Source organism: Limnobacter sp. G6BE5S, assembly GCF_058448965.1.
This window is the reverse complement of the sequence record NZ_JBZFLM010000002.1, coordinates 346030-461372: the sequence shown is the minus strand read 5'-3', so window position 1 is coordinate 461372 and position 115343 is coordinate 346030. Positions and strand designations below refer to the sequence as shown.

104 protein-coding genes and 2 tRNA genes (2 of these 106 only partly in view) are annotated in these 115343 nt (G+C 51.1%); 43 read left to right on the top strand and 63 right to left on the bottom strand.

All coding sequences use genetic code 11. The features are described 5' to 3' along the window. Positions 1–1387: the 3' portion of a [protein-PII] uridylyltransferase gene (locus tag ACVL1J_RS05280; protein WP_159571763.1), read on the top strand. The gene continues 1175 nt to the left of window position 1, outside the view; 1387 of the gene's 2562 nt are visible here — the last part of the coding sequence; its start codon lies off the left edge, out of view; it ends in the stop codon at positions 1385–1387. A 32-nt stretch (positions 1388–1419) separates the two neighbouring features. On the opposite strand, the gene ACVL1J_RS05275 is transcribed toward ACVL1J_RS05280, so the two are convergent. From ACVL1J_RS05275 to smc, 5 genes are read right to left on the bottom strand one after another with little or no spacing between them, the layout of a single operon-like run. Continuing rightward, complete coding sequence (locus ACVL1J_RS05275; RefSeq protein ID WP_159570244.1) at positions 1420–2166, bottom strand: S-methyl-5'-thioinosine phosphorylase; 747 nt, start codon at positions 2164–2166, stop codon at positions 1420–1422. Positions 2167–2169: 3 nt separating this feature from the next. Continuing rightward, a complete protein-coding gene (galU, locus tag ACVL1J_RS05270; RefSeq protein WP_159570242.1) occupies positions 2170–3045 on the bottom strand; it encodes a UTP--glucose-1-phosphate uridylyltransferase GalU in 876 nt (291 codons plus the stop codon). Between the two features lie 58 nt (positions 3046–3103). Then, positions 3104–5167, bottom strand: a complete 2064-nt coding sequence (ligA, locus tag ACVL1J_RS05265; protein WP_341236364.1) for an NAD-dependent DNA ligase LigA — start codon at positions 5165–5167, stop codon at positions 3104–3106. Continuing rightward, entirely contained in the window at positions 5164–6246 is a 1083-nt protein-coding gene (locus tag ACVL1J_RS05260; RefSeq protein ID WP_341236365.1) for a hypothetical protein, read from the bottom strand. The genes ligA and ACVL1J_RS05260 overlap by 4 nt, the downstream gene beginning before the upstream one ends. Beyond that, complete coding sequence (gene smc / locus ACVL1J_RS05255) at positions 6243–9767, bottom strand: chromosome segregation protein SMC (RefSeq protein ID WP_491665157.1); 3525 nt, start codon at positions 9765–9767, stop codon at positions 6243–6245. Before smc ends, ACVL1J_RS05260 begins: the two co-directional genes overlap by 4 nt. A gap of 184 nt (positions 9768–9951) precedes the next feature. On the opposite strand from smc, the gene queF reads away from it, so the two are divergent. From queF to ACVL1J_RS05225, 6 genes are read left to right on the top strand one after another with little or no spacing between them, the layout of a single operon-like run. Beyond that, positions 9952–10371: a preQ(1) synthase gene (gene queF, locus ACVL1J_RS05250; protein WP_040513619.1), complete on the top strand. Its 420-nt coding sequence runs from the start codon at positions 9952–9954 to the stop codon at positions 10369–10371. Positions 10372–10399: 28 nt separating this feature from the next. Continuing rightward, positions 10400–11596: a succinyldiaminopimelate transaminase gene (gene dapC / locus ACVL1J_RS05245; RefSeq protein ID WP_159570234.1), complete on the top strand. Its 1197-nt coding sequence runs from the start codon at positions 10400–10402 to the stop codon at positions 11594–11596. Positions 11597–11610: 14 nt separating this feature from the next. Then, positions 11611–12441 carry a 2,3,4,5-tetrahydropyridine-2,6-dicarboxylate N-succinyltransferase gene (gene dapD, locus ACVL1J_RS05240; RefSeq protein WP_159570232.1) on the top strand — a complete coding sequence of 277 codons (831 nt, stop codon included), beginning with the start codon at positions 11611–11613 and terminating at the stop codon, positions 12439–12441. Between the two features lie 15 nt (positions 12442–12456). Then, on the top strand, positions 12457–12801 hold the full coding sequence (locus tag ACVL1J_RS05235; protein WP_341236368.1) for a Spx/MgsR family RNA polymerase-binding regulatory protein: 345 nt from the start codon (positions 12457–12459) through the stop codon (positions 12799–12801). Next, positions 12798–13712 carry a 50S ribosomal protein L3 N(5)-glutamine methyltransferase gene (gene prmB / locus ACVL1J_RS05230; RefSeq protein ID WP_341236369.1) on the top strand — a complete coding sequence of 305 codons (915 nt, stop codon included), beginning with the start codon at positions 12798–12800 and terminating at the stop codon, positions 13710–13712. The genes ACVL1J_RS05235 and prmB overlap by 4 nt, the downstream gene beginning before the upstream one ends. A 9-nt stretch (positions 13713–13721) precedes the next feature. After that, positions 13722–15647 carry an ABC-F family ATP-binding cassette domain-containing protein gene (locus tag ACVL1J_RS05225; RefSeq protein WP_394672398.1) on the top strand — a complete coding sequence of 642 codons (1926 nt, stop codon included), beginning with the start codon at positions 13722–13724 and terminating at the stop codon, positions 15645–15647. Between the two features lie 15 nt (positions 15648–15662). Here the strand turns inward: ACVL1J_RS05225 and ACVL1J_RS05220 are convergent, their stop codons facing one another. Then, positions 15663–17111, bottom strand: a complete 1449-nt coding sequence (locus tag ACVL1J_RS05220) for a hypothetical protein (protein ID WP_341236371.1) — start codon at positions 17109–17111, stop codon at positions 15663–15665. A gap of 272 nt (positions 17112–17383) precedes the next feature. Between ACVL1J_RS05220 and ACVL1J_RS05215 the strand changes: the two genes are divergently transcribed. Both ACVL1J_RS05215 and ACVL1J_RS05210 read left to right on the top strand, forming a co-directional pair. Beyond that, positions 17384–18028, top strand: a complete 645-nt coding sequence (locus ACVL1J_RS05215; protein ID WP_159570220.1) for a glutathione binding-like protein — start codon at positions 17384–17386, stop codon at positions 18026–18028. 76 nt (positions 18029–18104) lie between these two features. Further along, a complete protein-coding gene (locus ACVL1J_RS05210) occupies positions 18105–19784 on the top strand; it encodes an AMP-dependent synthetase/ligase (protein WP_341236372.1) in 1680 nt (559 codons plus the stop codon). A 53-nt stretch (positions 19785–19837) separates the two neighbouring features. Here ACVL1J_RS05210 and ACVL1J_RS05205 read toward each other — a convergent pair whose 3' ends face one another. Continuing rightward, complete coding sequence (locus ACVL1J_RS05205; protein WP_159570214.1) at positions 19838–20563, bottom strand: NYN domain-containing protein; 726 nt, start codon at positions 20561–20563, stop codon at positions 19838–19840. A 228-nt stretch (positions 20564–20791) separates the two neighbouring features. Between ACVL1J_RS05205 and ACVL1J_RS05200 the strand changes: the two genes are divergently transcribed. The 3 genes from ACVL1J_RS05200 (at position 20792) to ACVL1J_RS05190 (ending at position 23353) form a co-directional block, all read left to right on the top strand. After that, positions 20792–21184, top strand: coding sequence for a GIY-YIG nuclease family protein (locus tag ACVL1J_RS05200; RefSeq protein ID WP_341236373.1), 393 nt, complete (start codon positions 20792–20794; stop codon positions 21182–21184). Positions 21185–21382: 198 nt separating this feature from the next. Then, complete coding sequence (locus ACVL1J_RS05195) at positions 21383–21952, top strand: hypothetical protein (protein WP_159570208.1); 570 nt, start codon at positions 21383–21385, stop codon at positions 21950–21952. Between the two features lie 84 nt (positions 21953–22036). Further along, the gene (locus ACVL1J_RS05190) at positions 22037–23353 is read left to right on the top strand and encodes an MFS transporter (RefSeq protein WP_341236374.1); all 1317 of its coding nucleotides are present in this window, start codon (positions 22037–22039) and stop codon (positions 23351–23353) included. Between the two features lie 9 nt (positions 23354–23362). Here the strand turns inward: ACVL1J_RS05190 and serS are convergent, their stop codons facing one another. The 4 genes from serS to ACVL1J_RS05170 all read right to left on the bottom strand — a co-directional run bounded on the left by serS (position 23363) and on the right by ACVL1J_RS05170 (position 29121). After that, the gene (serS, locus tag ACVL1J_RS05185) at positions 23363–24652 is read right to left on the bottom strand and encodes a serine--tRNA ligase (protein WP_341236375.1); all 1290 of its coding nucleotides are present in this window, start codon (positions 24650–24652) and stop codon (positions 23363–23365) included. Between the two features lie 83 nt (positions 24653–24735). Further along, entirely contained in the window at positions 24736–26100 is a 1365-nt protein-coding gene (locus ACVL1J_RS05180) for a replication-associated recombination protein A (RefSeq protein WP_341236376.1), read from the bottom strand. Beyond that, the gene (gene lolA, locus ACVL1J_RS05175; RefSeq protein ID WP_159570196.1) at positions 26097–26732 is read right to left on the bottom strand and encodes an outer membrane lipoprotein periplasmic chaperone LolA; all 636 of its coding nucleotides are present in this window, start codon (positions 26730–26732) and stop codon (positions 26097–26099) included. Before lolA ends, ACVL1J_RS05180 begins: the two co-directional genes overlap by 4 nt. Positions 26733–26808: 76 nt before the next feature. Further along, the gene (locus tag ACVL1J_RS05170; protein WP_341236377.1) at positions 26809–29121 is read right to left on the bottom strand and encodes a DNA translocase FtsK; all 2313 of its coding nucleotides are present in this window, start codon (positions 29119–29121) and stop codon (positions 26809–26811) included. Between the two features lie 108 nt (positions 29122–29229). Between ACVL1J_RS05170 and trxB the strand changes: the two genes are divergently transcribed. Genes trxB through ACVL1J_RS05155 form a run of 3 tightly spaced genes read left to right on the top strand, consistent with a single transcriptional unit; the run spans position 29230 to position 31807 of the window. Then, positions 29230–30195 (top strand): thioredoxin-disulfide reductase, encoded by a 966-nt coding sequence (gene trxB / locus ACVL1J_RS05165; protein WP_159570190.1) that lies wholly within the window; start codon positions 29230–29232, stop codon positions 30193–30195. A gap of 25 nt (positions 30196–30220) precedes the next feature. Beyond that, on the top strand, positions 30221–30862 hold the full coding sequence (locus ACVL1J_RS05160) for a Smr/MutS family protein (RefSeq protein ID WP_159570187.1): 642 nt from the start codon (positions 30221–30223) through the stop codon (positions 30860–30862). Between the two features lie 24 nt (positions 30863–30886). Further along, on the top strand, positions 30887–31807 hold the full coding sequence (locus tag ACVL1J_RS05155; protein ID WP_341236378.1) for an alpha/beta fold hydrolase: 921 nt from the start codon (positions 30887–30889) through the stop codon (positions 31805–31807). A 38-nt stretch (positions 31808–31845) separates the two neighbouring features. On the opposite strand, the gene fumC is transcribed toward ACVL1J_RS05155, so the two are convergent. The 3 genes from fumC to ACVL1J_RS05140 form a co-directional block, all read right to left on the bottom strand. Continuing rightward, a complete protein-coding gene (gene fumC / locus ACVL1J_RS05150) occupies positions 31846–33291 on the bottom strand; it encodes a class II fumarate hydratase (protein ID WP_341236379.1) in 1446 nt (481 codons plus the stop codon). Positions 33292–33396: 105 nt separating this feature from the next. Next, positions 33397–33735 (bottom strand): P-II family nitrogen regulator, encoded by a 339-nt coding sequence (locus ACVL1J_RS05145; protein WP_008252857.1) that lies wholly within the window; start codon positions 33733–33735, stop codon positions 33397–33399. After that, positions 33732–35387: an NAD+ synthase gene (locus tag ACVL1J_RS05140; protein WP_341236380.1), complete on the bottom strand. Its 1656-nt coding sequence runs from the start codon at positions 35385–35387 to the stop codon at positions 33732–33734. Before ACVL1J_RS05140 ends, ACVL1J_RS05145 begins: the two co-directional genes overlap by 4 nt. A 41-nt stretch (positions 35388–35428) precedes the next feature. Between ACVL1J_RS05140 and ACVL1J_RS05135 the strand changes: the two genes are divergently transcribed. Next, positions 35429–36634, top strand: coding sequence for a GNAT family N-acetyltransferase (locus ACVL1J_RS05135; protein ID WP_341236381.1), 1206 nt, complete (start codon positions 35429–35431; stop codon positions 36632–36634). A 47-nt stretch (positions 36635–36681) separates the two neighbouring features. Here ACVL1J_RS05135 and ppa read toward each other — a convergent pair whose 3' ends face one another. Genes ppa through hemC form a run of 4 tightly spaced genes read right to left on the bottom strand, consistent with a single transcriptional unit; the run spans position 36682 to position 41368 of the window. After that, positions 36682–37209: an inorganic diphosphatase gene (ppa, locus tag ACVL1J_RS05130; protein ID WP_159570175.1), complete on the bottom strand. Its 528-nt coding sequence runs from the start codon at positions 37207–37209 to the stop codon at positions 36682–36684. A 50-nt stretch (positions 37210–37259) separates the two neighbouring features. Further along, positions 37260–38450: a heme biosynthesis HemY N-terminal domain-containing protein gene (locus ACVL1J_RS05125; RefSeq protein ID WP_341236382.1), complete on the bottom strand. Its 1191-nt coding sequence runs from the start codon at positions 38448–38450 to the stop codon at positions 37260–37262. Continuing rightward, a complete protein-coding gene (locus ACVL1J_RS05120; RefSeq protein ID WP_341236383.1) occupies positions 38447–40426 on the bottom strand; it encodes a uroporphyrinogen-III C-methyltransferase in 1980 nt (659 codons plus the stop codon). The genes ACVL1J_RS05125 and ACVL1J_RS05120 overlap by 4 nt, the downstream gene beginning before the upstream one ends. A 9-nt stretch (positions 40427–40435) precedes the next feature. Continuing rightward, a complete protein-coding gene (gene hemC, locus ACVL1J_RS05115) occupies positions 40436–41368 on the bottom strand; it encodes a hydroxymethylbilane synthase (RefSeq protein ID WP_159570166.1) in 933 nt (310 codons plus the stop codon). A 149-nt stretch (positions 41369–41517) separates the two neighbouring features. Here hemC and argH point away from each other — a divergent pair, with 149 nt between their 5' ends. From argH to ACVL1J_RS05100, 3 genes are read left to right on the top strand one after another with little or no spacing between them, the layout of a single operon-like run. Then, positions 41518–42942 (top strand): argininosuccinate lyase, encoded by a 1425-nt coding sequence (argH, locus tag ACVL1J_RS05110; RefSeq protein WP_341236384.1) that lies wholly within the window; start codon positions 41518–41520, stop codon positions 42940–42942. 2 nt (positions 42943–42944) lie between these two features. Next, complete coding sequence (locus ACVL1J_RS05105) at positions 42945–43463, top strand: TRAP transporter small permease subunit (RefSeq protein WP_159570160.1); 519 nt, start codon at positions 42945–42947, stop codon at positions 43461–43463. Continuing rightward, positions 43454–44902 carry a TRAP transporter large permease gene (locus ACVL1J_RS05100; RefSeq protein ID WP_159570157.1) on the top strand — a complete coding sequence of 483 codons (1449 nt, stop codon included), beginning with the start codon at positions 43454–43456 and terminating at the stop codon, positions 44900–44902. Before ACVL1J_RS05105 ends, ACVL1J_RS05100 begins: the two co-directional genes overlap by 10 nt. Positions 44903–44924: 22 nt before the next feature. Here ACVL1J_RS05100 and ACVL1J_RS05095 read toward each other — a convergent pair whose 3' ends face one another. The 4 genes from ACVL1J_RS05095 to pmbA form a co-directional block, all read right to left on the bottom strand. After that, on the bottom strand, positions 44925–46070 hold the full coding sequence (locus tag ACVL1J_RS05095) for a sensor histidine kinase (RefSeq protein WP_491665156.1): 1146 nt from the start codon (positions 46068–46070) through the stop codon (positions 44925–44927). Positions 46071–46080: 10 nt separating this feature from the next. Beyond that, positions 46081–46749 (bottom strand): LuxR C-terminal-related transcriptional regulator, encoded by a 669-nt coding sequence (locus ACVL1J_RS05090; RefSeq protein ID WP_341236387.1) that lies wholly within the window; start codon positions 46747–46749, stop codon positions 46081–46083. Between the two features lie 215 nt (positions 46750–46964). Beyond that, the gene (locus tag ACVL1J_RS05085; protein ID WP_394672387.1) at positions 46965–48053 is read right to left on the bottom strand and encodes a TRAP transporter substrate-binding protein; all 1089 of its coding nucleotides are present in this window, start codon (positions 48051–48053) and stop codon (positions 46965–46967) included. 19 nt (positions 48054–48072) lie between these two features. Continuing rightward, the gene (pmbA, locus tag ACVL1J_RS05080; RefSeq protein WP_491665155.1) at positions 48073–49425 is read right to left on the bottom strand and encodes a metalloprotease PmbA; all 1353 of its coding nucleotides are present in this window, start codon (positions 49423–49425) and stop codon (positions 48073–48075) included. Between the two features lie 45 nt (positions 49426–49470). Between pmbA and yjgA the strand changes: the two genes are divergently transcribed. From yjgA to ACVL1J_RS05060, 4 genes are all read left to right on the top strand, one after another. Beyond that, complete coding sequence (gene yjgA / locus ACVL1J_RS05075) at positions 49471–50007, top strand: ribosome biogenesis factor YjgA (RefSeq protein WP_491665154.1); 537 nt, start codon at positions 49471–49473, stop codon at positions 50005–50007. After that, positions 50004–50600 carry a molybdopterin adenylyltransferase gene (gene mog / locus ACVL1J_RS05070; protein WP_341236389.1) on the top strand — a complete coding sequence of 199 codons (597 nt, stop codon included), beginning with the start codon at positions 50004–50006 and terminating at the stop codon, positions 50598–50600. The genes yjgA and mog overlap by 4 nt, the downstream gene beginning before the upstream one ends. Positions 50601–50626: 26 nt before the next feature. After that, complete coding sequence (locus ACVL1J_RS05065; protein WP_341236433.1) at positions 50627–51298, top strand: alpha/beta hydrolase; 672 nt, start codon at positions 50627–50629, stop codon at positions 51296–51298. Positions 51299–51368: 70 nt separating this feature from the next. Further along, positions 51369–51623, top strand: a complete 255-nt coding sequence (locus ACVL1J_RS05060) for a DUF3717 domain-containing protein (protein WP_159570141.1) — start codon at positions 51369–51371, stop codon at positions 51621–51623. Positions 51624–51640: 17 nt separating this feature from the next. Here ACVL1J_RS05060 and ACVL1J_RS05055 read toward each other — a convergent pair whose 3' ends face one another. After that, positions 51641–52855 (bottom strand): PcfJ domain-containing protein, encoded by a 1215-nt coding sequence (locus tag ACVL1J_RS05055; RefSeq protein ID WP_341236390.1) that lies wholly within the window; start codon positions 52853–52855, stop codon positions 51641–51643. A 115-nt stretch (positions 52856–52970) separates the two neighbouring features. Here ACVL1J_RS05055 and ACVL1J_RS05050 point away from each other — a divergent pair, with 115 nt between their 5' ends. Beyond that, entirely contained in the window at positions 52971–53774 is an 804-nt protein-coding gene (locus ACVL1J_RS05050) for a crotonase/enoyl-CoA hydratase family protein (protein ID WP_341236434.1), read from the top strand. 4 nt (positions 53775–53778) lie between these two features. Here ACVL1J_RS05050 and ACVL1J_RS05045 read toward each other — a convergent pair whose 3' ends face one another. After that, positions 53779–54318 (bottom strand): hypothetical protein, encoded by a 540-nt coding sequence (locus ACVL1J_RS05045; protein WP_341236391.1) that lies wholly within the window; start codon positions 54316–54318, stop codon positions 53779–53781. Between the two features lie 277 nt (positions 54319–54595). Between ACVL1J_RS05045 and ACVL1J_RS05040 the strand changes: the two genes are divergently transcribed. Next, a complete protein-coding gene (locus tag ACVL1J_RS05040; RefSeq protein ID WP_341236392.1) occupies positions 54596–56086 on the top strand; it encodes an OmpP1/FadL family transporter in 1491 nt (496 codons plus the stop codon). On the opposite strand, the gene ACVL1J_RS05035 is transcribed toward ACVL1J_RS05040, so the two are convergent. The 6 genes from ACVL1J_RS05035 to ACVL1J_RS05010 form a co-directional block, all read right to left on the bottom strand. Next, positions 56087–57505, bottom strand: a complete 1419-nt coding sequence (locus tag ACVL1J_RS05035) for an efflux transporter outer membrane subunit (RefSeq protein WP_341236393.1) — start codon at positions 57503–57505, stop codon at positions 56087–56089. It abuts the gene before it with no gap. Continuing rightward, entirely contained in the window at positions 57502–60630 is a 3129-nt protein-coding gene (locus ACVL1J_RS05030; protein ID WP_341236394.1) for an efflux RND transporter permease subunit, read from the bottom strand. Before ACVL1J_RS05030 ends, ACVL1J_RS05035 begins: the two co-directional genes overlap by 4 nt. Beyond that, positions 60627–61706: an efflux RND transporter periplasmic adaptor subunit gene (locus ACVL1J_RS05025; RefSeq protein ID WP_341236395.1), complete on the bottom strand. Its 1080-nt coding sequence runs from the start codon at positions 61704–61706 to the stop codon at positions 60627–60629. The genes ACVL1J_RS05030 and ACVL1J_RS05025 overlap by 4 nt, the downstream gene beginning before the upstream one ends. Before the next feature lie 144 nt (positions 61707–61850). Beyond that, on the bottom strand, positions 61851–62048 hold the full coding sequence (locus ACVL1J_RS05020; RefSeq protein ID WP_491665153.1) for a hypothetical protein: 198 nt from the start codon (positions 62046–62048) through the stop codon (positions 61851–61853). An 80-nt stretch (positions 62049–62128) separates the two neighbouring features. Then, positions 62129–62204 (bottom strand) — tRNA-Glu (locus ACVL1J_RS05015). Between the two features lie 16 nt (positions 62205–62220). Beyond that, positions 62221–62296: transfer RNA gene (locus ACVL1J_RS05010), tRNA-Ala, on the bottom strand. Positions 62297–62486: 190 nt separating this feature from the next. Between ACVL1J_RS05010 and ACVL1J_RS05005 the strand changes: the two genes are divergently transcribed. From ACVL1J_RS05005 to ACVL1J_RS04990, 4 genes are all read left to right on the top strand, one after another. Continuing rightward, a complete protein-coding gene (locus ACVL1J_RS05005; RefSeq protein WP_159570127.1) occupies positions 62487–63053 on the top strand; it encodes an NUDIX hydrolase in 567 nt (188 codons plus the stop codon). Beyond that, entirely contained in the window at positions 63050–63778 is a 729-nt protein-coding gene (gene aat / locus ACVL1J_RS05000) for a leucyl/phenylalanyl-tRNA--protein transferase (protein ID WP_341236397.1), read from the top strand. The genes ACVL1J_RS05005 and aat overlap by 4 nt, the downstream gene beginning before the upstream one ends. Then, positions 63765–64502: an arginyltransferase gene (locus ACVL1J_RS04995; RefSeq protein ID WP_159570123.1), complete on the top strand. Its 738-nt coding sequence runs from the start codon at positions 63765–63767 to the stop codon at positions 64500–64502. The genes aat and ACVL1J_RS04995 overlap by 14 nt, the downstream gene beginning before the upstream one ends. A gap of 63 nt (positions 64503–64565) precedes the next feature. Further along, complete coding sequence (locus ACVL1J_RS04990) at positions 64566–65615, top strand: quinone-dependent dihydroorotate dehydrogenase (protein WP_341236398.1); 1050 nt, start codon at positions 64566–64568, stop codon at positions 65613–65615. A gap of 3 nt (positions 65616–65618) precedes the next feature. Here the strand turns inward: ACVL1J_RS04990 and ACVL1J_RS04985 are convergent, their stop codons facing one another. Next, complete coding sequence (locus ACVL1J_RS04985) at positions 65619–67028, bottom strand: LutB/LldF family L-lactate oxidation iron-sulfur protein (RefSeq protein WP_341236399.1); 1410 nt, start codon at positions 67026–67028, stop codon at positions 65619–65621. A gap of 17 nt (positions 67029–67045) precedes the next feature. Next, the gene (locus ACVL1J_RS04980) at positions 67046–67786 is read right to left on the bottom strand and encodes a (Fe-S)-binding protein (RefSeq protein ID WP_159570119.1); all 741 of its coding nucleotides are present in this window, start codon (positions 67784–67786) and stop codon (positions 67046–67048) included. 138 nt (positions 67787–67924) lie between these two features. On the opposite strand from ACVL1J_RS04980, the gene ACVL1J_RS04975 reads away from it, so the two are divergent. Next, complete coding sequence (locus ACVL1J_RS04975; protein WP_159570117.1) at positions 67925–68725, top strand: IclR family transcriptional regulator; 801 nt, start codon at positions 67925–67927, stop codon at positions 68723–68725. Position 68726: 1 nt separating this feature from the next. On the opposite strand, the gene ACVL1J_RS04970 is transcribed toward ACVL1J_RS04975, so the two are convergent. Together ACVL1J_RS04970 and ACVL1J_RS04965 are read right to left on the bottom strand one after the other, a co-directional pair. Further along, complete coding sequence (locus ACVL1J_RS04970) at positions 68727–69608, bottom strand: serine hydrolase (protein ID WP_341236400.1); 882 nt, start codon at positions 69606–69608, stop codon at positions 68727–68729. Between the two features lie 135 nt (positions 69609–69743). Further along, complete coding sequence (locus ACVL1J_RS04965) at positions 69744–70703, bottom strand: histone deacetylase family protein (RefSeq protein ID WP_341236401.1); 960 nt, start codon at positions 70701–70703, stop codon at positions 69744–69746. 150 nt (positions 70704–70853) lie between these two features. Here ACVL1J_RS04965 and ACVL1J_RS04960 point away from each other — a divergent pair, with 150 nt between their 5' ends. Then, positions 70854–71408, top strand: coding sequence for a phasin family protein (locus tag ACVL1J_RS04960; RefSeq protein ID WP_341236435.1), 555 nt, complete (start codon positions 70854–70856; stop codon positions 71406–71408). Between the two features lie 88 nt (positions 71409–71496). Here ACVL1J_RS04960 and ACVL1J_RS04955 read toward each other — a convergent pair whose 3' ends face one another. From ACVL1J_RS04955 to hrpA, 3 genes are read right to left on the bottom strand one after another with little or no spacing between them, the layout of a single operon-like run. After that, complete coding sequence (locus tag ACVL1J_RS04955) at positions 71497–72279, bottom strand: competence/damage-inducible protein A (RefSeq protein ID WP_159570113.1); 783 nt, start codon at positions 72277–72279, stop codon at positions 71497–71499. 14 nt (positions 72280–72293) lie between these two features. Continuing rightward, on the bottom strand, positions 72294–73058 hold the full coding sequence (locus ACVL1J_RS04950; protein WP_341236402.1) for an EI24 domain-containing protein: 765 nt from the start codon (positions 73056–73058) through the stop codon (positions 72294–72296). A gap of 27 nt (positions 73059–73085) precedes the next feature. Beyond that, positions 73086–76955, bottom strand: coding sequence for an ATP-dependent RNA helicase HrpA (gene hrpA, locus ACVL1J_RS04945; RefSeq protein ID WP_341236403.1), 3870 nt, complete (start codon positions 76953–76955; stop codon positions 73086–73088). Positions 76956–77106: 151 nt separating this feature from the next. Between hrpA and argA the strand changes: the two genes are divergently transcribed. Continuing rightward, positions 77107–78447 (top strand): amino-acid N-acetyltransferase, encoded by a 1341-nt coding sequence (gene argA, locus ACVL1J_RS04940; RefSeq protein ID WP_159570107.1) that lies wholly within the window; start codon positions 77107–77109, stop codon positions 78445–78447. A 22-nt stretch (positions 78448–78469) separates the two neighbouring features. Further along, the gene (locus tag ACVL1J_RS04935) at positions 78470–79669 is read left to right on the top strand and encodes a PLP-dependent transferase (protein ID WP_341236404.1); all 1200 of its coding nucleotides are present in this window, start codon (positions 78470–78472) and stop codon (positions 79667–79669) included. Between the two features lie 29 nt (positions 79670–79698). On the opposite strand, the gene ACVL1J_RS04930 is transcribed toward ACVL1J_RS04935, so the two are convergent. Further along, the gene (locus tag ACVL1J_RS04930) at positions 79699–81954 is read right to left on the bottom strand and encodes an arginine/lysine/ornithine decarboxylase (protein WP_159570103.1); all 2256 of its coding nucleotides are present in this window, start codon (positions 81952–81954) and stop codon (positions 79699–79701) included. Positions 81955–82070: 116 nt separating this feature from the next. On the opposite strand from ACVL1J_RS04930, the gene ACVL1J_RS04925 reads away from it, so the two are divergent. After that, positions 82071–83258: a hypothetical protein gene (locus ACVL1J_RS04925; protein ID WP_341236405.1), complete on the top strand. Its 1188-nt coding sequence runs from the start codon at positions 82071–82073 to the stop codon at positions 83256–83258. Here the strand turns inward: ACVL1J_RS04925 and dcd are convergent. From dcd to apbC, 4 genes are all read right to left on the bottom strand, one after another. Beyond that, positions 83228–83794 carry a dCTP deaminase gene (gene dcd / locus ACVL1J_RS04920; RefSeq protein WP_159570099.1) on the bottom strand — a complete coding sequence of 189 codons (567 nt, stop codon included), beginning with the start codon at positions 83792–83794 and terminating at the stop codon, positions 83228–83230. The genes ACVL1J_RS04925 and dcd overlap by 31 nt on opposite strands. A 57-nt stretch (positions 83795–83851) precedes the next feature. Next, the gene (locus ACVL1J_RS04915) at positions 83852–84283 is read right to left on the bottom strand and encodes a hypothetical protein (protein ID WP_159570097.1); all 432 of its coding nucleotides are present in this window, start codon (positions 84281–84283) and stop codon (positions 83852–83854) included. 129 nt (positions 84284–84412) lie between these two features. Continuing rightward, positions 84413–85417 carry an alpha/beta fold hydrolase gene (locus ACVL1J_RS04910; protein WP_341236406.1) on the bottom strand — a complete coding sequence of 335 codons (1005 nt, stop codon included), beginning with the start codon at positions 85415–85417 and terminating at the stop codon, positions 84413–84415. 32 nt (positions 85418–85449) lie between these two features. Continuing rightward, the gene (gene apbC / locus ACVL1J_RS04905; protein ID WP_159570094.1) at positions 85450–86541 is read right to left on the bottom strand and encodes an iron-sulfur cluster carrier protein ApbC; all 1092 of its coding nucleotides are present in this window, start codon (positions 86539–86541) and stop codon (positions 85450–85452) included. Between the two features lie 250 nt (positions 86542–86791). On the opposite strand from apbC, the gene ACVL1J_RS04900 reads away from it, so the two are divergent. Beyond that, positions 86792–86956 carry a rubredoxin gene (locus ACVL1J_RS04900; RefSeq protein WP_040513190.1) on the top strand — a complete coding sequence of 55 codons (165 nt, stop codon included), beginning with the start codon at positions 86792–86794 and terminating at the stop codon, positions 86954–86956. Positions 86957–86960: 4 nt separating this feature from the next. On the opposite strand, the gene ACVL1J_RS04895 is transcribed toward ACVL1J_RS04900, so the two are convergent. The 3 genes from ACVL1J_RS04895 to ACVL1J_RS04885 all read right to left on the bottom strand — a co-directional run bounded on the left by ACVL1J_RS04895 (position 86961) and on the right by ACVL1J_RS04885 (position 90460). Then, positions 86961–87971, bottom strand: a complete 1011-nt coding sequence (locus tag ACVL1J_RS04895) for a DUF2804 domain-containing protein (protein ID WP_341236407.1) — start codon at positions 87969–87971, stop codon at positions 86961–86963. Between the two features lie 85 nt (positions 87972–88056). Beyond that, complete coding sequence (locus ACVL1J_RS04890) at positions 88057–89100, bottom strand: hypothetical protein (RefSeq protein WP_341236408.1); 1044 nt, start codon at positions 89098–89100, stop codon at positions 88057–88059. A gap of 88 nt (positions 89101–89188) precedes the next feature. Beyond that, on the bottom strand, positions 89189–90460 hold the full coding sequence (locus ACVL1J_RS04885) for a DUF445 domain-containing protein (RefSeq protein WP_491665152.1): 1272 nt from the start codon (positions 90458–90460) through the stop codon (positions 89189–89191). A 177-nt stretch (positions 90461–90637) separates the two neighbouring features. Here ACVL1J_RS04885 and ACVL1J_RS04880 point away from each other — a divergent pair, with 177 nt between their 5' ends. Continuing rightward, positions 90638–91879: a DUF445 domain-containing protein gene (locus ACVL1J_RS04880; RefSeq protein WP_341236410.1), complete on the top strand. Its 1242-nt coding sequence runs from the start codon at positions 90638–90640 to the stop codon at positions 91877–91879. Positions 91880–91945: 66 nt separating this feature from the next. Here ACVL1J_RS04880 and ACVL1J_RS04875 read toward each other — a convergent pair whose 3' ends face one another. Further along, positions 91946–92890 carry an alpha/beta fold hydrolase gene (locus ACVL1J_RS04875; protein ID WP_341236411.1) on the bottom strand — a complete coding sequence of 315 codons (945 nt, stop codon included), beginning with the start codon at positions 92888–92890 and terminating at the stop codon, positions 91946–91948. A gap of 204 nt (positions 92891–93094) precedes the next feature. Here ACVL1J_RS04875 and ACVL1J_RS04870 point away from each other — a divergent pair, with 204 nt between their 5' ends. Continuing rightward, positions 93095–93871 (top strand): ferredoxin--NADP reductase, encoded by a 777-nt coding sequence (locus ACVL1J_RS04870; RefSeq protein ID WP_341236412.1) that lies wholly within the window; start codon positions 93095–93097, stop codon positions 93869–93871. Between the two features lie 77 nt (positions 93872–93948). Here ACVL1J_RS04870 and ACVL1J_RS04865 read toward each other — a convergent pair whose 3' ends face one another. Next, positions 93949–94341: a carboxymuconolactone decarboxylase family protein gene (locus tag ACVL1J_RS04865; protein ID WP_159570080.1), complete on the bottom strand. Its 393-nt coding sequence runs from the start codon at positions 94339–94341 to the stop codon at positions 93949–93951. Then, positions 94331–94792 carry an SRPBCC family protein gene (locus ACVL1J_RS04860; protein WP_159570078.1) on the bottom strand — a complete coding sequence of 154 codons (462 nt, stop codon included), beginning with the start codon at positions 94790–94792 and terminating at the stop codon, positions 94331–94333. The genes ACVL1J_RS04865 and ACVL1J_RS04860 overlap by 11 nt, the downstream gene beginning before the upstream one ends. An 82-nt stretch (positions 94793–94874) precedes the next feature. Between ACVL1J_RS04860 and ACVL1J_RS04855 the strand changes: the two genes are divergently transcribed. Further along, on the top strand, positions 94875–95174 hold the full coding sequence (locus tag ACVL1J_RS04855; RefSeq protein WP_341236413.1) for a hypothetical protein: 300 nt from the start codon (positions 94875–94877) through the stop codon (positions 95172–95174). 17 nt (positions 95175–95191) lie between these two features. Here ACVL1J_RS04855 and ACVL1J_RS04850 read toward each other — a convergent pair whose 3' ends face one another. Then, positions 95192–97099, bottom strand: a complete 1908-nt coding sequence (locus ACVL1J_RS04850) for an ATP-binding protein (protein WP_341236414.1) — start codon at positions 97097–97099, stop codon at positions 95192–95194. Positions 97100–97122: 23 nt separating this feature from the next. Further along, positions 97123–97827, bottom strand: coding sequence for a dienelactone hydrolase family protein (locus ACVL1J_RS04845; protein WP_341236415.1), 705 nt, complete (start codon positions 97825–97827; stop codon positions 97123–97125). Positions 97828–98006: 179 nt separating this feature from the next. Here ACVL1J_RS04845 and ACVL1J_RS04840 point away from each other — a divergent pair, with 179 nt between their 5' ends. Together ACVL1J_RS04840 and ACVL1J_RS04835 are read left to right on the top strand one after the other, a co-directional pair. Continuing rightward, positions 98007–98276 (top strand): hypothetical protein, encoded by a 270-nt coding sequence (locus ACVL1J_RS04840; RefSeq protein WP_341236416.1) that lies wholly within the window; start codon positions 98007–98009, stop codon positions 98274–98276. Positions 98277–98293: 17 nt separating this feature from the next. Further along, on the top strand, positions 98294–99358 hold the full coding sequence (locus ACVL1J_RS04835) for an MBL fold metallo-hydrolase (protein WP_341236417.1): 1065 nt from the start codon (positions 98294–98296) through the stop codon (positions 99356–99358). 42 nt (positions 99359–99400) lie between these two features. Here ACVL1J_RS04835 and ACVL1J_RS04830 read toward each other — a convergent pair whose 3' ends face one another. The 8 genes from ACVL1J_RS04830 to asd all read right to left on the bottom strand — a co-directional run bounded on the left by ACVL1J_RS04830 (position 99401) and on the right by asd (position 106333). Then, entirely contained in the window at positions 99401–99814 is a 414-nt protein-coding gene (locus tag ACVL1J_RS04830; RefSeq protein WP_159570068.1) for a hypothetical protein, read from the bottom strand. Between the two features lie 226 nt (positions 99815–100040). After that, positions 100041–101456, bottom strand: a complete 1416-nt coding sequence (locus tag ACVL1J_RS04825; RefSeq protein WP_341236418.1) for an ABC1 kinase family protein — start codon at positions 101454–101456, stop codon at positions 100041–100043. Positions 101457–101566: 110 nt separating this feature from the next. After that, positions 101567–102892 (bottom strand): DUF1329 domain-containing protein, encoded by a 1326-nt coding sequence (locus tag ACVL1J_RS04820; RefSeq protein ID WP_341236419.1) that lies wholly within the window; start codon positions 102890–102892, stop codon positions 101567–101569. Between the two features lie 38 nt (positions 102893–102930). After that, entirely contained in the window at positions 102931–103803 is an 873-nt protein-coding gene (locus tag ACVL1J_RS04815; RefSeq protein WP_341236420.1) for a class I SAM-dependent methyltransferase, read from the bottom strand. Positions 103804–103811: 8 nt separating this feature from the next. Beyond that, positions 103812–104192: a DUF2237 family protein gene (locus ACVL1J_RS04810; protein ID WP_341236421.1), complete on the bottom strand. Its 381-nt coding sequence runs from the start codon at positions 104190–104192 to the stop codon at positions 103812–103814. A gap of 3 nt (positions 104193–104195) precedes the next feature. Beyond that, on the bottom strand, positions 104196–104645 hold the full coding sequence (locus tag ACVL1J_RS04805) for a hotdog fold thioesterase (protein ID WP_341236422.1): 450 nt from the start codon (positions 104643–104645) through the stop codon (positions 104196–104198). A 51-nt stretch (positions 104646–104696) separates the two neighbouring features. Continuing rightward, positions 104697–105440: a spermine/spermidine synthase domain-containing protein gene (locus tag ACVL1J_RS04800; protein ID WP_341236423.1), complete on the bottom strand. Its 744-nt coding sequence runs from the start codon at positions 105438–105440 to the stop codon at positions 104697–104699. Between the two features lie 20 nt (positions 105441–105460). After that, entirely contained in the window at positions 105461–106333 is an 873-nt protein-coding gene (asd, locus tag ACVL1J_RS04795; protein WP_341236424.1) for an archaetidylserine decarboxylase, read from the bottom strand. 62 nt (positions 106334–106395) lie between these two features. On the opposite strand from asd, the gene ACVL1J_RS04790 reads away from it, so the two are divergent. Then, positions 106396–108069 (top strand): aminotransferase class III-fold pyridoxal phosphate-dependent enzyme, encoded by a 1674-nt coding sequence (locus ACVL1J_RS04790; protein WP_341236425.1) that lies wholly within the window; start codon positions 106396–106398, stop codon positions 108067–108069. Here ACVL1J_RS04790 and ACVL1J_RS04785 read toward each other — a convergent pair. The 4 genes from ACVL1J_RS04785 to ACVL1J_RS04770 form a co-directional block, all read right to left on the bottom strand. Further along, on the bottom strand, positions 108006–108638 hold the full coding sequence (locus ACVL1J_RS04785) for a hypothetical protein (protein ID WP_159570053.1): 633 nt from the start codon (positions 108636–108638) through the stop codon (positions 108006–108008). The genes ACVL1J_RS04790 and ACVL1J_RS04785 overlap by 64 nt on opposite strands. A 462-nt stretch (positions 108639–109100) precedes the next feature. Continuing rightward, positions 109101–110288 carry an acyl-CoA dehydrogenase family protein gene (locus ACVL1J_RS04780; protein WP_341236426.1) on the bottom strand — a complete coding sequence of 396 codons (1188 nt, stop codon included), beginning with the start codon at positions 110286–110288 and terminating at the stop codon, positions 109101–109103. Between the two features lie 27 nt (positions 110289–110315). Continuing rightward, positions 110316–111086 (bottom strand): 3-hydroxyacyl-CoA dehydrogenase, encoded by a 771-nt coding sequence (locus ACVL1J_RS04775; protein ID WP_159570051.1) that lies wholly within the window; start codon positions 111084–111086, stop codon positions 110316–110318. A 106-nt stretch (positions 111087–111192) separates the two neighbouring features. Further along, positions 111193–112089: a LysR family transcriptional regulator gene (locus ACVL1J_RS04770; protein WP_341236427.1), complete on the bottom strand. Its 897-nt coding sequence runs from the start codon at positions 112087–112089 to the stop codon at positions 111193–111195. Positions 112090–112190: 101 nt separating this feature from the next. On the opposite strand from ACVL1J_RS04770, the gene ACVL1J_RS04765 reads away from it, so the two are divergent. Next, positions 112191–113153: a sodium-dependent bicarbonate transport family permease gene (locus ACVL1J_RS04765; protein WP_159570047.1), complete on the top strand. Its 963-nt coding sequence runs from the start codon at positions 112191–112193 to the stop codon at positions 113151–113153. Here ACVL1J_RS04765 and ACVL1J_RS04760 read toward each other — a convergent pair. After that, a complete protein-coding gene (locus ACVL1J_RS04760; RefSeq protein WP_159570045.1) occupies positions 113150–114076 on the bottom strand; it encodes a LysR family transcriptional regulator in 927 nt (308 codons plus the stop codon). The two genes, ACVL1J_RS04765 and ACVL1J_RS04760, sit on opposite strands and share 4 nt — an antisense overlap. Before the next feature lie 96 nt (positions 114077–114172). Between ACVL1J_RS04760 and metE the strand changes: the two genes are divergently transcribed. Next, positions 114173–115343 carry the 5' end (the start) of a 5-methyltetrahydropteroyltriglutamate--homocysteine S-methyltransferase gene (gene metE, locus ACVL1J_RS04755; RefSeq protein WP_341236428.1) on the top strand. The gene runs 1178 nt beyond the window's last position, so the window shows 1171 of its 2349 coding nt (coding positions 1–1171); it begins with the start codon at positions 114173–114175; the stop codon falls past the right edge of the window.

Genomic DNA, 115343 nt, shown 5'->3' with positions numbered 1-115343 from the left:
TGATTTTTTCAAACAGCCCCAAGGAATAGTCCACGAACTGCGGCGCATGAACGAGACCAGTGTGCTCGGAAGGTATTTGCCTGTTTTTCGGAAAATTGTGGGTCAAATGCAGCATGACCTGTTTCATGTGTACACAGTAGACCAGCACATTTTGACCGTGGTTCGCAATTTGCGCCGGTTTACGATGGCAGAGCATGCACATGAGTACCCCTACTGCAGCCAATTAATGGCCAATTTTGACGATCACTGGTTGTTGTATATTGCTGCCCTGTTTCATGATGTGGCCAAGGGTCGTGGTGGCGACCACAGCGTATTGGGTGAAGTTGACGCCCGCAAGTTTTGCAAAGACCACGGATTGAATCAGGAAAGCACCGACTTGGTGGCTTTTCTGGTGAAACATCACCTGACCATGTCGAACACGGCTCAGAAGAAAGATTTGTCAGATGTTGAAGTGCTCAAGGAGTTTGCCGCGTTGGTAAAAACTCCACGCAACCTGACAGCACTCTACCTGCTCACAGTGGCTGATATTCGGGGTACAAGCCCGAAAGTTTGGAATGCCTGGAAAGGCAAATTGCTGGAAGATTTGTATCGACTGACGCTTAAACACTTGGGCGGTGAGGCTCCGAACCGCCGTCAAATGCTTGCCGAGCAGCAGGCTGAGGCGCGGAGAATTTTGCGGCTGTATGCACTTTCCGATGATGTGCAAGACAAGCTTTGGGCTCAGCTCGACGTGTCTTATTTCTTAAGACAAGGCCCCAGCGACATTGCCTGGCACACGCGGCACCTTTACTGGCGCGTGGACACAGATCAACCGATCGTCAAGGCTCGCCTTTCTCCCATTGGTGAAGGCCTGGAATTGCTGGTTTACACGCGGGATGAAATGGATTTGTTTGCGAGAATTTGTGGTTATTTCGATTCCAAGAACCTGAGTATTCTGGATGCGAAAATTCACACCACCTCGCACGGTTATGCGCTTGATTCTTTCCTGATCCAGCACGACAGTCACCATGAGTTTTACCGGGAAACATTGTCCTTACTCGAGGCAGAACTTCAGGACCGACTGATCAAGCGTCAGCCCCTTGAAGCACCGGTGTTTGGAAGAATGTCCCGACAATCACGACACTTTCCGGTGCGCCCTTCGGTTGACTTGAAGCCCGACGAGAAAGGCAATCAATATTTGCTCACCGTGTCGGCCACTGACCGCACGGGTTTGCTCTACTCCATTACTCGTTTGCTGGCGCAATACAAAGTCAACGTGCAAACAGCCAAGATCATGACCCTGGGCGAGCGCGCGGAAGATTCTTTCTTGCTGTATGGTCAATCACTGAATTCCGGCAAACTTCAAATTCAACTTGAAGCCGAGCTTCTGGAGCTGTTGTCCATTTGAATTCGAATATCGGGTTTTTTACACAACCCTTTTTATTCGTCGTGAAGCTGGACCATCGATTTGATGATCCCCATTACACGGCCCATTCCTTCATGAACTGTTTTGCTGATTTGGGCGTGTGAAATTTCCTGAGCACTCTCGCCCACTCCGGCAGCCTGGTTGACTACCAAGGCCAGGTGCGCGTACGGTATTTCCAGCTCACGCGCAAGGCAGGCCTCGGGCATGCCAGTCATGCCAACAATGTCGGCACCATCGCGCGCCAGCCGCTTAACCTCGGCCGCAGTTTCCAATCGTGGACCCTGTGTGCAGGCGTAACAGCCGCCCTGCGCCACTTGCTCGCCAACTGAGTCAGCGGCAAGACACAACGACGTGCGAAGTGCTTGGTCATAAGGCCAGGTGAAGTCGATGTGTTGCACTGCCTGGTTGTCGCCTTCAAAAAAAGTAGCGTGGCGCCCGTGGGTGTAGTCCAGTATTTGATCGGGTACGACCAACTGCCCGGGCTTTAAATCAGGGCGAATGCCACCCACCGAGGCCACGGAGAGAATCCCTTCGATGTTGAGCTGCGACAGGGCCCAAATATTGGCCCTGTAGTTAATTTGATGGGGAGCAATGGTATGTCCGTAGCCGTGGCGCGCCAGAAAAACAATTTCATGACCGGCCAGCATGCCGATGGTGAGGGCACCGGAGGGCTCGCCATACGGGGTGCGTTGCACCTTGCGCATGGTAATTTCAAACCCTGGCAACTGACTCAAACCACTACCGCCCAACACTGCGTACATTGTTTACTTCCTGTTCTTTAAATAATCTGCAAACTCTGCAGCCACTTCGTGGTGTTTCAAACCGAGTTCCACCGTGGCCTTTAGATAACCAATTTTAGAGCCACAATCGAAGCGCGTACCTGTGAATCGATAAGCCAATACGGGCTGGTCTTCCAACAAGGAGGCAATGCCATCAGTCAGCTGGATTTCTCCGCCAGCGCCTTTGCCGGTTTTGCGAATGTGATCAAAAATTTGTGAATTCAACACATAACGCCCTACTACCGCCAGGTTGGTGGGGGCGTCTTTGGGGTCGGGCTTCTCAACAATTGCATTGACCCGCTCGGAACGATTGTTCCAAGGCGTGCTTGAGACAATACCGTAAGACTTTGTTTCAGAAGGATCAACCTCTTGCACTGCCAATACGCTGGCGTGTTCACGCTCGAACACTTTGACCATTTGATGGGTCACCGAAGGCGTGCCTTTGTCAACATCCATCAGGTCGTCAGCCAGCAGCACAGCAAAGGGTTCCGTACCCACCACGGGCTCGGCGCACAACACTGCATGTCCCAGGCCCAGCGGCTCCATCTGACGGATATAAATACAATTCACGTGACTGGGTACAATGTTTTTCACTATTTCAAGCAGTGCGGTTTTACCACGCGCTTGTAGCTCAGCTTCCAGCTCGTAGGCCTTGTCAAAATGGTCTTCGATGGATCGTTTGCTGCGCCCTGTAATAAAAACAAGTTCGGTCATCCCGGCTTCAAGCGCTTCTTCAACGGCGTATTGAATCAATGGCTTGTCCACAACCGGCATCATTTCTTTGGGGCTTGCTTTGGTGGCAGGTAAAAAGCGGGTGCCCATACCCGCGACGGGGAATACAGCTTTTCTAACTCGGGTCATGATCGCTCACTCAGTAGTAGTCAATGAATAAGAAAGTAATCGAAATAAACAATTCTAATTAAAGCATACCTTGAAATGTACCCTCGTCCAGCACTGTAACGCCCAAGGCAGCAGCCTTGTCCAATTTGCTACCCGCCGCTTCTCCAGCCAAAAGGTAATCCGTTTTCTTGGACACTGAACCGGTTACTTTTCCGCCTCGTGTTGCGATCAATGCCGCTGCGTCGTCTCGACTGTATTGGCTCAAAGTGCCTGTCAGCACAAATGTCTTGCCATAAAACGGATGCGACTCATCAGTGACTTGGGTCTCTTCGGCAGGCCAACTCAGGCCAAGCGCAATAAGTTCATGCACGACCTGCTGATTGCCTGGTTCATCGAAAAATTGACGAATTGATTCAGCCACCACTGGGCCAACGTCGTTCACCTCAAGCAGCGCATCGATGCTCGCGCCCATCAGGCGGTCGACATTTTTAAAATGCGTTGCCAGGTCTCGTGCTGTCGCCTCGCCCACGTGCCTTATGCCCAAGCCAAAGAGAAAGCGTCCAAAGGTGGTTTGCTTTGCTTTGTTGATGCTGTCCAGCAGGTTTCGCGCCGATTTTTCACCCATTCGCTCAAGCTGCACCAACGCCTCATATTCCAGGCGAAAAAGATCTGCCGGCGTTTTCACCCACTCTTTGTCGACCAAGACTTCAACCAGCTTGTTACCCAGTCCCTCAATGTCAATGGCTCGCCGATGTGCGAAATGAATAATGGACTGCGTAAGCTGTGCTTTGCACACCAAGCCACCAGTACACCTGAATGCAGCCTCGCCCTCTTCCTTGCGAACAAGGGAGTTACAAATTGGGCAATGCGTGGGCATAACAAATGCAGTGCTTGCCGCGCTGCGAACATTGCCGGAAAACGGAATAACCTCGGGAATGACATCGCCTGCCCGGCGAACCAACACTTGATCCCCCACGCGCAAGTCTTTGCGTTGAATTTCATCCAAGTTGTGCAAGGTGGCAGACGAAACAACCACCCCGCCTACCTTCACTGGCTCCAGTTTTGCTACCGGAGTAATTGAACCAGTTCGGCCCACCTGCACTTCAATGTTAAGCAGCCGGCTGAGTACTTCATCGGGTGGATATTTATGTGCAACTGCAAAGCGCGGTGCTTTGGCCACATACCCCAGTTGATCCTGAAGATCAAAGGAGTCAACTTTGTAAACCACACCATCGATCTCAAAAGGCAAGGAACTTCGACGTTCGCCTACATTGCGATAAAACGAAAGCAGACCATCTGCACCATGCGCGGTCTGGCTCAATTCCGACACTGGCAATCCCATGTCTGCCAGCCATTTCATCATGGCAGATTGGCTTTTTAGTTCACGAAGTTGCTCGCGTTCCAATGCTGCACCGTAGCAGTAAAACCGCAGGGGACGCCCCGCGGCTATTTTGGGATCAAGTTGTCGAATGGTGCCAGCGGCTGCATTGCGTGGATTGGCAAAAACTTTCAGACCGAGCTCTGCCTGCCGTTCATTCATCTGCATAAAATCTTTTTTTGTCATAAAGATTTCGCCGCGAATTTCAAGCTGTGCTGGTACGTCGCTTCCTTTTAATCGAAGCGGCAAGCTTCGAATGGTTTTTACATTGGCTGACACGTCTTCACCCACAGTGCCATCGCCACGGGTAATCGCTTTGTCAAAATTGCCATTGTTGTAGTGGATCGATATTGCCAAACCGTCAAATTTCGGATCCACCGAGTAATCGATGATGGCTTCAGGGGGCAGATCGGCCAATTCTTTGACTCGCCGATCAAACGCAATCACGTCGCTGTCATCAAATGCATTGCCCAGCGAAAGCATGGGTACGCGATGTCGAACTTGTTCGAATCCCTCGGCGGGCTTGCCGCCGACACGTTGCGTTGGCGAATTGCTTTGAATTAGTTCAGGGTGTTTGCTCTCGAGTTGCTGCAACAACTGGTAATTTTTGTCGTACTCCGAATCGGGCACCTCGGGTTCGTCGAGAACATAATAAGCATGCTCCCAGCGGTTCAACAAATCGATCAGCCTGCGCATGGCCAGCATGGGCGACTCTTCCGGAGAATTGCCGCTGTTTGCACTATCGAACAAATCCAGATTGCTCATGAAAACAAAATGCGAGCCACGGTTGTGCCAGGTTTGAAGCCGGAATCAGTCAAATTGCGAACCCGCTCAATGAGCTGATTGTAAATACCTTCAATTGCCTGCGTACTCAAGGTTCTACCCGAGTCGTCCATCAGGGGGGCGCCAAATTTTTCATTCATGCCATGGCATACGGTGACAATGTCACCCAAGGCCTTGACTGGTTCAGCAGAATTGGGCACATCAATGCTGAAGCTCAACAAACGCTTACCAGGCGCATTGTGAATCACCATGCTGGCCAGGGAGCCCGATTCGTCACTGAGAAACCACTGATGTCCTTTCTGTACCCAACCGGCCACCGCCAGCATGTCAACAGCCGTGCTTTCTTGCACGGTGTCGGGTAGCAAACAATGCAATCCCAACAAGGTATCCAGCGCAGCTGCTGCTTGATCCAGCGTTTCTGCTTTGGCAACCACTTCTTTCATTTCCGGGAATTCGATGTCCGCATTTTGATCCTCGGCAAACCGTTTCAGCTTTCCAAGAACTTCTGAAAACTCAATAGAGCTCAGTGGTCCTTTGCGGTTGGCGATCTGAACACTGGCTCTTAATGATCGTGCCGTGCCCGCATAGGGACTGGCCTTAAACCACAGCGTTTCAGTGCTTTCAGCAGAATCAGGACTGGCAGAATAAATAATGCGCTTCCGATTGATCTGCTCTAAGCCATCGACCAGCGCTTTCCACGAATTTGCGTCTTTTTCCTCATCAAATCGAACAATAAAATCTGCGAACAGACGCTTGTCGATTGTAATTTGCAGTTCATTTTGCAGATTATTGTCGTTGAGGGGCATTTCAGAGCTTGAATCATCTGCGGCCTCATCAAATGAAAGGTCAGAATCCGGACGACTCGAACCTGAAAAACCTGGTTCGAAGCGCTCAAATCCTGATTTGGCCACACCTGTATTCAAGAGCGGATCTTCGTCTGTTTGACCGAAGCGTTCGCTGGCCTGATTTCGCAGCCTGTAATCTTGCCACCAGTTGTAAGCGATCATGGCAGCAATGCCGCCGCCGCCAACAATCAGAAGGGTGAGTTGTAAATCGTTCATACGGTTTCCGTGGCCATTTTTTCTGCTGCAGCCAAATCAACGGCAACAATACGGGAAACACCTTTTTCCTGCATCGTGACTCCGATCAGCTGCTGCGCCATTTCCATGGCGATTTTATTGTGGGAAATGAACAAAAACTGGGTTTGTTCAGACATTTGTTTGACCAAGCGCGTGAAGCGCTCGGTATTTGCGTCGTCCAGCGGCGCATCCACCTCGTCGAGCAAGCAAAATGGCGCAGGATTCAATTCGAATATTGCAAACACCAGTGCCGTGGCAGTAAGCGCTTTTTCTCCACCTGACAGCAGGTGAATAGTGCCGTTTTTCTTGCCGGGCGGTTGCGCAAATACCTGAACACCAGCGTCCAGGATTTCATCGCCAGTCATGACCAAGCGAGCCTCGCCGCCACCAAATAGTTTGGGGAACAATCGCGAGAAGTGGCCATTGACCACACCAAAGGTTTCAGAGAGAAGGTCTCGGGTCTCTTTGTCAATTTTACTAATTGCATCCTCAAGGGTTTCCATGGCTTCTATCAGATCACCAGCCTGTTGGTCCAAGAAAGATTTTCTCTCTGTCGCAGCGGCCAATTCGTCAAGCGCGGCCAGGTTGACTGCCCCCAACTCTTGCATACCGTTGGTAAGGCGCGTTACTTCAGCCTGGAGCACCGACGCTTTAGGCGGCACCTCCATGGCAACGAACTGCTGGCTTAATTCGTTTACATCGGCGTGAACTTCGTCCATCAAATTTTTATATTGTTCGATGGTTAATTCAGCCGCCTGAATTTTTAATGCCAAGTCTTGAACCGCATCCCGTAAGGGGTCAGCCTGTTTGTCGCTCTCTTTCTCGCTGCGCTCGAGCTCAGAAACCTTCGCCATGATTTGTTCAAGGGCATCGCGAGACACTGCCACTTTTTCTTCGGCGATCACGCGTTCTTCCAGCGCACCTTGAAGCGCCTCTTGTCCCTCAATTTCAGAGAGCCCCTCAAGTTCGGCCAAAGCCAGTTGCTTGCGCTGTTGAATTTGTTGAATTTGACTGCTTGCAAATGCAGTGTCGCGCTCGCATTCCCGCTGCCGCGATTCCTGATTGCGAATATTGAACTCTGCGTCCTGTTTCCTACGCAGTGTGTTTTGTACTTGTGCCTGTTTGTCGCGCAGTGCCTGTTCAGCTTCCGTTACCTTGTCTTTGCGGCTTTCAAGGGCATCGCTGGCCACTGCCAGTTGTTCATCCAGCTCGGCGTATTTGTCTTCTGATTCGAGAAGAATGGCGCGCTGTTCTTCAAGCTCACTTTGCAACAAAGCCAAATCCAAACCGATCTGTTCGCGACGACTGTCCGCCCTGCTTTGTTGTTCTTGCAGGCGAATCAATTGCACTTGGGCTTCATGCAGGCGTTTTGTAAGGCTTTCGACGAGGTTTCGGGCCTGCACCACATTGGCTTTCATTTCACCGGTGCGCAATTGCAATTGATCGCGCTTGGCCATGGACTCGTTTTTCAACATGTCGAGTGCTCGCACTTCAGTGCGCAAGGCTTCAATTTGCTGCTGGCGCTCAAGCCGACCACTTTGAGCGTTATCGGCAGCATAGAAAGACACCCCGGTGACGCTTACGCAATGTCCCTGTGGCGTGAAAACTCGCTGACCAGGCTTGAGTGTTTTGCGTTTGAGCAGCGCGGATGGCAAATCGGGTGCCAGCAAATAGCCCGCCAACAACTGAACCAACGATTGTTGTACAGACGAATCCGAACTGCGGACCAAGCTTGCCAGGTCTTCGGGACCCACGGGCAAGTTTGAATTTAAAGTCGGTGACGATTCCATGAAAGCCACGCGGGCGGGCGGAGGCTGTTTTGCAAAGCCCTCAACCAAGTCCAGTGTTCTGACTTGAAAGCTGTCCAAAGACTCCCTCAAAGCAGATTCAAGCGCCCTTTCCCAGCCACGTTCAACTTGCAGTTTGCCCAACAAGCGCGGAGTTTCGCCCAATCCGCTACTTTCAACCCACGGCTTTAATTCGGCACTTTCTGCAAGTTGATCATTTAATTTTTCAAGTGCTTGCAATTGCGCCTGGGCATTGGCGTACTTGTCACGTTCGGCATTAAACGCCCCTTGTACGTGGTCCAGCTCAGCGCCGCCCGCGGCCAGTTTGTTTTCCAGTTCGCCAAGATTGTTTGTGGCTTGGGAAAGCTCGCCTTCAAGTGACTGAACTCGGGCCTGAACCTCATCCATTTCATGTACAGAGGGAGCCGCAATTTGCTGCTTTTCTGATTCAAGGCGATCCAGCTTTACCTGAATGGTATTTTCAGCACGACTGGCTGATTCTTGTTGCGAAGACACCTGACTGAGCGCTTGCTGTATTTGCATGACGCCTGCTCGTTGCTGATCCACAGCAGAGCGCGCAACCTGCAAAGCCTGTTCAACGGGCTCAACAGCCAACTCCGCCTCTTCAAGGGCAATAATTCGCTCTTCGAGTTCCGCTTGTAGCTCTTCTGTGGAACCGCTGATTTCCTCCAGGCGAGCATTGGCGTCTTCCTGGCGTGCTGTCCAGTTTTGTATTTCCAGCTCAAGTTCGGCCACTCGGGCACCCAAACGGGCGCGCGATTCAGCCATCACGCGTAAATCCGCCTCGAGGCGGCTTACCTGCCGATTGGCCTCAATCCATTGGGTTTGATCATTTTCAAGTTGCTGCTGCGCATCCACTTGCCTTTCGCGCACTGCAAACAATTCCGTTTGAGTGCTGATCGATTTGGCTTGAATAGCCTCAAGATCCGCTTTGGCTCGCTCTAGTTTGGCCTGACCGGTGTTTTTTTGTTCAAGTGCTTCTGAGTAGCGGATGTACCAAAGCAAGCGCTGTTTTGTATTTTTCGCCTCTTCCAGTTCTTTAAACTGTCGAGCCACAGTGGCCTGCTGTTCCAGCCGTTCAATTTGGCTGGTCAACTCACGCAGAATGTCTTCAATTCGGGTCAGGTTGTCGCGCGTATCGGCCAGACGATTGCCGGTTTCCCGACGACGCTCCTTGTATTTCGACACGCCCGCAGCTTCTTCAAGAAAAATTCGCAATTCTCCCGGACGGGCTTCAATAATTCGGGCAATCATGCCCTGCCCTATAATGGCGTAAGCGCGCGGCCCAAGACCAGTACCCAGGAAAATATCCTGAACATCGCGGCGGCGAACCGCCTGCTGGTTGATGTAGTAGGTTGAAGCGCCATCGCGTGTAAGCACGCGTTTTACTGAAATTTCAGAATATTGGTTCCAACTGCCGCCAGCCCTGCCCTCAGCGTTGTCGAACACCAGTTCGACACTGGCGCGAGAAGCCGCCTTGCGGTTGGTCGAGCCATTGAAAATCACGTCTTGCATTGACTCACCGCGCAATTCGGATGCTTTGGACTCGCCCAGCACCCAGCGCACTGCATCGATGATGTTGGATTTGCCGCAGCCGTTCGGACCCACCACGCCCACCAGGTTACTGGGGACAGCAAAGGATGTCGGTTCAACAAATGACTTAAAGCCAGCTAAACGAATGTGAGTTAATCGCACGATGAGGTGGAAATGAGACCAATAGAACGAATAAAAACTTCAACCCACGGGAACTTGAAAACCCGCTGACCTTATAATAGCAAAGCCTTTGAGCTTTACGCCGGGCACTTGCCCCTAGTTGGCAGGATGATTGAGTTGTTTAACGCCACAGTGGCCCACGGCCCCATTGGCTTACGAGAGAAGCATGAGTAACAAACCCAGCCGCGATTTACAAACATTCCCGAACCCAAACCCGGATCGGCCTTACCACGTCCACATCGAAGTGCCTGAATTTACATGCCTTTGTCCTTTGACTGGTCAGCCAGATTTCGCCACATTGGTGATTGACTACCTGCCCAATCAAAAGAATGTGGAACTGAAAAGCCTGAAAATGTACATGTGGAGCTACCGCGAAGAAGGTGCCTTCCATGAAGCTGTAACCAACAAGATTCTGGACGATTTGGTAGCCGCAACCGACCCCCGGTACATGAAACTGACCGCGAAGTGGTATGTCCGCGGTGGCGTTTACACCACGGTGGTGGCTGAACACCGCCATGCCAGTTTTCAGCCATTGCCGAAGGTTGAACTTGACTCTATTTCAACGATGAACCCCACTCGCGGTTAAACAAGGCGCGGCTAAAACAGAAATTTCGGTGAACCCATTGAAAAACCTAGACAAACTTCAGCCTTATCCGTTTGAACGCCTGCGGGCCTTGTTCGCCGGCAGCCAGCACACTGGTGGCCTGGCACACGTCAACTTGTCCATAGGTGAACCCAAACACCCCACTCCGGACCTGATCAAGCAAGCCCTGATCGACAACCTGGGTGGTTTGGCGGTTTATCCAGGTACACAAGGGTTGCCGGTCTTGAGACAAGCGATTTCTGACTGGATATTGCGCCGATTTGATGCCTTGGTCGATCCAGAAACCCAGGTACTGCCAATATTAGGCTCTCGAGAAGCCTTGTTTTCCTTTGCCCAGGTTGTTCTGGATGGCTGCGGGGTGGGCAATGATGTAGATTGCCACGTTGCCTTTCCGAATCCTTTTTATCAAATCTATGAAGGCGCAACATTTTTGGGTGGGGCCAGCCCGGTCTTTGTAAATATTGATCCGGAAACCGGTTTGTCTGACTTTCATTCGCTTGGCGCTGATGTGCTGTCGAAAACCAAGCTGATGTATGTGTGCTCACCCAACAACCCCACTGGCGCCGTGTATACCCTGGAGGATTGGCAAAAACTGTTTGATTTGGCCGATGAGCACGATATTGTGATTGCGTCGGACGAATGTTATTCAGAGATCTACCTGGATGGAACTGCTGCACCCATTGGTGGGCTTGAGGCGGCAAGCCGTTTGGGCCGCTCTGATTACAACAACCTGATCGTGTTCTCCAGTCTTTCCAAGCGATCAAACGCACCGGGACTACGTTCAGGCTATGTGGCTGGCGATGCAGACCTGATCAAGGCATTTCTGCGTTATCGCACCTACCATGGCTCAGCCATGTCGACCACCGTACAAATGGCCAGCGTGGCCGCCTGGAATGACGAAGAACATGTGGCAGAGAACCGCCGCTTGTACACCGAGAAATTCAAGGCTTTCAGCGCCATTCTTGAGGGCACGCTCAATTTGCATATTCCACCCGCAGGTTTTTATTTCTGGGCAGACTTGGGCCAAAGCGATACCGCCTTTGCAAAAAGGTTGTTTGAGCAAGCGCATGTTACCCTGTTGCCCGGAAGCTTTCTGGGCCGCGAAGTGAACGGATTTAACCCCGGCGCCAACCATGTGCGCATAGCATTGGTAGCCAGCCTGGCTGAATGCAGTGAAGCTGCACAACGAATTAGAAACATACTCTGACACAGGAAATCACCATGACAACAAATCACCAATCCATCATTGAAGCCGCTTGGGAAAATCGTGCAGACATTTCCCCTTCTTCTGCTCCAGCAGAAGTACGGTCTGCCGTAGGTGACGTATTAGAAAAACTGAACACCGGTGAATTGCGCGTTTGCTCCAAAGAAAGTGGCGAATGGGTTACCCACCAGTGGATCAAGAAAGCCGTGCTGCTTTCTTTCCGCCTTGAGGACAACAAGCCCATGGCGGCTGGTGGCTTTACCCAGTTTTACGACAAAGTACCCACCAAATTTGTGGATTACACCGAAGAGGACTTCAAGAAAGGCGGCTTTCGTGTTGTACCACCCGCCGTTGCGCGACGCGGCAGCTTTATTGCCAGAAACGTGGTGCTGATGCCCAGTTATGTGAACATTGGCGCCTATGTAGACGAAGGCACCATGGTAGACACCTGGGCCACTGTGGGCTCATGTGCGCAAATCGGTAAAAACGTACACCTAAGCGGTGGCGTGGGAATCGGCGGCGTGTTGGAACCCCTGCAGGCCAACCCCACCATTATTGAAGACAACTGCTTCATTGGTGCACGTTCTGAAGTCGTTGAAGGCGTGATTGTTGAAGAAAACTCCGTGATTTCCATGGGTGTTTATCTTGGTCAAAGCACGAAAATTTACAACCGCGAAACGGGCGAAGTAACTTACGGCCGTATTCCTGCTGGCTCCGTGGTCGTTAGCGGCTCGTTGCCCAGCGCTTGCGGCAAGTACAGCCTTTACTGCGCAGTTATCGTGAAGCGTGTGGATGCAAAAACACGTGCCAAAACCGGCATTAATGAATTGCTGCGTAACGCAGAATAAGGAGACCACAACAGGATGACTGCCAAGGTTTATGGAATTCCAAATTGCGATAGTGTCAAGAAGGCCATCGCGTCATTAAAGAGTAACGACATCGAAGTGGTTTTTCACGACTTCAAAAAGCATGGCGTGCCCGCGCAGTTACTGGACGAATGGATTGATGTGCTGGGTTTGGAAAAAATCATTAACCGCAGGGGTACCACCTGGCGTGGTCTGGACGAAAGTCTTCAAGACAAGGCCCGGTCACCAGAGGGAGCCAAAGCACTTCTGTTGGAGTACCCCAGCATCATCAAACGCCCTGTGGTTGAATTAAATGGCGAACTAAGCATTGGACAGACCGACTTCAGCAAAGGCAATTCATGAATCAGGATCACGCCGCACACATTGCGGTCGACCCCAAAGAACTTCACACCGTTCGTGACTGGGTGCGTTTTTATGTCAGTGAAATGCGCCGCGGCAAGGTGTTTTTCGGCCATGGGTCGAGCAATGCGTTTGATGAAGCGGTTTACATGGTGCAGTCAGCGCTCAGCTTGCCAATTGGGGATATTGGTCCCTTTTGGGATGCCAGGCTCACCGCCCATGAAACCAATCGTTTGGTACGGTTTATCACCCAGCGGGTTGTAGATCGCAAGCCTGCCAGTTACATCACCGGCGAAGCCTGGCTGCAAGGACATTCATTCAAGGTTGATGAACGCGTGATTATTCCACGCTCATTCATTGCAGAGCTATTGGCCGACCAACTCACCCCATGGGTGAATGCCCCCGAAATGCCATTCGAGATTCTTGACATGTGCACGGGTTCTGGCTGCCTGGCGATTTTGGCTGCATACGTGTTTGAAAACGCACAGGTGGACGCAGTTGATCTGTCCACCGAGGCCTTGAGTGTTGCACGTGAAAATATCCAGCTGCATGACATGAAGCAGCGTGTACGCGCCATTGAGTCCAATTTGTTCTCAAACCTGAATGGCAAACAATACGACTTTATTTTGACCAACCCGCCTTATGTGAATGAGGCATCCATGACGAAGTTGCCGCCTGAGTACCTGCACGAACCACGCATGGCCTTGGCCGGTGGTGACAGCGGCATGGACTTGATTCAGGACATTCTTGAGCAGGCACCCAAGCACTTGAAAGACGGTGGCTTCCTGGTGGTTGAGCTTGGCAATGAAAAACTGCATTTCGAGGCGGCCTTTCCGCATTTAAATCCCATTTGGCTTGAAACCTCGGCAGGTGACGAACAAGTGTTTTTGCTTAACAAAGAAGACTTGGTCTAAACCCATTCAATGATTCAAATCAATAACCTCAGCATTGCACGGGGCAGCAAGCCCATTTTAACCAACGCTGAACTTACCCTGTTCCCCGGCGAAAAAGTCGGCCTGATTGGCCACAATGGTGCAGGCAAATCCAGTTTCCTCAGCGCACTGCTTGGCGAATTGCACGTTGACCAGGGCAGCATCGATTTGCCCAAGGTTTGGCGCTTGTCCTGGATCGATCAGGAAGTGACAGCGAACCACCTCAGCGTGATCGATTTCGCGCTGGAAGGCGACCGTGCCTTGCATGAAGTTCGGCAGAAAATTCATGCGGTGGAAGAAAGCGGTGACATGGAACAATTGGGTCACTTGTACGAAGAACTTGAAAATCTGGATGGGTACACCGCCGAAGCACGCGTGGCCACAATTCTGAATGGTTTGGGTTTTAAAACCGAAGACTTGCAACGCAAAGTGGGCGAGTTTTCCGGTGGCTGGAAAATGCGTTTGAACCTGGCCAAGGTATTGGGCTCCAGAGCTGATCTTATTTTGCTGGACGAACCCACCAACCACCTGGACATTGAAGCAGTGGTTTGGCTCGAACAATGGATCAAGCAGGTCAACAGCACAGTCATTCTGGTTTCTCACGACCGTGACTTTCTGGACGAAGTCTGTACACACACTGTTCACCTGAGCAGCGAAAAGCTGACCAAGTACACCGGAGGATATTCTGCCTTTGAGCGCGCTTTTGCCGAGCGCTCAGAACAAGTCAGCCAAGCGAACAAAAAAGCAGCAGGCGAAATGGAAAAGCTGCAAAAGTTTGTTGACCGCTTCAAGGCCAAGGCCAGCAAGGCAAAACAGGCACAAAGCCGGGTCAAACGCCTTGAAAAAATCAAATTGATTGAAACATTGCAAGTGGAACCCCATGTGGCCATTCCCTTCATGGAACCCCATAAAAGCCCAGATCCCTTGGTCGTGCTGAACCGCAGCGATTGTGGCTACGCTGGCGTAGCGCCTGTTCTGAAAAACATCAGCCTTGAACTTCGTCCTGGCGATCGCATCGGTTTGTTGGGTGCAAACGGCAACGGCAAAACCACCTTGGTTAAAACCTTGGTGGGTGAACTAGCTATGTTGGGTGGCGAAAGGGTTGAGGGCAAAGGGCTGGTGTATGGCTATTTCGCGCAAGACCAAATTGAATCGCTCGACATGAATGCCACCCCCTTGCAACACATGTCGCGACTGGAGCGGCAAATTTCAGAACAAAAATCTCGTGAATTTTTAGCGCGTTTTCATTTTCGCGATGACAAAGTGCGTCAGCTGGTGGGCAGTTTTTCCGGTGGAGAAAAATCGCGCCTGGCCTTGGCCTTGTTGGCTTATAAACGCCCCAACCTGTTGTTGCTGGATGAACCCACCAACCACCTGGACATTGCAACCCGTCAGGCTTTGGCCAGCAGCCTGTTGGAATTTGAAGGTGCCTTGGTCATGGTTTCTCACGACAGACATTTGCTGGAATCAATCACGGATCGCTTTTGGCGCGTGCACCAAGGCGCAGTCACTGAGTTTGATGGTGACCTCGATGACTATGCTGAACTATTGCGCAAGGAAACAAACGCGGAAAATCAGCGCAACAAACAAACGGGCGGTGCAACAGCACCCAAAAGTACAAATTCTGCACAGGCGCGTCCACCGGTAGACCGGCAGGTGGTCAGCCAAAGAATTAAACAGTTGGGCAATCAGGCCAAAAAGCTTGAGAAGCAAATTGAAGCTGACCAGCCCAAACTGATCAAAATTGATGAGGCCCTGTTGAAGGTCGACTACAGCAAACCAGAGGACTCCAGAAAAGCCGCAGAACTTCACAAAGATCGTGATGGGATAGCCACCCGCCTGGAGAGATCAGAAACCGAGCTGCTGGAACTGATGCTTGAAATCGAACAGCTGGAAGAGTCTTTGGGCGTTTCCTGATCATCACTCAAACCACTAATCCAGAATGCCCTCCTCGCTCAAGAATTCGCGCCAGGCATTCGAACTAAAACAAACTGCCGGGCTGACAACTTGGCGGTTCAGGTTCAACAAATTCTCTCGAAGCAGTTGGCGCTTTTCGGCGCCGACCACTTCGCACATCTTGGCGCGAACATGACTTTTAACAACGTCGGGAACACACAGCGTAGGTTTCGAGTCGATTTCATGCAACTGATCGCCCATCACTTGTTCCAGCAATTCCAGGGTCGTTTGTTCGGCCGTTAACTGTCCTTGCTTGGCATCCTGAAATGCTAGTTCTATCAAACCAATTTGACTACGAAGCAACAGGGCATCCAGTGTCCGGTGCAATTCCAGTGATCGATTGCGTGCCTCCACCAAACCAGAGTAAGACGCAGGCAGCTTCCAGCCGGGTATGTCTGCGCGGTTGATCAGTTCAAGGCTTATTTTCAAGGAAGATCGGTTGCTGGAATCCATGAGGTCTGAATTGACCGGATTCCCCAATGCATTCATTTCCCCATCAAAATCTTGCTCATCATTTCCAATTAAAGACTCGAGAACCAGATGACTTCCGAGCGAGGAAGCAGCAGGCTCGGCTGCGAATGCCATGGCATGTTCACGGCTTATTGAACCAATGTCGTGTCGCCCAGCGTCCGAATGTACGAAACCCGCATCGTTTGGCTCGATCTGATTCGACGCGGTGACTTTCTTCTTGATCGAGTAACGGCGATAGGCAAACCAAGCAAGGATCAATGAAAAGAGGCCAGCCAAAGACACCGGCAACATCAAATCAGGCGTCATTGCAGCGGGGCTCGTTTCAACCGGGTATTCATCCAATCCAAGGCCTGACCAGGCATTGGCCGCATCTCTGCGGCTTTCAATCAATCCTGCACCAAACAAATTCGTATCCAGCGAAGCCACCTTCAATGCATCGCCTGAACTTCCAGCGCCAGTGCCTTGCTCACTCAATTCAGTATTCGTATGCTCAGGCTCCTCTTTCGAACTTGTGGTATTGCCTTCTTTCTCTTGTTTAAACCATGCCGGGTGCTCATCAAGTTGCGGCGTGGGCGGTTTGCGTGAACTGGCCAACAACTCAGAGCCCTCCGGATCAAAAACCAGAGAGGACTTTGTGGCTTTGGATTGAAGAGAATCCTTGGCCTGTACTTCGGCTTGTTTCATGATGAATGTCCACTTTGTACTAAATACAATCAAAGGACATTCAGAGACCAGCTTCATCTCAATCAAGGTGTCATGTACAGGGACCACCGATTTGAATTCAAGCAAACCGCCTTGGCGAATTGTTGGATCAAAGTTAACCAGCACCTCGTTTGACAGGGCCGAACCATGGCTTACCGAGCTGCTCTCCAGCGAATGTATTGTTGCTCTAAGACACGTTGACCTTAGTTGTGATTCGACACCTTCGGGTACATTGCTCAGCGTACTTTTCAAGTCAAGATGCCTTCCGATCTGCTGAACACCGACCGGTGTAGAAATCTCCAGACTTAAAGCTGAAACTGGAACAAGCGCAATCAAAAGACCAAGAGCAGATGGCAATAAACAATGCATCGCGTGTGGTTTTGGTGTCCAGAAAATCGGCATGTTTACTCTCGGTTCAATTGTTCCAGCAGGCCTTAGCATACCCACGACAACTGTGAGTAAGGTATCCTTGAAATGACCTAACACGAACGTGTTAACCCACTCGCAGCACTGGAGCGTATTGATTGAATACAGCGCAAGATAAACCGATTGAGGTGTACACCTGGGCGACCCCCAATGGCTACAAAATTCATATTGCCTGTGAAGAAATGGGGCTCAACTGGAAAGCGATTCCGGTCGATATCGGCAAGGGCGATCAATTCAAACCTGAATTCCTCAAATTCAGCCCCAACAATAAAATACCGGCAATCATTGATCACAATGGCCCCGATGGCGAGCCAATCGAGATGTTTGAAAGTGGCGCCATTCTGATGTATCTGGCCGAAAAAACCGGTCAGTTTTTCGGGCAAAACTACCGCGAACGCCTGTCGATCATCCAATGGCTGATGTTTCAAATGGGCGGTGTGGGCCCCATGCTGGGGCAAGCGCACCATTTCCGGATTTACGCACCCGAACCAATTGAATATGCTGTTAACCGATACACCAATGAAGCCAAAAGGCTTTATGAAGTCATCAACAAACAGTTGAGTCGTTTTTCCTACATTGCGGGGGAAACTTATTCCATCGCTGACATGGCGCTGTATCCCTGGGTTTATCGCTGGCAACGCCAGGGAATTGAATTAAGTGACTATCCTGCAGTGCACAAATGGTACGAAGAATTAAGTGCCCGCCCCGCTGTCATTCAAGGCTTGAATGTAAATCTAGAATGAGTGTTCTTATCAATTCTTAAACTGTTCAGTACACTACGGTCAATTTTATAAAAACAGAAATTCGGGAGACCTCCTTATGGCGAACATCGCCACATTCTTGTTCCAACATGACGACACCCCCAATCGTATGTTGTACCGTCAGTTCATTGATAACGAATGGGTAGATTTCAAAGCACGGGAAATGATTGACTTGGCTCGCACCTGGCAAGCTTTTTTCCGGTCCATGGGTTTGCAGGCGGGCGACAGGGTTGCAATTTGCCTGAAAAACAGCGTGCACTGGGTGGCATTTGACCAAGCGGCAGTGGCCATGGGACTTGTTTCAGTGCCACTGTATGTGGACGACAATCCAAGCAACATTGCTTATTGCATACAAGATTCCGGTTCTAGGGTGGTCGTGGTTGAAAATGACCGTATTGCCCGTAACCTGCTAAAAGAAAACCTGAAAGATGTGCGGGTTTTGTCGATCAGATCGGACATTGAAAAAGAAGCAGATGGCGTCGAGAACGCGACATATGCCCTGAAAAGTGTCGAAAAGAAATTAGAGGCTTTTGAGCTTCTTGATCTCGAACAAAATACGCTGGCTACAATTTGTTACACATCCGGCACATCAGGACGTCCGAAGGGCGTCATGCTGTCGCACAAAAACGTGATCGCCAACGTAGACAGTTGCTTTCAGTTGGACATCGCAAAGCCGGAAGACGTGTTTTTGTCATTCCTCCCGATGTCGCACATGTTCGAGCGCACCGGCGGCTATTACCTGCCCTTGCGTGTGGGTGCAAAGGTTACCTATGCACGTGGTATTAACCAATTGCCCGAAGACCTGGCCACACAGGCACCAACGGTGCTGTTTGCGGTTCCGCGCATTTTCGAAAAGTTTTACGGCCGTATTCAGGCCTCTGTGAAAGATTCCCGTTTCAAGCGAAAAGCATTTGAGAAGCTGGTCGATGTGGGTTGGCGCATGGAACAAGGCAAAGGCGGAATTCTGGATCATTTTCAGCTTCCGCTTCTGCGTGCAAAAGTGGCTCAACCCATTCTGGAACGACTAGGCGGTCGCTTGCGATTGGCCGTGGTGGGTGGGGCTGCCTTGGACAGCACAATTGCCAAAGCCTTTATTGCGATGGGACTTCCCATTCTTCATGGCTACGGCATGACTGAGGCGTGTCCGGTTATCTCGGTGAACCGTCCAGAAGGCAATGTTCCTGAATCTGTTGGCCCAGCCTTGCCCAATGTCGAAGTCATGTTGGGCGAAAATGATGAACTACTCGCGCGTGGGCCCAACATCATGCTGGGTTACTGGCAAAACGAGGAAGCCACGAAAACTGCGATTGATGAGGATGGCTGGCTGCACACAGGTGACGTTGCCGAGATCAAGGACAAACGGATTTATATTCGTGGCCGGATCAAAGATATCATGGTGCTGTCCAACGGTGAAAAGTTTTCCCCTCAAGACGCTGAAATGGCCATTATTGGTGACGACGTATTTGAACAGATCGTTTTGATCGGCGAAGGTCGCTCTTTTATTGGCATGATTGCCGTAACGGCCAACTCCAATGAAAAAGAGCTGATCAAGCGCGCCAATGAACGTTTGCAGCATTTGCCCCGCTACATTCGCGTGCGGCGAATCATTACTACCAAAGAACCCTGGACGGTGGACAATGGTCTGCTGACACCAACGTTGAAGGTAAAACGCGTCAAAGTGACTGAAGCATTCAAGGACAGAATCAACGACCTTTATGCCGAAGGGATGGGAGACTAAACCCTTCCGCTTCGAACCCTGCAGAAAAAAGCCCACTTTCCAGTGGGCTTTTTTTATTCAGCAGGCAAATCGTCATGATCGTAGTTGTCGGATCCGATCCGGGCCAGAAAGTCTGCGGCTCGCTCAGGTGGTGGACATGTCGACCGGAGTCCGTCGATATAAGAGAACAAATCTTCGGAAATATTCTGCCACATTGGGTCTAACACCACGTCGACCCCTTCGTGGCGCAATAATTCAGCAGCGCTTGAAAATGCGCCGTCGCCGGTCAGCAGCACCACCTGTTGAACCTGCCGCTTGTAAGCCAAAGTCGCAAGGTCAACGCCCATGCGTAATTCAATGCCTTTCGGGTGCGAGCCAGGCGTGAAGTCGTCGTCGGCCAGATCATCAACCGTAATGCGCTTGCCGAGCAGATCGGCTAAAGCGTCTTCATTGAGTTTCCAGGTATCCGCCTCACGAGCCTCCCCCAACTTCACTGCCAACTTTCTTTTTCTTTGTAGTTGACGCTGAAAAGCGACCCGAAATTGTCCCTCTTTGGATTTGGACAAATCGATTTGCTGGCGGGAAATTGGCAACGTCACCCGTTGGGTGAAGACTGGCGTGTCATAGAAGAAAATGCGAAATAGATGGCGTTTTGGCTGATTTCGCTCAAACAAATGTGCCGCTGACAAGCGCCACACCAGATCGGCCATGACTTTTGCATCATGGTGAACCGAACTTGGGAAAATTTGACGAATTCTGCGAATGAAAAACGGACCATCCACAAGGATAGCTGTGAGCATATAAGCCTTTGATAAATATAATAATAATTAATTTGTCGGTTTCATTCCGACTGTAGTAAATAATTCTCCATTCATATCTTACCACCTAATATCCGTCAAAAATAGCGATGGTGCCACCCATTAAGAGGGAGAAAGCCGCACTGCAAAATAGGCAATACACATACAATCAATAAGTATTGTACTTACATATTTTTAATACCCATACAACCGAATGGCGCGGAGGATGAATTGAGCAGAAACCCGGACAGTAGCTTGCAAGACACCGCCAGAAAACAAGACAAATACTGGCTGTATATTTTGTCGAACAGCAAACCCAATGGCCCCCTGTATCTTGGTGATACAAACTGTCTCGCTACCCGTATGGATGAACATATTCAGGGCGTGCGCCGTGACTATGCGCACTATCACAGGCTCGATCGCCTTGTTTATTTCGAAGTTTGGACTGATCACGACAAATTTGTAGCCCGACTGCGCCGGGTCAGAAACTGGCCTCGGGATATGCGTCTTTTGTTAATTGAGTCACTGAACCCTGATTGGGACAACTTATTGTCACAATTTCTCAGCGAATATTCTGTAAAACGAGTAGGAGAACAGCAAAAGAAGCAGGAAAAGGCAGCTTAAGCAACTTTTTTAAGAAACTGGTATTCCAATTTTCAAGTTCAGCGTTAACAATAATTGAACCTTTTCTTGATTCTTACCCACAAATCGGTATTACTTTTGATTGTTGAGTCAAGGGGTTTGGTTAGAGTCTCGGTGTGAATCTGAAAAACTCCGAGCCTAGTACCAATAACGTTGCAGCATGTTTATCGGGAGTTCACCATGAGTTCGATTGCAGAGCGTTTGACTCGGTCTTATTGCCTGTTCCACTGGTTACAGGTCAAGCCTATTCCGGATCAAATTCGTTCGAGTATTGCTTACAGTACGCTTGAACAAGAACTCTTGGCACTTAAGGTAAAACCTGAAGATTTGGCTGCAGTGGGTTCAGATGTAACAGATAATTTCGAAGAATCCAGACTTGCGTTCATGGTTCGCTACAGTGGACTCACTTGGTCTACCTGCTCAATTTTCTGTGACGCCATCGAAAACAACAGCTGGCTTCAAAACGGAACACCATTGCTGGTTCAATTCACAGGCGTGGATGCAAGCGGGCAAGTAGGCTTGCCCAAAGTGGCCTTGGGCGACTTCATGTTCCTTAAACCCAGCAATGTATGGATCGACAACAATCGGGTTGTTTCATTCACAGTGCGCTGGAACAAGCATGAAACCCGCCGCATGGAGCGTTTTATTCGCTTGGCCTCAGCCCGTCATGGCCTGGAAGCCACTGTGAGCAATATTGCGCAAAGCGAGAAATTCATCGCAGCCATCAAGGCCACTGTCGGCGCGCAGTAAATGGCTTGTCACTTTGCTTACACGGCTTAAGCATTTGCTCTAAAAGGCACCTTCGGGTGCCTTTTTAATTGCTAAAGTATCGCCATGCAACAAACCAATTCCAAAGCCACTGCCCTGTACGATTTGATCACGGGCGACGAAGACGCGCGCGTGTGCAAGGACATTCCCGACGAGTCCTGTAAACACCAACCCGTCAATTTTTTCTTGCACCTGCTGAGCAATTTTTTCACTAAATTGGCTGATGAAGTGGCCAGCGCCCGATTGGTATTCCCTTGGGTACTTGGTCTGCTGGGTGCACCCATGTTGCTGGTGTCGCTGGCCGTGCCCATTCGAGAATCTGGTGTATTGCTTCCCCAGCTTTTCATTGCCGCAAAAATAAGGGCAAAAGCGCTGCGAAAATACGTGTGGATGCTTGGGGGTTTACTCAGTGGCTTTGCCCTGTGGGCATGCGGATTTGCATTAATGCTTGATTTGCAAGCGGAAAAGGCGAGTTGGCTGATTTTTGCTGCATTGCTGGTGTTCAGTTTCGCGCGCGGGATATGCTCTGTTGCAGCCAAAGACGTACTGGGAAAAACTGTGTCGAAGTCGCGGCGCGGCACACTGATGGGTTTGGCCACCAGCGTTTCTGGCATCTTTACCCTGCTTCTCGGGCTCAACCTGGGTTTCTACAATCAAATTAAAAACAACGAAGTAATACTGGCAAGCCTGTTTGGTATTGCTGGGCTGTGCTGGATAGTCGCATCAATTGCCATTTGGGCGATTCGGGAAGAACCAGGAGCAACCGAGGGGGGCGGCAACGCAGGTATCGAGGCTCTGAAATCGCTTCGTTTGCTGAAAGATGACAAGCCCTTTCGCAATTTCGTGATTGTTCGTACTTTGTTGCTCAGCGTGTCACTGGGTGCACCCATGTTGATCATTCTGGCCCAGAATGCCTTGGGCAATGCCGCCTTGATCGGTCTGTTTTTAATAGTTTCCGGATTGGCAAATACAGTATCGGGATACGTTTGGGGGCGTTTGGCCGATTACTCAAGCCGAAGCCTGATGGCAATTGCCAGTGGAATCAATGCCTTGGTCGGCATTGCTGTGCTGTTGGTTCTGCAGCTTGAGGCAAATATCAACGCGTTGACATTGTTCGTCAGCGCTTACTTCATGGCTTCGGTGTGCCTGGCTGGTGTGCGTTTGGGTCGAAAAACACTGCTTGTGGACATGGCCACTGCAGAAACCCGCTCAGCCTATGTTGCGGTTAGCAATACAGCAATCGGGTTTCTGATTTTGATCATAGGTGCGCTGGTTAGCCTGTTGGCCGGGCAAAACACACACGCCATGTTGTGGGCCTTTAGTGGCCTTTCGGCATTGGCATGCGTGCTTAGCCCTGTTTTGTTGCCTGCGCAGCAGGCTTAAGCCATCAAATCAGGCTTTCAACACAGTTTTTCCGCCCATGTAGGGCTGAAGAACTTCGGGCACTTTTACAGAGCCATCGGCCTGCTGATAATTCTCAAGTACAGCCACCAAAGTGCGCCCCACTGCCAAGCCGGATCCGTTCAAGGTGTGAACAAATTCGGTTTTGCCTGCGTCGTTCTTGAATCGGGCTTTCATACGGCGTGCCTGAAAGCTCTCGCAGTTCGAGCATGAAGAAATTTCGCGATAGGTATTTTGGGCGGGTAGCCACACTTCAATGTCGTGGGTGCGGGTGGAGCCAAAGCCCATGTCGCCGGTGCACAAAACAATTACGCGGTAAGGCAAACCCAGTTTTTGCAGAATGTTCTCTGCGTGTTGGGTCATTTCGTCCAGTGCCGCATAAGAATTTTCCGGGTTTTCAATGCGCACCATTTCCACTTTGTCGAATTGGTGTTGGCGAATCAAACCACGCGTGTCACGGCCATAGCTGCCCGCCTCGGAACGGAAACAGGGTGAGTGCGCGGTCATTTTGATGGGCAAGTCAGCGGCTTTCAGAATTTGATCAGCCACCAAGTTGGTCAAGGTGACCTCGGCGGTTGGGATCAAGTACAAAGGTTCCGATGTGCCCTCTTCCCCACCCTTTTTCACCGAAAACAGATCATCTGCAAATTTGGGCAGCTGACCAGTGCCTTTCAAGGTTTCGCCACGCACAATATAGGGCGTGTAGTGCTCGGTGTACCCGTGCTGCTCGGTGTGGGTGTCGAGCATGAACTGCGCCAAAGCACGATGCAGCTTGGCAATTTGCCCCTTCAGCACGGCAAAACGTGAACCTGACAAATTGGCAGCAGTCTCGAAATCAAGTCCAAGCTTCTCGCCCAAGTCGACATGGTCTTTTGCGTCGAAATCAAACTGGGAGGGTGTTCCCCAACGGCGCAGTTCCACATTGTCTTCTTCCGACTTGCCTGCAGGCACTGTTTCATGGGGCAAATTGGGAATGTTCAGCAAAAACGAATTCACCTCTTCTTGCAAGGCGGTCAAATCGGTCTCATTGCGCTTCAACTCATCGCCCAAGCCAGCCACTTCCGCCATCACAGCCGACACATCTTCACCCTTGGCCTTTAATTGGCCAATTTGCTTGGACATGCTGTTGCGCTTGGCCTGTAATTCCTCGGTGCTGGTTTGTAGTTGCTTGCGTTTGCCTTCAAGCACATTGAACTGCACCATGTCGAGGCTGTAGCCGCGTTGGGCAAGGCGTTCGGCCACATGGTTCAGGTCTTTGCGAAGCAATTGAATGTCTAGCATGAAAATTTCTCGAAATGCGTTGATGTGAATAGCGGTGATGGTACTAAATCTTCAAGCCCGATAAGGCTGAACGTGGGTGCTTCTTACTTTTTTTGGCGTGCTTCGGCGTTGCGCTGGGCAAGCCAGTTCATCTTTTCTGCAATTTTACCCTCCAGCCCACGGTCTGTGGGCTGATAAAACTGGGGTGCTTGCATGCCATCAGGCCAATAACTCTCGCCAGCAGCATGACCTGCTTCTTCATCGTGGGCATAACGATAGCCACTGCCGTGCCCCAGTTCATTCATTAAATTGGTGGGTGCATTGCGCAAATGCATGGGCACAGGCATGGAACTGCTTTGCTTCACATGGGCCATGGCTTGCTTGTAGGCGTTGTAACCCGCATTGCTTTTTGCAGCAATCGCCAGGTACAGCACACACTGGGCCAATGCAAGCTCGCCTTCGGGGCTGCCCAAGCGTTCATAGGTTTGTGCAGCCTCGTTGGCAATGGTAAAAGCGCGCGGGTCAGCCAGCCCTATGTCTTCCCAGGCCATGCGCACAATGCGGCGCGCCATGTAGCGGGGATCAGCCCCACCATCCAGCATGCGGCAAAACCAGTACAAAGCTGCATCGGGGTCGGAGCCGCGTACCGATTTGTGCAGTGCCGAGATTTGATCGTAAAAGGCATCGCCGCCCTTGTCAAAGCGACGAATTTGCGAGGGTGCAATTTGTTTTAATGCTGGCAAACTCAAGCTGCTCAGGCCTTGTGCCTTGATTTGCAGCAACGTAATTTCAAGCAAATTCAGAAAGCGGCGTGCATCGCCATCGGCGTAACTGCACAGGGCATCAAACGCATCGCTTTCCACCGTAATTTCAGTGCCTAACTCTGCCTGCGCGCGGACCAGAAGGCGTGTGAAATCGTTGGCATCCAGGCTTTTGAGTACGTACACCTGTGAGCGCGACAACAAGGCTGAATTGACTTCGAACGAGGGGTTTTCAGTGGTGGCGCCAATGAAGGTGACCAATCCCGATTCCACGAAGGGCAGCAATGCATCTTGTTGCGATTTGTTGAAACGGTGAATTTCATCGATGAACAAAATGGTGGATTTGCCGGTGCGGGCGTATTCACTGGCTTGTTCAATGGCCGCACGAATTTCTTTGACGCCGGAAAGCACCGCCGACAAGGCAATAAACTGCGAGTTCGCTGCTCCCGCCAGAAGGCGAGCCAAGGTGGTTTTGCCCACACCTGGCGGGCCCCACAAAATTAGTGAATGCACATGCTGCTGCTCGAACAGCAAGGTAAGCGGTTTGCCCGGACCTAACAGGTGGGCTTGGCCAACAACTTCGGAGAGCAGGTTTGGGCGGATTCGCTCCGCCAAGGGTATTGCCCCCCGAACAGGCTGGGCTGTCGGTTTGCCTGTAGGCAACTGGGGCGTTTGGTTTGGTTCATCGCCAAACAAGTCCGAGGTCATTGCGTTTTGATAAGGTCGACACCCGCAGGGGCTTTGAAATCAAAATAACTGGCGGGGCGTTGCTTGGCAAAGTCCCAATTGGTCAATTCCAGTTGGGTGACTTGCCCCAAGGCATCGTGAATTTCCAGGTTCACGGGCAATCCGTCTTTCCAGCCAATGCGGGCGTAGTCGAACAGGTTGTCTTTGTCTTTGGGTCGGATCACCAACCACTCCTTGCCGTCCTTCATGCCTTCGTCTTTCAGATTAAACAGCTTGTCGACGTCTTTGCTGCCAAACAACAGGGCAACTGGCGTGGAATCCATGGCATTACCAATCGGCTTTTGGGTGGCGTGGCCCATGTCTTCATCGTAAGAAACCACTGTGTTCCCGTTGGACAACAAAAGCAAGGGATAAGGCTTTTTGATTTCCCAGCGAAACTTACCGGGACGCGAGAAGGTGAATTCACCCGTTCCGCGCTGCTTCACTGCACCGCTGGGCGATATGACCACCTGGGAAAACTGCCCTTCTGCGAAACCGCGGTTTTTTACAAAGTTGCTCAAAGCCTCTTGGGCAGAGGCCCAAGCAGCAGAGCTTGTACCCGCAAAAACGGCTACAGCCAAGAGAGTACGACTAAAAAACTGGTGAATGCGCATGAATTTCTACTTCCTGTTGGGTGTTACACCTCAAATAACGCATGCGGGTACTGAGGGTATACACACTTAACCTAACTTAATCGTCGTCTTGCCCAGCCTCGGCACGCGCCAAAATTTCACGGTTGCCGTTGGACTGCATGGCTGAGACCAAACCGGCCTGCTCCATGCTTTCCAGCAAACGCGCGGCACGGTTATAACCAATGCGCAAATGGCGCTGCACAAATGAAATGGAGGCACGGCGGTGCTTCAGCACGATGCCCACGGCTTGGTCATACAAAGCGTCTTTCTCGCCATCAAAACTGCCGGCTGTGGCATCCATGCTGGCGTTGCCACCTTCTTCAGCAGTACCGCCTTCCAGTATGCCTTCAATGTAGTTGGGCTCACCGCCCTTCTCTTTCAGGTACTCGACCACGCGGTGTACTTCTTCATCCGACACAAACGCGCCATGTACACGCTGTGGCACGCCAGAACCAGGTGGCAGGTACAACATGTCACCCTGTCCCAACAGCGCCTCAGCGCCCATTTGGTCAAGAATGGTGCGGGAATCAATTTTGGATGAAACCTGAAAAGCAATTCGGGTTGGAATGTTGGCCTTGATCAAGCCTGTGATGACATCGACCGATGGCCGCTGAGTGGCCAAAATCAGGTGAATACCTGCGGCACGGGCTTTTTGCGCCAGGCGCGCAATCAATTCTTCAATTTTCTTGCCCACCACCATCATCAAGTCGGCCAACTCGTCAATTACAATGACCAGCATCGGCAAGGTGTCGAGCGGTTCAGGGGCATCGGGGGTCAGGCTGAACGGGTTGGGAATGCTGGTGCCGTTTTTCTTGGCTTCCGCAATTTTAACGTTGTAGCCAGCCAGGTTACGCACGCCCATTTTGCTCATCAGCCTGTATCGCTTTTCCATCTCGCCCACAGCCCAGTTCAAGGCGTTGGCGGCTTGGCGCATGTCGGTCACCACCGGGCAAAGCAAGTGTGGAATGCCCTCGTACACGCTCATTTCAAGCATTTTTGGGTCGATCAGGATCAAACGTACGTCTTCTGCACCGCTTTTGTACAGCAGCGACAAAATCATGGCGTTGATACCCACTGACTTACCCGAACCCGTGGTACCTGCAACCAGCAGGTGCGGCATTTTGGCCAGATCGGCCACCACCGGCTTGCCAGCAATGTCTTTGCCCAAGGCCATGGTGACTGGTGATTTGTTGGTGCTGTAAACCTGCGAACCCAGAATTTCTGTCAGCTTAACGACCTGCCGGCGTGGGTTGGGCAGCTCCAGGCCCATCAGGTTTTTGCCGTAAATGGTTTCTACCACCCGAATGGACACCAAGCTGAGCGCGCGGGCCAGGTCTTTGGCCAAGTTCACCACCTGCGAACCTTTTACCCCGGCGGCGGGCTCTACTTCAAAACGGGTAATTACGGGGCCAGGCTGGGCCGCCATTACTTGTACCTGCACGCCGAAATCGCTGAGCTTTTTCTCGATCAGGCGGGAGGTGTATTCAAGTGTGTCAGCCGACACAGTTTCAATGGTGGCAGGCGCCTCGTCGAGCAGACCCAAGGGCGGCAACTCGGTTTCGGTCAGTTCAGCAAACAAAGGTTGCTGCTTTTCCTTGATGGCTTGCACAGAGGGTTCGGCAGCCACGGCCACTGGTTCAATTCGAATGGGTTTGTGTTCTTCAAACTTTTCGCGTTTTTGTTCTACTTTTTCAACACGGGCCAGGGCAACTTTTTTGCCTTCCTTGCGATCGAAATAAGCGGTAACCAGTTCTTTGGCTTTAAAGACCAAACCTTCCAGAAAACTACCCACGCGCTCAGCCATCACAGCCCAGCTCAGGCCCAACAAACCGCTTAGACCGGCTGCAGTACACAGCAGCAGCAGCATAACCGCGCCGGAGAGGCCCAGAAGCTGTTGAAAAATACTGGCCACTGTTTGGCCCACAACACCGCCCGCCCCTGCTGGCAGGTTTGCACCCTTGAAAATCGACAGGGATTCAAGGCCCATAAGCCCAACCCACAACACAACAAAACCAATGGGCCTGACCCAGGCGATCCACTTGGGCAAAGGTTCACTGAACCCGGGAAGCTCGATTGAGTCGACCATTTTTCGGGCACGCCACAACATGAAGAAAGACAAGCCGAGCAATGCGTAGGCTGAATAACCCGCGATAAAGAACAGCAGGTCAGACAAATGGGCGCCCACTGCCCCGCCAAAGTTGCTGACAACGCCGCTGCCTGATTCATGAGAGAAGCTGTCATCGCTGCTGCTGTGCGACACCAGAATCAGAAACAGATAAATAGAGAAAACAAGCAGGCACAGCCAGCGAATTTCCAGCAACAGTTTGCTGATTCGAAGAGTACTTGTATTTTGTGTGGTCCTGGAATTCACTGTAATAAGAGTAGCCCGCAATGCAGCATATAATTGAAGTCTGTATTCTGACAAAGTTCGAGGGAAATATCTTGAACAGACACCATTTGAAGCACAAAAGAGGTAGCAATGACCAGTTCTAACACGCCACGCCACGCCAAAGTACTGATTTTGGGTTCTGGCCCTGCCGGATACACTGCTGCAGTGTACGCTGCCCGCGCCAATTTAAACCCCGTTTTGATTACCGGCATGGCCCAAGGTGGCCAATTAATGACCACCACTGACGTGGACAACTGGCCCGCCGATGCCGAAGGCGTGCAAGGCCCAGATCTGATGAACCGTTTTCTTGCCCACGCAGAACGTTTTAACACAGAGATCATTTTTGACCATATTCACACAGTGGAACTGCAACAACGTCCATTCACGTTAAAAGGTGACTCGGGCGTGTACACCTGCGATGCACTTATTCTTGCAACCGGCGCCAGCGCCATGTACCTGGGCTTGCCCTCTGAAGAGGAATTTGCCGGAAAAGGCGTTTCGGCCTGCGCCACTTGCGATGGTTTTTTCTACCGCAATCAAGAGGTATGTGTGGTCGGTGGTGGCAACACCGCTGTTGAAGAAGCGCTGTACCTGAGCAATATTGCCAAGAAAGTCACTGTGATTCATCGCCGTGACAAGTTCAAAGCCGAAGCCATTCTGATCGACAAGATGATGGACAAGGTGAAAGAAGGGAAAATCGAGCTGAAAATCGATTACACACTGGATGAAGTACTGGGCAATGAAATGGGTGTGAATGGCGCGCGCATTAAATCAACAAAAAGCGGCGAAACCCAGGATTTGGCCTTGCAGGGCGTATTTATCGCGATTGGCCACAAACCCAACACCGACATTTTCGAAGGTCAGATCGATATGAAAAACGGGTACATTACAACCCGCAGCGGTTTGAACGGTTTGGCCACCATGACCAGCGTTGAGGGTGTGTTCGCTGCTGGCGACGTACAAGATCACGTGTACCGCCAAGCCATTACCAGTGCAGGCACGGGTTGTATGGCCGCGCTCGATGCACAACGCTGGCTAGAATCTCAGGAAGGCTGATTTCTTTCACTGCGGTAAGAATGGTTTGAAAAAGCTGACTTCCATGGCCGACCTTGAAGGGGTCAGGCGCTCGCTCAAAGAGCAGCGCCTGGAGGCCGAACGCCAGGAAAAAATCAAGGCCGCAGAAGCAAAAAAACTGCAAGATGAAGCAAACCTGTTCAAGAAACTGGTTCGCGACGTCACCCCGCTACCCGACATCAACCTGAAACTTCACGAACTTGAAAAGCCGGCTCCAATTGCTCGCCAGCGAGAAATGGATGATGAGGCGGTGCTGTGGGAAAGCATTTCCGACGAAATGGACGTTGAGCGGTTTCTGGAAACCGATGACAAGCTTTCTTATCGTCGAAATGGCGTGGGTGTCGAGGCCTTGAAAAAGCTTCGCAAGGGCCAATGGGTTATTCAAGCCCAAATTGATTTGCACGGGCTGCGCTCCGATGAGGCACGCACCGCTGTAGGTGAATTCTTGCGATCCAGTGTAAAACATGACATTCGTTGTGTCAGAATCATTCACGGCAAAGGTTTGGGGTCAATTGGCAAAGAACCCGTGCTGAAAGAAAAAGTTAAACGCTGGCTGGTGCAAAAGGACGAGGTGCTTGCCTTTTGCCAGGCTCCGCCACGCGATGGCGGTGCTGGTGCCCTGCTGGTGATATTGAAAGCCCGACAATAACAATACTTACCGGAGACAACATCCATGAAAGCAGCAGGCAAGCCGATCGAATGGCAGCAAGGCTTTGCAAAATCGAATACAACCGGCCTGAACATGGCGTGGGAATCTGCTGGCCCCGACGATGGGGAAACCATTTTTATGGTGGCTGGCCTTGGTTGCCAGCTGACCATGTGGAATGATGAATTTTGTGCACCCTTGCTGCAGCGAGGCTATCGCTTGGTTCGCTTCGACAACCGAGATATCGGTCTAACTGATCAGCACCCCACCAGCATGAAGGTGAATGTGCCTGCCACATTCATTCGGAACAAACTGGGTTTGCACACCCCAACGAATTACAAGCTCGACATCATGGCCAATGATGCAATTGGCCTGATTGATGCGCTTGACCTGAAACGCCCTCACCTTCTGGGCATTTCCATGGGTGGCATGATCTCTCAAATTGTGGCCGCCAAAGCACCCGAGAAAATTGGCAAACTGGTCACTTTGATGTCAAGCACGAACAATCCAAAATTGCCCATGCCCACACCGAACGTGTTGCACAACATGTTCCTGAAAAAACCGAAAAGCCAGAAGATAGATGATGTTGTAGCGCATGTGGAACGCGTATTCACTGCGATTGGAAGCCCCGGCTATCCACTCGACCCGCTAAAGTTGCGTGAGCGGGCCCGCAAGTCTTATAACCGTGCCTACAAACCTGCTGGCGTTTTGCGTCAAACCCATTGCGTGGTCGCGACAGGTTCAATTGAAGATTACACAAGGGAAATCAAGGTGCCCACTTGCGTGATTCACGGGCTGGATGACCCTTTGTTGAAGAAAGCCTGCTCAGAGCGCATTGCCAAGCTGGTGCCGAATTCACAACTTCATTTAATCAAGGGGCTCGGACACGATCTACCTGAGCCCCTGGCACCCACTTTCGCAGAAATTATTCACGGCCACCTGAGCTGAGAAATGCGGTGAAAAGGCCATATTGGTGGCTGATCTCTTCACTTTTTTTGAATCGAAGCGCTCAACATCTTCATGGGGTCGACCCAACTATCAAACTGTTCAGCAGTCACCGCCTTGGATGCCAGGGCTGCCTGTTTTAGTGTGCAGTTATCAGCTTGTGCCTGTTTGGCGATCTGGGCAGCGCGGTCGTACCCAATGTGCGGTACAAGTGCGGTAACCAACATCAAAGAACTTTGCATAGACTCGTTCACCCGCACGTGATTCACCTTCAGCCCAGCCACACAATGCTGGGTAAAGCTGCGCATGGCGTCCGCCAGAAGGCGAATGCTGTCAAGCGTGTTCAAGGCGATCAAGGGTTTGTACACGTTAAGCTCAAACTGGCCTTGACTCGCTGCAAAACCGATGGCCGCATCGTGCCCCATTACTTGGGCGCAAACCATGGTCATCGCCTCCACTTGTGTCGGATTGACCTTGCCCGGCATGATGGAACTGCCGGGTTCGTTTTGAGGCAGAATCAATTCACCTAACCCAGCGCGCGGGCCACTGCCCATCAAACGAATGTCGTTGGCTATTTTGGTCAAAGCAATGGCCAGCATTCTCAGCGCACTGTGAAACGCCACCAATGCCTCGTGACCTGCCATTGCTGCAAACAGGTTATCGGCCTGGGTAAAAGGTATTCCCAATCTTGACGCCAATGTCTTGGTCACCTGCTTGCCGAAATCGGGGTGGGTGTTAAGACCGGTGCCCACTGCCGTACCACCTATGGCCAGCTTGTGCACGGCATTCATGGTGGACAGCAGGTTTTGCTGGCAAAGCAGCAACTGTGCCCCATAGCCACCAAATTCCTGACCCAAGGTAATTGGTGTTGCATCTTGCAGGTGTGTGCGACCAATCTTGACGATCGACTCAAATTCAAGGGCTTTCGCAGACAGCGCACTGATCAACTCTTCGAGCGCAGGCGTCAGCGTCGACTTCACCTTCAGGGCAACAGCAATGTGCATGGCTGTGGGGAACACATCGTTTGAGGATTGGCCCAAATTGACATCATCGTTGGGATGAACTTTTTGATTGGATTTTGCCCCCAGCGCCGAATCTTGAGTGGCAAGGTTTGCAATCACTTCATTGACATTCATATTGCTTTGCGTGCCCGAACCAGTCTGCCAAACAGACAAAGGAAACTGATCATCGAACTCCCCGGCCGCTACCCTGTTGGAAGCATTGGCAATGGCGCGTGCAATTTCAGGAGCTTGCACTGTCAAATCACAATTGACGCAAGCCGCTGCCCACTTGATCAAGGCCAGCGCATGCACGACATCCATGGGCATACGCTGTTCACCAATGGCAAAAAACTGCAGGCTGCGAGCGGTTTGTGCCCCCCACAACACACCGGCAGGCAGGCTAATCGAGCCAAAGCTGTCTGACACGGTGCGAGGCTGGTCCGCGCTGATGGCGGCATTGGATAATTTTTTATGGGGAGGGTGCATGGCGCTTGGTCTCCAATTGCAGGGAGAATGAATCTGTCGCTGAATTTTAATGCCCACGAGCCAACCTGTCTGTGCGTTGGCTCACCCACTTTTCCAGTCACATTCTTAAATGGCTGCTTCGCCTTGTTCACCGGTGCGAATGCGTATGACACGCTCTACATCAGTGACGAAAATTTTACCATCGCCAATCTTATTGGTGCGTGCTGCATTTTGAATGGCATCAATCGCTTGATCAACCAACTTGTCTTCAATCACCAATTCAATTTTTACCTTGGGCAGAAAATCAACCACATACTCGGCACCCCGGTACAACTCAGTGTGCCCACGCTGACGGCCAAAGCCTTTTACCTCAGTGACGGTAAGACCGGTGACGCCAACTTCCGACAATGCTTCACGTACTTCGTCCAGTTTGAAAGGCTTGATGATTGCGCTGACCAGTTTCATTCTTGGAATCCTTCTAGATCGTTGAACTTGGATGTAATTGGATAGCGCCAGTCGCGACCAAATGCTCGGTGCGTGACCCGAATACCCACGGGCGCCTGTCTTCTTTTGTATTCGTTGATACGAAGCAGTTTAACAGCCTTGAACACGTCTTCTTTCTGAAAGCCGCTTGCAATGATGTTTTCAACCGATTCATCTTTTTCCATGTAACGGGCCAAAATGGCATCGAGTACATCGTAAGCAGGCAAACTGTCTTGGTCTACCTGATCAGGGCGCAACTCTGCGGATGGCGGGCGGGTAATGATTCGGGTCGGAATCACCTCAGACACACTATTTCGGTATTCGCAAAGCTGATAAACCAATGTTTTAAAAATATCCTTGATCACAGCAAAGCCACCCGCCATGTCCCCGTACAAGGTGCAATAGCCAGTGGCCATTTCGCTTTTGTTGCCCGTGGTTAAAACAATGCGACCTGTTTTATTGGAAATGGCCATGAGCATGGTGCCGCGAATTCGCGCCTGCAGATTTTCCTCGGTGGTGTCCGCAGCCAAGCCTTTGAACAACGGTGCGAGGCTGGAATCGAAGGACTGCATGCAGTCCTGGATAGAAATCTCGTCGTACTGGATACCCAGGCGCCTCACCATGTCACGGGAATCGTCCAGCGAAATATCGGCGGTGTATGGCGAAGGCATCATCACCGCTCGTACCTTGTCTGCGCCCAATGCATCCACAGCGATTGCAAGCGTCAATGCAGAATCTACTCCGCCAGACAATCCAATAATGGCACCAGGAAAACGATTCTTGGTGACGTAATCGTGAACACCCATTTTCAGGGCTTCGTACACTTGCGCAGTCAACTCTAGTTCGGGAACACAGGGCTGATGTGCTTCCAAAACAATAGGTTCACCGGGGCAGGCCACCGCATCAAGAATGGCCAAGGCCTCTTGAAACTGCGGCAGGCGCATGGCGACATGCTGCTTGCCGTCCATGGCAAATGAAGCGCCGTCAAATACCAGTTCGTCTTGCCCGCCCAGCATGTTGGCGTACACAATGGCCATGCCCGTTTCTTGAACACGTTTGGCCACCATCGATTGCCGAATGGTTTGCTTGCCCATGTGGTATGGCGATGCATTGGGTACCAATAACACCTCGGCACCAGCCGCCGCCGCGGCTTCAGGCGCATAACGATTCCAGGTGTCTTCACAAATGTTCACGCCAAAGCGAATGCCATCCACGTCAAACACCAAAGGGCGATTGTCGGGGGTGAAGTAACGTTGCTCATCAAACACCTCGCGATTGGGCAAATCATGCTTGTGATACATGCCTACCACCTGGCCGCGGTACAACACGGAGGCGGCATTGAACAACTCGCCTTCCCGACTTGCCGGATGCCCAACCACGACGTACAAATCGAGTTCAGCCAAGTTATGAAGAAGCTGGTTAAACGCAGAATCGGTTTGACGTTGAAATGAAGGGCGTAACAACAGGTCTTCAGGGGGATAACCTGTGATGGAAAGTTCGGGGGTAAGAAGAATTCGCACACCCTGTGCTGCGGCCTGCTGCGCATACTCAAGAATTTTTGCGCAATTGCCTTTTAAATCGCCCACTGTCAGGTTCAACTGTGCAATGGCCAATCGGACTCGGGATAAACTCACGGGGTACCTGCGTAGTAGTTGTCGCCTTTATGAATTATCGCATGCAGATTTGCCAAACCATTGGCGAGATCGCACAAGCTGAATGGAATTCACTTGTGTGCAAATGCAATGGTGGTGTGCTTCACCCTGCCCTTCGTCATGAATACCTGCTGGCCTTAGAGGCCAGCGGCAGTGCCACGGCCGAAACTGGCTGGGGGCCCTTGCACCTGGCCATTCATGGGGATGCCGGCGAACTCTTGGCAGCCATGCCACTGTATTTGAAATCACATTCATACGGAGAGTATGTATTTGACTGGGCCTGGGCGCAGGCCTATGAACGCAGCGGCCAACTCTACTACCCCAAACTGCTGTGTGCGATTCCGTTCACGCCAGTGCAGGCACCCAAGGTGCTTTATTCAACACCCGAAGCGGGAAAAGCAATGGCGCAAGGCCTGGCACAACTGACCTGGCAGGCTGCGGAGAATACCGAACTGTTAGGCACCCAGATTTCCACCCTGCACGCCCTGTTTTTAACCCGGCAAGATCAGCTGCTGTTGTTGGGTGACGCCACCAGCCTGAACAACAGCAGCCGGCATGTGGTGCAGTTTCACTGGCACAACCAAAGCCCTGCAAGCGGCAAGCCGTTCAATGATTTCGATGAGTTTCTGGAAAGCCTGAACCAGAAAAAGCGAAAAAACATTCGTGCCGAACGCCGCAAAGCAAACATTGAAGGTTTGGAAATTCGACGTATTCAGGGTGCTGAAGCCACCGAAGCCGAGTTGGAGTTTTTCTATCAATGCTATTCCCGCACCTACATGGAGCATTTCTCCAGCCCTTACCTGAACCTTGAGTTTTTCAAGCAGATTTGTACCTCAATGGGTGAGCAGGTTCTAATGGTGCAAGCAAGCCTGCAGGGGCAGCCTGTGGCAAGTTCGTTTTTTCTGCACAGCGAAGAACGTTTGTATGGTCGATATTGGGGCAGCATTGAAAACCTTCCCTGTCTGCATTTTGAATTGTGCTATTACCAGGCCATTGAATTTGCCATTGAAAAAGGCATTGAATGGTTTGAAGGCGGTGCGCAAGGCGAACACAAAATGGCGCGTGGCCTGAACCCGCAAACCATGATCAGTGCGCACTATGTGCACGACAACGGATTTAAGCTACCGATTGAAAACTTTCTGCGTCGGGAAAAAGCGCACTTGGACGCCTATGCAGTTGAGTTAAGTGAACACACTGCTTTTCGGGAAAGCAGTTCCGGGCAGTTATAAAAAAACCAACCCGCAGGTTGGTCTTTTTATACCGTTAAGCAGCAGGCTTAGCCTTTGTAGTTGGCCACGCCATCGCTGATTTCTTTTTCCACGTCAGCCATATCGCCCCAGCCTTCAATTTTCACCCACTTGCCTTTTTCAAGGTCTTTGTAGTGCTCAAAGAAATGCTGAATGCGAGCCAGGAATTCTTGGGGTACATCGGAAATGCTTTGGTAGTGCTTGTACTGTGGCAACAGTTTTTCAACGGGTACACCCAGCAATTTTGCATCGCCACCCGACTCATCGGTCATCTTCAACATGCCGATCGGGCGCACGCGCACCACACAACCGGGTTGTAGCGGGTATGGGGTCATTACCAAAACGTCTACAGGGTCGCCGTCGGCAGCCAGGGTTTGTGGAATGTAGCCATAGTTACATGGGTATTGCATGGAAGTGCCCACAAAACGATCAACAAACAAAGCACCGCTTTCCTTGTCAATTTCGTACTTCACAGGGTCTGAATTTGCAGCGATCTCAATGATCACGTTCACATCGTTTGGAAGATCCTTACCGGGGGAAATGCTTTCGTAGCCCATGCTGATTAATCCTTAAATAAAAATTTGCTCGTATTGTATCGAATATTGCTTTAAGCAAGCTGACGATCGTTCTGAAGGTGGGCATTCAACTTTTCTCGCCACAACTTGGCGCGTTCACCCTGATTGGCTGACTGGTACAGGCGTTCAAGTTTGCCTGCCAAATGGGCCGAGGGCTGCTTGGCATACACAGCCTCAAACCGTGAAATGGCCTTGCCCCACAGTTGCTCCCGCTCACAAACGTCTGCCGCCAATTCCAGTAAACGCAAATCAGCGGGCTGCTGATCCAGCAAACGTTCCACGTTTGGCAATGCCTGGCGTGGCTCAAGAACTGCAACCTGGTGGTAAGCCGGCAACAATTCTTTGTTGTAATGCTGATTCAAGGCGGTTTCCAGTAGCGTGCGCGCTGCTGTAATCAATCCGCTTCTCATCAAACCAATTGCAAGCATGCGCAAGACGCCTACATTCTCAAGCTCGACTGGCTTGGCATTGGACAACACGTTCTGCATTTTTGAAGCATCTTGGCCGGCACTGTCTGCCAAACCGGCATAAATACGTTGCAATGCCTCATTTCGCTCGCCATTGGTAAGCGCGGAAACGGCCACACAAGCACGGTACTGCACCAGGGCATCCTGCCAGCGTGCAAGCCCAATAAGAGCCAGCATGCGCAAACGCTGCACCTGTGGCAGTTTTGTTGCCAATGGATCCATGGCTTCCAGCAAACTCAGGGCACCAGAAAAATCCTGTTTGGATAAAGCAACTTTGCCGCGCAACACAACAAGCGCATGCGAATGTTCGCCAACCTTGGCCTTTTCCTGATTCAGAATTTCTTCTGCAACGTCGAATCGATCCGCCTGAATGGCCGACATGGCACGGATCAGGTAACTCAGATCTGTTTCGATGCCTGTTTTGCTGGCTTGGTTCAATGCTTTCTGAGCGCCTTGTTCATCGCCAGTAATCAGTGCGATCAAACCTTGCGTGTTGGCTTTCAACAAAGCATTTTGTTTCCGGTTCGACCAATATTCCTTGAATTTGCCAGGAAGTTGGCTGGAGGCTCGCCAGGCGCGCATCACAATATAAAACGCCAAAAACACGAGGAATACAGCGATTACTGCAAAATTAAGCGACATGTCGATCCGGTACTGACCAAAAAAGATCAACACCTTGCCACCGTTGCCCTGGGCCATCAAAGTGACAGCCACCGCAACAACAATAACCAGCAACAACCCTAGCAGTTGCTTCATTGGCGTTCCCCCTGCTGACCGGCCACAGCCAATCTAAGCGCAGCCGAGGTCGCCTGCAATTCGGGCAATATCAAATCAAGTTGAACCGTCCCGATTTCCTCAAGCACTGTTTTTGCGCGCTGCACCTGAATGGATTTGTCATCAAAGTAAGTGTTCAGCAAATTGCTTGAACGCTCCAGGTCAGACTTCAACAGGGTCGCTTGGCGGGACAACAATGAAATACGCGCGTTCAGTAAAGACAAACGCAAGGTGTTGCGCAAATCAGTTTCCTGCCGGCTAGAGAGCATCAAAACTTCAGGACTATCTACTTTGGTGACTTCGATTAACGACTTGATGTCGTACCAAACCGTTTGAGCCACTTGCTTGATCGTGAGCCAAGCCTGATCAAATCCTTGAGGAGAAGCTGTCTCGACGGTGGAAGTGTCTTGGGTATCGGGGTCAGTCGCAGGTGCATGCTCCTCGGTCAATTCGGCCAGTGTTTGATCGGTCGTGGCTTGCACGCTTGAAAGCATGGGCAAACTTTCAACGGAATTCACGACCGAATCCAGAGAAATGGCCAACCTGAGCAAATCATCACTGGGCAAGGCCTTGATTTCGGAAAGATCTTTCTCCAGGGCGGTGCGCAGGTTCAGCAACGATGGTTTTTCCGTGCCCTCCAGCAAATCAATGGCCTGAGACAGGGCAATGGAGGCACCCTTCACGTTGCCCAACAAATACAGCTGGCGCTTGGCAATCGATATCAACTGCTCCACCTCGCTCAGTGACACTTCAGTTCGACTTGCCAACAAGCTATTGTAGACCTCTTCCAGGCTTGCACGTTGACTGGCTTCCTCTTTCTGGGCCAGTTCCAACAAGTCGAAACGGGTTTTCAAGTCTTTGGCAAGATCGCTTGATTTGTTGATTTCCTCCTTCACCAAATCAAGTGTGGTGGACTCTTTTTGAATCCGCTCACCGAAGGCCATGCGCGTTTTTTCGATCTGGTTTTTACCCGCAAATGCAATCAACAGAATCAGCACAAAGCTGACCACCGAAATAAAAAATGCCGCTTTACCGAGCCATTGCCCGGTAGGTTGGGCTGAACTTGCTGCGCTCGGCGTTGATAACGCAGCGGCAGCCGGTTGAGATTTGCTGGTGGGCGTGGCGGTGTTGGTTTGATTGTTGTTTTCCATGCTTTTCTTGTTTGATTTCAGCCATGAATTCACCGATTGTATCCCTGTTGCTATCTGGACAACGTGAACATATCCCAATTCCCTGCATTTGGCCGTGATACGGGGGTGGGTGGTCAGTACGGTGGCGGTCTGCTTTAAAGCGTTGAGTTGCGAATCGGATTTTTGTTTTAGCTGAGAATCAAGTGCCTCAACGGTCTCACTGCTGGTAATCCACAGAACAGCTCTGTTCATGCACGAAAAAAGGGCTTCACATTGACTATCGCTTTGGTCAATCACTTTGCGGTCGTAACATTCAAGCACCGTCACATCGTGATTCATTTCCTCCAGTTTTTTCGGAAACTCGACTCGACCGCGCGGCCCCTTGCACACCATCACACTGCAACTGCCCGCCCCAAACTTAGCCGCAAGCAAGTGTGCCAAGCCATCGGAATCTTCGGTTTCAAGATCATGTTCGCCAGTGGGTGCAATTATTTTGTCTTCGGGAATACCCAAATCCGAGGCTAATTTTGCGCTTTGGCGTCCCATGACTGCGCAATACACATTGGCCGGCCATTGCCCCAGATTGGTCACAGCAATTTCAAGCACCGAGGGACTTACAAACACAATCAAGCGATTTGCTTTTTCAGTGGCGTTGTCGATCCAGGGTCTGATACGCGCCATGGCATTTAAATCGGGTACCAATTCAAATACGGGAAAATACATCACCTCGCCCGAATGCATTTGATCGAGCTGACGCTTCAGATCAACGCGCTGGGTCAGGTACTGATCGGGCAACTTGGGTTTGCATACGACCAAAGTGTGAGTCATGTCCGCGAATTATCCTTTAAATTGTTGTACAGCCGATTCAATCAAGGCCTGCGCACCTTCTTGCAATAATCCTTCAATAACCCGGTTTGCAGCCGTTTCCCAGTCTTGCAAACTTGCCTGTGCGCTTTTTTCGATCACTTCCTTGCCATCCGGGCTGGCCACAAGTCCACGCAAGGTAAAGGTTTGGGCATCATTCAGTGTGGCATATCCGGCAATTGGCACCTGGCAACTTCCACCCAAGGCCTTTGACACAGAACGCTCTGCACTTACCAATGCGGTACACACCGGATCAATCAAGGGTTTGACCAACTCAGCCAGTTTCGAATCATCGGCCCGAATTTCCAAACCCAAGGCACCCTGACCCACCGCAGGCAGCATGTCGGATGAGTCGATTACATTGCGGATTCGTGAATGCAAACCCAAACGCTTGAGACCCGCCGCAGCCAGAACAATCGCCTGATATTGACCGGAATCCAGCTTGCCCAAGCGAGTATCGAGATTGCCACGCAACGGTTCGACCTTTAAATGTGGGTATCGCGCCAACACCTGAGCCTGCCTGCGCAAGCTAGAACTGCCCACTACGGCACCCGCCGGCAAATCAGCCAAGCTTGCGTAATCGTTTGAGACAAAGGCGTCGTGTGGGTCTTCGCGGGTCATGAATCCCAACAACTGGAACTCGGGATCTACATCCATGGGAATGTCTTTGCCCGAATGCACTGCCAAATCGGCTCGCCCCTCAAGCAAGGCATGCTCGAGCTCTTTGATAAACAGTCCTTTCCCGCCAATTTTTGCCAGTGAGCGGTCCAGTATTTGATCGCCCTTGGTGGTCATGCCAACAATTTCGACCCCGGAAACCCCGGGCAAGGCCAACAAAAGGTCTCGAACATGTTCAGCCTGCCACATGGCCAAGCGACTTTCCCTTGATGCAATTCTTATTTTCATTCAGTGTAGCGACACGATTTGCCGCGATTCAGTTGATAAATTTCGGTCAATTCCCTACGGCAAGGCCGTGAGAAGGCGTTCATGCCGAAAGTCTAGCACGGCAACCCTTTATAATTAGGCCCTGTTCCAAAGTGCATAAAGGATTCCCCATGTCGAACCAATGGTCCAAAAAACAGGAAGCATGGTCAGCCCGATTCAATGAGCCCATGTCTGAGCTGGTCAAACGCTACACCGCATCTGTGTTTTTTGACAAACGACTGGCTGAATTCGACATACAAGGCTCACTGGCCCATGCAACCATGCTGGCTGAATGCGGGGTTATTGCTGAGTCCGATCTAAAGTCCATTCAAAGCGGCATGTCTCAAATTCTGGATGAAATCAAGGCTGGCCAATTTAATTGGCAACTTGACCTTGAAGACGTGCACTTGAATATTGAACGCCGACTGACTGAACTGGTTGGAGATGCGGGCAAGCGACTACACACGGGCCGTTCGCGTAACGACCAAGTGGCCACCGACATTCGCCTGTTTCTGCGCCATGAAGTCGATCGCATTCAGGGTTTATTGAAAGCGCTCATTCAAGCACTGCTCACGGTGGCTGAACGCAATCACAACACCGTCATGCCTGGCTTTACCCACCTGCAAGTTGCTCAGCCCGTTACGTTTGGACACCACTTGCTGGCCTATGCGGAAATGTTTGAACGTGATCTGGAGCGCATGCAAGACTGTCGCAAAAGAATGAACCGGCTGCCCTTGGGCGCAGCTGCACTGGCTGGCACCACATTCCCCATCAATCGCAACCGCACGGCTGAGCTGCTGGAGTTTGACGCCCCGACCCGGAACAGTCTCGACTCAGTATCGGATCGCGACTTTGCCATCGAGTTCTGCTCAGCCAGCAGTATTTTGATGATGCATGTGTCGCGCCTGTCTGAAGAATTGATTATCTGGATGAGCCAACGTTATGCGTTCATCGATCTGCCCGATCGTTTCTGCACCGGCTCGTCCATCATGCCGCAAAAGAAAAACCCGGATGTGCCCGAGCTTGCACGCGGAAAAACAGGCCGTGTCTACGGTCACTTGATGGGGCTGCTGACCTTGATGAAAGGCCAGCCACTGGCCTACAACAAAGACAACCAGGAAGACAAAGAACCCTTGTTTGACACAGTGGACACCGTGGTCGACACCCTGACAATTTTTGCTGAAATGGTTGAAGGTATTCAGGTGAAAGCCGACAACATGCGCGCAGCAACACTGGAAGGGTATGCCACAGCAACTGACCTGGCCGACGCATTGGTAAAGCGGGGCATGCCATTTCGAGATGCACATGAGGCAGTGGCGCGTGCCGTGCGCTATTGCGACACCCAGCAATGCGGTCTGGAGGCCTTGACAGTGGTTCAGCTGCAAGAAGCACTGAAGCTCAATGAATTGGGCTATAGCGACGATTTGGTGAACACCGAACTGTGTGCGGTGCTTACTTTGGAAGGTTCGCTTCAGGCTCGCAACCACATTGGTGGAACCAATCCAGAGCAGGTTAAAGCGGCGGCTGCGGAAACCAGAAAACGCCTGGGTTTGTAACGTTGAATGGTTTACTGGTCATTTCACGCGGTATCGACCGGTTGAATACCCGGTTGGGGCTTGCTGTGGGCTGGTTGATATTGATCACCACTGTGGTGTCTGCCTACAACGCAGTGGTGCGCAAAGTCTTCGACACCAGCAGCAATGGTCTGCTTGAAATTCAGTGGTATTTGTTTGGAGCGGTTTTCCTTTTAGGAGCAGCCTACACCCTTCAACAGAATGCCCATGTACGTATCGATGTATTGTCGAATCGTTTCTCAGAATCGACGCGTGCCTGGATTGACATCATCGGGCATTTGTTTTTCACACTCCCGCTAATCGGATTCGTCGTCGTTTCTGGCTGGGACTTTGCCTATGAGTCGTTTCGAATCAATGAATATTCTGCCGATCCAGGCGGTTTGATTCGCTGGCCTGCCAAGGCATTAATCGTTCTGGGTTTCACACTGCTTGGTTTGCAGGTTTGTTCAGAAATCATTAAAAAAATCGCCGTGATCAAGGGACAAAGCAAACAATGCCCATGATCCCTGTTGATTGGTTGGCCCCGCTCATGTTTGCAGTTTTATTGCTATTCATGATCAGCGGCTTTCCCGTTGCATTCGCCTTGGCAGCAAACGGGCTTTTGTTTGGCTACATTGCCATAGAACAGGGGCTAATGAATGTAGCCCTGTTGCAAGCCCTGCCTGATCGAATATTCGGAATCATGAGCAACGATACATTGCTTGCCATTCCGTTTTTTACTTTCATGGGTTTGGTGCTTGAACGCAGCGGTATGGCAGAAGATCTTCTGGAAACCATCGGTCAGCTGTTTGGTCGGGTGCGCGGCGGCCTGGCCTATGCAGTGGTGTTGGTGGGTGCCTTGCTGGCAGCCACCACCGGCGTGGTGGCCGCCTCTGTGATATCCATGGGGCTAATTTCCTTGCCTGTCATGCTGAAGTATGGCTACAGCCAATCCGTGTCCACCGGGGTCATCGCGGCATCCGGTACTTTGGCGCAAATTCTTCCGCCCTCTTTGGTACTCATCGTCATGGCCGATCAACTGGGGGTTTCCGTAGGGGCAATGTACCAAGGGGCCTTGGTTCCCGCCCTGCTGCTTGTAATGCTTTACCTTGGCTATGTGTTTGTAATTACCCGTCTTCAAAAAAACGCACTGCCCGCTTTGCCGCCAGAGGCCTGCTACCTGAGCCAAGACAACTCGGGATTGCGCATACTCAAAGCCGTGGTATTTGTTCTGTTCCCTCCATTGGCTTTGATTTTTCTGGTGTTGGGTACCATTTTCCTTGGCATTGCCACCCCTACTGAAGGCGGCGCCATGGGTGCTGTCGGCGCGCTGTTGATTGCAGCCTCAAAAAAACGCCTGAACTTGGCATTGCTAAAACAAGCCATCGACTCTACAACCAAATTATCTTGCTTTGTCTTGTTTATCTTGATCGGCTCGACCGTATTTGGCCTGACATTCAGGGCCATTGAAGGCGACATTTGGGTGGAGCATTTAATGGGAGATTTGCCTGGTGGCGAGCTGGGCTTTCTGATTGCCGTTCAAATCCTGATTTTTGTGTTGGGTTTCTTTCTTGATTTTTTTGAAATCGCTTTTATCGTGATTCCATTGCTGGTGCCTGTGGCTGACAAACTTGGCATCGACCTGGTGTGGTTCGGAGTCATGATCGCAATGAATATGCAAACCTCTTTCCTGACACCACCTTTCGGCTTCTCCCTGTTTTACTTAAAATCAGTAACACCAAAAATCATCAAAACAGTTGAAATTTACAAGGGGTCATTGCCCTTCATCGCCTTGCAGTTGGTGATGGTCGTCCTTATTTTTGCGTATCCCCAACTGGTAAGCCAAGAAGAAAAAGTGAAGTACCAAGACACCCCGTTGCAGCTTAAGTTGCCTGCACAAAACTACGGGGGTGGAAACGATCCGGCAGATCAACAACCTTTTGTTCCAAGCTTCAGCGAATAGACTCAGGCTGACTTGTATCAAATTAGCCGGCTCTTTTAGAGCCCAACCCCACAACCTCAGCCTTGCTTGAAATTCGATCGGCGAGTTCAAGCACAAACACCGTGCCGCCCTCTTTGACATTGCACATCGACAAATTCCATTCCATTTCCTGACAAAGGCGTTTAACCACGTACAAACCTATGCCAGTTTTCGGAAGATCGCTACCGAAGGTAGAGTACCTGGCAGCCTGATGCTGCAATATGTCTTCTTGAAGACCTGGGCCTGAATCTGTCACGGTAAAACGGTGAATGCCACCATGGCGTCTATACGAAAAAGCCACGCCACCCTCAAGTGTATGTTCTACGGCGTTAAATACCAGATTCCCCATGACACGTTTCAATCGCCGCGCATCAGTGTGAATCAGGAACTCCTCAACATCCACCTCGAAGGTCAATCCTTTGGTTTCAGCCAACTGCCCCATCCAGCCCTCGAGCGACTTGCAAAGCTCGGTGCTCGAAATACTTTCAATCCGCTTTTCACGTTGCTCACCGAGCTCAAGCCTGGTGGCCTCCAACATGTTTTCGGCCAGGTCGTGAAGCCAACGCTGACAACTGGTCATTTGACGAATAACCTGATTGGAAGCCGCATGTTGATGATAAGTGTCCAGCGAAGGGTGCCCAACCAGCAAACCCAATGCGTGCAATGGCTGACGCATGTCGTGCTGCACACCCGCAAGCCAGCGCAAGCGGTCTTTCCACTCACTGAGTACACCATGCTTGGCATTGCGCCAACGGGCTTGCTGCGTTCGCCTGTTTTGAATGCGTTGTTTTGCAATGCTGTACCTGTGCTGCCTTTCGAGTAAAACTGCCAGCAAAGTAAATGGCGTAACCCAACACAACACCGCAAAACTAAGATGGTGCCAATTCAATGACAATACCCAACCACCGAAAGCGGACGCAAACACCAAAAACCAAAGTTTCTCGGTGGGCGGTACCCGAAACGCACGCCTGCAAGACACCTTGGCATTGAGCAAACAGCCGCTAATAAAAGCGATATACGCCAATTGGGATTGAGCGCCCGTGTCCAGGCCCAACAACTGAAAAGACAAGGGCAACAAGCACAATGAAGCCAACAAACAAGCGTCGTAGTGTTGTTGTACCCATGCGCTAAGCCGATTGATTTGTCTCATTGGGCGCGGCTTAATCGGAATAAACCTCATCGGTTTTCTGTTCCTGCCAAGCGCGATACAGCATGGCCGCTTCCAGTCGGTTTCTGGCATTCAATCGCGCCAAAATACTGCGGACATGCGTTTTCACCGTTTCAGGCGACAGTCCCAAATTCTGGGCAATTTCATGATTGGATTCGCCCTTGGCGATTCGGTACAGCACAGACACTTGTCGCTCGGTAATTCGAGCCATTCTTTGTCCAATCGTAAATCCGCTGGCATGCTGCGTTTTTTGACTGATTTGATCAGTCCAGTTGTTTCGACGCAAACGCAATACCATGCTGTCGAGCACGCTCAGCACACGGTCTTGGGTAATGCCCTTCGATACGAATTCGGTTTCTGGATATTCATCAGCCATATCGCCGAGAATTTCCTCGTTCCCGGAGATCACCAGCGTGCGGCTGTAATCAAAAGTTTCAAGGGCTGTTTCCAGCACCTTCTCGGGAGTCATGTCGGGCAAACCCAAGTCGAGAAGCACAAGGTCAGGTTGCTCGAACCGGCTGTGTTCCAGCGCGGGCCCAATCCGGCTGAAAAGCTTGACTTCCAGGTCGGTGTAGCGCGAATTCATGATGTCGCGCAAGGCCATTGCAATGATTGGATGATCGTCAATAATAAATACGCGTAGCTGATTAGGAGTCGACATAAATTTGTCCCATACAAGTCAAGTGTCAGAAACTGTCGTTCAGAAGTGAATAGTGCCCTTGCCATTCATTACGACAGCCAAAAGAAGTGCGAACAACCCCGATAGGGGCGACACTGCGTTGGGTGACTTGCGCCAGGCTTTTGGTTCCATTAAACGAAAAAGAGCGGCCAGTCAGCCGCTCTTTATATCTGACCCCACTTGCGTAGGTCAAAAACTTACTTCGATCTGGGTATGTACGACGCCATGGAATTCTCTGCAACCCGAAACCAGTTGTTCTGGTCATTTCGGAAACGATTCCAGGAGGCAAAAATTTTCTTGAATTTCGGATTGTTGCTTGATTCGTCGGCATAAAGCTTTTCAGCTTCTTTGTAGGCCGCATCCAGAATGTCGCGCGGATAAATCCGAAGCTGGGCACCACCTTGAATCAAACGATTCAGTGCGGCTGGGTTTTTGGCGTCGTATTCGGCTGTCATCATCACGTTGACTTCAGCGGCCGCTACTTCGAATGCCGCCTGATAAGCTTTCGGCAAATTGTTCCAGGCATCCAGATTAATGTAAAAGCTCAAGGAAGGGCCTGGCTCCCAAAAGCCGGGGTAGTAGTAAAACTTGGCCACTTTCTGGAAGCCCAACTTTTCATCGTCATAAGGCCCCACCCACTCCGCTGCATCAATGGTGCCCTTCTCCAGAGCGGGATAAATGTCACCGCCTGCAATGGTCTGTGGTACGGCACCCAGCGCCGCCATGATCTTGCCGCCAAACCCGGGAATTCGAACTTTCAAACCTTTCAGGTCGTTCAGGCTTTTTACTTCCTTGCGCCACCAGCCGCCCATTTGCGTGCCGGTGTTACCCCCAGGAAAATTAACGATGTTGTAACCCTTCAGAAAGTCTCGGGTCATTTGCAAGCCACCACCATGATAAAGCCAGGCGTTTTGTTGGCGTGCGGTCAAGCCGAAGGGCAAGCCAGCCTCAAATGCGAATGTCGCGTCTTTGCCAACGTAGTAGTAACCCGCTGTGTGGCCGCACTCTACGGTGCCACGCTGTACCGCATCAAGCACCTGCAAACCCGGCACAATTTCACCCGCCGCGAATGGGCGAATGTCAAATTTGCCACCAGTCAATTCAGACACGCGTTTGGCCAACTGTGGGGAGGCACCCCACAAGGCATCAAGGCTTTTGGGGAAGCTGGATGTTAGTCTCCAGCGCACGCTTGGGCCATCTGCAGCCAATGCCGCTGTTCCTGAAGCGGCTGCGGTGGCGGCAGCAGCCCCCAAACCTGCCTTTTTGAGAAAGGAACGACGTTCCATTGCTTTGTCTCCTTTTTTCTTAATTCCCTGCAACGGTCATGGATTCAATCAAGATGCTGCCAACATGTTTGCTGCCGCGCCAATAGGCATCGTCACCCACAGCCACAATATTGGCCAACATGTCTTTCAAATTGCCGGCAATCGTAATTTCTTCAACCGGGTGAACAATAATGCCGTTCTCCACCCAATAACCAAATGCACCGCGAGAATAATCGCCAGTGACACCATTCACACCCTGCCCCATCATTTCGGTGACCAACAAACCGGTGCCCATGGTTTTAAGCAATGCATCAAGGCCACCCGAGACTGTTTTGGTGGAGCTGAGAATAAGGTTGTGAGTGCCGCCGGCATTGCCCGTGGTTTCCATGCCCAATTTGCGGGCCGAATAACTTGAAAGGAAATAACCATTACACGCACCTTTTTTGACCACGGTGCGCGCCTTCACTTTCACACCTTCTTCATCGAAAGGCGAGCTGCCATGTGCACCTTCAATGAACGGGTCTTCCTTGATCGTGATATGCGGCGCCCAAACCTGCTTGCCCAGTGAATTCAGCAAAAAGCTGGTTTTGCGATAAAGCGATGAGCCCGATACAGCGCCCACATAATGGCTCACCAAACTTGCCGCAATGGGTGCCTCAAAAATAACCGGACAGTTGCGCGTGGTAATGGGCTTTGAGCCCAGGCGCGCCAAGGCGCGCTGTGCTGCATAGGCGCCAATTTTGGCAGGTTTGGCCAGGTCTTTGGCTTTGCGCTCGGAGGAATACCAGAAGTCGCGCTGCATGGGACTGTCTTTGGACTTCTTCGCTTGTGCAATTGGCGACACCGACAGTGAATGGCGTGAATAGGGATAACCGCCCTTGAAGCCCTTGCTGTTGGCCGCAAAAAAATGACCTGATTCACTGGAAACATTGGCGCCGTCGGAATTTCGAATCTGCTTGCTGACATCAAACGCCGCCTGCTCCATCGTTAAAGCCTTTTCAACCGCTTTGGCGGTGCTTAAGCTCCACGGATAGTACAAATCAAGGTCGCGATGACGCTTGGAAATATTCTCTTCATCAGGCAGGCCCGCGAATTTATCCGCTGCCGTGTACTTGGCAATGTCCAAGGCCGCGCGAATGGTAGAATCAATCGCTTCCAGAGAAAAATCGGACGAGGAGGCATTGCCCCGTTTCTTCCCCTTAAATACACTGACACCAAAGCTTTTGTCGCGCGTGTGCTCAATGGTTTCAATTTCACCCATGCGCACGCTGACCGATTGACCCACTGCTTCGCTGATATCCACCGCACAATCGGTGGCCCCCAGCGATTTGGCTTTTTTCAATGCGTATTCGGTTAATTCCTGAAATGTCTCGGATTTAAAGCTAAAGCCCATATTGCCCTGCGAAAAATGCTGCTAAAAATGGCTAATATACAGCCCATGGAACCAGAAAACGAAAAACAGGGCGAGTTTGAAGAATATGATCGCCCCAGCAAGTCATCGGTGAAGCGAGACATGCTGGCCCTGCAGGATTTGGGCAAAACCCTGTGCGAAATGCCCTACGACAAAGTCAAACGGGCACCGATCGGCGAACGCCTGCTTCTCGAGATCGCAGAATTTCACAAGTGCAAGTCATTTGGCGCCAAAAAACGTCAAATGCAATTCATCGGTAAGTTGATGCGCGATGAAGAGCATGAAGACATTCAAGCGTGGGTCAATGGCGAAACCGTGGAACAAAAACTCAAGGTGTTGCACCTGCACGCTGCAGAGCAATGGCGCGATCGCTTGATTGAAGACCCCAGCCTGCTGGCCACGTTCATCGAAAGCTTCCCTGCCGCAGCCCGTGAAAACCTGAACCCGATCATTCGGCAAGCGGTGCAAGAACGCGCTGCGAAAAAAGCGCCGAGAAATTTCCGCCAGTTGTTTCAGATCATTTACCGTTTGATCGAAGAAAAAGCCGAGGAAGACGAAGCATGAGTGTTGATGCGGTAAGAATCGGGTTGGTGTCGGTGAGTGACCGTGCCTCGGCAGGTGTTTACCAAGACCAAGGCATCCCCAGCCTGAAAACCTGGTTGCAAAATGCCCTGCTCAATCCAATTGAGTTTGTTGAGGTACTTATTCCCGACGAACAAGCCGACATTGAAAATGCCTTGAAAAAGCTGGCTGATGAGCACCGCTGCAATTTGATTTGCACCACGGGTGGCACAGGCCCAGCCAAACGCGACGTTACTCCGGAAGCGACCCTGGTAGTGGCGCACAAGGAAATGCCTGGCTTTGGCGAGCAAATGCGCCAGATCAGCCTGCACTTTGTGCCCACAGCGATTTTGTCGAGGCAAGTAGCCGTAATTCGTGGTGAAAGTCTTATTTTGAATTTACCGGGCCAACCCAAGGCCATTGCTGAAACCCTGGAAGGTTTAAAGGACAAGGAAGGCAATAGCCTGGTGAAAGGCATTTTCGCGGCTGTTCCCTATTGCATCGATTTGATTGGTGGCCCATACATGGAAACCAATGAAGCGGTAATTAAAGCATTTCGGCCCAAGTCGGCCCTACGAAAGCCTGCCGAAGGCTAATCCGCAGAAGGAAGTACACCGTGAACCTGGATTCAAACCCGAATATTGAATGTGTTGTTGTTGAAACTGGCCCGAAACCCACTGCTTGCGTGATTTGGCTGCATGGCTTGGGTGCAGATGGTTATGACTTCGTACCCATTGTCAAAGAACTTGAGCAAATGGGTTTGCCGAGCACACGATTTGTATTTCCACACGCGCCGAAAATTCCGGTGAGCATCAACGGTGGTTACGTAATGCGGGCATGGTACGACATTAAAAACGTTGACCTGCAACGCCAGGAAGATGAAGGTGGCATACGGCAAAGCCAGGCCACAGTAGAACGATTGATCAACGATCAAATCGCCCTGGGTTTTACGCCTGAAAAAATTGTACTGGCTGGTTTTTCCCAGGGTGGTGCAATTGCTTACCAGGTGGGTTTGCGCACCACACACAAATTGGCAGGATTGATCGCCTTGTCAACTTATCTGCCTTGCGAAAACACACTGGATTCTGAATTGAACCCAGACAGTTTGAGTATTCCTGTGTTGGCCGCTCATGGTGAACAAGACAACATTGTGCTGATCGAGCGCGGGGAAAAAGCCGTGAAACTGCTGCAAAGCAAAGACATGGACATTCAATGGCACACCTACCCCATGGCCCATTCTGTTTGCGGTGAAGAGGTGGTTGAAATAGCCAATTTCTTAAAGTGCGTGCTTTAATCTTTTACTGTATATATAAACAGCTTTTTGGTTTATACTTGAACCCAGTAATAACCAAGCAGGTGTACCTATGCCAGCGCAAGCGCAACAACTGATTTCGATTATTGAACTGGAACGCGCAATCAACTATTGGCGCTCAAAATACCCGTCCTCAAGAGACACCATGACACTGTGTCCACAAGCAGCCTGTTTGGCTGAGCTGTATGCTCGCATGATCATTTTTCAAGCGCACGATATTTCGATCGCCGAATTTTCAGCAAAAGCCAAAAAAGCGCTTCGTGAAGCCGAACAGGCCTATGCAGGTCGACAAAATCAGGCCGCTTGAATTGCCGTGTAGCAATGCTAATTTGCACGGCTTATCAATAGGTACGCTGCGCTCCACAACTGACTTGAAACAGGTGCATTGCAAGGTCCTTTTAATTGACTGATTTGCCATCCATTGGCGCCAATCCGCCTTAACTCCAGCGTGCCACGTTGTGGGCTGTGGCCTTTAATTTGAAGATGAAAAATACAAATATCGCCAGCCATGCAGCGATCAATGTAGGACGGCACGCAATGGTGCATTTTTTTGGCTTCATTCAGCAGTGCATTCAACGAGTTCAATTCAATAAACTCAATGTTTTCACCCAAGCTGCCCATACCCAGAATTTCGGGCCAAAATACATTTTGTCGCCCAAAATCCAAATCCAGTTCGACCAAATGCCAATGCGCCTGACGAGCCATTAAAGTGTCATACGTCCAGTTTCTTGAAATGATGACTGGGCGTTTGGTAGCGCTGGCAGCGCTTCCGAGCAACCAATCCGCAATCAAGGGAAATTCTTCCTGCTCAAGTTCCCTTCGGTGCTCAAGCTTGAAATTACTCTCGCGTCGCTCCAAGGCCAACCTGACTCCGCGCAAAACATTCAAAGCGGCAACAGAACCCAAATTTTCGTGATTGCGCCTAAGCCAGGTACTTAGCCCACCAAAACCCATCAACGCGGCAGTTTGCTTGTCCACCCAGGAAATCGGAATTGAGCGGTCTAAAGCGGCATGAAAATTCACCCAGCTCAAGTGACTTAGCTGCCCCCAATTAACTCGCGCAATGTAGGCGGTTTTTTGATGCGTCAACCAACGCCAGGTTTGCTGGCTCATGCCTTGTGCCAACATTCGGTTCTTAACCAGTTGCCAGTTCGGTAAATTGCTCCACATGCCGCGGTCTTGAGCAAGCAAGGGTGCCAATGCCAGGTTTTCACTTAACCTGTTCTGAAGCACGGTTTTAAATGCAGCCACCTGGCTTAAATCCAGCAAGGTGGTGTGTTTGGGTGCGATGCGCAAGGCGAGTTTAAGAACATGGCTGCCATAGCGTCTTCGAATTGCACTTGTCCAGGCTCGTTGAATGTCGTTCAGGCTGGCAGCATCAAGCGGAAAACACAATTCAGAGCCCTGCAAATCACCTGGAATCTGAATACTCGGTGGGGCTTGCCAAACCGATCGCATCAAATCCGATTTCAAGTTCCATGCCGCCTCGTCCGTCAAAACAACCCGACAGGATTCAGCCAGTTTGGCACGTGCTCTCATGCCCCATTCAAAATAAAGTCCTGTTCTGGTGCTCACCAAACGCGCAGGCAGCCGCGGCGACTTAACTCGCGGTATGCTGATGGCTGTGTTCAATTCAAAATCTAACAAAGGGCGCATGATGGACTACAAGTCAGAAGAACCCGTCAACATTGAGATCTTACAGCAAGGCGAGATCTGGAAAATTTCCATCAATCGAGCAGAGGCTCGTAACTGCGTCGATCGATACACCGCTGATCAACTTGAAAAAGCGTTTCAATCATTTGAAACCAATGCGGTAGCACGCGTGGCTATTCTGACTGGCGAGGGTGGCAATTTTTGCGCAGGTGCAGACTTAAAAGCAGTTGCATCGGGTGATCCAAGCCGCGTAAACCGCATGGAAAGACATGGTGCTGGCCCCATGGGAATAAGCCGCATGGAATTGAGCAAACCCGTTATCGCCGCAGTGTCTGGCTACTGTGTGGCAGGTGGACTTGAATTGGCTGCGTGGTGTGATATGCGGGTTGCCGACAGCACTGCAGTATTTGGTGTGTTTTGTCGACGCTTCGGTGTGCCGTTGATTGATGGCGGAACCGTGCGTTTGCCTCGGTTAATCGGTCAAAGCCGCGCCATGGACATGATTTTGACTGGTCGCCCGGTCGATGCAGCCGAGGCCTTCTCTTGGGGCTTGGCCAACCGCTTTGAAAAAGAAAGAACCGCACTGGAAGGCGCCATTGAATTGGCCAGCCTGTTGAGCAAACATCCACAAACCTGCATGCGCAACGACAGGCAAAGCGTGCTGACTCAATGGGGATTCGGTGAACGTGAAGCGCTGGAGGAAGAGTTTGAATTCGGTTTGAATACCCTGACATCGGGCGAAACAGTTGAAGGCGCAACTGCCTTCAAGGAAGGCCTGGGTCGCCACGGCGAAACCGTTCAGTAAGAAACTAATTCAGACTGACAATGACGCCGAATTTCGCTGAATTCGAAACTTGGCGTGAATCCGCTGTGGTGGAATAAGAACTGGATTCAACACCGAAAAACCAGTTCGCCAAACCACCGCGATTGGTGAGCAAATACAAACCCTGACTTTCGCTGTTCAATGTGGTGCTGGACAATCGGCCCGGTGTGTAAACAAGGCTCAGGTTCTCTTGAAGTGACACTTGCAGACCACCGTAAATTGCCTTGATTAAGGACTCTGGCTTTGCTGCTGACACAGCCAAACCTGTTTTGCTTGTGTTCAGGTTCGAGGGGATAACTACCCCTTCATCCACCGCAACTCCCCTGAATAAACTGACTTTGCCCAACAATCCCGGCAGGGGTTTTTCTCGATCAACCGTATTGGCTGGAGCCAGCATTCGATTGCCAAGTTTTTCGCTCACCTTCAAGGCAAGCGGCTCAGCGGCACCAAGCACCCCCTGGTAGAAGCAACCTGTCATCAGGGCAAGGGCCATCAAAGCCAGCTGTTTTGAGCCAATAAGTGCCATGAAACACCTCTTCAATACAGAAATTTACTTACTTCAATTAACGGTCATCTTGAGTTTTACTGAATTGCAAGATTGGACTAACCCCACTGTGGGTGAACCACACGTTTTCGCCCTAGAATCAAGGCCAATGCCATCCTTTAGAGTATCCAATCTACTTCAATACCTGAAAGTAACATTTTTCAGCTTTGGTGATACACTGAAATGACTACATAAAAGTCACTACTTCGAGCTACCACCTCTTGCAAGTGAACTGACCAAAATACCGGAGACAACAGCAATGCATTCTTCTTCACGAAGGACGGATTTCCTTTTTCCATTGACCCGTGTGGCCGCTGCCACTTTGTTCGGCTTGGCCTACGGGACTTCCGCCCAAGCGGGTGGTACTGCTTTTGACGCCACCAGTATCAGTGCGATGGGAAATGCCTCTGCCGGTCAAGCCGCAGAGGCCGGTGATGCATCGGTGTTGTTTGCCAACCCGGCAGCACTGACAAGGTTTAAACGCGCTGAATTAACCCAAGGTGCGGCAGTGATCGCGATTGGGACTGATTACACCTCGACCCAGAATAATGACGGCGCCGACTCCGGAGCGCCACAAGGTCAAAACGGCCAGGTATTCAGCCGCAAAGACGGCTACGATGCCGCTGCTTTGGCCCCCAACCTGTTTATTGCCATTCCGATCAATGAAAAACTGGTCATGGGCTTTGGTGCTTCAGCTTCACATGGTTTGGTGATTCATTACGATGAAAATTTCCCGGGACGCAACCAGGGGCGCGACATTGACTTCAAAGTAACACGACTGAATCTTGGATTTGGTTACAAATTAAGCCCCACCCTTTCCTGGGGTTTGAATGGCTCATATGAGCGCTACTTTCAGTCCATCAAGTTAAAACTGAATTATCGCGAAGCTGTTGAGGCCTTGGCACCGGGCTCCGCCGCGCTGATTGAGGGGCCTGCCGGTGCATTGATTGGGGCACCACCCATTCCCGGCGAGAGTAATGCGGGCCTGCGCATGTTTGGCTGGGCATTTAACGCGCAGTTGGGTGGTTTGTGGGAGCCCACTGAAAACACCCGTGTGGGCATTTCCTATCGGCCAAAAACTGAATTTACGGGCAATCGCGGTAAATTTAAACTGGACGACTCGCCTGAACAGGCAGCCTTTCGCGCATTCCTTAACAGCGACAGCCTGATCAACAATCTTGCATTTGGGGCACTGGGTGTAAACGGTCCTCAGGCAGCCGGTGACTTGGCACCCGAACAAATCATCAAACAGGAAATTACCTTACCCGATGAATTGCGGCTTTCTGTGTTTCACCATGCCACGCCCAAACTGGATTTGATGGCGACCTATACACGTCAGGATTTCTCGGTGACCACTTTGAATTTTGTGCGAGAAAGCAATGGACGAACACTTGAAAATATTCCGCAAAATTTTGTGGCTGCAGAATCGTACCGGGTTGGTTTGAATTACAAGCTTTACAAAAGGCTGACACTGCGTGCGGGCTACGCGATTGAAAACAGCGTCATTGACGATGAAACCCGAATCACGATTTTGCCTGACAGTGATCGACAATATTTTGCGTTTGGCGGGCAGTTCGATTTAAGCCGCGACACCAGCATTCACTTTGCTTACCAAAAACTGGACACTGACCCGGCACCGGTTGGAAACAACAAAGGCATTACACCACCTGAAGTTCGCGGTGGCGACTTTCGAGGCAATGTGCAACTGGATACTCACTTTTTTGGTGTCGGCATTACCGAGCGGTTTTAATCAGGATTGCACACCCAGTGCTCGGAATAAACCAGCAATCAATGTTGCGTAATTGGTTTGTTCCGTAGCCAATGCCTGTTCGGCGTTGGCATAAACGCGCTGTGCGTCCACCACGTCCAGAAAGCTGATCAAGCCCAATTGGTAAAGGGCATCGGCTTGCTCAAAACTCCGTTTACTTGATACCACGGCCTTGCCTAGCGCTGTTTGCCGGGACGTTGAGGCGTCGATGGCAGTTAATGCGTTCTCAACCTCTTGTGTAACCACCCGAAGTACCTGCTCATACTCGGCCAAAGCGCCTTCGGCGCGGGCCAACGCTGCATTCAGCCTGGCATTTCTGGCACCACCGTCATACACCACCTGGTTCAATGCGGCAGCCAAAGAGCCGATCAGCAGGCTGGTCGCAGGGTTTGAATTGATGGCGGTGCTTCCAATCTGAATATTGGCCATCAATTCAATGCTGGGATAAAAATCCGCTTGCGCCACGCCAACCTCAGCGGCGGCCTGGGAAAATCTCGCTTGCGCCAATTGAACATCGGGTCGGGCTTGAATGACTTGGAACGGCACGCTGACTGGAATACCCAATCGATATTCAGGCAAATTGCCCTCTGGCCTTAACAATTGTTCATAAGCACCGGGAAATTGACCGCTCAAGGTTGCCAAGCGGTGACGAGAATCTTGCAAAGCCCGTTGCAGAGGAGCAATGCTTGCTCTTAAATTCTCCACCGATGTTTCTGCGCGCCTTACATCGAGCTCGGGTGACAATCCACTTTCAAATCTGGCTTGAACAATTGCCAATGTTTTTTCCTGTAGCTCGACCGATTCCTTCAACATCGCCAATTGTTTCTGATTGCCACGCAAGCTCAAGTACTCTTGGGCAACAGCAGTACTGGTTGCGATGATCTGGGCTCGCAAACCTGCCTGTTCAGCCAAAAGGTTTGCAGCTGCCGCACGTACTTCTTGCTCAACCCGACCTGCCAGATCAAGTGGCAAAGTAAAACCGAGACCCAACAAGTTACGGCGTTCATCGCGAGCATTGTTACTGGAAGTGCTGTTGTTTCGATCTGATTTCTGGCCGCTGACCTCTGCATCCAGCTCGACCAAGAGGGAATCCCCTGCTTCGCTAAATTCCAGCAAGGCACGGGCCTCTTTAACGCGCGCTGCCGCAGCTGCGATTTGAAAATTGTTGTCAATGCTGGTGTTGACGAGCTGATTTAATACAGGATCGTTGAATCCTTCCCACCACCGAACACCAGCAATTCCAACGTCTTGAACGCTGCTCAAATTTTGCAGAATATCCTGTGCTACAAATTTTTCCGGTGGCCTGGTTTCAGACTTAGGTAAATCAGGCGGTGCGCTTGCACAAGCCGATAACAGCGCAAGGGTCAATGTCAGCTTGAGTATCCAGGCGGTGCGCTTCATACGTCCACCTCGCCTTTTTTCAAACTGGTTTCATAAGCTTCAATTTCTTTGTCGAGCAATTCTGCGGCGTGTGCCCTTGGTTTCATGAAAGGCGCGATAAAGCTGTAGCCCATCGGAGCAAGATAAAGCGTAAATAAAGTGGAAAGCCCCAAACCACCCAACACCACCCAGGCAATGGCTTCACGCGCTTCGGCCCCGGGACCTGACATTAAAACCAAAGGAAGTACGCCCAATAAAGTGGATAGCACGGTCATCGCAATCGGGCGAAGCCGCATGCGTGCACCCTCCCGAATGGCCGAGTCAATGCTGTGTCCTTCATCGCGAAGCTGGTCCATCAGTTCAACCAGCAAAATCGCATTTTTAGTCATCAAACCAATGAGCAGCACCAAGCCAATTTGACTAAACAGATTCAGCGATTGATTGGTAATCAGCAAGGCAAACACCGCTGCGGCAAGCCCGAATGGCACAGTGAACATCACCACCAAAGCACTGCCCACACTTTCAAATTGAGCTGCCAACACCAGGAACACCACAATGAGTGCAACAGCGAAAGTGATCAGCATTTCATTGGAGGATTCCTCCAGCGTGGCTGCTTCGCCAAGAAAAATTAAAGTCGATGTCGATGGCAGCGTAGCATCCGCGACCGCGCGGATTTGTTGCATCGTGGTACCCAAATCGGTACCCGGTGGAATGCCGATATTCAATTCCACCGCCCTGCGCTGGGCATGGCGGTCCAATTCAGCGGCCACTCCGCGTTCTTGTACGTTAATCATCGAGGCCAGTGGCACAAGCTGGCCTGTTTCACTGCTGGTATAAATGTTCAGCAAATCAAAGGGAGAATTCAAGCTGCCATTGCTGGAACCCAGCATTACGGGCACAGCCTGATCCCCCACACTTAAATCAAGCAACTGGTATTCGTCAGCCATAATTTGCAAAGTTTGGGTAACCCGGCTTACAGGCACCTGTAAGTCGCTGGCTTTCTCGCGATTAATTTCAAAGCCCAGCTCGGGCTGCGAAGTATCGTACTGAACGCGAACGTCCTGAACCGCATCAATCTGCTTGAGCAAGGCTTCTGCCAACAAGTCTGCATTGTTGGCCAGCACATCGTAATCATCGCCCAACAAGGCGATTTGCAAGCCGCCACCGCCACCACGAATGTTCAAGCTGCTTTCATTCCGGAAACGCACCTGTGCACCCGGGATACTCGAAAGCTCTTTGCTCAATTTGGCTGCAAGTTCTTGTTGGCTTGTGTCGCGCTCGCTCCAGTCAGCCAAATTGGCCTGAATGGCCACGCGATTCTTGTCGTATCGGCCAACAATCGTGAACATATCAGTGATGAGTCCCTGCTCTTGATAGGGTCTCATGATGTTCTCGGCAATTTGCCCTTGTCTTCCGCTGTATTCGAGTGAGGCACCATCGGGCCCGGTAAAATCAACGACCAATCGCCCCCTGTCCTCTGGGGGTACCAGTTCTTGATTCAGCAGAGTAAACGTTAATCCACCAGCAAGTGCGACGCCGAGAAATACCAACAAAAAAACCAGTCTGTGATGCAAGAAACCATCAAGGGTACGGAAATATGCATTTGCAATTCGATCTCCGAATGTTTGAAGATGACCCATCAAACGAGCGACTTGACCGGTAGAACGCGCGTCTTCTTTCAGGAGTTTTGAAGCCAGCATGGGGCACAGGCTCAATGCAACAAAAGTACTGATGATGACCGCCATCGACAACACCATGCCGAACTCCCGAAACAGACGACCTGTTTCGCCGGGCAAAAAAGCAATTGGCAAAAATACCGCCACCAAAGAGGCAGTGGTCGCAATGACAGCAAAGAAAACCTGTTTCGTTCCCAGCAAAGAAGCCACCGTGATGCTTTCACCCAGTTTCTTGCGGCGTTGAATATTCTCGAGCACCACAATGGCATCATCCACGATCAGGCCGGTGGCCAACACCAAGGCAAGAAGAGTCAGCATATTGACCGAAAAACCTGCCAACCAGATCGCCGCCAAAGTGCCCACCAGCGAGACAGGCATGGTGACTGCAGGAATGAGCACCGCCTTCCACTGCCCTAAAAACACAGCAATAACAATCAACACCACCACAACGGCAAACATCAGCGACATCAGTACTTCTTGCAATGCACCTTTAATGAATACTGAATCGTCGGAAATCACGATGACTTGCAGGTCCTTGGACTGCGCATTGATCTGCGCCATCCGTTTTTTCACATCGCTGGCGATCGCAATGGTGTTGCCGCCAGCCTGCCGCAAAACACCCATACCGATCACGGCACGCCCGTTCAACAGTGAGTACGATTCAGCCGACATGGGGCCGTAATAAACCTCGGCCACATCGCGAACCCGTACGCCATTTTTGATCAATATGGAATTAATGGCTTCAGTGTCAATGGTGGAGGCATTTGCACGCACCAACAGCTCTTGTTTGCCTGACAAATAACTGCCTGCCGGGACATCCAGGTTCATGGTCTCCAGACTACTGAGCACGTCGGTGGCCACCATGCCATAGCGGGCCAGCTTTGCAGGGTCCAGAAGCACCCGCAGCACACGGGGTTGACTGCCATTCAACGGAACATCTGCAACGCCATCAATTGACACAAAGGCAGGCACCAAATCACGCTCAACGCGTTCAGCAAGATCCTGTATGGCCAAGGTGTTGCTGTACACGGCAAGCTGAACCACGGGCCGAGCATCGTCGTCAGCCTTGATCACCAAAAGTTGATCGAGGTTTTCCGGCAATTGGTTGGTAATTCGACTAACAGCCTCACGCACGTCGTTGGCGGCTACGTTGACATCGATATCCGGTGAAAACTCCATGCGCACCCGCATATTGTTTTCCTCGCTCGAGCTTTGAATACGCAGCACCCCGGAGACACGTGCAACAGCCCCTTCCACCTTGGACGTCACCTCGGCATCCATCGTGGTGGGCGATGCGCCCTGGTAAACTGCACGAACAACAACTACGGGTCGGTCGATGTCAGGCAACTCCCTCACCTCGACGCCGAAAATGCTGACAATGCCGGCGAGCATGATCAACAGATTCAGCACCACGACCAGCACTGGCCTTTTCAGCCCCAGTGCGGTTAAACCGTCCGTTGCGCGACTCATCGCAATGGGTCCTCAACCTGCTCGACACCGACACCTTCTGCAAGCCGCAAGCCACCTTCTACGACAACAATTTCACCTTCCGTGATATTGCCTTCGAGAAACACCCGACCCTGTCGGCGATCAGCCACACGCACATTCTCACGGTCCGCCTTACCATCGCGGATCATCCAGACATAGGATCCTTCCCGATCCCACTGCAGAGCAATTTCAGGCACCGACGCCAGCATTTGTCCCTTGACTGCCATTTGCACAGCAAAGGACATTCCGGGGCGCAGTAAATCGTCGGGGTTGCTGATATTTGCCCGAACCCTCAGCGAACGTTTTTCGGCATTCAGACGGCTGTCCAAGGCAACAACACGCGTTTTGAATTTCTGGCCAGGCACCGAGGGGGTGGTTGCCACAACCTCGATTTGTTCCATAGCAAGGGCACTTAGCTGGCCCACCAATGCCTCTGGAACTTCGAAATCAATGTAAATAATTTCACGGGAATCTACACCGGTAATTAAGACACCAGGTCCAATCCGCTGGCCTGGATCAATATCGGTAATTCCGACAACGCCAGCAAATGGCGCTCGAATTTGATGATTGGAAATGGCCAGCTTGGCCTGATCAACGGCAACTTGAGCAGCCTCGTAATCAGCTTGTGCTGAATCAACCTGGGTTTGGGGCACAGCTCCCTTGCCTACAGCCTGCTTGTATCGGTCCAACAAACTTTTGGTGTTTTTGAGCTGCACTTCCGCGAGCCGTAGCGCAAGTTGCTCCTCGCGGTCATCCTGCTGAACAAGCAGATCGCCTTGTTTGACTTTCTGCTGCGGCTTGAACATCACTTTCGTGACTTTTTCATCCACAATTGCAAACACCTCGGCAGACTTGTCGGCCCAACCGGTTGCAATAGCACCAAATGAACTTCCAGTGGACTCAAGCTTTACAGCTTCAACCAATACTTTGGGCGCAGCGCCTTTGCTGCCCTGCTTCGGCGCATTTTGAGATCGATCGCCCAGCAAGGTTTGAGAAACCGAGTAGGCCGCTCCCAGTGCAAGTACGAGAACAAGAAAATAAAACAGACGTTTGATCAAGCCCCAGGCTCCACTGCAGATGCGACGAGAAAGGTTATCACGTATGAAAGTACCTACATCGAGACCAAGACGCAGCAAATAAGTTCGGATTTCCCCTAGTTGCGGGGGTAAACGATAGGAAAACTTGAAGCTTGATTCGGGATTTTAATCGTCGAGATCGTCATCGTCATCGCTGACAGCATCAATGCCGGCCTCAACAACGGCACCGGTCACTTTAATACCCGTAGAGACAACAGCACCAGTGATTGAAATGGCAGCGCCAGCTGTGGCACTGACCACCGCGCAACCTTGAATGAAAGGCAAGGTACTGAAAACCAGAGAGAAGAGTACTGCTTTGTTCAAGATTGGACGCATAGTCGCCTCGAAGCCGTAAATGAAAAACGCCTCTGACCCTGTGGGTTAGAGGCGTTTTGTGCCAAATTTGGCATCCCCAACCGGATTCGAACCGGTGTTACCGCCGTGAAAGGGCGGTGTCCTAGGCCTCTAGACGATGGGGACCTAAAACTGTGTGCTTTGGTGGAGGTAAGCGGGATCGAACCGCTGACCTCTTGCATGCCATGCAAGCGCTCTCCCAGCTGAGCTATACCCCCGAAGCGAAGACCGAGATTATTAATTATTTCGTTTAACTTGTCAACAAACAGCTGATACTTTTTAAACAAAACTTTTAATTCTTTTTGCCTTCTGCCTGCATTGCCTCAGCAATTTGAGCAGCCCGAATTATACACATATTTGTCGGGTACACTGCAAGTGATTTTTTCAAAAAAAAGAAGCAAACAACAAATGAAATACTGCAGCACATGTGGCACCCAGCTTGAACTCCGAATTCCAGACGGCGATAACCGCGAACGCAGCTGTTGCCCTGGGTGCGGGGCCATTCACTACGTGAACCCGAAAATTGTGGTTGGCACCATTCCGACTTATCAGGGCAAGGTGCTGCTTTGCAAGCGGGCTATCGAACCCCGTTATGGCTTCTGGACACTACCAGCAGGCTTCATGGAATTGAACGAAACCACGCACCAGGGCGCAGCACGAGAAACCTGGGAAGAAGCTGGCGCCAAAATTGAACTGGGCCCCCTGTTCACCATGTTTGATGTAATCCGGGCCGAACAGGTTCACATCTTTTTCCGCGCCGAGATGCCTACCTCTACCTTTTGCGCAGGTGAAGAAAGCCTGGATGTGAAATTGTTTTCAGAAAATGAAATCCCATGGGATGAACTGGCTTTCAAAACCGTATCTAAAACACTCACCCTGTTTTTTGCAGACAGAAAAGCCGGGCGCTATTCCCTGCACACGGGCGATGTGTTCGACCACACTGACTGGACTGATTCGCAATTCAAGGCCGGATGACAAAAACCACTATTCCCTGGCTAGACTCACCAAGCGAATTCCCCGGCACAAGCCAGGCATTGGACTACCCTCCAGGGCTGCTTGCAGCCAGCATGGAGATCAATGCAGACTGGCTTGAAGCAAGTTACGCCCGTGGCATATTTCCCTGGTACTCCCAAGGCGAACCGGTACTTTGGTGGAGCACATCGCCCAGAGCGGTGCTTTACACCGCTGAATTCAAACTGCATCGGTCACTGGCAAAAGCCATACGGAAGATGCAAGGCACCCCGGGTAGCGCAATTCGTTTAAATACAGCCTTTACAGCAGTCATGCAGGCCTGTGCAGCGCCCCGCCCAGGACAAGACAGCACCTGGATCACAGATGAAGTCATTGCCGCATACACCGTGCTTCACCAGCGAGGCCTGGCCCACTCGGTGGAATATTGGGAAGGCGATCAATTGGTGGGCGGCCTGTATTGTGTAGCCTTGGGCAAGATGGTGTACGGTGAAAGCATGTTTGCCACAAAAACCGATGCCTCCAAAGTAGCCTTCGCTCATTTTGTGTATTGGCTAAAATCACAGAATGTGCACATAATTGATTGCCAGCAGGCCACCGTACACTTGATGTCGATGGGGGCCCGTACGGTAAGCAGAAAGGTGTTTGAGACTGAAATGGTGAATTCCATTGTTCAGCCCACCTTGAATTGGGAACCTCGCGAACTTAAATGGACGTATGACCAGACCTAAGGAACTGCCCTTCTCCACATTGCAGTTTTACTCGACTGCACCTTATCCCTGCAGCTATCTGGACAATAGATTGGCCAGATCGCAGGTGGCTACCCCCAGCCATTTGATCAACGCCGATGTGTACAGTGAACTGGTGCGCATGGGCTTTCGTCGCAGCGGGCTGTTTACCTACAAACCCCATTGCGATGGCTGTAACTCGTGCAAACCGCTGCGCCTGAAGGTGTCACAATTTCAAAGTAACCGCAGTCAACGCCGCACGTCAAAATCATTTTCCAGCCTGAAACCAAGCGTGCAGCGCCTTCACTTCAATTCCGAACATTACGCGCTTTACCTGAAATACCAATCTGCAAGGCACCATGGCGGCGGAATGGATGAAGACAGTCGCGAGCAGTATTCTCAATTTCTGTTGCAAACCCGCGTGAATTCACGCCTGGTGGAATTCAGAAACCCAGAAGGTAAATTGATGATGGTGTCGATCATCGACATTCTTACTGATGGCCTGTCCTCGGTGTATACCTTCTTCGACCCCGACGAGCGCAGCGGCCTGGGCGTCTACGGCGTGCTTTGGCAAATTGAACAATGCCGAGACCTGGAACTTCCCTACCTGTATTTGGGCTATTGGATCAAAGAAAGCGAGAAAATGGCCTACAAGGCCCGCTTTTCCTCCGCAGAAATTCTTCAAGACAATTTGTGGCAGCCCCTGCCTGAGCCAAGCGCCCCATAAGGTCCTGAATTCCCCGTTACAATGCGGGCTGTTCATCCAATTTACCGGTGTTTAAGAACCGCCATGCTGCTGCCCTATTCGCTTGTTCGCCCTGCCCTGTTTGCGCTCGATCCCGAGAAAGCTCACCACGTCACATTCAGTAATTTGCAAATGTTGCGCAAGCTGGGTTTGCTGAAACTTTTTTCGCCCAAAGCCGTGGCCGATCCTGTGAAAGTCATGGGGATCGATTTCCCGAACCGCGTGGGTCTGGCGGCCGGGCTGGACAAAGACGCGGCCTACATCAGCGAACTGGGTTTAATGGGATTTGGTTTTCTCGAAGTCGGTACAGTGACCCCCAAGCCACAAGCTGGTAACCCGCAACCCCGCCTGTTTCGCCTGCCACAAGCCGATGCGCTGATTAACCGGATGGGCTTTAACAATGAAGGTGTTGACACGCTGATACAAAATGTAAAAGCCAGTAACTACCCAGGCGTGTTGGGAATCAACATTGGAAAAAATGCGATTACCCCAGTGGAAAATGCTGCCGACGATTATTTGAAGGCACTGGAAGCGATCTACCCCTACGCCACATACATTACAGTCAATATTTCCTCACCCAACACCAAAAATCTTCGCGATTTGCAAGGTGGTGACAGCCTTGACATTTTGCTGGGCGCTCTGAAAGAAAAACAAAAAGCACTGTCTGATGAACACGGCTTGTACAAACCCATGGCATTGAAAATTGCGCCCGATCTGGACGACGATCAAATCGACGCCATTGCGAAGCGACTCATCCATTTCGGCTTTGACGGTGTGATTGCGACCAACACCACGATCGACAAAACCAGGGTGGCAAACCTTGCACATGGCGACGAGCAAGGTGGCTTGAGCGGTGCGCCCGTACTGGAGAAATCAACCCACGTGATCAAACGTTTGTACGCCGAACTGGGCGATGACATTCCAATTATCGGCGTGGGCGGAATTTCCAGCGGCGAGCATGCAGTAGAAAAAGTTCGCGCCGGCGCAAAGTTGGTTCAAATTTACACCGGGCTGATTTACAAAGGTCCTGAGCTGGTGACCGAGTGCGCAGCCACCATACGCATGAACTGTAAACCGCACCTGCTGAAAAAATAATACTTATTTTTTCTTGCGTTGCTGATACAGATTCGAGAAAGTTTCTCCGGTGGGCACCGGAAAATCACGTTGATCGGTCCAACCACTGGCGCCAGGCAAACTGTGAATTCCGCCTTTGCGTTTACCCCACCACGCCATGGCCTTGATACCGATACGTGACAGCAAGCGATACAAGCTTGGTCGTTGCGCCACAAACGCCCAAACCTTGAATGCCGCTTTTTCCTGCCACGGCCGCAAACCACGCGAAAACTGCTGCTCGCGCAGCTTGCGAAGCAAATCGGGTAGCGGAATTTTTACTGGGCAGACCACATGGCATTCGCCACACAAAGTAGCCGCTTGCGGCAAATCAAGCGCCTTTTCTATGCCTGTGTAGCTCGGTGTAAGCACTGAACCCATGGGGCCCGGGTACACCCACCCATAGGCGTGCCCGCCAATTTTCTGGTACACGGGGCAATGGTTCATGCAGGCACCACATTTGATGCAACGAAGCATTTCTTCAAACTCACCACCCAGCAAGCCGGTGCGACCCCCATCCAGAATCACGAAGTACATGTGCTCGGGACCGTCCAGGTCACCCTCGCGCTTCGGGCCAGTCAACAACGACACATAATTTGAAATACTTTGTCCGGTTGCCGAGCGCGGCAAAAGGCGAATCAAGGTGGCAAAGTCCTCAAGCGTGGGCACCACTTTCTCTACACCGGTAATGGCGACATGTACGCGGGGGTTGATGGTGCACATGCCCTCGTTGCCTTCGTTGGTTACCAAGGCCACAGAACCTGTTTCAGCAATCACGAAATTGCCGCCAGTGACACCCATATCGGCCGCCAAGAACTGGGGGCGCAGAATTTCACGGGCCTCACGAGTCATTTCAGCAATGTCGGTCTTTCGTGGCAAATGGTGGTGCTTCTCAAACAGATCTGCCACCTGCTCCTTGTCTTTGTGCACCACTGGCGCAATGATATGGCTGGGCCGCTCATTGTCATTGATCTGAAGAATGTACTCGCCCAGATCAGTTTCGCGGACATTCACATCGGCAGCTTCAAGCGCCTTGTTTAGCGCCATTTCCTCGGTCACCATTGACTTCGATTTAATCACCGATTTCACGTTGTGCTTTTTGGCGATCTTTACGACTAATTGGGCCGCTTCTTGTGGCGTGCGTGCAAACAAAACTTTGGCGCCAGTCTCGGCTGCTTTTTGCTCAAACAGTTCGAGCCACACATCCAGATTTTTGATGCTGCGGTTGCGAATCTCCACAGCCGCTGAACGTGTGCCTTCAAAATCCTCAAGCTCAAGAATGCTGGTGGCACGCGCATTTACAAACTTGGATGAAAGTCGCTTGAGGTTTTCCTGCAAGCGTGGGTCATTCAACTTCTCGCTTGCCTTGCTCTCAAAAAACATGCTTTGTACTTGCATGGTGTTACTGCCCCGCTTTAAATTTGACCGGGCTTTCGGCCCGTGAGCAACTCGGCCACGTGCAACACTTGTGTGTTGTCACCCATGCGGCGCAATCGTCCCTCAATGTTCAACATACAACCCAAGTCGCCAAGCACCACAGCCTGTGCGCCGGTGGCTTTAACCTGTTCACATTTGTCTGTACAAATTGCGCTGGACACCTCACCGTATTTCAAGGCAAAGGTACCGCCGAAACCGCAACATTGCCGACTGTCTTTCATTTCCAGAATTTCTACGCCGCCCATTTTTCCAATTAAGGTACGGGGTTGCTTTTGCACACCCAACTCGCGCAGCCCACTACAAGAATCGTGATAAGTAACCTGCTTAAGTTCCGACACACCCAATTTGATTTTGTCCACCCCCAACACGTTGACCAAAAAATCCGTGAGCTCATAGGTCCGTGCAGCAAGCCTTGCGGCTCGAATTTTCAGATCGGGATCGTTTTTAAACACCTCGGTGTAGTGGGTTTTGGTCATGCCGGCACAAGAACCCGATGGGGCAACCACATAGTCAAACTGCTCAAACTCCGCAAGCCACTTCTGGGCAAGTTTGTGCGTACTTTCTTTGTCACCAGAATTCCAGGCTGGCTGTCCACAACAGGTTTGAGCTTGAGGCACCACGACCTCGCAACCTGCCGACTCCAGCAATTCGATGGTTGAGAAACCGATTGAAGGCCGCATGGAATCCACGAGGCAGGTAACAAACAAACCGACGCGCAAGGCATTTCCCCAAAAAATCTAAAAGCCACTCAAGTGTATGCAGCAAGCCGCTTTCAAGCCAGTAGTGATAACCATAACGAGTGACGTATTTCACAATATGGTTTAAACTTCCCACTGCATGAAAAGGAACTACCCCGTATGAGCGAAGAGTCGATTGGACGCACCAGTATTCAGGTGATTGAACGAATGATGCAATTGCTGGACGCATTGGCTGAACACCAGGACCCTGTTGCATTGAAAGACTTGGCCCGCGATACCAAGCTGCACCCTTCCACAGCACACCGGATTTTGAATGATCTGGTGGCTTGCCGACTGGTTGACCGCACCGACCCTGGCTTGTACCGACTTGGCATGCGTTTGCTCGAATTGGGCAATTTGGTGAAAGCCCGCTTGAACGTGCGTGATGCTGCCCTGGAGTTAATGCGCAAACTGCACCGCCTGACCGGGCAAACCGTGAATTTATCGGTTCGACAGGGTGACGAAATTGTTTATGTGGATCGCGCTTACAGCGAACGCTCGGGCATGCAGGTGGTGCGAGCCATTGGCGGTCGTGCCCCTTTGCACCTTACTTCCACCGGGAAACTATTTCTTGCCAGTGAATCGCCAGAGAATTTAAAGCTGTATTCGGACCGTACGACTTTGCGCGGCACCACGTTAAATAGCCTGACTACACTCGACAAGCTGGAAAAAGAACTGCTGCTGGTAAGAACGGAAGGATTTGCACGGGACAATGAAGAACTGGAAATGGGCGTTCGCTGCATGGCGGCGGGCATTTATGATGATTCATCCAAACTGATTGCGGGTTTGTCCATTTCTGCGCCTGCGGACCGAATTCAGGAAGACTGGCTTCAGGAGTTAATTCACACAGCGCAAAGAATTAGCGCATCGCTAGGCTGGCAGGGTCGCGTGACCCCACCTAGCGGGCGATTCAGGCTTTAACCTATTTTGTGACGTACGTGGCGGCACTGGGCGCCACGGCCATGACGTACTCTCGAATACGTTCCGCATCAGCGAATCGGGCCTGAGAGCCCAAAGCATCAAGCAGTACGATCACCAAGTTACGATCCCCAACGCGCGCTTTCATGACCAGACAGCGCCCAGCTTCATTGATAAAGCCAGTTTTCTGAACCTGAATATCCCATTCCTTGTTTTTGATCAGGCGATTGGTATTTCGAAAGTTCAACTGCCCTTTACCCGACTGCACAGAAAATTGCGGATCAGTCGAAAATTGTCGAATCAAAGGGAAACGCTGAGCATGGAGCACCATGCGCGCCAAATCGTTGGCGCTTGATTTGTTCTCAACCGACAAACCTGTGGTTTCCGCAAAATTGGTATTGAGCATTTGCAGTGAAGCCGCACGACGATTCATTTGAGCTACACAGGCTGCCAAACCACCGGGATAGCTACGTCCAAGTGCGGAAGCCGCACGATTCTCGGAAGCCATGAGCGCCAAATGAATAAGCTCGCGGCGGGTGAACTCACTACCGGGCTTCAAGCGTGAGCGGGTGTTTTTGTAGTAGTCGATGTCGTCTGTTGTTATGGTGATGACGTCATCCAGATCAAGCCCTGCCTCTAGCGTCACCACCACGGTCATGATTTTCGTGATCGATGCGATGGGAACCACTGCGGATGGGTTTTTGGCATAAAGCACTTCAAGAGAATCAGCATCTGCCACCAAGGCGACCGAACTGTTGAGAGAAAGCGGGTCGTGCGCTTCTTTCAAATTGACTCTCTCGGCCTGGCCGGGCGCTGCCTGAACTGAATAGCTGAACACCATGGAAAAAGCAAGAAGTGTTGAGCCAAGTAATGCTTGATAGATCATGGTGCTTTGTCTTTATTATTTGAACAAATGTTTCGTTGAATTCTACGCAGATTTAGCTGAACCGCCAAGGGTCCAGATCGAGTGATAACAGGGTTTTAAGTCATCTAATTCGAGCGATTTCTTAAATCTACCTGCCTAGCGTAGTTTTTGATGTTGTTGACTGTATTCGGCCAAACGTTCAATGACCCCGAGTTGCAAGTCTGTTAAATGATCAAGATCGGGAAAGTATCCACCGGCCATGACCGCCGCCACGGGTAATTTACGTTTTTGAGCCCACTGCAAAACCATTCGATCGCGTTGCTCGATACCATCGTCACTCAGGGCCAGTTTGCCCAAACGGTCCGCTTGATGAACATCAAGCCCAGCGACATACAAAACAAGATCGGGCGTAAAACCCTGCTCAATCCGGGATAAAGACTTATCCAGCAGTGTGAGATATTCAGCATCGCCAGTTCCGTCGGGCAATTCGATGTCCAGGTCACTTTTTTCTTTCTGGAAAGGATAGTTTTTCTCGCCGTGCATCGAAAAAGTAAACACACTGGGGTCGTTTCTCAAAATTTCGGCTGTGCCATCGCCCTGATGCACATCCAGGTCAATCACCAGCACGTGGTGACCACCACGGGATGAGATTGCCCCGTTTTGGGCTGAGTTTAACCATGCAATCGCATCGGTTTGATAAACACGCGCAGCCACTGCCAAATCGTTGAATACACAAAACCCACCGCCCTTGCTGCGCTTGGCATGGTGAGTACCCCCTGCCAAATTAACAGAAGCACCGTGCTGCAGCGCACTTCGAACAGCAGCCACGGTGGCTCCCACAGACCTTCGGGAACGCTCCACCATTCGATCTGACCAGGGAAAACCGATGCCTCGTTGCTCATCTTTCGAAACATTGCCCGTTTCTATACGCTCTATATAGTTTGGGCAATGCGCCAAGGCCAATTGACCGGGCGTGGCTGCGTCTGGAATAGATAGCCTTGCAAAACAGGCACTTAAAGACACTTTGTCCCGGAGAATTCGATATTTCTCCATTGGAAACCGATGGCCCGGGGGCAAAGGCAGCACAAACTCATCGGTGTAGAACGCGTCAATCATGATTAATACAACAGAAGCAAATCGAATTATTGCAATGCAACATTTTTATTGACATGAGATTTTTTTTCGGTAGAATTCAATTTGTGCACCGCATCAATCGGTGTTCGACAAACAACCCTAGTGGTACGAAACCTGACGGAGCAAACTATGATGATGACCCCCGAACAATTTCTTGACGTTCAAAAAGCCAACCTTGAAAAGATCCTGGGTCTTAGCCAGCAATCGTTCAGCAACGTTGAAAAAGTAGTTGAACTGAATCTTAACGCTGTTAAAGCCTACATGGAAGATAGTGTTGAGGCCGTTAAAGCCTTGTCTTCTGCAAAAGACATTCAAGACTTCGTTGCGGTATCAACATCAGTTACACAACCCTTGTCAGAAAAAGCTGTTTCCTACAGCAAAGACCTGTACTCCCTGTCTTCTGGCATCGCTTCTGAAGCGGCCAAGCTGGTTGAAGAGCAAGTGTCTGAGAACAACAAAAAATTCGTTGAGCTGTTTGAATCAGCCAGCAAAAATGCGCCTGCCGGCTCAGAAAGTGCTGTAGCACTGATGAAATCAGCAATTACCGCAGCAAACACTGCTTACGACAGCGTAAGCAAGGCCACCAAACAAGCTGTTGAAATGGCAGAAGCCAACGTGGAAGCCGCAACCAAGGCAACCATCAAGGCCACCAACACAGCCACTACAAAGGCCCGCAAAGCAGCTTGATCGCAAGCTAATTTGCCTGTAAAGATGTCTCCTCGTTCCTCCTGGAACGAATTCTCAAAGCCTGCCCTCTTTTGTGGCAGGCTTTTTTTTATTTGATCAACTCAAATTCACAACACATGTTTTCCAGAATCTTCACCAGTTCGGTAAATGCATTCGAGACAACTTCCTTCTTGCCAAGATTGCCCCGAGCCTTCACACCCAACTCAATGTGACGTGCCAGTTTGTTGTTCCCAACGCTGGGCAGGCTATATAACCTGCAATCAGGGTAAGCCGCTTCAAGCTGTTCCATTACCGGCGTAATTCGGGCCTCTGGCGTGTTGAACAACAACAACGCTTTTTTGTATTCAAGTTCCAGGTGGTGAAATTGCGGGTAAAGCGTATCCAGCACCCAATCAATCATGGGCCAAGCCATAACGGGAAAGCCTGGCACAAAGTGATGTTGCCCCACAGTAAAACCTGCAATGCGGTTGTACGGGTTTGGAATCAGGCTGGCACCGGCAGGAAAATCGGCCATGCGCAAGCGAAACTCGTCCAGAGGCTGTCCACTTTCCTCGCAACGCTGGCGAATCAATTCCACCGCGCCCTCGTGGCGAACAATTGGCAGCCCCAAGGCTTGGGCTGCTGCTTGCCGTGTGTGGTCATCGGGGGTTCCGCCAATGCCGCCGCAACTTAAAACAATGTGCTTGCTTGCAAATGAGCGCGTCAGGGTGTCGGCCAGGAATTCACGATCGTCCCCCACCATTTGCACCCATGACAAGTGAAGTCCACGCGCTGCAAGCCGTTCAATCACGGCGGGTATGTGTTTGTCTTGTCGCAAACCTGACAGAATTTCGTCGCCCACCACAATCAAACCAATTTTAGGTACTGCCATGTTGTGCTCTTTTTTTAGTTAGATTGAATCACGGGCATGTCGATCACTTTGTCTTGCCGCACGTGAGCCAGTGCGCCCATGTAATGACGTGTAAAAGCCAAAGCCGACATCACGGGCATGATCAACAAAATTGGAGGAATGAAACTTAAGAATGCGCAAACCAAACCAATTAACCAGGCCGATGTGCTGTCGCGCCTTCTGATTTCTTTGATTTCCAGTTTGGTGGCGTGGCCAGCCAGCGAATCAAAACGCATCACGGCCATAAGCAAGTAGGCTGTCAACAAAATAGGCAATACAAACGCCATGCCAGGGATAAGCCACAGGGGCAAAGTCACGATCCACGCAATCAGAAAAATAATGACTGCTTTCAAAGTGACCCAAAGACTCATCACCATGCCGGAATCGCCTTTCTTTTCAATTCCCTGAAATTCTTTGTCGGTAAGGTAACTAACCACGGGTGGCGTGACGTACAAACCAGCAAGCAACACAGCAGAGGTTGCAACGATGGGCCACAACAAGCCAAACACCGCCAATGGCACCAAAATAAACTTGAGCCAGCCCATGAATGCAGCATCGGTTGCCAATGCATCGGCGGAAAAATCAAAACCCAGATAACCCAATGCCCAGGTTGCAGCGCTGACCAAAGGATCAATCGACAACCAAATGATCACCAACCAGAACACGGATGCGATTGCCACCGATACCAAGGTCAGCATCAACATTTTGGGTCTGAAAGAATCCACCAGTGCATTAAAAAGTATCGACATTGCATTGTTCATACATGTTCCTTTTATCGTGGAGGACTGTTACTGACGCTTGGCCATGGTTTCCCAGGCCTTTTGCAACCGTTTTACAGACACCGGCATCGGTGTACGTAACTCTTGGGCAAACAGGGATACGCGAAGTTCCTGCAATTGCCAGGCAAACTGGCTGAGACTTTCGTCCTCTTGGCCCTTGAGTTGAGAGGAAGCACGGACCCAGTGTAATTGAAGATCCATGACATCTTTCATCAGTTGCTTGTCGCGGTCGATTGAATTGCGTACCCGCTCCAGGCGAATTTGAGCAGCCTTCAAATAACGTGGGTAGTGTGTTAGCTGCTCCCAAGGTTTTTTCAGCAAAAATCCTTTGGGCAACAGCCAGTTAAGTTGATTTTGAATGTCGGCCACACATTCTGGAAACGATTTAGACAACGACTGAAGTTTCTTGCTCAATGCACTGTATTCATTAAGTATTATCAGGAGAATTTTTCCAATTTCCTGCGCAATCAAATTCATTCGGCTGCGTGCTTCCAGCACTTTGGCATTGAATTCATCCTGCGTAGCAGGCAGGCCCGCAGCCAATGCACTGCGCATCAAGGTCAGCTTGATCCACTGCTGCTGAAGCTCATCCGATGACCCCAAGGGCATGTACAGCATGGCCACCTTCTGAAAATCCAGCAGATTTTTGGTCAGGTACTTCAAGGGTTCTTTCAGGGCAATATTGAACAACCGAAGCACGCCATCCAGATGAACTTTGCGGGCAATGTCTTCCTCATCAAATACTTCCACAATGCAATGGTCGCCCATGTCTTTCAGGGCGGGGTATCCGAAAAAGGTTTGGCCGCCTCGCTTGATTTCAAGCATGTCGGGCAGGCTGCCAAAACTCCAGTCGGTGATGGGTTTGTCGTTGAAGGCATTGTTGCTCAACACAGGCGTCTTGGCCGATTCGGTTTTGGTGTTGCCGGGCTGCACCTGACCCGATCCAACTTGCGCCCGTACCTGCTCCACCACGTCCGAGCTTTTAAAACTTTCTTGCGCCTTGCGGCCCCACTCAGCCTTCAAGGCGGACAGGCTACGTTGCATGTCCAGCTGACGCCCATGCTCGTCCACCAACTTGAAGTTCATGAAGTGGTGCGGCGGCAGTGTTTCAATACGAAAATCGCTTAACAAAGGCCTGGCTGGCGTTTCGCTGGCCACGAAATCGCGCAGGCGCTCGAGCAAGGGTTTGTCATACAGCTTGGAATCGAAGTGTGCTTCGGCAAATTTTTCAGCGAACTGCGGCACCGGTACGCAATGACGGCGAAGTTTTTGCGGCAAGCTTTTCAGCAACAGCAAGGCTTTTTCTTTCAGCATACCGGGCACCAGCCATTCGGTGCGCCCTGCATTCACTTGGTTCAGCAGCATTAACGGTATGGTCAAGGTGACACCATCTCGCGGGCTGCCCGGCTCAAAGTGATAGCTCAAGTCAAATGCCAAGCCACCCATTTCCAGCTTCTTGGGATAAAACTCGGTGGTAATGTCCCCTGCTTTCTTGCTTAGCAAATCTTGCTTGTTCAGACAAAGCGCGGCCAGGTCTTCCTTACTGGCTTGTTTCGCCCAGTTTTCAAGGGTTTGCTGGTTGTAGACGCCTGCGGGCAGCTTGTCGTCGTAAAACTGGGCAATCAGGGCCTCGTCGACCAAAATGTCTTGTCGGCGGGCTTTGTGCTCCAGTTTTTCCAGGTCTTCGATCAGCTTGCGGTTGTGTACATAAAACGGCACGTTCGTTTTGACCTGCCCGGGCACCAAACCTTCATGAATCATCAAGCGGCGTGCCTCTGCCTGATTGAAACGGGCCAGGCTAACGCGGCGTTGGGAATAAATCGGCAAGCCATAAATAGTGCCGGTTTCCAGGGCAACCGCCTGGCCAGAACCCTTCTCCCAGTGCGGATTGTTGTGGTTGCGTTTCACAAGATGCGCGCCCACTTTCTCAATCCAGTCAGGCTGAATTTTGGCCACACTGCGGGCATACAGCCGGGTGGTTTCAACCAGCTCGGCTGCCATAATCCACTTGCCGCCTTTCTTGAACAAGTTGGAACCGGGATGGATTGAAAACTTGATGCTGCGTGCGCCCAGATAGACCGGATCAGTCTCGTGTTTCAAGCCAATATTGCCCAGCAAACCGGCCATTAATGCCAAATGGATTTGGTCGTATGTGGCCGGTGTGGCGTTCAATGTCCATTTTTGGTCTTTCACCATGGCGGTGAGCTGTTGGTGAACCTCACCCCATTCCCGCAGCCGGTTCGCAGATAAAAACTTGCGCTGAAGCGTGTTTTTCATCTCACGATTTGTTGATCCTTTTCCTTTTAAATCAATATAAAAATTCCATAACTTAAGAAACGACATGAAATCAGACTCAGCATCGTCGAATTGCTGCTGAGCATTGTCCGCGGCTTCTTGTGCGTCAATTGGACGGTCGCGCGGGTCTTGAATTGACAAGGCGGCGGCCAGCACCAGCAGTTCATTCAAACAGCCTCGTTGGCTGGCTTCGAACAACATTCGGGCAATGCGTGGATCCAAAGGCAGTTTGGCCAAGGCCCGACCAATTTTGGTTAAGTGGCCGGCATCGTCCAGCGCATTCAGCTCGCTGAGCAACTGATAACCATCGGCAATTGCGCGGCCCATTGGTCGCTGCAAAAATGGAAAGTCCTCCACCTCGGTCAGGTGCAGGCTTTTCATTCGCAAAATAACGGAGGCCAATGATGAGCGAAGAATTTCCGGATCGGTGTAGTCAGTACGACCGGCAAAATCAGACTCAGCGTACAAACGAATGCACACACCGTTTGCAACCCTGCCGCAACGCCCTGCCCGCTGGTTGGCCGATGCCTTGGAAATTCGCTCGATCTGCAACATTTCAACCTTGTTGCGGTAACTGTAGCGCTTCACACGGGCCACACCAGAATCAATCACATAACGGATGCCCGGCACAGTGAGCGAGGTTTCTGCCACGTTGGTGGACAGCACAATGCGCCTGCGCCCGCTGGGTTTGAAAATACGTTCTTGCTCCTGCGCAGTAAGCCTCGCAAACAATGGCAAAATTTCCAGCGTTTGACGCATGTTCTTGCCCAGGAAATTTGCCATGTCGCGAATTTCACGCTCGCCGGGTAAAAACATCAGAATGTCGCCCTGACCCTCGCGGCAAAGTTCTTCCACAGCGTCGAGCGTGGCGGCTTGAAAGGCGTCTTCGTCCACCTCATCAGCGGGATTCACAGGGGCATTTTTTCTGCGACTGGTGTCAAAGTCGTTGGGGTCTTTGTAGCGTAGCTCAACCGGGTACAAGCGGCCAGACACTTCAATAACCGGGGCTGGTTTGCCCTGCAAATTCTCGAAGTGTTTTGAAAAACGTTCGGCGTCAATGGTGGCCGAGGTGACGATCAACTTCAAATCCGGGCGTTTGCCCAGCACATCCTTCAAATAGCCCAGCAGAAAATCGATATTCAGGCTGCGCTCATGCGCCTCATCGATAATGATGGTGTCGTACTTCTTGAACAGTGGATCCGTTTGGCTTTCAGCCAGCAAAATACCATCAGTCACCAATTTCACCGCCGTACTGGCATTGGATTGGTCTTGAAAGCGAATTTTAAAACCCACCCACTGGCCAATCTCGGAATTCAGTTCCTGTGCAATTCGCTTGGCCGTGGCTGTGGCGGCCAGGCGGCGTGGCTGGGTGTGCACAATGCTTTGCCCATTCAGGCCGCGCCCCAATTCCAGGCACATTTTTGGCAATTGTGTGGTTTTGCCTGAGCCTGTTTCTCCGCACACAATCACAACCTGATTCTCTGCAATCAGTTGCTTGATCTCAGTGCGGCGTTGGGAAACCGGTAACTCTTCGGGGTAACGAATTTCGAGTGGCGACAGGAGGGTTTGTTCTTTTGACAACACAAATAACCAATATTGGGTTCAAATTCCGATCAAATCGGGCAAAAACAGCGAGAAGACTGGACTGCACGCAATCGGAAATTATAATCAATCGAACGAGCGGCCACGGCTGCCCCACAGTGTATTCCCTTTTTTCAGGACAGCCCCCAAGCCAATGAGCAACACCCCCAGCCACGACGACCTTTCCATGAACAGCCAAACTTTTGTTCAATGGCTACGAACTGTTGCGCCCTACATTCACGCCTTTCGTGGCAAAACGTTTGTGGTGGCTGTCGATGGCGAGCTGGCCTACCAAGGCTATCTGAATTCATTGGCTCAGGATTTGTCGTTGTTGCACGCCATGGGCATGCGCATTGTGCTGGTGTGTGGTTCCCGCCCGCAGGTTGAAGAACAACTGGCTTTGCGCAACATTCAACCGGCGTTTCACAAGGGCTGGCGGATCACCGACAAAGGCGCGCTGGAATGTGCCAAAGAAGCGGCGGGTGAACTTCGCCTGGACATTGAAGCGGCTTTCTCACAAGGCCTGCCCAACACACCCATGGCACATTCGTCCATGCGCGTCATTTCCGGCAATTTCATTACTGCACGGCCCATGGGTATTCTGGAAGGCGTGGATTTGCAACACACCGGCCTGGTTCGAAAAATCGATGTAACCGCCATTCAGATGAGCCTGAACAGCAACGCAATTGTGTTGTTGTCCACCATTGGCTTTTCGCCCACGGGCGAGGCGTTCAACCTGACCATGGAAGACGTTGCAACCAGCACTGCGCGGGCCATGAAGGCTGACAAGCTGATTTTCGTCACACAGATTGAGGGAGTTTTCGACAAAAGCGGCAAGTTGCTTGAGGAACTGGAGCTGGACAGGGCTCGCGAAATCATGCAGCAAGAGGATCTTCCCGAGCTGACCAAGGATTACCTGGAGTGCTGCATTTTGGCGGTGCAAGGCGGCGTGGGCCGGGCACACATTGTGCCCTTGAATCTGGACGGCGGTGTGATGCTGGAATTGTTTTCGCACGATGGCGTAGGCACCATGGTGTCTGAAGAAAACCTGGAAAGCCTGCGTCAGGCAACGCTCGATGATTCCGGTGGTATCAAAACCCTGATTGAACCGCTTGAAATGGCGGGCGTGCTGGTGCGCCGTGGGCGCGATCGCATTGAACGCGACATTGACCACTTCACCGTGCTGGAACACGATGGCATTTTGTGGGGCTGTGCGGCCATGTATCCCTACCACGCCGAAGGTGTGGCCGAACTGGCTTGCCTGGTGGTGCATCCTTCCTGGCAGGGCACCGGCGATGGCGAACGGCTCTTGAAGAAACTTGAACACGATGCGCGCAAGCAGGGCTTGAAGCAGCTATTTGTACTGACCACACAAACTTCGCATTTCTTTTTGAAACGCGGCTTTGTGGTCGGCGATGTGGACAAGCTGCCGATTGAACGAAAACGCTTGTACGACTGGAACAGAAAATCTCAAGTAATGATCAAAACACTGTGATTCAAAAAATGAAGCCCAAGCCATGAGCACCTTCAAGCACGACAAGCCGACGCACGGCCTCAGCACAGAAATTGTTCATTCCAAACCGGTCAGTACCGAAGGGTTTTCGGCGTTGCCTGTGCCGCTTTACCGTGGCTCCAGTACCTTTTTTGAAAGCACGGCAGCACAACGCGCACCCGTGAACCCGATTGGGCTGGACTACAGCTATGGCCTGCACGGCAACCCCACGCAATACACCCTGGCCAAGAAACTGGCTGAAATTGAGGGTGCCATGCATGCGCTGGTGTGCCCGTCCGGGCTGACAGGTATTGCGCTGGTGGCGCAGGCCTGCCTGAAAACTGGCGACCATTGGCTGATTCCCGAGAATGTGTACGGCCCCGTGCAAGCCCTTGCGCGAAGCCTGCATGCAGACTACGGCATTGAATTCACTGAATATGACCCCTGCAATGCCGCAAGTGTGGCCGCTGCCCTGCAAACCAATACCAAGCTAGTGTGGACCGAAGCACCGGGTTCGCTTACCTTTGAAGTACCCGATCTACAAACCATTGTGGCTTTGACAAAGGCCCACGGCGCGCGCACTGGCATTGACAACACCTGGGCCGCAGGAATTGCCTACAAGCCTTTCGAGCATGGTTTCGACTTCAGCGTACAGGCCCTGACCAAATACCAGTGTGGTCATGCCGATGTATTAATGGGTGCGGTGTTAAGCAACAACTCCAGGGCGTTTACCGATTTGGAACGAAGAAACCGAATACTGGGCCTGGGTGTGTCGCCGGCCGATTGCGACCTGGTACTGCGTGGCCTGCTCACCCTGCCTTTGCGTTATCGGCAACAAGCCGAAAATGGCTTGCTGGTGGCCACCGAGTTAAAACAGCACAAGGCAATTGCACGGGTACTGCACCCAGAATTTCCTGAATGCCCCGGCCATGAATTTTACAAACGCGACTTCACGGGTTTTGCCAGCATTTTTTCCGTGGTACTTCAATCGCATTACACCGACGAGCAAGCCTGCAAAATCATCGATAGCCTGAAACTGTTCAAGATTGCCTACTCGTGGGGGGGACCTGAAAGCTTGGGATTGGTCGTGAACGTGGCGGACAGTCGCAAGCGCTACCTGCTCGATGCGAATGGCCAATGTGGACCAATCTTGCGACTGGCGATTGGGTTGGAGGATCCGAACGATTTAATTGCTGATTTAATGCTGGCTCTGGATGCTGCGTAAGATTCGCAGCATCCGAGAACCTGAACCGCTTACTCTTTCACACAATCCACGAAGTAACTGACGTTGCCCTGATCGTCTTCAATTCCGACCAAACCATGAATATCAGTTTCAAAACCGGGGAATTGTTTGTTGAAGTCACGTGCAAAACGCAAGTAGTCCACAATCGTGGCATTGAAAATCTCGCCAGGAATCAACAGCGGAATACCTGGCGGATACGGTGTCAACAAGGCTGAAGTAATACGCCCTTCCAGATCATCAATTGCGACACGTTCAATTTCACGGTGCGCCACTTTTGCATACGCATCGGCAGGTACCATGGCGGGCTGCATGTCGCTCAAATACATTTCAGTCGTCAAACGCGCCACATCTTTCTTGCGGTACATGTCGTGAATGGTGTTGCACAAGTCCCGCAAGCCCACTCGCTCGTAGCGCGGATTCGCCTGACAAAACTCAGGAATCACACGCCACAGTGGCTGATTCTTGTCGTAATCGTCTTTGAACTGCTGCAAGGCAGTCACCAGCGTGTTCCAGCGGCCTTTCGTAATGCCGATGGTGAACATGATGAAGAATGAATACAGACCCGTTTTTTCAACAATCACGCCGTGCTCGGCGAGGTACTTGGTGACGATAGACGCGGGAATGCCAGCGTCGGAGAACTGACCATTCACATCCAGCCCCGGGTTCACAATAGTCGCCTTGATCGGGTCGAGCATGTTGAAACCATTGGCCATTTTGCCAAAGCCGTGCCAGGTGTCGGTGGTGTGGATCAGCCAGTCGTCGCGCGGGCTCATGCCCTCCTCGCTCAACACATCCGGGCCCCACACTTTGAACCACCAGTCGTCGCCAAACTCCTCGGCCACCTTGCGCATGGCACGGCGGAAATCCAGCGCTTCCATAATACTTTCTTCGACCAAAGCGGTGCCGCCTGGCGGCTCCATCATGGCGGCCGCCACATCGCAGCTCGCGATAATCGCGTACTGCGGGCTGGTGGAGGTGTGCATCAAATACGCTTCGTTAAAAATGTGCCTGTCCAGTTTACGGTTTTCACTTTCCTGCACCAGAATTTGCGAAGCCTGCGACAAACCAGCCAACATTTTGTGAGTAGATTGCGTTGCAAACACGAGTGAATCTTTGGTGCGCGGGCGGTCGCGACCAATCGCATGCATGTCTTTGTACATGGGGTGGAAACTGGCGTGCGGCAACCAGGCTTCGTCAAAATGCAAAGTATCAATTTCAGAGCCCAGCACTTCCTTTATCATTTCCACGTTGTACAAAACACCGTCGTAGGTACTTTGTGTAATCGTCAAAATACGGGGCTTTTTGTTTTTGGCTTTGCTGGCAAACGGATGGTTTGCAATTTTCTTGGCAATGCTTTCAGGTTTAAACTCGTCCAGCGGGATGGGCCCGATGATGCCCAAGTGATTGCGCGTGGGCGTCAAAAACACGGGAATGGCACCGGTCATGGTGATCGAATGCAGAATCGATTTGTGGCAGTTGCGGTCTACAACGACGATGTCGCCAGGTGCCACGTTGGCATGCCACACCATTTTGTTGGAAGTCGATGTGCCGTTAGTCACGAAGAAACAGTGATCGGCATTAAAAATTCTAGCGGCATTGCGCTCAGAGGCAGCTACCGGGCCAGTGTGATCAAGCAATTGACCCAATTCATCCACGGCGTTACACACGTCGGCACGCAGCATGTTCTCACCAAAGAACTGGTGGAACATTTGCCCGACCGGGCTTTTCAGAAACGCAACGCCGCCCGAGTGTCCAGGGCAGTGCCAAGAGTAGGAGCCATCTTGCGCGTAGTGCACCAAGGCGCGGAAAAACGGAGGCGCCAATGAATCCAGATAACTTTTGGCTTCACGGATAATGTGACGAGCCACAAATTCCGGAGTGTCCTCAAACATGTGAATGAAACCATGCAATTCTTTCAGGATTGCATTCGGAATATGCCGCGATGTACGCGTTTCGCCGTACAGATAAATTGGGATATCTGCATTTTTGAAGCGAATTTCCTGCACAAAATTATTCAGATTTTGCAGTGCGTCCTCGATCTCTTTTTTGCTACCCAAGCCGAACTCTTCATCGTCAATCGACAAGATGAACGCGCTGGCCCTGCTTTGTTGCTGGGCAAATTGGGAAAGATCGTGATAACTCGTAACTCCCAATACTTCAACGCCCTCTTTTTCGATGGCGTCTGCCAGGGCGCGAATGCCGAGACCAGATGCGTTCTCGGAGCGGAAATCTTCGTCAATAATGACAATTGGAAAACGAAATTTCATTAATCTTCCTGTGATCGGGGTTCAACACAAAACAAGGCTGCATTATCCACTACGCAGCCCCCTGTTCCAAGCCCTATTGTCGCGCATTTATCCCTCCATGTAGTGACTTCACGGAAATGTCATCTGGCACGGGTTCAATAGACAACTTTCCTGCTTACTTGCCCTTCATGCAGATCAGTTCATTGACGGCTTCGCCCAGCCAGTTTACGCAGCCACAGGCACCGTTTCGACCGGCGCGCAGCATCACTAAACGTCTTGACCAATACCTCAACAGTTTCGACATGGGCTTTGAACGCATTGCCAAGGTACGCGCCGAAGTTCTGGGTGGAACAAATCGTATTCATTCGTTTGACAGGGCTTTGGTATACCCCGAGCAATACAAAAGCCGAAGTATTCGCGCATTGATCCACCTGGCCAAGCACACCGAGGAAATGGCGGAGGGGTTTGCAGATATTTCAGGCCTGGCCGAGCGGCTGACCCGGAACCTGATTTCTTCCGGCGAGAAGTCTGACATGGCATTGGTCATTGCCTCTGCAGTCGGTCGAGTGATCTCGGGTCAGCTCAATTTAGGGGGCATGGCTGTTCACAAAGTGGCCGGAGCATCCTTGTATGCCATGTCATCAATCTTCAGCATTGCCGCACTGGGCATGATTAAAGCCGGGTTGGGGGCACGCAGAACGGATTCTGAATTAGAGCAAGCCAGAATGAAATCCAATTTTGATTCAAGCGCTTACCTGATCGTTGCCAGAAAATTGATTGCCGCCAAAGAGTTGTTGCTCGACAAAATACTTGAAAGAGCCGGCGAACCGACAAACCGGCATCGTTGCGCGATTCATGGCTGGGTTAAATACATGTCAAGACACAAAAGCTCAATTCCGCCACACATGCACTCCAGACGCAAAGGCAACTGCAACTATATTTGGCAAAATCTTCATCAATACGGTCCGGTCACCCGTTCGCTGATGCATGTGGCCTACGGCACGTTTCAGGGCATCAACAAATTGCTCGTCTCCTATGACAAACACATCGGAGTAGCGATTGGCAATTATTTGTTGAGCAAGAAAGTTGGCGGGGTACTGGGATGCCGCCTGGGGATGACCGTGTCAGTGGGTAGCGCCGCCGCTGTGTCGGTGCCTTTGTCGCCGTTCATCATTGGTATTTCCACTGTGGGTGCAATTGCCTGTGGAGTGGCTTTGCTTGCGCTTACTTTGGCCAAGTTGAATGTTCGGCTTACCCATGACTGGAGAGGGAACATTCAACGGCCGCTAGGCAATCAGGTTTTTGGCAGGGTCACACCGACTTGACCTTGATACTTGCCACCCCGGTCCCGGTAAGACGTTTCGCACACCTCGTCACTTTCAAAGAACAGCACCTGGGCACAACCTTCACCCGCATAAATTTTGGCGGGCAATGGCGTGGTGTTTGAAAACTCGAGTGTGACGTACCCCTCCCATTCAGGCTCGAACGGGGTGACGTTGACGATAATGCCGCAACGCGCGTAGGTACTTTTTCCGAGACAAATGGTGAGTACATTGCGGGGAATGCGGAAGTATTCAACCGTGCGTGCCAATGCAAAGGAATTGGGCGGGATAATACAGACATCACCTTTGAAATCCACAAAGCTTTTCTCGTCGAAGTTTTTGGGATCGACAATGGTGCTGTTGATATTGGTAAAAATCTTGAACTCGTCTGCGCAGCGAATATCGTAGCCGTAGCTGGATGTGCCATAAGACACGATTCTTTTGTCATCCTCGTAACGAACCTGGCCAGGCTCAAAGGGTTCGATCATCCCTGTGCTCTCAGCCATTCTGCGAATCCACTTGTCCGATTTAATGCTCATGCTCACTTTGCTTTAATGAAGTTCAATAGCCGAAATGTTACATGAGACAAGACATTACTAATTCATTCCATCGAGAATCTCGGTTAATTCCTGCATGACAGAATTGGCCAATGCATCAAAAAAGACCTGGATCAAATTGGCCATTTGAGCACCAGTTACCCCTTGAAGTGGCAATTGCATCAGAAACTCGAGGTTTTCGGTGTCCATGTTAATACCCACTTGGTACTGAAAATCGAGCACATGGACCATGGCATGTGCTTCTGCCAAAAAATGCAAACAGATTTCGGCTGAACTCGGCTCGTTCATGTTGTACAAGGGGAATGCCATAACCACCCAACGTGCGTTTTGCGACTCACCTGGGCGAAACGACAACTCAAACTGTTCCTTTTTGGCCATGATTACGCCCAGGCCATCAAACCAGCGCATACCGGCCAGACCAATTGCCTCGTGCAGCAGACTCGCCTCTTCGGCGGAAAAACCGGATTCCATGCGAGGGGCAACAGATCGCTCTGATGGGGAGCGAGGGGCTTGATTTTTATTCATGAAGTGAAGCGACTCAATTAGGTGGACATGTATTGAGTAGACTTGAATCGCGGAAGGTTCCTTGCAGGGCTTGCGTCAGACCAGCAAATGATGCCGCGAAACTTCCTGCGAAATTGCCGTAACCATGTTCCCGGATTCTGCGAGATGCCCTGTATCGGGCAGTTCTATCAAGGTAGCGCGCAAAACAATTTCCGAAAGAAGTCTTGAACCGCCCGGCGGACAGACCCGATCATTCATGCCTTGAATGATCGACAAGGGCCATGTGGCCTGCGCAACACTTGACAACAGTGAATCGAGATCCGAGGGAGACAAAAAGCAGTTATGCCTCAAAAAGTGTGCTTGCAAGCGATATTTGCGCACCAATGCAAGCTCTTGAACATCGCTTAAAAAAGGCCTTTTGTTGTCAAAATCGCCAGACCTGCCAAGAAGCAAAGCCGTTTCAAGTTTATTCCAGGCCACCGAAAGCTCTAAAAGGTGCTCAGGGGTAGCCACCTCAAAGCACTCGCAAACAAAGTCGGTTCGGGCACCGGGGCCAAAATATTCAGCAAAATAGTCTGGTGCAATTCTCTCGAGTGACTCGAAAAAAGCATCGACACGCGGGCGCATGGGTAAAAACGGAGCGCGCAATACCACGCTGGCCACTTGATCGGGGCGATAGGCAGCAATCGCCAAAGCCAGGGTGCCACCCCAAGACCCACCTAGAATATGAAACTTCGGGATATTTAATCGATCAGCAACTTCGAGCGCGTCGTCTACAAAACGCTGCAAATCAATCACGCTGAGGTCTAAATCTTCACTTAAACCGCTGTTGCGCTGATCAAAACCGAACCACGGTAAACCAGCAAATCGAATTGGTGCCACATGGGAAGCCCCAAGGCTTCCGCCGGGGCCACCATGGAGTACAAGCCAGGGAATTTGCCGGGCGCTATCGGCAAGCTGCCGGGCAATGCCCTGCTCTGCCCACACAGCAAGATTGCCCCCCGCATCAAGAACCACTTGCGGGGTCGACCATACACCAGCCAACCCCGCCTTTGGCGCGGGGCCGGCCACTTTCTGAAAGGTCAGTTCGTCTTTAGGCACATCAGCCCCCAAGGCGCCTTGGCAATTACAACTTAAGTGTTTTGCACCACAATCGACGGGAACTTCAAGGACATGTCTTTGGATTGCTCTGCAATGCGAATAGCCACTTTGCGTGCAATTTCCTTGTAAGTTTTCGCCAAATCGCCATCGGGATCGGCCACCACCGTGGGTTTGCCCGAATCAGCTTGCATGCGAATTCGCATATCCAACGGCAAACCACCCAGGTAATGGATGTTGTAATCCTTGGCCATTTTCTGACCGCCACCTTCACCAAAAATATGCTCTTGGTGACCGCAGTTTGTGCACACGTGAATGGCCATGTTTTCGACCAATCCGAGAATGGGCACACCCACTTTCTCGAACATTTTCAGGCCTTTGCGGGCATCCAACAAAGCAATGTCTTGCGGAGTGGTCACAATGACTGCACCGGTCACGGGTACTTTCTGCGACAGGGTCAATTGAATGTCACCGGTACCTGGGGGCATGTCGACGATGAGGTAATCCAGGTCTTTCCAGTTGGTTTGCTTGAGCAGTTGCTCCAGCGCGCTTGTTACCATGGGCCCACGCCAAACCATTGGCGTGTCTTCATCAATCAGAAAACCAATTGACATGGCTTGAACGCCATGACCTTCCATGGGGTCGATAATTTGACCATCGTCAGACTGCGGGCGACCGGTAATACCCAGCATGGTTGGTTGTGAGGGGCCATAAATATCGGCGTCCAGCATACCAACACGTGCACCCTCGGCCACCAGTGCCAGGGCCAGGTTGACTGCCGTGGTGCTTTTGCCCACGCCACCCTTGCCCGAGGCCACCGCAATGATGTTTTTTACATTGGGCATGGGCTTCAAGCCACGCTGTACCGCGTGGGTTTGAATTTTAATGGTCGCATTCACGCTCACGTTTTCCACGCCGGGAACCTGGGCACGCACAGCAGCAATGGCCGCTTTGCGCAAACCATCTAGCTGGCTTTTACCGGGATAGCTCAACTCCAACTCAAAACTGACATCGCCACCGTCTACTTGAATGTTCTTGATCAGTTTGGCGCTGATGAAGTCTTTGTTCAAATTGGGGTCAATGACACTACGCAATGCATCGCGTACGGTGTCGGTACTCACTGACATACACACTCTCCTCGAATCTTGTCTGGTATGGTCTTTCTATATATAGGCGTGAGTCTAGCCTGTTTTTCACACAGCAGGCTTACACCCAATGGAAAGCCCAGCGTTCTAATGATTGTCGTTTACCCTAAAGCTATTAATTTTCTGGGCACTATCGTCAATTTCTATGACTTGAGCGTCACACCAACTTTTTTTGTGCACATCTTGATAGCATTGCGACACAAAAAATTCAAATGTTGCTGGAGATCCTGAAATGAAAACTTATGTTTGTATCGTGTGTGGCTTGATTTATGACGAAGCCGCCGGCATGCCCTCGGAGGGTATTCCTGCTGGCACGCTGTGGGCAGATGTTCCAGCAGACTGGCTTTGCCCAGACTGCGGCGTTGCAAAAAGCGATTTTGAAATGGTCGAGGTATAAGCAATTACCATTTGGCGTAATGGTCCTCGCACCATCCACTCAAGCCATTCAATGAATACGTGGCACCTGTTTCTTTCAATCTAACGGTGCCATTGAATTCTCCAAAGCACTGATTGAACCGACTGGCCAGCACCAACAGGTTTCGATGGTCGTCAATGCTACCTTTGGGCGTAAATTGCAAATCGACTGCGCCACACTGTGAATACACACGCCAAGGCGCGTGAACATCGTCCCTGTCATACTCAAAAAGCACCAAAGGCAAATTATTCAATTGCCCATTCACCCAAAGCACATTCTCGTGCGCGCTGGTTTCGTTCACACCACGCGCCACATTCAGCGAAAGCAATGGCTGCCCAGGCGCCGCACGCCCGCTGGCACAGGCCCAGTTCCAGAACGTTTCGCGCCGAAGAAAGCCCGCTGTCCAATCGTGATAACAACCGGCTTTTTCTGGATCGAGTGTGTAGTCAACACCATTCAAATGGACATGGCCTGTTATCGCCCCACCACTGTTTTTCTGGGCATAGGCAAAGCCAGTGTTTGCAATGGGCGTATTCAGGGCAAGGGTTTCTGATTCCTTGCAATCAATCGACAAATGGCCGTGAAAGGTATCGCCAAACCTGAAATTCAGTTCGCGAGAAGTTTCCGTGCGCACAGCCAATACTTGATGATTTTTCTTGAACGGATGAGTCCAGCTGCTTTGCCCAATCGGCTTGTAATCACTTTGAAAACCAAAGTCCAAAGGCAGATCGAACTGGATCCGATGCAAGCCTGTTGCAGTGTGCAGGTATGCAAAAGTTGAATTCAACATACCCAAGCGAACCATGCCACACCCGAAGGTGAAACCATCACCCAGCGCGCCATGGAAATCAAAGTGCTTGAACAGGAAACGGCGTTGCCAGGCCATTCGTTTTGCGCCCATGGCATTGCGTGCATCGTAGTGCTGCCAGTTGATACAACCCGGCAAATTAGACAAGCGCCCCCAAGTTGGCACGCCTTTGGCATCAATCAGATCCATAAACAAAATCGGGCAAGTTAGACTTGCCCGATTCTGTCACGTTTTGCCTCCCGCTAGAAAGGCGAATTCACTGCAAAGCTTTTAATTAAACTGGCAAACCACCACCAATTGCATCGGTAATGATGGCTGGGTCCAGCATGCTGGTAATCGGTGCCAAGGGCGAATCTGCTGCCATGCCAAGCAAGGGGTCGAGCGCAGCATCCAAAGGCGTGCCGGTTGTACCACCACTGTCACCGCCGCCTGCACCACCAGCTGCATCGGCCAATGGGCCAAGTACCGCATCCAAAGGTGTGCCTGTGGGGCCGTCTGTTTCACTGCCGCCTGAACCACCAGCTGCATCGGCCAATGGGCCAAGTACTGCATCCAACGGTGTGCCAGTGGGGCCGTCTGTTTCACCGCCGCCTGAGCCACCCAGTGCATCGCCAAGCATTCCCAGGCCGTCTGCCAAAGGCTCGGATACAGCGGCCAGGGGCGTGGCTGCCAATGCATCAAGTACCGGATCCACTACAGCATCCAAAGGCGTGCCGGTTGTGCCACCGGTGTCGTCGCCACCGTCTGTGCCGCCGTCTGTACCACCGTCTGTACCACCGTCACCGTTGTCGCCATCGCTATCACCAACAGTTCCACCACCAGTGGAATTGGTCGGGCCTGAACCTTCGTCATCGCTGGACGAAGCCAACAAACCAAGACCTACAGCGCCAGCGCCCACTGCCGCGGTGGTGCCACCCAAAGAGCCCCCGGCCAACAAACCGCCTCCGAACAAACCAAACATGCCGCCTTCAGCACCCGCTTGGTTTACACCTTGCAATTCGACAAGTTCAGCAAAATCAGGATCCAGATTTGCAATGGTTACGCCATCGTCAGACAGCGCCTCAAAAACAAGGGCAGTTTGTCCATTCTTTAATGTGGTATCGGCAATCACGCTACCGGTGGGAGCCACCAGCAAATTGCCAATTGGCTCGCCATAGCTGTTGGACAACATGATGGATGCACGCCCGGAATCGCTGGCCGTAATCACATCACCAGCCTTGATCGAATCACCAGCTGCCAATGAACGGGTCTCGCCATCACGCATAATGCTGACAGGGCCTTCCAACTCATTGACCGAACCAATTACCTGTGTGGACATGTCGCCTCCAAAATTTTTAAGTGTGAGTGTTGTCGAATTTGTAAGTAATACTCTGACAACGTCGAGGCGGATTCAAAACCAGGTTTATTTACAGCAGAACCACCAATACTGCCGCCAACAAGGCGCCCCAAAACCCACCGATCAAAGGCATCATCCACTCGTATCTGGAAAATACCGGTCGCAAGGCTTTCTCGAATTCCATGGCAGGCAAACCCGAGAGCCTCTCAACAATCACTTCTTCAATTCTCAAGACATCGTTTAAATAAACCCGGGCAGCCATCAAATGGGCTTCCAGTTTGCTTGCAAATATTTTTGCGGCATCCCGCTTAATGGCAACCCACTGCTCTGCCCCCAAAATGGTTACCAGCAAAGGTTTTATCCCACTGGATTCCAAATCCATGACACGCTGCACATGGTAATCAATCAGCGATGACAAATTTTTTGCATTGGGCCCCCGGCAAAGTGACAACACAATGTTTTCTGTGGTCAACACCTCGCGTGCTGCAGTTTGCGCAAACAATTCAGAGATGTGTTTTTGGTCGCGAAAAAAGAAACCAGTGAATTTGCCCAAACGAATGGTGCCGTGATCCGGATGAAAAAAAAGACTCTCCAGCGCAAGCTCATTGGCCAGCGCACCGAGCACAATACCCACCACGATCAGCCAATACCATTGAATATTGAACAGCGAAATTCCTGCCAGCAAAAGGCCAACCACCAAACCGGCCACCAGCGAGAAGCGGATCAGGTAAGCCATGGGGTCTTTGCCCGCGCTTTTAAACAGATCAACCACCAAATAGGGCCTGCTGGTGACCACGTCCAGCACCAGTGTTTTCAGGCTGAGGTAATAGGCAGGTTTCTTTTGTAAATCCAGAATGATTTGCTTGGCCACTTCAGGCACGATGCCGCGAATTCTGAAAATAATGGAATTCTGCAAAAAGCTGGGCAGGCTTTCCCACAACGTGGGTTTGTGCTTTAGCATCACCTCGCGACAAGCCAGGTCGGCCGTCTCTTGCATGGGTGGAGTCAGGCGATCAGACATGCCCTGCGCGGGAATACGTTTGATCATTTCGTCCAAAGGCAACAGTTTGTGCGTCATCAGGCGCACAGCAATTTCAGCCATGACCGACTTCTGGTGCGGCACAAGCCCCTGCCAGCCCAAACCTTCAAGACCCAACTGGTGGAGTCCAAGCGTTCTGAACAGCGGAATGCGCCAACCTTTGAATTCTTTGGGATTGAACATCAACCAAAGTGCGGCTGCCTGAAAAAACCAGGCCAAAAAGAGCCCGGTGGCTGCCATGGCCAAAAAAATCGCCCAGACCGGCAGGCCCAAATCGAGGAAGGGAAAATCCAAAACGATCATCCTGAAGTAATTATTAAAATAATTGATCTAATTTCAATCCACTGAAGGACATCCATAGGTCGTTATACTGGCGAACGAGACAAGACAGATTAGAGAAAGCCGTCCAAAAAATATATCGACGACTATATATCTTTATACTTTACCAACAAAAAATAAGATTCTAAGGGGACGCCTTTCATGGATTGGGCAACTATTTACGCTGACATTCAGCAGAACTACCTCTTTTACCTTTCAATCCCTGTAGTTGCCGCCATTCTTGGTTACGTCACCAAAATCGCCGCGGTCAAAATGATGTTCTACCCCATGAAGTTTGTGGGCATCCCGCCATTCTTCGGGTGGCAAGGCATTGTGCCGCGCAATGCGCTGCGCATGGCATCCATTGCAGTCGACACCATCACCACCAAATTGGTATCAGTCCATGAAGTGGTTTCCAAACTGGATTCCGAGCGTTTGGGCAAAGAGCTGGAAGGCCCTGCAATGGAGGTCATCGAGACCATCATTCGCGAGGTAATGTCCAAACATCAGCCTCGACTTTGGGAAAGTCTGCCGAACTTTGCGCAGAAAAAACTGATTGACCGTGTCAAGAAGGATGTTCCCGGCGTCATTAGCAGTGTGATGGAAGACATCAAGGGCAATATTGATCAAATCATTGACTTGAAGGCTTTGGTCATTCGTATCCTGATGAAAGACAAACACCTTCTGAACCGAATCTTCCAGGAAGTGGGTCGTGAAGAATTCAAGTTCTTCGGTGTATCCGGCTTGTACTTCGGCTTCATGATTGGTGTGGTTCAAATGGTGCTTTGGGTACTGCTGAAAGAGCCATGGATTTTGCCCGTGTTCGGTTTCCTGGTTGGCTTTATTTCCGACTGGATCGCGCTGAATATTCTGTTTGAACCCAAAAAGCCGATTCCGTTTGGTTCGTACACCATTCAAGGCCTGTTCCTGAAACGCCAGCAAAAAGTAGCGGCTGATTACGCGAAAATCATCGCACGCGATATTTTGACCCCTCAAACAATCATTGGTGAAATGGTTGCGGGCCCACTCTCGGAGCGTGTCCAGAAAATGGTTGATGAACGTGTGCGCGAGATGGTGGACAGCAAGGCCAGTATCGTGAAGCCTTTTGTGGTGATGGCCGTGGGCGCAGAGTCTTTCCAGCGCATGAAACAAGACACCTCTGAAATGTTGATGGCGCGCTTGGCCGATGTGATCATGCACGCTGAATCCTATGTACAAACCTCACTGGACATTGAAAACGTGGTGGGCAAAAAGATGCAGGCCATGACACCACTTGAATTTGAAGGGTTGCTGCGCCCTGTGTTCAAGCAGGAGGAATGGATTTTGATCATGACAGGTGCCATTTTGGGTGGCCTTGTGGGTGAAGGCCAACTGATGGCGATGATCAAGATGGGTATTATTTAAACCCTGCGCATGTTGAAACAAAAAACCCGGCAATGCCGGGTTTTTTTATGGGCTCACAGGCCTGAATCAGACCTGCACCCGGGCTTTGGCCAAGCCCGGATTTTCTCGGCCGGTTTCCGCAAATTCCACAAACTCAGACACACAATTGGCCACCCACTCGGAATGACTTTGCACAACCCAGTGCTGTGCATCGATATCCCTGCGCCAGACATTGTGGGCATAGGGATAACAAGACTCTACCAAGGCTGTGGTTACAAATTTGTCATTGGTGGGCACCAACAATTGCACAGGTACCTCAGTTTGGCGCAAACGTGGATTGCTGATGCGTGGCAGCATGTTGGCGCGGTACAGGTTAATACCATTCACACCATCTTTACGCTGTGTCGGGTTGGCTTCGTGTTCAACGCCTTCCATTTTTTTCACAATACCCGGCCAGGCCTTGTCCAAACCCAGTTTCCAGGCGGTAGGTGCCAGGAATGGCAACTGAAAGGCATACACATACCAGGAATGCATCAACTGCCCCATGACATTGCCCAAAGCTTTGCGATTGTTGGCAGTAAAGCTATTGCGCATCCACATCCCGATGTGGTCAAGACACGGACCGGAAATACTGGTGTAGCTCGCGATTCGGGACTTCAATCGATGGTCAGTCACACTTTCCCAGGTTTGAATGGAGCCCCAGTCGTGAGCAACCAGGTGCACGGGCTGCGTCGGGCACACTGCCCGCATAACAGCCTGCAAATCTTCAGACAACTTGTTCAGTGAATAATCCCACATCCAGCCCGGTTCAGTTGATTTGCCACAACCACGCACATCGTAGGTCACCACATGAAAATGGTGCTTCAGAATATCCACAACAGGATCCCAAACGGTGCTGGAATCGGGGTAGCCATGCACCAGAATAATGGTGGGGTTGTGGGGCTCGCCATGGCTGGTCACAGCCAGTGCCACGTCGCTTGAATGCACAACCATTTGACTTGTCTGCCGCTGCTTTTCGTTTGTCTCTGTCATGGGTGTTGCCCTTATTGGATGTTGTTGTGGTGTACTTTCGACTCCACTTTATAACCCCCATTGAAGCCGTATTCTTTCGCATGGGTTAGAGGTGCAACTCCAAATAAGCAAATAACTAAAAAATAGAATGACTTACAGCGTTTTTTGATGCAGTGCGTTATTATTGGGCCGTTCGAAAAATTTACGAGAATTAAAGTCGCAACCATGTCAAACCTGATTCAAGAACAAGTCACAGAAGTCCATCACTGGAACGATACCCTTTTCAGCTTCAAAACAACTCGAAGCCCGGGGCTGCGCTTTCACAACGGCCACTTTGTGATGATCGGCCTGGAAGTCGAAGGCAAGCCACTGCTGCGCGCTTACAGCATTGCCAGTGCCAACTACGAGGAGCATCTCGAGTTTTTCAGCATCAAGGTGCCCGATGGCAAGCTGACTTCGCGACTACAGCATTTGAAAGTGGGCGACTCGGTTCTGGTTGGGAAAAAGCCCACAGGCACACTGATTCTCGACGATTTGAAGCCTGGCAAAAACCTGTTCATGTTTGGCACAGGTACTGGCCTGGCTCCGTTCATGAGCCTGATCAAAGATCCCGACGTGTATGAGCGCTTTGAGAAAGTCATTCTGGTTCATGGCGTGCGGTATGTGAATGAGCTGGCCTACGGCGAATTCATTACCGAAGAGTTGCCCAACAACGAGTTTTTCGGCGACATGGTGCGCGATAAATTGATTTACTACCCCACGGTTACCCGTGAAGAGTTCCGGAATGTGGGGCGTATTACAACATTGATGGAAAATGGTCAGCTGTGTAATGATGTTGGCTTGCCGCCCCTGAACCCCGAAACTGATCGAGCCATGATCTGCGGAAGCCCCAGCATGCTGGCTGACATTCGCGGTATTCTGGATGCGAAAGGTTTTGTGGTTTCACCCGGTGTGGGCGAACCTGGTGACTACGTGTTCGAACGCGCATTCGTCGAAAAGTAATTTGCAACTTGTACATGTAAAAAAAACCGGCTTGGGCACACACCCACAGCCGGTTTTTTTATTAAGAAGCACAAAAATCACTTCTCGGCTTCAAGCTCTTCGAGCAAGGCCTTTGCATGGCGCATGCTGTCCATGGCCGCCGGGAAACCGCAATACACACTGGCGTGAATTATCAATTCGCGTAACTCATTGGGAGTCACACCATTGTTGATTGCCCCGCGCATGTGAAGCTTTAATTCATTGGGGCGATTCAGGGCGATCAACATGGACACTGTCGCGATACTGCGAATTTTGGGTTCAAGCCCTTCCCGAGGCCACACCGTGCCCCAGGCATGAGCAGTCACAATGTCCTGCAAGGGCGCCGCAAAATCATCTGGATTTGACACGGCCTTGGCCACATAATCTGCGCCAAGTACTTTGGCTCGCATCGCTTTGCCGGTGTCGTAATTGGCTGGCTTGTTACTTGCCATACTTCTCCCCCAGTTTTTCAATGAAACGATCGAGCAAACCATCGAACATGGTTTTGATAAAACCTGGCGTAGCAGCCTTCAGCAGCATAGGCACTTTAATGTCGCGCAATTGCCCATTAATCTCGATTTCGATGTCCACTTGCTTGCCATTCGGTTTGAACTGGAAAGCGCCGGAAAGACTGGCATTGCCAATGCCTTCTTTGGCTTTGAAACTCAGGCGCCCGTTGGCCTTGTCCACTTCGTAGGTGGCTGCATAATGAACAGCATGAGACACACCCATGGCGCCAATTGGCTTGAGCTTCCACTCAAAGGTGTTGGGTCCAAGCTTGGTCAGACTTTCCAATTTCGGAAAAATTGAAATCAAAGGTTCAATGGACTCAAGATCGACCAACACTGCATCGTAATTCAAGGCCACTGTGGCGGTTTTATCCAGTGAAAGCTTGCTGTCCATGTCAAATTCTCCTCAGGTTTTAGGCCCTGCCCCCTGTGCTGGAGTACACTGGCCGAAATAATAATCAGGTTAAATAATACTCATGAGTAACATACCAGCAGATCCCTTGCTGCGGATCAAAAAGCTATCAGATTCACTAGAAAATAATGAATTTGAAAACACCACCGCACTTATTTTTGCGTTTCGACAAGAGAAAGACCTGTTATGCGATTTACCTGCAGTGTTTGAAGGTGCACTTGAAAGCATTCTGGAGCGCCTGGAGAGCACCGCCATGTTTGGCGGAGAAAGTTGCTCGTTCAGTCAAAGTGATCTGCTGGCGGCACTCACTATTTGGCTGGAAAAAGCAAAGTCTTATCTCGAAAAACAACTGGGCATTGTTTAAGCAAGGTTTGGTGCTTTTCAGGCTGTCTTCTTCTTGGCGGCAATCTCTTCAATCAACTTGTCCAGTTTCTCAAAAGAAACTGGCTTGGTCATGTGCAAATTCATTCCGGCTTGTGTCGACATGGCAATGCTTTTGTCGTCCGACAAACCCGAGAGAGCGCAAATATAGCTGTGCTTTGAGGCTGCATTCTCGGAACCGCGAATAACTTTGGTTGCCTGGTGACCGTCCAGATCGGGCATGTCAATGTCCATCAACACCAAGTCGAAACATTGTTTCTCGCACAACTCCACTGCAGGCAAACCGCCCGTGGCCTGCACCACTTGGTGCCCCCTTTTTCCAAGGTAACGATCAAGAAGTTTGATGTTCATGGGGTGATCGTCTACCACCAAAATATTCAATGCCCGTGAAGGCAATTGCACTGCCTTGTCAGACTTGGTCTGAGTCAATGCCGAGGCCAGTGGCAAATTCAAGCTCACTGTGAACACAGAGCCCACCCCAGGTTCAGAGCTGACATCAATACGTCCCCCCATCAACTCCACAAGCCCTTTACAAATGGCAAGACCCAAACCGGTGCCACCATACTGGCGATTAATTTCCCGACTGGCTTGGCTAAAACGCTGAAACAGTTTTTGCAAGCTGGACTGGCTCATGCCAATACCGCTGTCAGCCACCTCAATAAATACTTCAACCCGACCTTGGCTGGGCGGTGAGGTCAATAAACGTATCGTCACATAGCCGGTGTCTGTAAATTTCAAGGCATTGGACACCAGGTTTTGTACTACCTGTCTTAACCTGTTCGCATCGCCGTGAAGAAAACATGGCCCCTCAGACTCGTTCACCAGAGAGAATTCAAGATTCTTTTTCAGGGCAAGGTTTCGATTCAGCGAATACACCTGCCTGACCATGGCTTCCAGGTCGAATGGAGATTGATCAAGCTTCAATCCATTGGCTTGGATGCGGGAGTATTCCAGCACATCGCTTAAAATCAAGTGCAGGTTAGTTGCCGAGCTGGAAATATTACGTACATCACCCCTTAACTCGGGGTCATCCAGTTGCTCCTCGAGCAATTTGGAAAACCCGATGATTGAATTCAGTGGCGTGCGCAATTCATGGCTGATTGTTGCCAAAAACTCGGATTTGGCGCGGTCAGCACTTTCAGCTTGCTCTTTGGCCAACACCAAATCGCTTACATCAAGGCAAACTGCATACATACTGACACCCGGTGCTTTTGCTTCGCGCTGCAATGTCAGTTGGAAATATTGTGGATCTACCCCGCTTCTGCGAACGGTTGCGAACACAAGCGATTCACGGTTTGGAAAGGCTTCCGGGCGAGATAATACGGTTTTGAATGCTGAATGGTATTTTGAATCAATGTGCTTAAGCACTGTAGTCCAGTCAGCAATGAACTCAGCTCGGCTGAGGGAAAAAAAACGCTCAATGGAACTGTCGACATTTTCCACCCGCACACGCCCTTGATCGCTTACGCTGAACTCCACCACAAATCCGTTCAAGCAGTTTTCGACACTCAATAAACGGCGCTTTTCTTCTTCAAACCCGGCCAGCAGCATGCTTTGTTGCTGACCTAACCTGTGCACCGTATTCACCAGTGTTTCGAAAAAATCTTTTCCGGCCAGATAGTCGGGTGCTGGATCCTGACCAACAAGGTTTAACAGGCTTTCTTTGGCCTGAAAGCTCAACCATGCACGGGTCAGCACGCTGCCCGCCACATAAGAAACCAATACGACAACAAGCAACAACAAAAGCTGCCCAAACCAGGCCAAATCGCCCAACTGTGTCCAAAACACAATTGAACCAATGACACCAATAGCAAAGAGCAAACACAACAAAGGGTGGTTGCTCCATGAGTCGTCAATCGCTTCTGAGACAATCTTGCTCAGGGAGGCACTGGCCGGGGATGCTTTCAAGAATGTTGCCTTTGGAAAATAGCTTAGGCCGAAATGGTTCGGGACAAAAATTCAAGCGAACGGCCTCTGGCCAATGCGGCTGCTTTTTGTTGGTACATGGGGCGCCCCCAACAATTAAAACCATGATCAACATTCGGGTAAGTGTGAATTTCCACGCCACGATTGGACGCAAACGCAGCCTTGATTTGAGCGACTGCATCCATTGGAATAAATCCGTCCTTTTCGGCAAAGTGCATCAGCATCGGGACCTTGGCTTGCGGCGCGCGATCAAGCGCGGTATGGATACCGCCTCCGTAGTAGCAAACACTTGCATCTACGGCTCCAGGTGTAGTGCCCACCAGGTAAGACAACATGCCACCCATGCAATAACCAAGACTGGCCACTTTACCTTCAACCTCATCCCGAGCCTTCAAGGCTTCGGCAGCGGCACATAAATCTTCAACCGCTTTGGGAAAGTCCATGCCCTGCATCAGCCCGAACCCTTTCTTGAAACCAGCATCGTCATAACCAATATCTACACCGGGTTCCTGGCGCCAAAAAACATCGGGGGCTAGAACCACAAAACCATCGCTTGCGTATTGGTCGGCCACCTCACGAATGTGTTGATTCACACCAAATATTTCTTGTATCAACAATATACCAGGGCCTTTGCCCGTAGGGGGAAGTGACAGGTAAGCGCCAAACTGGCCGCCATCTTTGGCATTGATCGAGATTCGTTGGGACGGCATAAAGCTCCTCTCTGTATGGATGAAACAAGCGAATTCGAATTGTAGCGCCTGCATTTGTCCGCGTGAGTGTGACGAGACAACAAAAAACCACAGAAGTTAAAAAATACTGTACACAGTTACAGTGTTTATTGTACAGTTGTTTTCAGAGCGACACCTAAATAGCGATAGGAGTAATCAAGATGAGTATCAAGCGATTTGCCTTGTTTTTTATTGTGTGGGTGCTCAGTTGCGCATTTGTACTCGAACCTGCATTCATTGCGCCCCTGTTTGAAACCAGCAGCACCCTTGAACTTGCCTTCGCCGGAAACCCTGCTCAATTGGGCGGGCTTGAATTGAACACAAACAGCAGCACTGCGGTAGAATCACTGGACCATTTCAGAGTACTTTGTTTGCTCTACTTCGGCTTGCCTGTTGCGGTGTACCTTGCAACACAGTGGAAGGAACTCTAATTCATCCGTGTTGAACCATGAAGTATGTTGTAGCTGGCGCTTTTAGTTTGATTGCAGGTTTCTTGATTCAGGGTTGTGCTGCTTCCAATCCTTATTTTGACTTCAACAAACCGCACCACAGGCCAGATGGCTTTGTGAACTCGGATGGCACCATTGTCTCGAAACCCATGTCAGATTTACTGCGCTGGTATCGTGAACGATTCGGAAAAGACTTACCCCCGCCTCCTGGCGAGTTCATCGCGAGCTACGCCGACTTTCCCCAAAAAAAATTCGACAAAAGCCAACTTGCCCAATACTCGGAAACCACAGCCACCTGGCTTGGACACGCAACTGTAATGGTGCGTGCCAATGGTTTTACCATGCTGACCGACCCCCACTTTTCGGTTCGCGCATTTCCGGTGCAATGGGCGGGTCCGTCCCGCAAGGTTCAGTCACCAAGCCGTGTTGAAAACCTGCCAAAAATTGATGTGGTCGTGATTAGTCACAGCCATTACGATCATTTGGACCACAACACCGTGGTGAAATTGGCCAAACAACAGCCAGACACCCTATTCCTTGTGCCATTGGGACTTGAGCCACTCCTCACAAGTTGGGGGGTTGCAAAGGTCAAGGAAATGGATTGGTGGGAAACGCACACCATGGGACAAAACAAAATTACGTTCGTACCTGCCTACCACTGGTCTGCACGCACGCTAACAGATCGCAACAAATCCCTTTGGGGCGGCTGGACATTGAAAAGCCCAGACTTGAACTTCTACTTCTCGGGCGACACGGGTTACAGCAAAGACTTCGAAGAAATCGGCAAACGCCTGGGGCCGTTTGATTTCAGCGCGATTGCCGTGGGCGCCTATGAACCACGCTGGTTTATGAAAGCTCAACACATCAACCCCGACGAAGCAGTACAAATTCACAAAGATGTACGTTCAGCAAAATCCATGGGCATACATTGGGGTACGTTCGAGTTGACCGATGAACCGCTGGATCAACCCATCGGCGACTTGAAGCTTGCACTTGAAAAACAGGCCGTTGAACCCAGCGACTTTCAGTTGCTGGGGCATGGCGACACCATTAATTTGAGGTAGTTTTGGGTGCAAATACAAAATGACTTAGATTGTCTGTCTAGGTCAAATCAGTTTATTGAATTGAGGCATGCAGTGGCGCACCAAGGTCATGGTGAGCAAATCGTTCAGTTGATCGTCCGTGGCTTTGTCAGATAAAAAATGCAATCCAGCAAACGAGGCCCAGGTAGATTCGGACACCCTGAATGGCGTGTCCTGAATGATCAGGATTTGTGTTCCTGCTGCGTACATGTCCAGCAAAGTACTTTGAATCAAGGCACTTGAACGCTGAAAGCTGGCGCGAACCACCACCAGACCTGCGCTGAGATTGTATGCAGCCAAGGCCAGCTCCTTGCCGGTTTGACGCGGCAGTACTTCATGTTGACCCCATACTTTCTGGGCGAACGCACAAATTTTGTCCAACAACTGTTTGTTGGGCTCCAGTACCACCACTCCGATTGAATCTTGCGCTGTTGACATCTTGTTCGCCTTTTTTGTCTAGGACAACTTTGATCATTTGACCACAAGCCGATAGGCAGGGCAATGCAAATTACTCTATATGCTCAATAAAGATAATTAATATGCAGTGCAGTAACCATTAACGCACATTTAGAGCGTGTAAAGACGCAAAGGTTCCTGCCGTTTGATGTGAAAACGGCTTTTTGATTGACAATTCCGGACAAAGGAAAGTCGCCTAAGTTTTGACCTAGTTCAAAGCGAGGTGAGGCTTGAGAAGCTCATGCAAACGGAGTTCGGCCCGCAAGGTTTTCAGGGTGACCAAGACACCGCCGATGCGACGGTGCAGAAATATGATTTCCTGGGGTGGAATCTTGAAGTGCTTGGACATCATTTTCAATGCCGCTGTTTGTCCCACGCGGGCGGGCAAATCCGTGTCACCAAAACGATAGGCACCGCCGGGGGTGTATAGCCTGTCGGGCACCATGGGATCGAATGGTTTGCGAAACGGTTCAACAATCAATTCGGTCAAATCGCCAAACCCTTCCAGAAAGGATTGAGGTGTGTTGGCGTCCATCAAGCCGATGTCCAGAACACCTCGTGCCACCTCTTGCCTGTCGGCCTGAAGGGACCCGCGCACAATTCGCCCGTAATTTGCAACAAACGAGGTATCAAAGGGCCTGGTTGCGCCAAAGTCGAGTGTCACAATTTGATCATTTTCGCCATTGGGATCGATGCGAACCCGATAGTTTCCAAAGTGAGGGTCTGTTTGAACCAGCTTCCAGTCAAAAAACTCGGTAACAAACAATTCGGCAAAGCTTTTCGCCAGTGCATTTCTGCGACTTTGCGACAAGGCCTGCACTTCTTTGGAAGACACTGAAAACCCGGGCTCGTAACGCGTGGTCAGCACGCGTTGGGCACAAAACTCGGGATAAACCTTGGGCACGATAAAGCGCGAATCACCTTGCAGCCTGTCGTGAAAGATTTCAGTAAATTCCCGTTCTTGTACATAGTCACATTCACGAACCAGCATGTCCCGCAATTCATTGAACACGTCGGTCAAATCAAGCGCCTTTGGCGCAAGGCGTGTGGCTGAGATCAGCCGGGACAAAGTGCGTATGTCAGTGTCGATGGCGTTGGCCACACCTGGGTATTGAATTTTGACCACGACCTGCTCACCCGTGGCTTTGATAGTCGCCAAGTGAGCTTGCCCCAAAGAGGCTGCCGCAATGGGTTTACGCTGAATATCGAGCTTTGCGATGGTCTTCTCGCCCAAAGCATCAATTAGCTGAGGCTCAACAAATGACCAACTGACTGCAGGCGTGTTGTCCTGAAGTGTCGCGAGAACTTCAACCGCCTCCTCTGGCAAAAAATATTGTCCATACAGAGAAAGCATTTGCCCTGCCTTCATTACGCTGCCTTTCAACCGCCCCAGCTCGTCGGCCAACTCTTTGGCCTGAGTTCTGTAAAAATTACGGTTGGCTTCGTCTTTGGATTCACCGCGACGGAACAGATTTCGTACCGTGTGCCCGGCAATTTTGGCACCCGCACCAACGCCCATGCGAGTCAAGGCAACATTGCGCTCAAAGGCACCGGTTTTGATGCGGTCCATGGTGCTGTCTTCAGCACTACCTTCTGAGTTGTCGGGTTTGTCCTGCTCGGCCATACTGCGAAAAGTCCTTGCGAATACAAAATGAGTTGGGCGACATTGTAGTGGCTGGCCGCCCTGAGCAGACGAAAAAGCACTCTAAATCCCGAGTGCAATACCCCTTAAAGTCAGCGCATCAACTTGCGCAATGCAGCAGGCGTGAAATCGCCAGGCCTTACGGAAACATTGAATTCCGTGGCGGGCTCTTCATTCTGTAATGCGCCGAACACAGACTTGCGCGCATTCAGATCATGCTGAACCTCGCCAGAGGTGTACAAACCTGGCGCGTCATAAGCCTGCATCAGGTACAACATTTTGACGCGCCACAGCTCGCCTTTCGTGTCGTACTGGTCCATCAAGGCCACGTACCAGCTGTCTTCATCGACATACATGGTGCGCTTTGAGTAAATGTGTTCAGAACCAGGCTTCAGTGTGCCTTCGATCACCCAAACGCGATGCAACTCAAACCGGGTCAACTCAGACTTCAAAAAAGCATCGTTGAGCATGTTGTCGTACTTCAGGCTTTTGTCACTGAGCTTGTAGTTGTTGTACGGAATGTACATTTCACGCTTGCCCAGCAGCTTCCAGTCAAACCGTTCAGGCGAACCGTTGAAACCGTAAATGTCGTCCACAGTGCGCAAGGCATCTGTATTGCCTGCCGGGGCTGCATGCACCAATTCAGGTGCGCGCAATACCCGCCGCTGGCCAGAATTTACAATCCATGCATTGCGGGTGTCATCTTTGAAATTCAAGGTGTCGAGCACCAACAGGGCTTCACCCGATTGTGCCGAAGGCTTTGTGGATTCACCGATAAGCGCGAACAGCAAGGTGCTGCCCGCTTTGCCAATTGAAGGCGCCCACGCAATGGTTTGGCTGCTGGCAAAAGTCACTGGCCTGCTGCCGTTGCCGGCAACAAAACCGGCGGTGTGCGACCTTAAAGTTTGCGCTGGGCGGCGCAGCAAGGTGTTCCAAACGGCTTCCAATCCATTTTTAGGCTGCGGAAATGGCACGCTGGTGGATTGAACACCTTCCACAGCCAAGCCGTCATGTGCCAACTTGACTTTGCCAGCTTCCATCTTGATGCTCGTCATCATCTCTGGTGAAAAAGCGGCAGTGCGGTGTGTTTTATAAACAGGAATGCTGTAGTTCGGGTAGCGTTTAATCAACGCAATTTGCCCTGCAGGCAAAAACTTTTCGTGCTGGGCCAAATTACTTTGATTCACCACGAATAAAGGCTTTTCACCCGCAAATGGATCGATGTAGCCACTCTTGGGATCAAACCCGGCGGGAGGCTTTGTCAAACCACCGGTCCACTCGGGGATCGTGCCAGCCGCATTGCCGGCGATTTCGGCACCCAAGGCATTTGTTGAACCTGTTTGAGCCATGGCACTTGTGCTGCCCATGATCACGAACACCGCCGAGGCTACAACACCTCGCAATATGTGGAAATTCATCTTGTCTCCTGCTTGTTGCTCTGCTTTTTCTTGTCAAGCTACTTTACAGCACTGGCAGGGCGCGCAAACAAGACACGACAAAAGTCTGCACCTTTGCCTGTGCAAGCAGGCACTTGTTCTGCAAAATCGCTGGGTGTTAACACCTGGCAGGCCATACCGAGATTTTCCATGGCCAATTGCAAATGCCCGGCTGTCTCAAAATGCAGGTGCACTTTGCCGCGCACAAAAATACCAAGCCCGCTTACAAAGGCCTGGGCCAAGGGGTCTGAATTTTGAGCCTGCATGTGGATATCGGACAGGTAAGTACCGTGTGCAAACTGCGCCAAGGTGTGAGAAATTCGCGACCACAGGTTCAACACCGAGTCTTTGTCGAAATAGTTCAGTAACCCTTCGGTAATCACCACCAGCCCCTTGGCGGTGTCTAGCTGTATGGCCAAACCATCCAGGCTGTGTGCACCCTCTTCAGCAAAAGCATCCACCACTTTGACATGGTGATTGGGGCAGGCACGCAACCGGGTCGCCAGCAGTTTTTTCTTCTGCGCCACCATGCCGGGCAGGTCAGCTTCAATGTAAGTGATTCTGTCGCCGTAACGTTCAACAAACCGACTGCCACGGGGTGACAAGCCCGCTGCGATCTCGATGATTTGAGTTGCTTTGCCAGACTCAATCAATTCGGTCAGATGGTGATCAATTAAATCGTGACGGGCCAGCAGAAAATCTTCCAGTGTCGGGCCTCCGAAACTGCGGGACACAAACATGGAAGGTGCCAATGCCATGTGCAAGGCGCTGGCAGGCATGGATTTCAATTCCGGAATGGATCGACCTGTGGTTTGCCAAACCTGCCCCGTGTACAGCGCAGTGGGGCTGATACGGGCTGCGGACAGCCACTGCGAGGCAAGCTTTTTAACCATAAGGTCCTTTACAGAATTGAGTGCTCAAGCAAGGTTTCCAAGGGCACAACATCAAGTGCTGTTTGATTGGTACCCTCAAGGTATACGGGTGGTGCAACACCCGCCTCGTAGGCCTCAAGCCAGCGAAGGGCACACACGCACCAGCGGTCACCCGGCTTTAGGCCTGCAAAACGATACTGTGGCATGGGGCTGATCAGGTCGTTGCCCATGCGCAACTGAAATTCCAGAAATTCTTGGGTGACTTTGGCACACACCACGTGACGGCCCAAATCATTGGGGCCGGTGCTGCAACAGCCATCTCGCATAAAACCAGTAAGGGGTGCGTAGGAGCAGGCGAGCAAGGGCCCGCCAAGGACGTTTTTATCTTGTTTCACAGTGACTTTCGACATGAATTATTTTGAACCAGGAACAGGCACTACAGCCATGGTGAGTCGGGAAATGCAACTCAGTTTTCCTGAGTCATCATGCAGTTCAATATTCCATACCTGAGAACTTTTACCGGCATGCCACAACTTGGCGGTGCCCGTTACTTTGCCACTTCTAACGCCACGCAAATGGTTGGCATTGACTTCCTGCCCGACACAATAAAATTTGCTGTTGTCGACCAGCAAATTGGCACCGATGCTTCCCAGTGTTTCTGCCAACACCACATTGGCGCCGCCATGTACCAAACCAAACGGCTGGAATGTGCGGGCATCGGCTGGCATGGTGCCGCGAATAAAATCGTGACCTACTTCGGTAATTTCAATGCCCAGTGCTTCGCACGCGGTGTTCTTGCACATGGCATTCATGTTGTCCAAACTTGGCGTGGAAAACCAGATGGAATGTTGATCTTTTTGCATGGCTGCGACGTCTCTATAAATTTAATTTGTGTCCTATTTTAGGCGTGCAATTTAAACTTTTGGACAGGCTTCGATTAGTTTGGCCACTGTATTAGACAAATTTAGGGCAGTTTCTTCTTTTAAGCGCTGGCAATTGGCATACAAATCGGCCTCGGTCGCTGAAAAACCAGCGCCCACATGGGCCAATGCAATCACATTGCCGCTGGCGCAGGGTGCCAAGGCCACGGCATTTCCATCGAATGCATCCAGCAATCGCTGTTTGCTTTGCGCCGAATCCTTTTGGTTGCTCAATAAATTGGCCACCAGGTAACCCTGCTCGCTCAGCAAGGCTTTGCAATTCAAATAAAAGGCTGTGGAATTCAAAGGCCCTACTTTGGCTTTTCCATCGAAGCCATCCACCATGATCAAATCGAATTGACGCGCGCTGCTTGCCACCGATTTCGCCATGTAGTCAGCACCACAACTCACCTCAACATGAAAACCGGGGGAAAACGGCGGCAGCTTGAAATGCATTTGCGCAGCGGCCACCACGGCGTGTGATATTTCAATCACTTTAATTTTGGCATTGGGCCGGTGTTTGTGCAAAAACTTGGGCAAGGCACCCACCCCCAAGCCAACAAACAAAGCATTTCTAGGCCATTGTGAATCTGGATTCAACAAAAGCGGCGCCATCATTTCCCGGGTGTACTCAAGTTCAAGCGCATAGGGCCTTGCAATGCGCATTGCACCCTGCACCCAGTCACTGCCGAAATGAAGTTGGCGAACGCCCTTTTCTTCGCTGATCAATATGTCCATAGGGCGCAAGAATAACTGAATTATTCAAACAAGGCTTGCCCCATGAACAATCGGCTTCCTTCTTGCAAACCAGATGCAATATTCCAGCTTGGTGGCACCAACAGAACAATTGTTGAGCCATGCTCAAACCACCCCAATTCCTCACCTTTGTGAATGGGTGTGTGCGTGCGCACCCGTTGTGGCCCACGGTCATTTTGATTGAATACGCGCCCGGTGCAGTGCAGGCGTATACCTGCTACCAGAATGGCCGCCACCGGCACAATGGCGAAGGGTTCGCCTTGCGCTGTTTTGCCACTCAGCACAGCACGCTCGTTTTTGCAGAACAGTTTCTCGACGCGCTTCAGCGCCGCAGGGTTCACATTCCAGGTGTCACCGTGAATATAGTCCACCTGCTCCACCACGCCATCGATTGGCGAATGCATGCGGTGATACATGCTGGCAGTGATGCGAATGGTGAGGTATCGGTGCCCGTGAAATTTCATGGCAAGTACAGGGTCGACCAACAGCTCCTCCATGGCATACGGAAAACCTTTCACCTGCAGCAGGCTGCCGTCCTCAACCAAACCATGCACCCCCAAAATACCGTCACAGGGGCTGGTGCCTTTGGCCTGCAAGTCGACCGGTCGCATGCCGGGTTTTAGCGCACGCGTGAAACAATCATGAATGGAATTGAATTGCTGCCTTTGCGCTTCGTGCAAGCTTAAATCTGCAAACTGATTCCACAACCACAAAGCTGGCTGGGCGAACCAAGGGTGTTTGATTTTGCTGATCTTGCCCATGAGCCAAGAACTGAACAAACGCGGAATTCGGTTGGTCAGCATGAAGTTGACACTTTCCTGCAAGCGAATGCGGGACGCTTGAAATGAAGAATTCGCCTGTGAGTTTTTTTGCAATTTAATCAGCCTGTCACCGAGATGGCGTACAACCTTACCTGTTGTATTTGACAGAAATGTGTATGAACCTTGACAGCCTGACTTTGTTAATCGGCGCCAGCGCCGGCGCTTACCTGGTATTGAAAGCACATCGCCGCCTTCAGTTGTCCCGTGCAAAACACCCGGGATTGAGCGGCCACGTGCGCATGGCCAAGCGCGTATCGAAATTGATACCGCATTACACCCTGGAAGGCGATTCGTTTTTCAGTTGCGATGAAGCCAGCGACTTGATTGTTGAGAAACGCCGAAAAGGTTTTCAGGATTTGTCAGCCCGGCTGCTTGCACGTGCCCCACAGGGAAAACGCTTGCTGGAACAGGCGATCAGCAGTATTTCAGATGCCCAATTTACCCACAAATACCGTGTTCCTTTTCAGTTTAGAAACATGGTGAACGAGAACCTGTTGCCTGCGCTTTTTCTCAGCAAATCAGAAGGGGTTTATGTGTGGGACATCGACGGCAACGAGTACATCGATGTAACCGGCGCCTACGGCACCAACTTGCTGGGCTATGACACCTACAAAGGTTTTATTCGACAAGCCGCCACAGACATGGATTCGCTTGGACCTGTGCTTGGCCCCTACCACCCGGTGGTACTGGACAACACACGCCGAATTTTGGCCTTGGCCGGGCAAGATGAAATTTCATACCACATGAGCGGTACCGAGGCTGTGATGCAGGCGGTGCGCCTTGCCCAATACCACACGGGCCGCCAGCGCATTGTGCGTTTTGCAGGTGCTTACCACGGTTGGTGGGGTGATGTTCAGCCAGGCATTGGCAACCCGGTGAGCGCGAACCGCACACTGACTTTGCAGGAAATGAGCCAGCGCACCCTGCATGTGTTGGCTACACGAAAAGACATCGCTTGCGTGCTTGTCAACCCGCTGCAAGCCTTGCACCCCAATGCCAATGCGCCCGGTGATTCGGCTTTGATCAGCAGTGGCCGAAAAGCAGGCTACGACAAAGAAGCCTACACACAATGGTTAAAGCAGCTGCGGCAAGTGTGCACGGAAAACGGCATTGTGTTGATACTGGATGAAGTGTTCTTGGGATTCCGCCTGGCCAAGGGCGGTGCGCAAGACTATTTCGGCGTGCGGGCCGACATGGTGACCTATGGCAAAACACTCGGTGGTGGTTTGCCCGTGGGCGTGCTGTGTGGCAAGGCTGAACTGATGAAGCGCTACCGCGCGAACAAACCTGCAGACATTTGCTTCGCTCGTGGCACTTTCAATTCACACCCCTACGTGATGCAAACCATGAACCTGTTTCTCAAGCACATTGACGGGGTTGAGGTAGAGCGCATGTATCAGAATGTGGATACCACCTGGAATACGCGCAGAGCGACGCTGAACAAACGACTTGTTGATCTTGAATTGCCGGTTGAAGTACAAAACATGACATCAATTTTCACGATTCTGTACAACAAGCCATCGCGCTTTAACTGGATGTTTCAGTTCTACCTGCTACAAGCGGGAGTAATGCTTAGCTGGGTCGGATCAGGACGAATGATTTTCAGCCACAACTACACCGATGAAGACTTTGACGTGCTGTGTGATCGCTTTATTCAGGCGGCCCGCTGCATGCAGGCCGATGGCTGGTGGGACACCAGCGAGGCCTGCAACAGCAACAAGAAAATTCAGCGGCGAGTACTCAAAGAGACTTGGCGTGCCTTGACATCGTCCATGGGATCAATCAGCTGACCCTTCAACAAATAGAAAGGTGATTTGTAGTAAATTTTTACGTCATGGAATGGGTCAGTGATAATTTTCAGAGCCCAAACCAAACCTGTTTCAATGTCCCGAATAAAAAACAGGTGAATGGTTCTGAACACCAAACCACCAAGACCCAACCACAACCACGACTCACCCACGCTGCGCACAAAGCTTGCAGTGTCGGCACCTGTTGGTGGCAAGCCGAAAGTGGACGGACTAAACCAGATCAGCACTGGCAATGCCCCCCAAATGCTGAGCAAAATGATTTTGCGGCGCAGGTTGTAACCCACTTTGATGTCTTCTTTGTGATCGTGCGTGGCATCGTTCACATAATCGTAAGTTTTGGGTTCGAAAAAGAAGTGACCAATTTGACGACTGGTCATGGCCACCAGCCAGGCTACCAAGGCAGCTGACACGGGGTCGATGAACAGCAGTACATAACCAAACAGGAATGAGAGTGCACTGAGCAAGTGCAGGCTTTGGTTGATGCGGCTGTGGTGATAATAGCGGTGGTCGTCCCAACGCTGTTCGTGCAAAGTCTCGAAGATTTTTTTCATGTAGGCAACAAAAGGAAGTGTTGAAAAAGTACTAACTTCCCTTTATGCCAGTGTGATGTTGCCGTTTTGTGTCCAATCATCGCAATTGCTTAATCAGCGCGTACTTCATCGCTGCCGATTGCGCGATAAGACAGTGACAGATTGGCCGGTCGGTGAATGATTACGCACGCCCCGGTGGCTGGTGGTGTTAGGTGACCTGCTGCTGTCTATGCGTCAGCCAACTCGGCAGTGGGTTTGCCTGTTCCGAACTTCAAGAAAACCGCCCCGGTTTGGATTCATTCGCTGCGTTTGGCGACTAGCCAACACCGAGGCTCGGCCATGTCTTTTGCCGAGCTCGGTGAGCAAGAATGAATTCAAAAAGGGATCAAGCGGTTTTCAGTGAGGAATCGGGCAACCCCGCCGAGTTGGTAATAAAGTCGGCAACCCCGCCGAGTTGCGTGAACAACCGGCAATGCCGCCGATTTACCGCCCCAACTCACCTCTCGCAATCACTTCTTTCATGATCTCGGAGGTACCTGCATAAATAGTCTGCACCCGCGCATCTGTGAAGAATCGGGAAATCGGGTATTCCTCGGTGTAGCCGTAGCCACCAAACAATTGCAAGCATTCGTGCGTCAACTTCACCTGCAACTCAGTCGACATCAGTTTCAGAATTGATGCTTCTTCAGTCGTCATGGCACCCAACTTGAACCGCGCTTCACACTGCTTCAAATAAGCTTTGGTCAATTCAAGCTGTGCGCGCAGTTCGGCCATTTTGAACCGGGTGTTTTGAAACTGCGCAACCGTGCTGCCGAAGGCCTTGCGCTGAGTGACGTAGTCTGCCGTAATCGCCATGGCACCTTCACAGGCACCCACCGCTTGTGAACCCAAGCCCAGGCGCTCGCGCGGCAATTCCTGCATCAGGTAAATGAAACCTTTGTTTTCTTCACCCAGCAAAGCGTTGGCAGGCACGCGCAGGTTGTCAAAAAACAGCTCGGCCGTGTCGTTGGAATGCTGGCCCATTTTCTTGATGCCCTTGCCTTTCTTGAAACCAGGCAAGGTGCTGTCCACCAAAAACAGACTGATGCCCTTTGCGCCTTTGGTGGTGTCTGTTTTTGCAGCCAACACGATCAAGCCACAATGCAGGCCGTTGGTAATGAAAGTTTTTGAGCCATTGATGACCCACTCGTCACCATCACGAACTGCGTTGGTGCGCATGCCAGCAAGGTCGCTGCCGGCACCGGGTTCGGTCATGCCGATTGAACCCACCACTTCACCAGTGACCATGCGGGGCAACCACTGCGCTTTTTGTTCAGCCGTGCCCAGGTTGTTGATGTATGGCATCACAATATTGGCGTGCACATTCAGTGCAGTGCTCAGCGAATGCAGGTTCAAACGACATGTTTCTTCAAGAATCATCAGGGCGACTTCGAATGGAGCACCCGCAGCACCAAACTCGTCGGGCATGTCTGGCCCAAGCATGCCGGCAGCACCCAGCATTAGCCAGGTTTCTTTGGGCATCCAGCCGTCTTTTTCCCATTGGTCGTAATGCGGAATCACCTCTTTTTCAAGGCAGCGCAAAAGCATGTCCCGAAACAAAGTGATGTCCTCATTTTCAGCAATTTTTGATTGATCCGCTGATTGCCCGATTAATTGGTCCATTGAGCCCATGATGATTCCTTTCTTGAATTGCTTCTGTTACTTCGCCTGCATACGGATACTGCCATCGATGCGGATGGTTTCACCGTTCAGGTAATTGTTCTCAACAATGCTGACACACAGGTGTCCATATTCCGCAGGTGCACCAAAACGCTTGGGGTTTTGAACCATGGCGATCAGGGGCTGACGGTATTCTTCAGAAACGCCCTGCATCATGGGTGTGTCGAAAATACCGGGGGCAATGGTCATGACACGAATACCATAACGACCCAGATCGCGTGCCATGGGCAATGTCATGCCGACCACGCCACCTTTACTGGCCGAGTAAGCGGCCTGACCGGTTTGACCATCAAATGCAGCAACCGAGGCGGTGTTGATGATCACACCACGTTGCCCATCTTCATCGGGCGTGTTCTTGGCCATGGCTTCAGCCGCCAGGCTTGAAATATTGAAGCTACCGATCAAATTGATGTTGATTGTTTTTGCAAAAGCTTCCAGCGGCAAGGCCTTGCTGTCGCGGTCCAGTGTTTTGCCAGCCGTGCCCACACCTGCACAGTTCACTGCAATGTGGATCGCACCGAAGGCAGCCAAAGTTGCATCAATACCGGCACGCGCGGAGGCAGCATCGGCCACGTTCACTTTCTGGAAAATTACTTTGCCGGGGTGCGCGGCTTCAGCGGCTTTGCCGGCATCTTCGTTCATGTCGAACACTGCAACCTTGGCACCCGCTGCAACAAATTGCTCCACGGTTGCCAAACCCAAACCAGACGCACCGCCGGTGACCACAGCCACCAAATTATTCAAATTCATTCAAAAGTCTCCTGACTGACTGTTTTTATGGGGTAGAAACAAAGACTAACGCAGAATTGCGCAATGTAGTGGAGGATGAATTCGAACGAACGTTCGTTTTTACAATTTAACGCCCTTTTTTTAAATCCACATTCAGGTAGCGCCAGAAATCAGCCGCCACCGGCGAAGGTCGCTTGCCGTTGGGGCGAACGGTGTACCAGTTGGCATGAATTGGAAAGCTTTGCACATTCAGACTTTGCAAGCCGTCCGTGGCGGAGCCCGCATTTAGGGCGTGTTCAGACAACACGGCCAGTCCCATACCGCCCTGAACCGCCTGTTTAATCGCCTCGTTGCTGCCCAATTCAAGCCGCACAGTTGGCTCAAAACCAAGGCTTTCAAAATGTGAATCGCAGGCCAGGCGTGTACCCGACCCCCTTTCGCGCAAAATAAATGGATACCGCGCAAGCTCGGTGTGTTTGATGCGTTTGCGCTGGGTTAAAGGGTGCCCTGCAGGCGCAACCACCTGCAAGGAATTGGTCATGAAAGCCCTGGCCTCGACGTCCAGGTTCGCAGGCGGTTTGGACATAATGTAAAGGTCGTCCAGATTGTGTTCAAGCCGCTGGATAACCCCGTTGCGGTTCAACACCTCCAGAGAAATTTCAACCTCCGGGTACTTTGTGCAGAAATCGCCCAACAAACGGGGCACGAAATACTCCGCAGTACTCACCACGGCCACGGTCAACTTACCCCGCCTAAAACCCTTGATGTCATCAATACGCTGCTGAAACCCTTCCAGTTCGGCCAGCATATTGCGTGCTGTGGCCTCCAGCTCAAGGCCGGCGGGCGTGAGATAAACCGCCTTGCCAATGACCTCGTACAGGGGCAAGCCCACCGATTCAGCCAATTCCTTCATTTGCATGGACACGGTGGGCTGGGTGACATGAAATTGCCGAGCCACCGCTGTAATGCTTTTCAAGCGGGCCAATGCGGAGAACAGGTTTAATTGTCGCAATGTGAGGTTCATTTTTAAACATAACCTTTTAGTGATGATTTTTCTCTTTTTTTTGATTTTACATGATTGTTTCTTATCCATAGTATTGGCGCACTTTCATTACCGAATGCATCATGAACAACTTCACCGACCCCGCCATTCTTTTCTTTCTACTGGGTATTTTCAGCGGCCTGGTTAAATCCAACCTTGAAATTCCCGCGCAAGTTGGCCGTTTTCTGTCCTTGTACCTGCTCATGGCTTTGGGTTTGAAAGGTGGCTTTGCCTTGCATGAATCTGGCTTTAACACGCAGGTGCTGGGCGGTTTGGGCAGCGCCGTATTGCTGGCGGTCGTGGTGCCTTTGATCAGCTACCCGATACTGAAGCGTTGCACGTCGGCATTCGATGCCGCGGCAATTGCTGCCACCTACGGTTCGGTCAGCGCTGTTACCTTCATTACAGCCGTGCAGTTTCTTGAAAAGTCCGATATCGCCTACGGCGGACACATGGCCGCCGCCATGGCACTGATGGAATCGCCCGCCATTATTCTGGCAGTGCTGTTTGCCAACGCAGCGCGCAAACAAACACAGGGAGCGAATTCAGCGCCCGTTCCCGGAAAAGGATTCGGCCACTTGTTGCAGGAATCATTCACAGAAGGCGCGCAGTTGCTGCTACTTGGCGCAATGCTGATTGGTTTCATGAGTGGTAGCGCGGGCAAAGAAGCGATGCAACCGTTCACCGGCGACCTGTTCAAGGGCATGCTGGCCTTCTTCCTGCTTGACATGGGTTTGAGCACGGCCAAGCACCTGCCAAAACTGAAGGCCGTATCGAAATGGATGATTGCCTATGCGGTGCTTGCACCGATTGCCCACGCCACCCTGGCCTGGTTACTGGCCAAGGCCACGGGTGCAAGTGTTGGCGACACCGCCCTGTTAATGGTATTGGCTGCCAGTGCTTCCTACATCGCCGTGCCTGCGGTGGTGCGCTATGCAATACCTGAAGCCAACCCCAGCCTGTATGTGGGGCTTTCGCTGGGCATTACCTTTCCGCTGAATATTTTGGTGGGCATACCCGTGTATGTGCAATTGGCGGGTATTTAAATCAACAACTCAATCCCGTCCAGTTCCCGCGCGCACACTTCACGCATCACCGCCACAAAATCGGCGGTGTAATGCTTGCCCGCAATCGCTTTGGGTAAAGCCGCATACAAGGTAGACACCAAGCCCTTGCGGCCCAGCGGCACTTGGGCCACATAACCACGATCCACGTAACCTTTCACGGCCCAGGCTGGCAAGGCTGAAAGCCCGCGCTTGCTGGCCACCAGTTGCAGCAGGGCCACGGTCAGTTCACTGCTGCGGCGCTTCACCTGCACACCGGCAGGCGTTAAAAAATGCTTGATTACATCCAGCATGTCGTCGGGTACCGGGTAGGTCAACAAGGTTTCACCAGCGAAATCCGAAGGCTTTAAATACGCACGTTTGGCCAGTTTTGAATCCACAGGCACAAGGCCCACCATCTCAAACCGAAATAGCGGAAATGAAACGATGCCCTCTTCCTCGCACAGCTCGGACACAATTGCCAGTTCTGCATCGCCTTTGTGCAGCAGACCGACCGGGTCTGCATGAAAGCCGGAAACAATGTCCAGTTCCACTTCAGGCCAGCGGTTGCGGTACACATCCATTGACGGCATCAACCAGTCAAAGCAAGTGTGGCATTCCACTGCAACCCGCAGCGGGCCACCCGCACCCTGCTTCATTTGCAATATATCCAACTCGGCTTGATCCACCTGCCCCAACACCTGCCCGGCCAATTGCAACAAACGCTGGCCCACCACGCTAAAACGGCTTTGCCCACCCTGCTTGTACACCAGTTCTTCACCAAACCAGTCTTCTAGCGCCTTAACCTGATGCGACACGGCACTTTGCGTAATGCACAACACGTCGGCCGCACGGCTTAAGCTGCCAGTTTGCTCAATGGCTTGAAGGGTGCGCAGATGGCGCAATTCGAGAATGCTTTTTGACATGAATACAATTCACTATTTAGACGAATATTATTCGTTTGAATAATACCCTGTTTGTGCCGATCATGATGTTTTAATTGCCACACAAGAAGAAACACCATGATCAAGACACACACCCTGGGCTTTCCCAGAATTGGGGAAAACCGCGAACTGAAATTTGCATTGGAAAGCCACTGGCGTGGCGAAACCGATGAAGAAGCATTGCGTACCGCCGCACATGAACTGCGCCTGAAACACTGGCAAGCCCAAATTGATTCCGGGCTTGATTTCATTACTGTGGGCGACTTTGCCTTTTACGATCAAATGGCCGATCACATTCAATTGCTGGGTTGCGAACCTGCACGCTTTGAGTTCAAACCACAACAAAGCAAACTACAACGCTACTTCACCATGGTTAGGGGAAAGTCGACCGAGAACCACAGCTGTGGCCATGTTCACGAAACCTGGGCACTGGAGATGACCAAGTGGTTCGACACGAATTACCACTACATGGTGCCAGAATTCACTGCAAGCACGGCGTTCAAGGCCCACACCGCAAGCCTTGTGGAGCAAATTGAGCAAGCCAAAACGCTGAACCATCCAATCAAGGTCAGCTTGATTGGTCCGCTTACATTTTTATTCCAAGGCAAAAGCAAGCAGGCCGGCTTTGATCAGCTCCATTTGCTGGACCAACTGCTGCCCGTATACGGACAAATTTTGAGCGAACTCAAAACCCATGGCATTGAATGGCTTCAGCTGGATGAACCCATATTGGGCCTGGACTTGCCCGCCAATTACCTGGCAGCGTTCGAGCGTAGCTACCTGCAACTGAAAACAAGCGGTGTAAAAATTCTGTTGGCCACTTACTTTTCAACCACACAAGGGCACACCAGCCCGGTGTGTAAATTGCCTGTGGATGGCTTGCACCTGGATTGCGTGCGCGCCGGGGAAGACTTGCCACTTGTACTGGACTGGCTGCCCAACTACAAAGTGCTGTCGCTGGGCTTGATTGACGGGCGCAACATTTGGAAAACAGACTTGCAAGAAGCTCTAAACCAAATCGCCAAAGCCTTTGATGCAGGCAAGGGCGAGGTTTGGCTTGCACCGAGCTGTTCACTGCTTCATGTGCCCTATCAGTTTGGCAACGACAACACGGTCAACCCGCTTGTGAAACCCTGGCTGGCTGGAGCCATTGAAAAACTCGAAGAACTGGAATTGCTAAAACAAGCCAGCAAAACGCAATTGCAGGGCAAAGCTTTAAGCGGTGTACTGGCCACTGTGTGGCATGAAC

Bases quoted from the DNA above. Each gene is read 5' to 3' on its own strand.
- ACVL1J_RS04815 (WP_341236420.1), bottom strand. From the start codon at position 103,803: ATGGTTAAAAAGCTTGCCTCGCAGTGGCTGTCCGCAGCCCGTATCAGC.
- ACVL1J_RS05190 (WP_341236374.1), top strand. From the start codon at position 22,037: ATGCAACAAACCAATTCCAAAGCCACTGCCCTGTACGATTTGATCACG.
- queF (WP_040513619.1), top strand. From the start codon at position 9,952: ATGAGTAACAAACCCAGCCGCGATTTACAAACATTCCCGAACCCAAAC.
- ACVL1J_RS04955 (WP_159570113.1), bottom strand. From the start codon at position 72,279: ATGGCAGTACCTAAAATTGGTTTGATTGTGGTGGGCGACGAAATTCTG.
- hemC (WP_159570166.1), bottom strand. From the start codon at position 41,368: ATGAAAATAAGAATTGCATCAAGGGAAAGTCGCTTGGCCATGTGGCAG.
- ACVL1J_RS05235 (WP_341236368.1), top strand. From the start codon at position 12,457: ATGACTGCCAAGGTTTATGGAATTCCAAATTGCGATAGTGTCAAGAAG.
- ACVL1J_RS05180 (WP_341236376.1), bottom strand. From the start codon at position 26,100: ATGACCTCGGACTTGTTTGGCGATGAACCAAACCAAACGCCCCAGTTG.
- ACVL1J_RS04865 (WP_159570080.1), bottom strand. From the start codon at position 94,341: ATGGCAAGTAACAAGCCAGCCAATTACGACACCGGCAAAGCGATGCGA.
- ACVL1J_RS05260 (WP_341236365.1), bottom strand. From the start codon at position 6,246: ATGAACGATTTACAACTCACCCTTCTGATTGTTGGCGGCGGCGGCATT.
- ACVL1J_RS04790 (WP_341236425.1), top strand. From the start codon at position 106,396: ATGAACCTTGACAGCCTGACTTTGTTAATCGGCGCCAGCGCCGGCGCT.
- ACVL1J_RS04770 (WP_341236427.1), bottom strand. From the start codon at position 112,089: ATGAACCTCACATTGCGACAATTAAACCTGTTCTCCGCATTGGCCCGC.
- ACVL1J_RS04995 (WP_159570123.1), top strand. From the start codon at position 63,765: ATGACCAGACCTAAGGAACTGCCCTTCTCCACATTGCAGTTTTACTCG.
- lolA (WP_159570196.1), bottom strand. From the start codon at position 26,732: ATGCGCATTCACCAGTTTTTTAGTCGTACTCTCTTGGCTGTAGCCGTT.
- ppa (WP_159570175.1), bottom strand. From the start codon at position 37,209: ATGGGCTACGAAAGCATTTCCCCCGGTAAGGATCTTCCAAACGATGTG.
- ACVL1J_RS05100 (WP_159570157.1), top strand. From the start codon at position 43,454: ATGCCCATGATCCCTGTTGATTGGTTGGCCCCGCTCATGTTTGCAGTT.
- ligA (WP_341236364.1), bottom strand. From the start codon at position 5,167: ATGAGCAATCTGGATTTGTTCGATAGTGCAAACAGCGGCAATTCTCCG.
- ACVL1J_RS05005 (WP_159570127.1), top strand. From the start codon at position 62,487: ATGAAATACTGCAGCACATGTGGCACCCAGCTTGAACTCCGAATTCCA.
- mog (WP_341236389.1), top strand. From the start codon at position 50,004: ATGAGTGTTGATGCGGTAAGAATCGGGTTGGTGTCGGTGAGTGACCGT.
- argA (WP_159570107.1), top strand. From the start codon at position 77,107: ATGAGCAACACCCCCAGCCACGACGACCTTTCCATGAACAGCCAAACT.
- ACVL1J_RS05055 (WP_341236390.1), bottom strand. From the start codon at position 52,855: ATGAGAGCACGTGCCAAACTGGCTGAATCCTGTCGGGTTGTTTTGACG.
- ACVL1J_RS05205 (WP_159570214.1), bottom strand. From the start codon at position 20,563: ATGCTCACAGCTATCCTTGTGGATGGTCCGTTTTTCATTCGCAGAATT.
- ACVL1J_RS04805 (WP_341236422.1), bottom strand. From the start codon at position 104,645: ATGCAAAAAGATCAACATTCCATCTGGTTTTCCACGCCAAGTTTGGAC.
- ACVL1J_RS04975 (WP_159570117.1), top strand. From the start codon at position 67,925: ATGAGCGAAGAGTCGATTGGACGCACCAGTATTCAGGTGATTGAACGA.
- ACVL1J_RS04960 (WP_341236435.1), top strand. From the start codon at position 70,854: ATGATGACCCCCGAACAATTTCTTGACGTTCAAAAAGCCAACCTTGAA.
- ACVL1J_RS05135 (WP_341236381.1), top strand. From the start codon at position 35,429: ATGCAGATTTGCCAAACCATTGGCGAGATCGCACAAGCTGAATGGAAT.
- ACVL1J_RS05145 (WP_008252857.1), bottom strand. From the start codon at position 33,735: ATGAAACTGGTCAGCGCAATCATCAAGCCTTTCAAACTGGACGAAGTA.
- ACVL1J_RS04930 (WP_159570103.1), bottom strand. From the start codon at position 81,954: ATGAAATTTCGTTTTCCAATTGTCATTATTGACGAAGATTTCCGCTCC.
- ACVL1J_RS05155 (WP_341236378.1), top strand. From the start codon at position 30,887: ATGAAAGCAGCAGGCAAGCCGATCGAATGGCAGCAAGGCTTTGCAAAA.
- ACVL1J_RS04965 (WP_341236401.1), bottom strand. From the start codon at position 70,703: ATGATTGACGCGTTCTACACCGATGAGTTTGTGCTGCCTTTGCCCCCG.
- ACVL1J_RS04785 (WP_159570053.1), bottom strand. From the start codon at position 108,638: ATGAAAAAAATCTTCGAGACTTTGCACGAACAGCGTTGGGACGACCAC.
- ACVL1J_RS04765 (WP_159570047.1), top strand. From the start codon at position 112,191: ATGAACAACTTCACCGACCCCGCCATTCTTTTCTTTCTACTGGGTATT.
- ACVL1J_RS04870 (WP_341236412.1), top strand. From the start codon at position 93,095: ATGTCAAACCTGATTCAAGAACAAGTCACAGAAGTCCATCACTGGAAC.
- ACVL1J_RS04970 (WP_341236400.1), bottom strand. From the start codon at position 69,608: ATGATCTATCAAGCATTACTTGGCTCAACACTTCTTGCTTTTTCCATG.
- ACVL1J_RS04925 (WP_341236405.1), top strand. From the start codon at position 82,071: ATGTCATCTGGCACGGGTTCAATAGACAACTTTCCTGCTTACTTGCCC.
- ACVL1J_RS04990 (WP_341236398.1), top strand. From the start codon at position 64,566: ATGCTGCTGCCCTATTCGCTTGTTCGCCCTGCCCTGTTTGCGCTCGAT.
- pmbA (WP_491665155.1), bottom strand. From the start codon at position 49,425: ATGGGCTTTAGCTTTAAATCCGAGACATTTCAGGAATTAACCGAATAC.
- ACVL1J_RS04780 (WP_341236426.1), bottom strand. From the start codon at position 110,288: ATGGGCTCAATGGACCAATTAATCGGGCAATCAGCGGATCAATCAAAA.
- dcd (WP_159570099.1), bottom strand. From the start codon at position 83,794: ATGAGCATTAAATCGGACAAGTGGATTCGCAGAATGGCTGAGAGCACA.
- ACVL1J_RS04935 (WP_341236404.1), top strand. From the start codon at position 78,470: ATGAGCACCTTCAAGCACGACAAGCCGACGCACGGCCTCAGCACAGAA.
- ACVL1J_RS04900 (WP_040513190.1), top strand. From the start codon at position 86,792: ATGAAAACTTATGTTTGTATCGTGTGTGGCTTGATTTATGACGAAGCC.
- ACVL1J_RS04840 (WP_341236416.1), top strand. From the start codon at position 98,007: ATGAGTATCAAGCGATTTGCCTTGTTTTTTATTGTGTGGGTGCTCAGT.
- yjgA (WP_491665154.1), top strand. From the start codon at position 49,471: ATGGAACCAGAAAACGAAAAACAGGGCGAGTTTGAAGAATATGATCGC.
- ACVL1J_RS05060 (WP_159570141.1), top strand. From the start codon at position 51,369: ATGCCAGCGCAAGCGCAACAACTGATTTCGATTATTGAACTGGAACGC.
- ACVL1J_RS05035 (WP_341236393.1), bottom strand. From the start codon at position 57,505: ATGAAGCGCACCGCCTGGATACTCAAGCTGACATTGACCCTTGCGCTG.
- serS (WP_341236375.1), bottom strand. From the start codon at position 24,652: ATGCTAGACATTCAATTGCTTCGCAAAGACCTGAACCATGTGGCCGAA.
- ACVL1J_RS04855 (WP_341236413.1), top strand. From the start codon at position 94,875: ATGAGTAACATACCAGCAGATCCCTTGCTGCGGATCAAAAAGCTATCA.
- ACVL1J_RS05085 (WP_394672387.1), bottom strand. From the start codon at position 48,053: ATGGAACGTCGTTCCTTTCTCAAAAAGGCAGGTTTGGGGGCTGCTGCC.
- ACVL1J_RS04890 (WP_341236408.1), bottom strand. From the start codon at position 89,100: ATGTCCACACAGGTAATTGGTTCGGTCAATGAGTTGGAAGGCCCTGTC.
- ACVL1J_RS05225 (WP_394672398.1), top strand. From the start codon at position 13,722: ATGATTCAAATCAATAACCTCAGCATTGCACGGGGCAGCAAGCCCATT.
- ACVL1J_RS04880 (WP_341236410.1), top strand. From the start codon at position 90,638: ATGGATTGGGCAACTATTTACGCTGACATTCAGCAGAACTACCTCTTT.
- ACVL1J_RS05195 (WP_159570208.1), top strand. From the start codon at position 21,383: ATGAGTTCGATTGCAGAGCGTTTGACTCGGTCTTATTGCCTGTTCCAC.
- galU (WP_159570242.1), bottom strand. From the start codon at position 3,045: ATGACCCGAGTTAGAAAAGCTGTATTCCCCGTCGCGGGTATGGGCACC.
- prmB (WP_341236369.1), top strand. From the start codon at position 12,798: ATGAATCAGGATCACGCCGCACACATTGCGGTCGACCCCAAAGAACTT.
- ACVL1J_RS04950 (WP_341236402.1), bottom strand. From the start codon at position 73,058: ATGAACAATGCAATGTCGATACTTTTTAATGCACTGGTGGATTCTTTC.
- ACVL1J_RS04915 (WP_159570097.1), bottom strand. From the start codon at position 84,283: ATGGAATCCGGTTTTTCCGCCGAAGAGGCGAGTCTGCTGCACGAGGCA.
- fumC (WP_341236379.1), bottom strand. From the start codon at position 33,291: ATGCACCCTCCCCATAAAAAATTATCCAATGCCGCCATCAGCGCGGAC.
- ACVL1J_RS04820 (WP_341236419.1), bottom strand. From the start codon at position 102,892: ATGAATTTCCACATATTGCGAGGTGTTGTAGCCTCGGCGGTGTTCGTG.
- ACVL1J_RS04985 (WP_341236399.1), bottom strand. From the start codon at position 67,028: ATGCAAGTACAAAGCATGTTTTTTGAGAGCAAGGCAAGCGAGAAGTTG.
- ACVL1J_RS05275 (WP_159570244.1), bottom strand. From the start codon at position 2,166: ATGTACGCAGTGTTGGGCGGTAGTGGTTTGAGTCAGTTGCCAGGGTTT.
- ACVL1J_RS04885 (WP_491665152.1), bottom strand. From the start codon at position 90,460: ATGATCGTTTTGGATTTTCCCTTCCTCGATTTGGGCCTGCCGGTCTGG.
- ACVL1J_RS04835 (WP_341236417.1), top strand. From the start codon at position 98,294: ATGAAGTATGTTGTAGCTGGCGCTTTTAGTTTGATTGCAGGTTTCTTG.
- ACVL1J_RS05050 (WP_341236434.1), top strand. From the start codon at position 52,971: ATGATGGACTACAAGTCAGAAGAACCCGTCAACATTGAGATCTTACAG.
- ACVL1J_RS05090 (WP_341236387.1), bottom strand. From the start codon at position 46,749: ATGTCGACTCCTAATCAGCTACGCGTATTTATTATTGACGATCATCCA.
- ACVL1J_RS04845 (WP_341236415.1), bottom strand. From the start codon at position 97,827: ATGCCGTCCCAACGAATCTCGATCAATGCCAAAGATGGCGGCCAGTTT.
- trxB (WP_159570190.1), top strand. From the start codon at position 29,230: ATGACCAGTTCTAACACGCCACGCCACGCCAAAGTACTGATTTTGGGT.
- ACVL1J_RS04760 (WP_159570045.1), bottom strand. From the start codon at position 114,076: ATGTCAAAAAGCATTCTCGAATTGCGCCATCTGCGCACCCTTCAAGCC.
- ACVL1J_RS05210 (WP_341236372.1), top strand. From the start codon at position 18,105: ATGGCGAACATCGCCACATTCTTGTTCCAACATGACGACACCCCCAAT.
- ACVL1J_RS04775 (WP_159570051.1), bottom strand. From the start codon at position 111,086: ATGAATTTGAATAATTTGGTGGCTGTGGTCACCGGCGGTGCGTCTGGT.
- ACVL1J_RS04860 (WP_159570078.1), bottom strand. From the start codon at position 94,792: ATGGACAGCAAGCTTTCACTGGATAAAACCGCCACAGTGGCCTTGAAT.
- ACVL1J_RS04825 (WP_341236418.1), bottom strand. From the start codon at position 101,456: ATGGCCGAGCAGGACAAACCCGACAACTCAGAAGGTAGTGCTGAAGAC.
- ACVL1J_RS05030 (WP_341236394.1), bottom strand. From the start codon at position 60,630: ATGAGTCGCGCAACGGACGGTTTAACCGCACTGGGGCTGAAAAGGCCA.
- ACVL1J_RS04875 (WP_341236411.1), bottom strand. From the start codon at position 92,890: ATGACAGAGACAAACGAAAAGCAGCGGCAGACAAGTCAAATGGTTGTG.
- dapD (WP_159570232.1), top strand. From the start codon at position 11,611: ATGACAACAAATCACCAATCCATCATTGAAGCCGCTTGGGAAAATCGT.
- ACVL1J_RS04895 (WP_341236407.1), bottom strand. From the start codon at position 87,971: ATGGATCTGATTGATGCCAAAGGCGTGCCAACTTGGGGGCGCTTGTCT.
- ACVL1J_RS05125 (WP_341236382.1), bottom strand. From the start codon at position 38,450: ATGAAGCAACTGCTAGGGTTGTTGCTGGTTATTGTTGTTGCGGTGGCT.
- aat (WP_341236397.1), top strand. From the start codon at position 63,050: ATGACAAAAACCACTATTCCCTGGCTAGACTCACCAAGCGAATTCCCC.
- ACVL1J_RS05045 (WP_341236391.1), bottom strand. From the start codon at position 54,318: ATGGCACTTATTGGCTCAAAACAGCTGGCTTTGATGGCCCTTGCCCTG.
- ACVL1J_RS05095 (WP_491665156.1), bottom strand. From the start codon at position 46,070: ATGAGACAAATCAATCGGCTTAGCGCATGGGTACAACAACACTACGAC.
- ACVL1J_RS04800 (WP_341236423.1), bottom strand. From the start codon at position 105,440: ATGGACATATTGATCAGCGAAGAAAAGGGCGTTCGCCAACTTCATTTC.
- apbC (WP_159570094.1), bottom strand. From the start codon at position 86,541: ATGTCAGTGAGTACCGACACCGTACGCGATGCATTGCGTAGTGTCATT.
- argH (WP_341236384.1), top strand. From the start codon at position 41,518: ATGTCGAACCAATGGTCCAAAAAACAGGAAGCATGGTCAGCCCGATTC.
- ACVL1J_RS04830 (WP_159570068.1), bottom strand. From the start codon at position 99,814: ATGTCAACAGCGCAAGATTCAATCGGAGTGGTGGTACTGGAGCCCAAC.
- ACVL1J_RS05040 (WP_341236392.1), top strand. From the start codon at position 54,596: ATGCATTCTTCTTCACGAAGGACGGATTTCCTTTTTCCATTGACCCGT.
- ACVL1J_RS05120 (WP_341236383.1), bottom strand. From the start codon at position 40,426: ATGACTCACACTTTGGTCGTATGCAAACCCAAGTTGCCCGATCAGTAC.
- ACVL1J_RS04810 (WP_341236421.1), bottom strand. From the start codon at position 104,192: ATGTCGAAAGTCACTGTGAAACAAGATAAAAACGTCCTTGGCGGGCCC.